Source organism: Pseudomonas sp. MWU12-3103b (genome assembly GCF_023100615.1).
Lineage (GTDB): Bacteria > Pseudomonadota > Gammaproteobacteria > Pseudomonadales > Pseudomonadaceae > Aquipseudomonas > Aquipseudomonas putida_A.
In genome coordinates, this window is the sequence record NZ_JALMEY010000001.1 from 565,863 (window position 1) to 681,205 (window position 115,343).

Consider the following 115,343-nt stretch of genomic DNA (forward strand, 5'->3'; position numbering starts at 1 on the left):
TTGGTCGGCGCCTTTTGCTGTTTCGGCGCCACCGTGGTCACCGCAGCCTTTGGCGCGGCTTCACGCACTTCCGGTTTGGCGGCCGGGGGCGGGGTGACCTTCTTGACCTGATTGTCCTGGAACGGCGCGACCTCGGTGGTCTTGGGAATCGCCTTCTTGTCGAGGGTGCCGCTGCCTTCCTGGTTTTCCTGAGCGAGGAAGTCAGCCTTTTTCGGCTTGGTTTCGCTCTTGAAGGTGGCGAGGGTGATTTCCAGGGTTTTGCTGATCTGCTTGGGCTCGACCATGGTGAAGCCAACGCCAAGCAGCAGCGCCAAATGAATCAGCGCCGCGAGAAACAGGGTAAATCCGAGGCGATCGGCCGGGCGCACGCCACGGTGGGCGAGTTCTGCGGGCAGATCGGACGGGAGGGTCATGACAAGAAAACCAACATCGCGTTTTTCAGAGGCTGCGCATGATAACGCAATGTTGGTTTCGCGCCTTGGGCTTCACGCTTCAAGCGACAAGCTGCATGTGACACACGTCAAGCTTGCGGCTTTTTGCCGGCGGCTTGCAGCTTCTTGTCGATGGCATCCATCAGCATGCCGCCGATGTCGGTGCCGAATGCGTTGTCGATTTCGCGGATGCAAGTCGGGCTGGTCACGTTGATTTCGGTGAGGTTTTCACCGATCACGTCCAGACCGACGAACAGCAGACCTTTCTCGCGCAGGGTCGGGCCGACCTGGGCGGCAATCCAGCGATCCTTGTCGGTCAGCGGCCGCGCTTCGCCACGACCACCGGCCGCGAGGTTGCCACGGGTTTCGCCTTGAGCCGGAATTCGCGCCAGGCAGTAATCCACCGGCTCGCCGTCGATCATCAGGATGCGTTTGTCGCCGTCCTTGATTGCCGGCAGGTAGGCCTGGCCCATGATCTGCTGATTGCCGAGGGCGGTCAGGGTTTCCAGAATCACCGACAGGTTCGGGTCGCCGGCGCGGTGACGGAAAATCGAAGTGCCACCCATGCCGTCCAGCGGCTTGAGGATCACGTCGCCATGCTTGGCGGCGAATTCACGCAGCACATCGGCGCGACGGCTGACGATAGTTGGCGGCGTGCACTGCGGGAACAGCGTGGCGAACAGTTTTTCGTTGCAGTCGCGCAGGCTCTGCGGCTTGTTCACCACGAGCACGCCGGCGGTTTCGGCCTGTTCCAGCAAGTAGGTGGAGTAGACGAACTCCATGTCGAACGGCGGATCCTTGCGCATCAGGATCACGTCGAGGTCGCTCAGCAGGTTGTCCTGCTCGGCGTCCAGTTCGAACCATTTTTCCGGGTTGGCGAAGACTTTCAGCGGCTTCATGCGCGCCCGGGCCTGACCTTCGGCCTGATACAGGTCGCGCTGCTCCATGTAGAACAGTTCCCAGCCACGTTTCTGCGCGGCCAGCAGCATGGCCAGCGAGCTATCCTTTTTATAGGAAATGCTGGCGATAGGGTCCATGACAATCCCGACGCGAACGCTCATTGGGGTTTCCTCGAAAATTGGCTACCGGATCGGTATTGAAAAAGTGCCGCCAGAGTGGCGCTGGCAGGGTTTTCGGTCAAGGAAAAACCCGTCGATAGATTGCATCTGGAGACTGTGCTAAAAAGGCTGGCATAGCGTGCTGGCCCTTGAGCATCAAGGGTTTCCAGCCATTACTCATCGCAAAACGGACAATTTGATTCGCAAAGGCGACGGTAGAGCCCTCTTATGGAACAGCAGTCCAGCGCCTTGAAGGTCATGGTGATCGATGACTCGAAAACGATTCGTCGCACCGCCGAAACGCTGTTGAGAAATGTGGGCTGCGAAGTCATCACGGCCATCGACGGTTTCGACGCGTTGGCCAAGATCGCCGATCACCACCCCGGGATCATTTTTGTCGACATCATGATGCCGCGTCTGGATGGTTATCAGACCTGCGCTTTAATCAAGAACAACAGTGCGTTCAAGGCCACGCCGGTGATCATGCTGTCGTCGCGTGACGGGCTGTTCGACAAGGCCAAGGGGCGGATTGTCGGTTCTGATCAATTTTTGACCAAGCCTTTCAGCAAGGAAGAGCTGCTTGACGCGATTCAGGCCCATGTTCCGGGCTTCGCCGCCGTTTTGCCGCAGTAAGACACGTACAGTGACGCTCGGCCAGCGGGCCGGGTGTCGACAAGAAAAATGGGGAAGACCATGGCACGTATCCTGATCGTCGATGATTCGCCGACTGAAATGTACAAACTCACCGGCATGCTGGAAAAGCACGGCCATGAAGTGCTCAAGGCCGAAAACGGCGCCGACGGCGTAGCCCTGGCCCGTCAGGAAAAGCCTGACGCGGTCTTGATGGACATCGTCATGCCTGGCCTCAACGGCTTCCAGGCCACCCGGCAACTGACCAAGGATGCCGAGACCAGCCATATTCCGGTGATCATCATCACCACCAAGGATCAGGAAACCGACAAGGTTTGGGGCACGCGCCAGGGCGCGAAGGATTACCTGACCAAACCGGTCGAAGAAGACATGCTGATCAAGACCCTGAACAACGTGCTGGCCGGTTGATCGCGCGGCCATGAACCAGTCGCTGACCGCGTTCGAGCTGCTGTGGCAGATCGACCAGCGCTGCCGTCTGCTGGCGGCGGACCTGCCGTCGCAGCCCGGCCGTCAGGATCGCTGGAGCGGCATCGGTTTTCGCCTCGGCGAGCATTGGTACGTGACGCCGATGGGCGAAGTCAGCGAAGTGCTGCACGAACCGCGCTGCACTCAGTTGCCCGGGGTCAAGCCGTGGGTCAAAGGGGTGGCTAACCTGCGTGGGCGCTTGCTGCCGATCATGGACCTGTGCGGCTTCTTCGGTCACGAGCTGTCGCCGTTGCGCAAACAGCGGCGTGTGTTGGTGGTGGAGCACAACGACGTCTTCGCCGGGCTGCTGGTGGATGAGGTGTTCGGTTTGCAGCACTTCGAGCAGGACAGCTTCGAACCGATCTCGATCAGCAAGCGCCAGGGCTCCAAGGCCGAGTTCGTCAAAGGCTATTTCCGGCGTGAGCAGAACTGGCGGGTGTTCAGCCTGTTTGCGCTGGCCAAATCGCCGGTGTTCATGAGCGTCGCGATATAGCCGAAGCACCAGATATCTATGGGGTGGGGGTCTGTGGCGAGGGGATTTATCCCCGATGGTTGGCGAAGCCAACCCAAAACCTGCATTCGCGATGTGCCAGATACAACTCAGTGTTGGGGCCGCTGCGCGACCCATCGGGGATAAATCCCCTCACCACAAATCCCACAGTGGACCGTGGCAGGTTTCATAGGCGAGGACCGATGACAAAGGCAAAAACAGGCAAATCGGCGGAAGGGTCGCGCAGTCGCTCGCAGATCATCGTGCTGTTCATCGCACTGATCGTGTTCATCATGCTGCTGTTCGCCAACTTCGCCTACCTCAACACCCAGGCCAACTACGACAAGCAGTACATCGGCCACGCCGGTGAGCTGCGCGTGCTGTCGCAACGCATCGCCAAGAACGCCACCGAAGCCGCCGCCGGGAAGTCGGCAGCGTTCAAGCTGCTGAGCGATGCGCGCAACGATTTTGCCCAGCGCTGGGGTTACCTGAAGAAGGGCGACCCGGCCACCGGCCTACCACCCGCGCCGGCCACCGTGCGCCCGGAAATGCGCGCGGTGCAGCTGGATTGGGAACGCCTGCTGAAAAACACCGATGCGATTCTCTCCAGCGAACAGACCGTGCTCTCGCTGCATCAAGTCGCCGCGACCCTGGCCGAAACCGTGCCGCAGTTGCAGATCGAATACGAAAAAGTCGTCGAGATCCTCCTGCAGCGCGGTGCGCCAGCTGCGCAGGTGGCGATGGCCCAGCGCCAATCGCTGCTGGCTGAACGCATTCTCGGCGCGGTCAACACCGTACTGGCCGGCGACGAGAATTCGCAGCAGGCTGCCGATGCGTTTGGCCGCGACGCCACCCGTTTCGGCCAAGTCCTCAACGGCATGTTGCAGGGCAACCCGACCCTGAAAATCAGCCAAGTCGAAGACCGTGATGCCCGTGCGCGGCTGAGTGAAATTTCCGAGCTGTTCCAGTTCGTCTCCGGCTCGGTGGACGAAATCCTCGAAACCTCGCCGGAGCTGTTCAAGGTCCGGGAGTCGGCGAGCAATATCTTCAGCCTGTCGCAGACCCTGCTCGACGAAGCCTCGCACCTCGCCAGCGGTTTCGAAAATCTTGCCGGCGGGCGCAGCACCGACACCATCGGCGGCTACGTGCTGGGCTTGCTGGCGCTGGCTTCGATCATCCTGATCGGCATGGTCATGGTTCGTGAAACCAACCGCCAGTTGCGCGAGACCGCCGAGAAGAACGAACGCAATCAGAACGCGATCATGCGCCTGCTCGACGAGATCGAAGACCTCGCCGACGGTGACCTGACCGTAACCGCCTCGGTGACCGAAGACTTCACCGGGACCATCGCCGATTCGATCAACTATTCCGTCGACCAACTGCGTGATCTGGTTGCCACCATCAACCTCACCGCCGGCCAGGTTGCCGCAGCGGTGCAGGAAACCCAGGCCACTGCCATGCACCTGGCCCAGGCCTCGGAGCATCAGGCGCAGCAGATTTCCGAAGCCTCGACAGCCATCAGCGATATGGCCCAGTCCATCGATCAGGTCTCGGCCAACGCCGCTGAATCCTCGGCGGTGGCCGAGCGCTCGGTGGAAATCGCCAACAAGGGCAACGAGGTGGTGCACAACACCATCCACGGCATGGACAACATCCGCGAACAGATTCAGGACACCGCCAAACGCATCAAGCGTCTGGGCGAGTCGTCGCAGGAAATCGGCGATATCGTCAGCCTGATCGACGACATTGCCGACCAGACCAACATCCTCGCGCTCAACGCGGCGATTCAGGCCTCGATGGCCGGGGATGCCGGGCGCGGCTTTGCCGTGGTCGCCGACGAAGTGCAGCGACTGGCCGAACGTTCGTCCGCCGCCACCCGGCAGATTGAAACCCTGGTGCGGGCGATTCAGACCGACACCAACGAAGCGGTGATTTCCATGGAGCAGACCACCACCGAAGTGGTGCGCGGCGCCCGACTGGCGCAGGATGCCGGGGTGGCTTTGGAAGAAATCGAAGGCGTTTCGAAAACCCTCGCCGCGCTGATTCAAAGCATCTCCAACGCGGCGCAGCAGCAGACCTCGTCGGCCGGGCAGATCTCGCTGACGATGAACGTGATCCAGCAGATCACCTCGCAGACCTCGTCCGGCTCCACCGCCACCGCCGAGAGCATCGGCAATCTGGCGAAGATGGCCAGTCAGCTGCGCCGTTCGGTATCCGGTTTCACCTTGCCGTCGGCGTCCGCGACGGACAAGGCGTGAGTGGAGTGGTTATGGGTGACCGGCACGACTACGTGGCCCTCGAATGGGTCAAGGGTGAAATTGCCGAAACGCTGAGGCAGGCGCATCAGGCAATTGAAGCCGTGCTCGATGACCCGCAGGCCGCGCCGGGGCTGGATGAATGCCTGGTCTATATCCATCAGGTGCACGGCAGTTTGCAGATGGTCGAGTTCTACGGCGCGGCGTTGCTCGCCGAAGAAATGGAGCATCTGGTCGAAGCCTTGCAGCAGGGGCGCGTCGCCCATCGCGATGAAGCCCTGCACTTGCTGCTGCAAGCCCTTGGGCAATTGCCGATCTATCTCGATCGGGTGCAGAGCGCCCGCCGCGACCTGCCGCTGGTGGTGCTGCCGCTGATCAACGATCTGCGCAGTGCCCGCGGCGACAGCCTGCTCTCGGAAACCAGCCTGTTCAGCCCGCCACTGCCGGACTTGCCGCCGTTGAGCGCAGAAGCGCTGGCCGCGCTGGAGCCGGCCGAGTGGCCCAACATGCTGCGCAAGTTGCGCCAGATGCTGCAAATGGCGCTGGTCGGTTTGCTGCGCGAGCAGGATGACCAGACCCACCTCGAATACCTGGCGAAAGTTTTCCAGCGCCTCGAAGCGCTGAGCTTTGACGCGCCGTTGAGTCCGCTGTGGCAGGTCGCTTCCGCGCTGGTCGAAGGCATGCGCGAAGGCGCCATTGCCAACAGTCCGGCGTTGCGCAGCCTGTTCAAGGACGCCGACAAGGAACTCAAGCGCCTGCTCGAACAAGGCCCGCGCGGCCTTAATCAGCCGCCCCCGCCGGAGTTGCTGAAAAGCCTGCTGTTCTATATTGCCAAAGCCGAACATCCCACCGGGCAGATGCTGACCATGAAAGATCGCTACTCCCTGGACGACGCGTTGCCCGACAGCGCGATGGTCGACGAAGAACGCGCGCGTCTGGCCGGCCCCGACCGCGATGCGATGCGCTCGGTGCTGGCGGCGCTGTGCGAAGAATTGGTGCGGGTCAAGGAACGCCTCGACCTGTTCGTCCGTAGCGACCGTCAGCACACCTCCGATCTGGAGAGTCTGCTGGCGCCGTTGCGGCAGATCGCCGACACCCTCGCGGTGCTCGGTTTCGGCCAGCCGCGCAAAGTCATCATCGATCAACTGGCGGTGGTGCTCAGCCTCGCTCAGGGCCAGCGCGAACCGAATGACGCGACCCTTATGGACGTTGCCGGCGCGCTGCTTTACGTCGAAGCCAACCTCGCCGGCATGGTCGGCACCGTCGAGCCGGAAAGCCCCGAAGACGCGCGCCTGCCGACCACCGACCTGACGCAGATTCATCAGATCGTGATCAAGGAAGCACGCATCTGCCTGCAACAGGCCAAGGACATGATCGTCGATTACATCGACGCCGACTGGGATCGCCAGCAACTGCAGCCGCTGCCGGAGTTGTTGACCCAGGTGCGCGGTGCGCTGGCGATGATTCCGCTGAGCCGGGCGGCGAGTCTGGTCGAGGCCTGCAACAGCTTCATCCGCGAACACCTGCTGCTCGATCCGCATCAGCCGGGCTGGCAGCAACTGGATAATCTGGCCGACGTCATCACCAGCCTCGAGTATTACCTCGAACGCCTGAGCGACGACCCGCAGGCGCCGAATGAGCAACTGCTGGATGTCGCACAGAAGAGCCTCGCCAGCCTGGGGTTCTTTCCACATGAACAACACGTACCGCTGCTCGACGATGTGCTCAGCCCCAGCGAAGCGCTGGTGATGCAGGATCTGCAGGCACTGGATGACCCCGAGACCGTGCAGTCGCTGGCCGATGTGCTGGCCAGCCCGGTGTCGGCGGTCAATCCGCCGGCCTTGATCACCCCCGGCAGCCTGATGCCGCCGCCGGTCGATGAAGAACCGGTGGACGATGAACTGCGCGAAGTGTTCCTCGAAGAGACCGACGAGGTGCTCGAGGTTCTGCACGAATACCTGCCGCGCTGGACGGCCGACACCCATGATCGCGCCGCACTGACCGAACTGCGTCGGGCCTTTCACACCTTGAAGGGCAGCGGGCGCATGGTTCGTGCGCTGATCCTTGGCGAGCTGGCCTGGGCGGTGGAAAACCTGCTCAACCGCGTGCTGGAACACAGCGTAGAACCCGGCGCGCAGGTGCAGCAGTTGCTCACCGACACGGTGTTGCTGCTGCCGGAACTGATCAGCGAATTTGCCACGCACCGCCAGCGTCAGCGCAGCGATGTCGATCAACTGGCGGCCCGTGCGCATGCGCTGGCCAAAGGTGTCGAGCCGCTGGCAGCCGAAGACGTCGACGACGTGGCGGCCCTCGATCCGCTGTTGCTGGAGATCTTTCGCAACGAAGCCGAGACCCACCTCGCCAGCCTCAACCGCTTCCTCGATCAGGCTGCCGAGCATGTGCCGCTGCCGGCCAGCGACGAATTGCAGCGCGCCTTGCACACGCTCAAGGGCAGTGCCTCGATGGCCGGCGTGTTGCCGATTGCCGAACTGGCCGCGCCGCTGGATAAACTGGCGCGCGAGTTCAAGGCGCATCAGTTGCCGCTGGATCTCGATGAAGTGGAATTGCTCCTTGAAGCCGAAGGCCTGTTCCGCGTCGGTCTGCGCCAGCTCAAGCACGATCCGCTGGCGCCGATTGTCGGTGCGCAGTCGCTGATCAAACGCACCGAAACGCTGCTGGCCGAACGCCTGGAAGCGATCCTCAACGCGCCGAACACCGGCCTGCGGATCAAGCGCGATCCGCAACTGATCAACAACTTCCTCGCCCAGGGCATGGACATCCTGCTCGACGCCGAAAGTCTGTTGCAGCGCTGGCAGCAACACCCCGGCGAGCGTCAGGAACTCAGCGCGCTGCTCGATGAACTGACCACCCTTGGCGAAGGCGCACACCTCGCCGATCTGCTGCCGGTGGACGTGCTCTGCGAAGCCTTGCTCGACCTCTATGGCGCCGTCGAAGAAAGCAGCCTGGCGGTCAGCGACAGGTTTTTCCACGAAGCGCAGAACGCCCATGAAGCGCTGATCAACATGCTCGACGAACTGGCTGCCGGACAGGAAATCACCCCACAGCCGCAGCGCATCCGCGCCTTGCACGAACTGCTCGATGAAAGCCTCGACCCGACGGCGATGGGGCTGATTCGCAGCGACGGCAGCAGGACCTTGAGCATCAGCGAACTGGGCGCCGCGACCGCCGAACTCGCCCACGCCAATGCCGAGACCGCACCGGACGACGAGATCGTCGAGATCTTCCTCGAAGAAGCGGTGGACATTCTCGACAGTGCCGGGCAAGCCCTGCAGCGCTGGTTGAGCGACCCGGACAACGCTGCGCCGCTGTCGTCGTTGCAACGCGATTTGCACACCCTCAAGGGTGGCGCACGAATGGCCGAGGTCGACGCCATCGGCGATCTGGCCCATGAGCTGGAAAGTCTTTACGAAGGTCTGGTGGATCGTCGCCACAGTTACAGCGAGCTGCTCGGACGCTTGCTGCGCAAGAGCCACGACCGCTTGGCCCAGTTGCTCGAACAGTTGCACGCCCATCAGCCGCTGACCCCGGCGCAAGACCTGATCGAAGCGATCCGCCATTTCCGTCAGGGCCACTCCGGCAGTGCCGAAGCGGCACAGCCTACAGCTGAGCCCGACAGCGCGGCGCATGATCCGGAACTGCTGGAAATCTTCCTCGAAGAAGGTTTCGACATCATCGAAAGCTCCGGCGCGGCGTTGCTGCGCTGGCAGGCCGAGCCGGGCAATCGGCAGGAAGTGGAAACCCTGCTGCGCGATCTGCACACCCTCAAGGGCGGCGCGCGGATGGTCGAGATCGGCCCGATCGGCGACCTCGCCCATGAGCTCGAATACCTTTACGAAAGCCTCGCCACCGGCGTGCTGCAACCGTCCGCCGAACTGTTCGCGCTGGTGCAGCGCGGGCATGACCGGTTGGCGCAGATGCTCGACGGCGTGCGCGCCGGGCAGCCTTGCCCGCCGGCGGATCGGCTGATCAATGCGATCCAGAATTTCAGCCACCCGGCGACTCCTGACACACCGCCGCTGTTGCCGATTCCGGCCAAGACCGAGCCTGCGGCACCCGCCGCTGATGCCGGCGCGGACATGGTCAAGGTCTCCGCCGAACTGCTTGATGAGCTGGTCAATCTGGCCGGGGAAACCTCGATTTTTCGTGGGCGTATCGAGCAGCAAGTCAGCGATGCGCAAACCGCGCTGAACGAGATGGAAACCACCATCGAGCGCATGCGCGATCAGTTGCGCCGACTCGACACCGAAACCCAGGGGCGGATTCTCAGCCGTCAGCAAGTCGATGCCGAGCGCCTCGGTTACGAAGAATTCGATCCGCTGGAAATGGACCGTCATTCGCAGTTGCAGCAACTGTCGCGGGCGCTGTTCGAGTCTGCCTCCGACTTGCTCGATCTCAAGGAAACCCTCGAGCGCCGCAATCACGACGCCGAGAACCTGTTGCAGCAACAGGGGCGGATCAACACCGAGTTGCAGGAAGGCCTGATGCGCACGCGCATGGTGCCGTTCGAGCGCATGCTGCCGCGCCTGAAACGCATCGTGCGGCAGGTCGCCGAAGAGCTGAACAAAGACGTCGCGTTCATCATCGGCAACGCCGAAGGCGAGATGGATCGCAACGTGCTGGAGCGCATGGCCGCGCCGCTGGAGCACATGCTGCGCAACGCCGTCGACCATGGCCTGGAGTCGGCCGAAGTGCGGCTGGCGGCGGGCAAACCCGCGCAGGGCACGATCACCCTCGACCTGACCCGCGAGGGCGGCGACATCGTTTTCGATATTCGCGACGATGGCGCCGGGGTGCCGCTGGAAGCGGTGCGGCGCAAGGCAATCAAGCGCGGCCTGCTGGCACCGGACGCCGAGATCAGCGACCGCGACGTGCTGCAGTTCATCCTGCAGCCGGGGTTCTCCACGGCGGAAAAGATCACCCAGATTTCCGGGCGCGGCGTCGGCATGGACGTGGTTCATGAGGAAGTCCGCCAGCTCGGCGGCACCATGAGCATCGATTCGGTGCCGGGGCAGGGTGTGCATTTTCGCATTCGTCTGCCGTTCACCGTGTCGGTCAACCGCGCGCTGATGGTGCAATGTGGTGAGGATCAATATGCGATTCCGCTGAACACCATCGAAGGCATCGTCCGCGTGTTGCCGAATGATCTGGAAGCGCACTACCGCAACGATCCGCCGAGCTACCACTACGCCGGCCAGCGCTACGAACTGTGCTATCTGGGCGAGCTGCTGAAAACCGCGCCACGCCCCAAACTGCTCGGCCAGAGCCTGCCATTGCCGGTGCTGCTGGTGCAGTGCAATGACCGGCACATCGCGGTGCAAGTCGATGCGATGGCTGGCACCCGCGAGATCGTGGTCAAGAGCCTCGGCCCGCAGTTTGCGGCGGTGCAGGGCGTGTCCGGGGCGACGATTCTTGGCGATGGCCGGGTGGTGCTGATTCTTGATCTACTCGCACCGATCCGCGCGATGCAGGCGCGGGTTGCACAGCGTCCGGCGCCGGCGGAAATCGACAGCGAACCGCAGAAGCCGTTGCTGGTGCTGGTGGTCGATGACTCGGTGACCGTGCGCAAGGTCACCAGCCGTTTGCTCGAACGCCACGGCATGAACGTGCTGACCGCCAAGGACGGTGTCGACGCCATGTTGCTGCTCGAAGAACACATGCCCGACCTGATGCTGCTCGACATCGAAATGCCGCGCATGGACGGCTTCGAAGTCGCCACTCAAGTGCGCCACGACGAACGCCTGCAACACCTGCCGATCATCATGATCACCTCGCGCACCGGGCAGAAACACCGCGACCGCGCGATGGCCATCGGCGTCAACGACTACCTCGGCAAGCCGTATCAGGAATCGGTGCTGCTCGAAAGCATTGCCCACTGGAGCAAGAAACATGCATGAGCGCCGCCACAACGCGCGCACCAGCCAACTCACCGGCCTGCTGCTGCCGTTGGCCGATCGCAACCTGATCCTGCCCAACGTCGCCGTCGCCGAGCTGATCGACTATCAGGCCAGCGCCTTCGACCTCGACACCCCGCCGTGGTACCTGGGGCGGGTGAGCTGGCGTGAACGGCAGATTCCGCTGCTGAGTTTCGAGTCGGCCTGCGGGCAGAAAATCGTCATCGGCGAACGCGCGCGGATCGTCATCCTCAACGCTCTCGGTGGGTTGCCGCAGCTGAAATTCATTGCGCTGCTGGTGCAGGGGATCCCGCGTTCGTACAAGCTCGACAGTCAGTTGAGTTATGTCGATGTGCCGTTGTGTGCGCTGGAGCAGGCGGCGGTGCAGGTCGGGGAGCAGGTGGCGAAAGTCCCGGATTTGTTGGGGTTGGAGCAGTTGTTGGTGGATGCCGGACTTATCCACTGATCCGGAGTCTTCAGTGGCCTGACTGGCCTCTTCGCGAGCAAGCCCGCTCCCACAGTGGGTCTTTAGTGGATGCAGATTTTATGTACGCCATAAATCCCCTGTGGGAGCGGGCTTGCTCGCGAAGGCGCCAGTCGCCACACCTCAATCCGACAGACAAATCCTCAATCTCCGTGCGCAATAAACACCTTTCAGCGCAGCTGTTTAAAGACACTCGATGTTACGGCTCCCTGGCCTACAAATCCTTGCGCCGCTGCCTACGCATGCACCAGAATCCGCCGGCTTGTGCGCCCTCGGCAGGCTGCGTAACTTGATCCCGTCACTGATTCCCAGTGATCGGGTTTAGCAGCCCGGCTAGTTGTCCGGTCGTACGAGTCTCATCCAGTCAGGTATTCGCCTGCGCTTGATGGTGGCTGTGCGCATGGCACCTTCGGGTGCGCCGGTATTGGATGACTACCGGTCTGCTAACTTGCGCGCAGCTGCCTCCCTATCGTTTAGCAGCGGGATGGTCGCAGCCTCAACAGAGGAAAGTCGTCCATGTTCAAAGTAACGCCAAACCCGCCGGTCACAGACCCGGCGTCCCCCTACGAAGCCCCCGAATCAAAGAAATTCCACGAAGCCGCCGAGCGCGCCCTCGACCATTACCTCGGCCCGCCAAAACCCGACCTCATGGCCACGCCCTACACCCCCAACACGCTGTATATGGCCAACCCCGACGCCGACAGCGAATCCCTGCTGGCCGACGCCAGCGAATCCCTCGGCTCGGCCACGGTCATGCTCAACAACCATGCGGCGCTGGTGCAAGGCACGCACCGCAAGACGCTGCAGGGCATTGCCCAAGTGGTGATGGTGGCGGAGATGGCGGTGAATCGGGTGTTGGATAGGTTGGTGCCGACGGAGTAGCGAAAAAGCTGACCCTCACCCCAGCCCTCTCCCGGAGGGAGAGGGGGCCGACCGCAGGATGCTCACAATTTTCGCCAACCGGAAAGTACCGCTGTGAATCCATAATCGACTCGGTGGGGCAGGTCGATGTATGGCGCCAGACACCTCGGTCAGTCCCCTCTCCCTCCGGGAGAGGGCTAGGGTGAGGGCGCTCTTGATCGTTACCCTGAGCGTAATGATTCACCACCGCGCTTGATTGATGCCCCCACCCCACACGCCTAACGTAGCTCCACGACAGCGAACCCCGTGGAGTGAGCATGACAACAACAATTTCCCCCGACTCGCGCTGGACGCGGCGGCGTGACGAAAAGCAGCGGCGTCTCGACAAGGTGCGCGGGCTGGCCGACGGTGTGGTACTGCCAAGCGACAAGATCGTCGCCGCGCTCGAAGCGTTGATCCATCCCGGCGACCGGGTGGTGCTGGAGGGCAACAACCAGAAGCAGGCGGATTTCCTTTCCCGTTCGCTGGCCAAAGCCGATCCGGCCAAGCTGCATGATCTGCACATGATCATGCCCAGTGTCGGCCGTTCCGAACACCTCGACCTGTTCGAACGCGGCATCGCCCGCAAGCTCGATTTCTCCTTCGCCGGCACCCAGAGCCTGCGCATCAGCCAGTTGCTCGAAGACGGCCTGCTGGAAATCGGCGCGATTCATACCTACATCGAACTCTACGCGCGGCTGGTGGTGGACTTGATCCCCAACGTCGTGCTCTCGGCCGGGTTCATGGCCGACCGCGCCGGCAATATCTACACCGGCCCCAGCACCGAAGACACCCCGGCACTGATCGAACCGGCGGCGTTCAGCGACGGCATCGTCATCGTCCAGGTCAACCAATTGGTCGATGACGTCAGCGAACTGCCGCGCGTCGACATCCCGGCCTCATGGGTGGATTTCGTGGTGGTGGCCGATAAGCCGTTCTACATCGAACCGCTGTTTACCCGCGACCCACGGCACATCAAACCGGTGCACGTGTTGATGGCGATGATGGCGATTCGCGGGATCTACGAAAAACACAACGTGCAGTCGCTGAACCACGGCATCGGTTTCAACACCGCTGCCATTGAGTTGATCCTGCCAACCTACGGTGAATCCCTCGGCCTCAAAGGCAAGATCTGCCGCAACTGGACGCTCAACCCGCACCCGACGCTGATCCCGGCGATCGAAAGCGGCTGGGTCGAAAGCGTGCATTGCTTCGGCACTGAACTGGGCATGGAGAACTACATCGCCGCACGCCCGGACGTGTTCTTCACCGGGCGTGACGGTTCGCTGCGCTCCAACCGGATGTTCTGCCAACTCGCCGGGCAGTACGCGGTGGATCTGTTTATCGGCGCGACGTTGCAGGTCGATGGCGACGGCCATTCCTCGACCGTGACCCGTGGTCGTCTCGCCGGTTTCGGCGGTGCACCGAACATGGGCCACGACCCGCGCGGTCGGCGTCACGGCACCCCGGCGTGGCTCGACATGCGCCACGACGATTCACAGCAACCGATGCTCGAACGCGGCAAGAAACTCGTGGTGCAAATGGTCGAGACCTTCCAGGAGGGCGGCAAACCGACCTTCGTCGAAACCCTCGACGCGGTGGAAGTGGCGAAGAAAAGCGGCATGCCGCTGGCGCCGATCATGATCTACGGCGACGACGTCACCCACCTGCTTACCGAGGAGGGCATCGCCTACCTGTACAAGGCCCGTTCGCTGGAAGAACGCCAAGCGATGATCGCTGCGGTTGCGGGCGTGACTGCCATCGGCCTGCGCCACAACCCGAAAGACACCGAACGCATGCGCCGCGAAGGCCTGATCGCCTTGCCCGAAGACCTCGGCATCCGCCGCACCGACGCCACCCGCGAACTGCTGGCGGCGAAAAGCGTGGCCGATCTGGTCGAGTGGTCTGGCGGCCTCTACAACCCGCCCGCCAAGTTCAGGAGCTGGTAATGCACGCACTCAACCTGCAAGCGAAACCCCTGAGCCTGAGCGAACGCCTGGCCGACCTGGCGGTGGATGCGCTGATCGACGAAGCCGATCTGTCGCCGAAGCCGGCGCTGGTCGACCGGCGTGGCAATGGCGCGCACACCGATCTGCACCTGGGCCTGATGCACGCTTCGGCGTTGTCGTTATGGCCGGCGTTCAAGGAAATGGCTGAAGCGGCGGTGGACATCGGCGAAGTCGATTCAACGTTGCGCGAAACGATTGGCCGCATCGGTCGCGAAGGCGAGCAAGCGATGCTAGCCACCACCAACGGGGTGAATACCCATCGCGGTGCCATTTGGGCGCTGGGATTACTGGTGACCGCCGCTGCGCTGGAACCGAAATCCTCAAGCGCCAACGCCGTCTCTGTTCGCGCCGCACGTCTGGCCTTGCTGGATGACCGCTACGCACCAAAACCGCTGAGCCACGGCGCACAAGTCGCCCTGCGTTACGGCGCACGCGGCGCTCGGGAAGAAGCGCAACTCGGCTTCCCGTCCGTGCTGCAACGCGGCCTGCCGCAACTCAAACGCAGCCGCGCCAGAGGCCACGGCGAACAGAACGCCCGGCTCGATGCGCTGCTGGCGATCATGACCGATCTGGCCGACACCTGCGTGCTCTACCGCGCCGGTGAACAAGGCCTGCACGCCATGCAGCAAGGCGCGCAAGCGGTGCTCGACGCTGGCGGTAGCGCCAGCCTCGGCGGGCGTCGGCGCCTGCACGAACTGGATCAACAACTCATCGCATTGAATGCCTCGCCCGGTGGCGCCGCCGACTTGCTCGCCGCCACGCTGCTGCTCGACCGTATCGAGCGCGACGGCATCCTTCAGGGAGCGTTTTGATGGAAACCTTATCCTTTGAATTCCCCGCCGGGCAGCCGCCGCGCGGGCGCGCGCTGGTCGGTTGTGTCGGCTCGGGCGATCTGGAAGTGCTGATCGAACCGGGGCTGGCCGGCAAGCTGACGATCAATGTGCAGACCTCGGTCAACGGCGCGCAGCAGCGCTGGCAGCATCTGTTCGCGCGGATGTTCGACGGCACCACGCCACCGGCGATGGCCATCGATATCCACGATTTCGGCGCCACGCCGGGTGTGGTGCGGCTGCGTCTGGAACAAGGTTTCGAGGAGATCGACCATGACTGACAGCACAGCGCTGTTGCACAAGCACAGCTTTGTCGAACTCGGTGCGCGGCAACGGGCGAAAGCCTTGCTCGATGCCGGGACCTTCCGCGAATTGCTCGACCCGTTTCAACGGGTCATGTCGCCGTGGCTCGAACGCCAGGGCGTGGTGCCGCAAGCCGATGACGGCGTGGTGATCGCCAAGGGCAGCGTCGACGGTTTACCGGTGGTGATCGCCGCCATCGAAGGCGCGTTCCAGGGCGGCAGCCTCGGCGAAGTCGGCGGGGCGAAGATTGCCGGCGCGCTGGAACTGGCCGCCGAAGACAACCGCAAGGGCATCCCGACTCGCGCTGTGTTGCTGCTGGAAACCGGTGGCGTGCGTTTGCAGGAAGCCAACCTCGGGCTGGCGGCGATTGCCGATATTCATGCGGCGATTGTCGATTTGCAGCAGTACCAACCGGTGGTCGGTGTGGTCGCGGGCAGCGTCGGTTGCTTCGGCGGCATGTCGATTGCCGCTGCGCTGTGCAGTTATTTGCTGGTGACCCAGGAAGCGCGCCTCGGCCTCAACGGCCCCCAAGTGATCGAGCAGGAAGCCGGGATCGAAGAATACGACTCCCGCGACCGGCCCTTCATCTGGAGCCTGACCGGTGGCGAACAGCGTTTCGCCAGTGGGCTGGTGGATCGTTATGTCGCCGATGATGTGGCGCAGATCCGCCAGCAGGTGGGCGAGTTGTTGCAACAAGGCTTGCCTGCTCAGCCGCGCAGTCAGCGCGCTGATTGGTTCCTGCAACGTCTGGTGAGCCTGGACACCGATAAGCAAATCGAACCGTCGGTGGTTCGCGATCTGTATCAAGGAGAGCGCTCATGAGTGGTTATTCCGTGCGCGGTTTGAACTGGTTCAACGCCCTGACAGGTGGGGCGAAAGCGGTCGAAGGTTTGCCGCCATCGTTGAAGGTTGCTGACGGTGAGCTGGGGCGGTTTATCGCTGTGGTCGCTGACCCCGACAACCGTTTCCCACGGGCTCGCAATGGCGAAGTCGGTTTGCTCGAAGGCTGGGGCCTGGCCAAGGCAGTGGATGACGCGATCACGGCAGATCGCGACAAAGCGCAGAAGCGCCCGATCATCGCCATCGTCGACGTCCCGAGCCAGGCTTACGGTCGTCGCGAAGAAGCCCTCGGCATTCATCAGGCCCTGGCCGGTGCGGCGGACAGTTATGCCCGCGCCCGTCTGGCCGGGCATCCGGTGATTGCGCTGCTGGTGGGCAAGGCGATGTCCGGGGCGTTTCTTGCTCATGGTTATCAGGCCAACCGTTTGATTGCCCTGCGCGATCCCGGGGTGATGGTGCATGCGATGGGCAAGGCCTCGGCGGCGCGAGTGACGCTGCGCAGTGTCGAGGAACTGGAAGCACTGGCTGCCAGCGTGCCGCCGATGGCCTATGACATCGACAGCTACGCCAGCCTCGGATTGCTCTGGGAAACCCTCTCGGTGCAGCAGATCGAGCAGCCCACGGCGGAGGATCTGGCGCGGGTGACCGAGTGCCTGAAACAGGCCATCGGCGATGTCTCCGGCACTGACTTGCGCAAGCGTCTCGGCGCGAAAAACCGTGAAGCCTCCAGCCGCGTGCGTGAACTGCTGAGGGCGCAGTGGTGAACCTGCCACTGGCCCACGATCTGCTGTGGGGTATGACCCCGGCGCAGCTGCCGGCGGATGCGCCGCAGTGGGCGAACGAGTCGCTGGCTGCCGGGCAACCGGTGGTGGTGCGGCGGGCGTTGAGCGATGAGGGTTTTATCGCGGTCGGTGTGCGCGGCGTGTTGCGCGAGCAACGGTTGGCGGCGTTTATGGCGGTCGATTCGATTGCCTGTCGGGTCAGTCCTGAGGCGCTGTGTCATGTTGAGTGCGAGCGCGATTTACCGGTGATGCAGGCACTCAAACAACTGTGGCCGATGCTCGATGATTGCGGTTGGGTCTGGGGTATCAGCGGTAGTGTCGGGTTTGAATTGGCCAGTGGTTTTAGGGCGATGCACGCGGCCAGCGATCTCGATCTGATTCTGCGGACACCGCAACTGATCACGCGTAATCAGGCACGCAAACTGGTCGCGGTTTTTGATCACGCCGTGTGCCGGGTCGACATGCAATTGCAGACGCCGTTCGGTGCAGTCGCGTTGCGCGAATGGGCCGGCGGGTCTGCACGGGTGTTGCTGAAAAACGCCCATCAAGCCTGTCTGGTCACTGATCCGTGGAACCCGCAGGAGCAGGCAGCGTGAGCAGCCTGTTGGTGTTCCCCGGCCAGGGCGCGCAGCAACCGGGCATGCTCCAGCGTTTGCCTCGGGCAACCTTGACCGAGGCCAGCGAGGTGCTCGGTGAAGATGTCGCATTGCTCGATTCTGCCGACGCGTTGCGCAGCACCCGGGCGGTTCAGCTGTGCCTGTTGATCGCCGGGGTCGCTGCCTCGCGGCAGTTGCTGCAGGACGGACTCACGGCGGATTACGTCGCCGGCCTGTCCATCGGTGCCTACCCGGCAGCGGTGGTCGCCGGGGCCTTGAGCTTCAGCGATGCGTTGCATCTGGTCAGCCTGCGCGGTGAGTTGATGCAGCAGGCTTATCCACAGGGCTATGGCATGACCGCGATCATCGGCCTGCAATTATCCACCGTCGAAACGCTGCTGGCGCAGGTGCACAGCGCGGAGTCGCCGGTGTACCTGGCCAACATCAACGCCGATAACCAGGTGGTGATTGCCGGCAGCGACGCGGCGATGCAAGCGGTGGCGGAACTGGCGCGCAGTCGTGGCGCCGGTCTGGCGAAACGCCTGGCGGTGAGCGTGCCGTCGCACTGCCCGCTGCTGGAGGCACCGGCGCAAACCCTCGTCGAAGCCTTTGCCAAGGTTGCACTGAAGACCCCGAAAATCGCTTACCTGAGTGGCAGTCGCGCGCGTCCGCTGGTCAAGCCAGATGCCTTGCGTGATGACCTCGCTTTCAACATGTGCCGCGTGGTGGACTGGCGCGGCACCGTGCAAAGCGCTTACGAGCGCGGCGTACGTTTACAAATCGAACTGCCGCCCGGTGCGGTGCTGACCGGGCTGGCGCGCCGGGTGTTTGAATCGGGCACGGTCACTGCCTTTGACAGTGCGCGTCTGGACACCTTGCAGGCGCTGTTGCGAGAGGAGGGTGGCCGCCGACCATAAACCGCCGCGACTCAGGCTTCGAACAACAAAAACAACATTCGACGATGCACTTTGAGGACTACAACAATGATTATTTACGGTGTGGCGCTGTTGGCGATCTGTACGCTGGCAGGGGTGATCATGGGCGACATGCTCGGCGTGTTGCTGGGCGTCAAATCCAACGTCGGCGGGGTCGGCATCGCCATGATCCTGTTGATCTGCGCGCGGTTGTGGATGCAGAAACGCGGCGGCATGACCAAGGATTGCGAAATGGGCGTCGGCTTCTGGGGCGCGATGTATATTCCGGTGGTGGTGGCGATGGCCGCACAACAGAACGTCGTCACTGCCCTGCATGGCGGGCCGGTGGCGGTGCTCGCGGCGATCGGTTCGGTGGTGGTGTGTGGTTGCACGATTGCCTTGATCAGCCGCACCCACAAGGGCGAACCGTTGCCCGACGAACCGGCGGAAGTCACTCCGGTCGGCACCCCGGTAGGAGGTCGCTGACATGTGGGCACTCATTGAAAACGGTCTGGAACACAACGGTCTGGTCACTGCCTTCGCCTTCGTCGGCGTGATCATGTGGGTCTCGGTGGTTCTCTCGAAACGCCTGACCTTCGGGCGCATTCACGGCTCGGCGATTGCCATCGTCATCGGTCTGGTGCTGGCCTGGGTCGGCGGCACCCTGACTGGCGGGCAAAAAGGCTTGGCGGATCTGACGCTGTTCTCCGGCATCGGCCTGATGGGCGGTGCGATGCTGCGTGATTTCGCGATTGTCGCCACGGCGTTCGAAGTGCAGGCGACCGAGGCGAAGAAGGCCGGGTTGATTGGCGTGATCGCGCTGCTGCTCGGTACGATCCTGCCGTTCATTGTCGGCGCGTGTATGGCTTGGGCCTTCGGCTATCGCGATGCGGTGAGCATGACCACCATCGGCGCGGGCGCGGTGACCTACATCGTCGGCCCAGTGACTGGCGCAGCGATTGGCGCGACCTCGGATGTGATGGCGCTGTCGATTGCCACCGGGTTGATCAAGGCGATTCTGGTGATGGTCGGCACCCCGGTCGCGGCGCGCTGGATGGGCCTGGACAACCCGCGTTCGGCGATGGTGTTTGGTGGTCTGGCCGGGACGGTGAGCGGGGTGACCGCGGGCCTGGCGGCGACGGATCGGCGGTTGGTGCCTTATGGGGCGTTGACCGCTACGTTCCATACTGGGCTTGGCTGTTTGCTCGGGCCTTCGCTTTTGTTCTTCATTGTTCGGGGGATTGTGGGCTGAAAATCAAAAGCCCCTCACCCTAACCCTCTCCCGGGGGGAGAGGGGACTGACCGAGTTGGATGCTGGAGGTATGCCGACTTGAAAGTCCTGAGTCGAACTCAGGTCTTGAAACCCATGAAGATCTGCTCCCTTTCCCCCTCTACCCCTTGGGGGAGAGGGCTGGGGTGAGGGGGTAGCTCTTGATCTTGATTTTGCTCTAAATCCCAACCTGGCGATTGGCATACATCCGACATTCCGCCAGCAACGCCAGCAGATTCGGATCCCTCTCCTTGGCCTTCAAGAACACCACGCCAATGTGCTGTTGCAACCGATACTTCTCCTGCAACGGAATCAGCTTCACCCGGTTCTCGTACACCGCCGCAATCCTTCCCGGCAGCAACGCATAACCCACCCCCGAGCTGACCATGCTCAGCAGGGTGAAGATGTCGTTGACCTGCATCGCCACCTTCGGCTCGAACCCCGCCTGCTTGAACACCCGAATGCCGTCCTGATGGGTGGCGAAGCCTTGGGTCAGGGTGATGAAGGTTTCGTCGCGCACTTCCGCCAGATCGACTTCCTGACGTTGAGCGAATCTTGAATCTGCCGGCGTGGCGAGGAAAATGTCATCGGAGAACAGCGGGATCTGCTCGCAGTCCGGGTCGCTGACCGTGTCGTCCAGCGACACCAGAATCGCGTCGACTTCCATGTTCTTCAGCTTGTAGAGCAGGTCGATGTTCGAGCCGAGGATCAGGTCGATGTTGAGTTCGCTGCGGCGGATCTTCAGGCCCATGATCAGTTGCGGTACGGTTTTCACCGTCAGCGAATACAGCGAGCCGAGCTTGAAGCGTTCAGCGGAGAAACCGGCGGCCTCGCGGGTCAGGCGCACACTCTCGACCACGTCCTGGATCAGCTTCTGCGCGCGTTCTTCGAGCACGTAGGCGCTTTCCAGGGGCGTCAGGTTGCGCCCTTCGTGCTTGAACAGCGGGCAGCGCAGGGCGCTTTCCAGCGAATGGATCGCCCGGTGCACGCTGACATTGCTGGTCTGCAACTCGACAGCGGCGCGCGCCAGGTTGCCGGTGCGCATGAAGGCGAGGAACACCTCGAGTTTTTTCAGGGTCAATTCTTCGTCGATCAGCATGGCGCGGACTCTTTTTGGTATCGACCGATTGTGCCCAATTACCGTGGCGTGCGCAGGTCCGCGTTGAACAGAAACATTGCGCTTTTACGCTCAAGGCCCGAGCCTTGCGCGCTGCGGTAACGAATAACGAGGTGAGCGACACATGTATCACGGGGAAAAACTCAACGCCTGGACGCACCTGGTCGGGGCAGTGGCCGCATTTATCGGCGGCGTGTGGATGCTGGTGATTGCCAGCCTCGACGGCAGTCCGTGGAAAATTGTCAGCGTGGCGATCTACGCCTTTACCTTGCTGGTGCTCTACAGCGCCTCGACCGTGTACCACAGCGTGCGCGGGCGCAAGAAAGCGATCATGAAGAAGGTCGATCACTTTTCGATCTACCTGCTGATCGCCGGCAGCTACACACCATTCTGTCTGGTGACGCTGCGCGGGCCGTGGGGCTGGACGTTGTTCGGGATTGTCTGGGGGCTGGCGCTGATCGGCATCCTGCAGGAGATCAAACCACGCTCGGAAGCGCGGATCCTGTCGATCGTGATCTACGCGGTGATGGGCTGGATCGTGCTGGTGGCGGTCAAACCGTTGATTGCTGCTTTGGGCACGGCAGGGTTTGCCTGGCTGGCGTCGGGCGGGGTGTTGTACACCGTGGGCATTATCTTTTTTGCCCTGGATCACCGGTTACGGCATGCGCACGGGATCTGGCATCTGTTCGTGATCGCCGGGAGTCTGCTGCACTTTGTGGCGATTCTGTTTTATGTCCTCTAACTGGAATTGTCCCCAATCTCCCTGTGGGAGCGGGCTTGCTCGCGAATGCGTCGATTCAGACAACATCTCTGTTGAATGACACACCGCATTCGCGAGCAAGCCCGCTCCCACATTAGTTGTGTTCCCACATCAGACTTGTGCCGAGTGCAGGTTATTGAGTTGTTGTTCAGCTCGCTGACTGAAAATCTGCAGCAGATCGTTGAGCGTATGCGGTGGTGGCTCGCTGGCGCGGGTCACGGCGTACAAAGTGATCGGCAGTGGCGGGGCGAGGGGGCGGAGGGTGGTGGTTGCCACAGAGGCGCCCAGTGCGGTGAACGGATCGATCACCGCGACGCCGGCGCCGGACTCGACCATCGCCCGTGCCAGCGAATAGGTCTGCACGGCAATCCGCACCCGTGGCGGTGGCTCCACCGCTTCCAGATAGCTGTCGAGCCTTGCCGCCAATGGATCGGCGCTGGATAAACCAATCAGCGGCACATCCGCAAGCGCCATCAGTGGCAGCGGTTTGCCGACGTCTGCCGGCGGCCAGAAGTCCTTTGGCGCCAACGCCACCAGCACCCCCGCCGCCAGCGGCTGCGCTTTCAGCCCCGGGTGATCCGGCAGTTGCAGGGTCAGGGCCACGTCCACTTCGCGCATCAGCAGGTTCTGCATCAACTCGCGGCTGTGGGCACTGGACAGTTCGCAGGCGATGTCCGGGAATTGCGCCGTCCATTGCCGGATCGCCGGCGGCAGCAGCGACAGCGCCAGCGCAGGAGTCGCGCCGATCCGCAGGCTGTGGCCGGGTTCGCGGCGCAGGCTCTGTGCCAGGCGCCGCACGCCTTGCAGACTTTCCGTGACCTTGTCGACTTCGCGCTCCAGCTCCAGCGCTTCCGGGGTCGCCTGCAATTTACCGCGCACCCGCAGAAACAACGGAAAGCCCAACTGCTGCTCGGCGTGCTGCAGCACTTTGGTCACCGCCGGTTGCGAGACGTGCAGCAATTGCGCAGCGGCGCTGACCGAGCCGGTCTGGCGGATGGCCTGGAAAATCTCGATGTGGCGAAGGCGCATGGCGAGTCCATAACCTTTGTTTATAGGTCTGGCATCTTTATTCATTGTTCGGCGCCTGTCACCTCACCCTAACCTCAGCCTCGTCTTCACATAGAAATAGGGACGGACATGGCTCAGCGTGTGTGCATCATCGGCGGCGGCGTGATCGGGTTGGCAACGGCCTATGCGCTGGTGCGCGACGGTTTCGAAGTGACAGTAGTCGAGGCGCGGCAGTCGCTGGGCAGCGAAACCAGCTTCGCCAACGGCGGCCAGTTGTCCTACCGCTATGTGGCGCCGCTGGCCGATGCCGGCGTGCCGTTGCAGGCGATCGGCTGGATGCTGCGCGGCGACTCACCGCTCAAGCTGCGCCCGCGTCTGGATCCGGCGCAATGGCGCTGGATGGCGTCGTTTCTCGCCGCCTGCCGAACCTCGGTCAACCGCGAAAACGCGGCGCATCTGTTGCGTCTGGCGCTGTTCAGCCAGAGCACGCTGAAACGCTGGCGCGAGGATGACGGACTTACCGGTTTCAACTGGCGGCGCAACGGCAAACTGGTGACCTTCCGCAATGCCGCCAGCTTCGACCATGCGCGCAAGGGCCTGGCCGATCCGCAGCAACAACAGGTGTTGTCCGCCATCGAATGTGCGCAACTGGAACCGGCCTTGACCAAGGCGCCGTTTGTGGGCGCGATCTACACGCCGGATGAAGAAGTCGGCGATTGTCACGCCTTCTGCCAGCAGTTGGCGGTGCGATTGAAGGCGTCGGGCCGTTGCGAGTTTCGTCTCGGTCAGGCAGTCACCGGCATTCGTCACAGCCACGGCGCCGTCACCGCCATTGAGCTTGGCGACGAAACCCTGCCGGTCGACCAACTGGTGATCGCCGCCGGGCACCGAAGCTCTTTGCTGGCGCTGCCCGGCCTGCACGTGCCGCTGTATCCGCTGAAGGGTTACAGCCTGACCGTGCCGATCGGCAACGGGCATCGGGCGCCGGACGTGAGCATCACCGACTACGACCGCAAGATCGTCTACGCGCGCATCGGCGAACAGTTACGGGTGGCGGCGATGGTCGACATCGTCGGTTTCGACCCGGCGGTAGATCCCGAGCGGCTGGCACTGATCAAGCGCCAGGCCCGCGACACCTTTCCCGATGCCGGCAATTACGACGCGGCTGTGGAGTGGGCGGGCATGCGCCCGGCCACCCCAACCGGCGTACCGCTGCTGGGCGCCACGGAGTATCGCAATCTGTGGCTCAACCTCGGCCACGGCGCGCTCGGTTTCACCCTGGCCTGCGGCAGCGGGCAGTTGCTCAGCGAACTGATCGGCCAGCAGCGTACATCCATTGATCTGCACGGCTTCAATCCCCGTGCGGCGTGACGGCTTCTGCTCAAACACCCCAACCACAACGGAGAATAACAATGCAAAAAATCACGTTGCTCGGCTGCACACTGGCGCTGTTCATCGGCGCCCAGGCACAGGCCAATGAAGTGCCGCTGACCGGCGCGCTTGGCAAGATCGCCAGCGCCAACAGCATCACCCTGGGCTATCGCGATGCGTCGGTGCCGTTCTCGTATGTGGGCGATCACACCGGGCAGCCGATGGGGTATTCGGTGGAGCTGGCGGGCAAGATTGTCGAGCGGATCAAGCAGCAACTGGCGTTGCCGGGGCTGAAGGTGAAGTACAACCTGGTGACATCGCAGACGCGGATTCCGCTGGTGCAGAACGGCACGGTTGATCTTGAGTGCGGCTCCACCGGGGTGACGGCCGAGCGGCAGAAACAGGTCGCGTTCTCCTACGGTTTCATCTACGTAAAAGGGCAGTTGCTGACCGCAAAGGACAGCGGCATTCACAGCTTCGATGACCTGCGCGGCAAGAACGTGGTGACCACCGCCGGCACCACCAACGAGCGCTATCTGAAGAGCTACAACCTCGACCACAAACTGAACATGTTCGTGATCAGCGCCAAGGATCACGGCGAGGCGTTCCAGATGCTGCAGTCGGGACGGGCAGCGGCCTTCTACATGGACGACGCATTGCTCTACGGCGAGCGGGCCAAGGCGCGGGACCCGCACAACTGGGTCGTGGTGGGGGAGGAACAATCGCGGGAAATCTACAGCTGCATGGTGCGCAAGGATGATCCGCCATTCCTCGCGCTGGTGAACGACGCGCTGGCCGATCTGTATAGCTCGGGGGAGATCAACGGGATTTACAAGCGCTGGTTCGAACAGCCGATTCCGCCAAAGGGGTTGAACCTGGAGTTTCCGATGACCAGAGAGTTGAAGGCGATCATTGCCAGGCCAGTCAGTGATCCGGTGGAGTGACAGTCAGACCGAGGGGAAGCTTTTCGCGAGCAAGCCCGCTCCCACAGTAGTTCTCGGGTGTACACAAAATTTGTGCTCACTGGAAATCCAATGTGGGAGCGGGCTTGCTCGCGAAGAGGCCCTAGAAGTCACCCCAAAGCTGCTGAGCCACCGCCAGTGCAACCACCGGCGCAGTCTCGGTACGCAGCACGCGTGGGCCGAGGCGGGCGGCGTGGAAACCGTTGCCCTTGGCTTGCTCGACTTCGGCATCCGACAAACCACCCTCCGGCCCGATCAGAAACGCCAGCGTCGCCGGTTTGGCATGGCTCACCAGCGGCTCGGCCACCGGGTGCAGCACCAGTTTCAGCTCGGCTTCGGTCTGCTTGATCCAGTCCGCCAGCAGCACCGGCGGATGAATCACCGGCACCCGCGAGCGACCGCACTGCTCACAGGCGCTGATCGCCACCTGACGCCAGTGCAGCAGGCGTTTGTCGGCACGTTCGTCCTTCAGGCGCACTTCGCAGCGGTCGCTGAAGATCGGGGTGATTTCCGTCACGCCCAGCTCGGTGGCTTTCTGGATCGCCCAGTCCATGCGTTCGCCCCGCGACAGGCCCTGGCCGAGGTGGATCTGCAGCGGCGATTCAATCTGCCCGGCTAACTGCTCGTCGATCTGCACGACGACGCGTTTCTTGCCGACTTCCACCAGCGAGCCGCGAAACTCATGGCCGGAGCCGTCGAACAACTGCACCGCATCGCCCTCGGCCATGCGCAGCACGCGGCTGATGTAATGCGCCTGGGCTTCCGGCAGTTCGTGTTCGCCGGTGCTCAGGGGGGCGTCGATAAAGAAGCGGGACAGTCTCATTTCGGGTCTCTGGAAAGATATGAATCAGTTGGATCGGTGTCGACTTCATTCGCGAGCAAGCTCGCTCCCACATTTGGAATGCATTTCCCTGTGGGAGCGAGCTTGCTCGCGAAAGCGGCAGTTCAGGCGCCACAAATTTTTAATCAGCCCGGATCGCGGAACCCCGGGTGGAAATCCTTCGGCACCGCCACGCTGACGCTGTCCCGGGTGGCGATGTCGATGCCTTCGCTGGCGACTTCGGCGAGGAAGTCGATCTGCTCCGGGGTAATCACGTACGGCGGCAGGAAATACACCACGCTGCCCAGCGGCCGCAGTAACGCGCCACGCTCCAGCGCATGCTGGAACACCTTCAGGCCACGGCGTTCCTGCCAAGGGTAGGCCTCTTTCGTGGCTTTATCCTTGACCATCTCGATGGCCAGGACCATGCCGGTCTGACGCACTTCCGAGACATTCGGGTGATCGACCAGATGCGCAGTGGCCGAGGCCATGCGCCGGGCCAGTGCCTGGTTGTTCTCGATGACGTTGTCCTGCTCGAAGATATCCAGGGTCGCCAGCGCCGCCGCACAGGCCAGCGGGTTGCCGGTGTAGCTGTGCGAATGCAGGAAGGCGCGCAGGGTCGGGTAGTCGTCGTAGAACGCGCTGTAGACCTCGTCGGTGGTCAGGCACGCCGCCAGTGGCAGGTAGCCGCCGGTCAGGGCCTTGGACAGGCAGAGGAAGTCCGGGCGGATGCCGGCCTGCTCACAGGCGAACATGGTGCCGGTACGGCCAAAGCCGACAGCGATTTCGTCGTGGATCAGGTGCACGCCGTAGCGGTCGCAGGCCTCGCGCAGCAGCTTGAGGTACACCGGGTGATACATGCGCATGCCGCCGGCGCCCTGAATCAACGGCTCGACGATGACTGCCGCCACGCTGTCATGATGTTCTGCCAAGGTCTGTTCCATGGCGGCGAACAGGTTGCGCGAATGCTCTTCCCAGCTCATGCCTTCGGGGCGCAGGTAGCAATCCGGGCTGGGCACCTTGATGGTGTCCATCAGCAGCGCTTTGTAGGTTTCGGTGAACAGCGGCACGTCGCCGACCGCCATCGCTGCCATGGTTTCGCCGTGGTAGCTGTTGGTCAGGGTGACGAAGCGTTTCTTGTTCGGCTGGCCGCGATTTAGCCAGTAGTGAAAGCTCATTTTCAGCGCGACTTCGATGCAGGACGAACCGTTATCGGCGTAGAACACCCGATTCAGGCCTTCCGGGGTCATCTTCACCAGACGCTCGGACAGTTCGATCACCGGTTGATGGCTGAAACCGGCCAGAATCACGTGCTCCAGCTGATCGACCTGATCCTTGATGCGCTGGTTGATGCGCGGGTTGGCGTGGCCGAACACGTTGACCCACCAGGAGCTGACGGCGTCGAGGTAGCGCTTGCCTTCGAAGTCTTCGAGCCAGACGCCTTCGCCGCGCTTGATCGGAATCAGCGGCAGCTGTTCGTGGTCTTTCATCTGGGTGCAGGGATGCCACAGCACCGCGAGGTCGCGTTGCATCCACTGGTTATTCAGGCCCATTTACAGTCTCCTCGAGGCGGCTCGCGTCAGGCGCGGGCAAACAATCGCGCAAGCCTATGCAATGCATCGCGCCGGGACAACCCATTGCGTCGATTGAGCTACTTTGTATGGGCCGATAGACGTCGCTGGCGGCGTTTTGATGGCTGACGTATTCTTCGCGGTTCTTTGGGTCGTCTGACCCGCAAAACTGCTTTTTTCCTACGTGTATTTCCGGAGTTCGCTGAATGTCTGTCGGTTGGCTGCGCGCCTGTGCGCTGGTGATGTTGGGGCTGTTCAGCGTTACGGCGCTGGCCAAGGATAAAACCGCAATCGTGATCGGCGGCGGCCTGTCGGGCCTGACCGCGGCTTACGAGCTGCAGAACAAGGGCTGGCAGGTCACGCTGCTGGAAGCCAAGCCGAGTCTGGGCGGTCGCTCGGGCATGGCCACCAGCGAGTGGATCGGCAACGACAAGACCCAGCCGGTGCTGAACAAATACGTCTCGACCTTCAAGCTGAGCACCACGCCAGCCCCTGAATTCGTGCGTACCCCGGGTTATCTGATCGACGGCGAGTATTTCTCCGCAGCCGATCTGGCGACCAAGCAACCGGCCACCGCCGATGCCTTGAAGCGCTACCAGAAAACCCTCGACGATCTGGCCCGTTCGATCGACGACCCGCAGAACCCGGCCGCGACCAACACCCTGCATGCGCTGGACCAGATCAACGTCTCGAGCTGGCTCGACAAGCAGAACCTGCCGGCCACCGCGCGTCAGTTGATCAACCAGGACATCCGCACCCACTACGACGAGCCTTCGCGTCTGTCGCTGCTGTATTTTGCCCAGCAGAACCGCGTCTACCGTGGCGTCTCTGACCGTGACCTGCGCGCCTCGCGTCTGGTCGGCGGCAGCCAGGTGCTGGCCCAGGCGTTCGTCAAACAGATCAAGACCATCAAGACCAACTCCCCGGTTTCCGCGATCACTCAGGACAAGGACGGCGTGACCGTCAAGGTCGGCAGTGTTGGCTATCAGGCTGACTACGTGGTGCTGGCCGTGCCGCTGCGCGCGCTGAACAAGATTGCGCTGACCCCGGCACTGGACGCTCAGCACCTGGCCGCGATCAAGGGCACCAACTACGGCTGGCGCGACCAGATCATGTTGAAGTTCAAGACGCCTGTGTGGGAAAGCAAGGCGCGCATGTCCGGCGAGATCTACAGCAACGCAGGTCTGGGCATGCTCTGGATCGAACCGGCGCTGAAGGGTGGCGCCAACGTGGTGATCAACCTGTCCGGCGACAATGCCCGCGTGATGCAGGCGTTCGGCGACAAGCAGATGGTCGATCAGGTGCTGATTCGTCTGCACGCGTTTTATCCACAGGCCCGTGGCTCGTTCACCGGCTATGAAATCCGTCGCTACAGCACCGACCCGTCGATGGGCGGCGCCTACCTGGCTTACGGCCCGGGCCAGATCAGCAAGTTCTGGCGCATGTGGGAGCGCCCACTGCAACGCGTAGCGTTTGCCGGCGAACACACCGACACCCTGTACCCGGGCACTCTGGAAGGCGCGCTGCGCACTGGTCAGCGTGCGGCCAGTCAGGTTGAAGACCTGGCTGCCGGCAAGTCGTTTGAGCCGGTCAAAGTGGTTCCAGCCGCAGCAGCGGCAGGCGCGGCGGGTGCCGTGGCGGCGAAGAAGGGCAACTTCTTCAGCAACCTGTTTGGCGGTTCGGATGACGAGAAGAAGCCAGAACCTGTGAAGGCGCCTGAACCGGCTCCAGCGCCAGTGACTCCAGCGCCTGCACCGGCTCCAGCCCCTGCGCCAGCTCCGGTAGAAGCGCCGAAACCCGCCGCTCCGGTGAAAGCCGAGCCGGCGAAGAAAGCGCCAGCCAAGCCTGCGGCGAAGAAGCCTGCAGCGAAAACCGAGGCGAAAAAGACCCCGGCCAAACCGGCGGCGAAAAAGGCTGAGCCGGCGAAGAAGCCTGCGGCCAAGCCGGCTACAACCCCGGCTCCGGCGGCAAACACCGATAGCAAAGCGCAGTAAGGCTTTGCGGTGAATGAAAAAGCGCGGCTCTCATGCCGCGCTTTTTTTTGGCCTGCCAAACCGCCTTCGCGAGCAAGCTCGCTCCCACATTATTCGACCGTGATCCCTCAGCTGGAATGCGATCCCCTGTGGGAGCGAGCTTGCTCGCGAAGAGGCCGGTTCAGGCAGCACTGACTTTGGATCTGTACCCAGCCTTCTGCCCCACACTTTCCCCTTTAATCTTTCCTTAACTACCATGTTCAAGACTCTTGATCGTATTTCTCGATATTTCAAAGCAAAATTTTCCGCTTTAATTCGATAGATAACTCGCTAGTCTTGGTTCGCAGTTCTCACAGGATTTGGGCAATGCAGCTACGTAACTCTGCTTCACGCTATGGTTGGGTCAGCATCTTCATGCACTGGGGCGTGGCGCTGGCGGTCTTCGGACTGTTCGCGCTGGGTCTGTGGATGGTGGGGCTGGATTACTACAGCAGCTGGCGCAAAGACGCGCCGGATCTGCACAAGAGCATCGGTCTGGTGCTGCTGGGTGTGATGGTGTTGCGGGTGTTGTGGCGCTTTATCAGCCCACCACCACCGACGCTGCAAAGCTACAGCCGCATGACCCGCATCGGCGCCAAATTCGGCCACGGGTTTCTGTACGTCGGGCTGTTCGCTGTGATGCTTGCCGGTTACCTGATTTCCACCGCAGACGGTGTCGGGATCCCGGTGTTTGGCCTGTTTGAAGTTCCTGCACTGGTTTCCGGGCTACCGGATCAGGCAGATACCGCTGGGGTGATTCATCTCTGGCTGGCATGGGCGCTGGTAATTTTTTCCGGTCTCCATGCGTTGGCAGCATTGAAGCACCACTTTATCGATCGTGATGCGACCCTCACTCGAATGCTCGGTCGCAAAGCCTGAAATTCAACCTCGACTCAAAGGAAAAGAAAGCATGTTGAAAAAGACTCTGGCCGCTCTGGCAATCGGTTCGGCCGTACTGTCCGCGAACGTGATGGCTGCTGATTACACCGTCGACAAGGAAGGCCAGCACGCTTTCGTCGACTTCAAGATCAGCCACCTGGGCTACAGCTACATCACCGGTACCTTCAAGGACATCGACGGCAAGTTCAGCTTCGACGCCGCCAAGCCTGAAGACAGCAAAATCGAATTCAACGTGAAAACCGCCAGCGTGTTCACCAACCACGCCGAGCGCGACAAGCACATCTCCAGCAAAGACTTCCTGGACGTGGGCAAATACGCTGACGCCAAGTTCGTCTCCACCAGCGTCAAATCCACCGGCAAGAACGCCGATGGCAAAGACACTGCCGACGTGACCGGCGACCTGACCCTGCACGGCGTGACCAAGCCAATCGTGGTCAAGGCTGTGTTCCTGGGCGAAGGCAAGGATCCATGGGGCGGCTACCGTGCCGGCTTTGAAGGCACTACCAGCATCAAGCGCTCTGATTTCGGCAAGATGATGGATCTGGGTCCACAGTCCGACAACGTCGACCTGTACATCTCGTTCGAAGGTGTGAAAGCGAAGTAATTTTCGCCGCCATACAAAAACGCCCCCGGTCGTAAGGCCGGGGGCGTTTTTTATTGTCCGTCACATGCACTGATATCACCGCAGATCCACTGTGGGAGCGGGCTTGCTCGCGAATGCGGCGGGCCAGTCGATACTTCCGTTACAGACATACCGCATTCGCGAGCAAGCCCGCTCCCACAGGTGATGTGGTGATTCAGGGATATTGGCTTGTTCATGAAAAATGCCCCGGCTCTTTCGAACCGGGGCATTTTTCATTGCCGCGATAACTCAGCGATTGCGGGTCAGCAGTGCTGGTTTTTCGCCGCGCGGACGGGTCGGCAGTTGATCGAGCTGCTCAGGTGTCGGGAAGCGGTCTGCCTTGGACTCCTTGTGCATGATCTTCGGCCCGGTGCTGCGCGGGTTCTGCACGGCCGGTTCGGCGCGTTGCTGATCGTCGCGAGCCGGACGGCGGTTGCGCGAGGACTCGTCACGACGGCCCTGGCCATCACGCGGAGCACCGTTGCGCGGGCCGTTGCGTTTGCCCGGTGGGGTGCCGGTGCTCGAACCGTTGCTGTTACGCGGGCCGTTCTGGCGACCTTGCGACTGACCACCGCGTGGAGCGCCTGCGCCTGCACCTGCACCTGCACCTTGTGCCGGAGCACCCGGACGACGGCCGCGGCCACCGGCTGGAGCAGCTTTCGGCACGTAGTCGACACGGTTACCGAAGTTATCGATATCGTCGTCGAGGAACTCGTCCGGTGCACGATCAGCCGCCGCGCGTGGTGGCTGGCTCGGACGCTGTTCGCGGGCCGGGGTGCCTTCACGTGGTTTCTGCTGACGGGCAGGGCGCTCGCCGCGTTCGCCGGCGGGTTTTTCCTTGCCCTTGTCTTTGCCTTTGTCCTTGCGACCGCCGCCACCGCCGCCGCCATTCGGACCGTCGCCGCGCGGGCCACGGGAGTTGCGCGGGTTGCGCATGTCCGGGCGCTCGCGCACTTCAGGCTTCTCGGCCTCGATGGTGCTGGCATCGAAGCCCATCAGGTCGCCGTCGGCGATTTTCTGCTTGGTCATGCGTTCGATGCTTTTCAGCAGTTTTTCTTCGTCCGGGGCCACCAGCGAGATCGCCTCGCCCGAACGACCGGCGCGGCCAGTACGGCCGATACGGTGCACATAGTCTTCATCGACGTTCGGCAGTTCGAAGTTGACCACGTGTGGCAACTGATCGATGTCCAGACCGCGCGCGGCGATGTCGGTCGCGACCAGGATGCGCACTTCACCGGCCTTGAAATCGGCCAGGGCTTTGGTGCGGGCGTTCTGGCTTTTGTTACCGTGGATGGCCACAGCCGGCAGGCCGTGTTTGTCCAGGTACTCGGCCAGACGGTTGGCGCCGTGCTTGGTGCGGGTGAACACCAGTACCTGTTCCCAGGCACCGGCGGTGATCAGGTGCGCCAGCAGGGCACGCTTGTGGCTGGCCGGCAGACGGAACACGCGTTGCTCGATGCGCTCGACCGTGGTGTTCGGCGGCGTGACTTCGATGCGTTCCGGGTTGTGCAGCAGCTTGCCGGCAAGATCGGTGATGTCTTTGGAGAACGTCGCCGAGAACAGCAGGTTCTGCCGCTTGGCCGGCAGACGCGCGAGGACTTTCTTCACGTCGTGGACAAAGCCCATGTCGAGCATGCGGTCGGCTTCGTCGAGGACGAGGATTTCGACGTGGGACAGATCGACACTGCCCTGGCCGGCGAGGTCGAGCAGACGACCCGGGCACGCGACGAGGACGTCAACGCCACGGGACATGGCCTGGACTTGCGGGTTCATGCCGACGCCACCGAAGATGCAGGCGCTGACGAATTTCAGGTCACGGGCGTAGATCTTGAAGCTCTCGTGAACCTGGGCCGCGAGTTCGCGGGTCGGGGTCAGGACCAGTACGCGCGGTTGGCGCGGGCCATGACGCTGGGATTTGTCCGGGTGACCGTTGGGGAACAACCGCTCCAGGATCGGAAGGGCGAAACCGCCGGTTTTACCGGTACCTGTCTGTGCCGCAACCATCAGGTCGCGACCTTGCAACACGGCGGGAATGGCCCGCTGTTGCACCGGAGTAGGCTCGGTATAGCCCGCATCTTCGATGGCACGGACTAAAGCCTCGGAGAGACCGAGGGAAGCAAAGGACATGAGTAATCCTGTTTTAGTTAGGGCTTGGCCCAATGGGAGTCTTGCCTGGCGCGAATCGCGTTTAAGAGGACGCGATCCCGTCCGGTCCTGCTGCGGTTCCGAAGGCACGTCAGGAGCGCTCGCGCGGGCTGAAAGCTGCGCTGTAGCGGGTCGAGAGGCCTGTTACGGTTCCGGGCGTCCGGGCGTGAGCCTGGCGGGAACGCCGGAGTATAACAGAGCAATCACTGCGCGCTGCTTTCCTGCTGCTCAACGGTTTTGCGGCTGGCTGAGGCGTTGCCCAGCGGCACGGCGTCGACCGGGGCGGCGCCGTAGCGTGCGCTGAGCTCGGCGTAGGCCGGTTCGCGCTTGAAACGCTTGAGCTCGGCGCCGAAACGCGCCACCAGCAGATCCATCCCGGCATTGCGTCGAACCGCCAGATATTGGCTCTGACGGCTGATGACCGTGGGATTTTCGGTGATTTGATCGCGAATATTCAGCTGGTCGAGCAAATGCTGACCCACGCGGCGATCGGTGATCAGCAAGTCGATGCGTCCGCGCAGCAGTTTGCCGAAGTTGGCTTCGTGGGTCGGTGCCGGTTCACGGGTAAACAGTGTCGACTGACTGAAATCCGGGCTGTACAGATAGCCCGGCGAAGTGCCGATGGTCAGGCCTTTGAGGTCTTCGAGCTGGCGGAACGGATGGGGACGGTCGTTGGCGTAGAACATCACGAACTCGACGTCCGACAGCGGTTCGATGGGGTAGAGCAGGGTGGCGTCGCGCTCGTCGCTGTGAAAGATGTCCAGTGCGCCGTCGGCCTGGCCGGTCTCGAGCATCGACAGGCAGCGCTTCCACGGCAGGAACTGCCACTCGACTTCGATTCCCAGACGCTTGAACACGATGGCGGTGGTTTCGTAGTCCAGTCCGAGGTTCTTGCCATCCTCTTCGTAGACGTAAGGTGCCCACGGCTCGGTGACAATACGCAGCTTCTCGCCCCGAGCGGCAAAGCTCAGGCAAGCAAAAACCAGCACGGTGAGTAACTGCGCGAAAAAAGGCATGGCTTGAGATTACGACGAGAAACGCGAAAGAGCCAGAAAGTGCCTGCACAAGCTCTAATTCGGGGATTCAAAAGCAAAAAATCGCAGCAACGACACCCCTGTAGGAGCTGCCGAAGGCTGCGATCTTTTGATCTTTCTTTTAGTGCTTAGCGCGGCAACTTCAGGTTATTCCAGATCGCCAGACTAGGTTCAGCCTGGTTCATGGAATAGAAGTGCAGCCCCGGTGCGCCGCCCTGCAGCAGGCGTTCGCACATTTCGCTGACAACTTGCTCGCCGAAGCGCTGAATGCTCTGGCTGTCATCGCCGTAGGCTTCCAGTTGCTTGCGGATCCAGCGCGGAATTTCCGCACCGCAGGCATCGGAGAAACGCGCCAGCTTGCTGTAGTTGGTGATCGGCATGATCCCCGGCACCACCGGAATATCCACGCCCAGCGCCTGCAAACGGTCGACGAAGTAGAAGTAGCTGTCGGCGTTGAAGAAGTACTGGGTGATCGCGCTGTCGGCGCCGGCGCGGGCCTTGCGCACGAAGTTGGCGAGATCGTCTTCGTAATTGCGCGCTTGCGGATGCATCTCCGGGTAAGCGGCAACTTCGATGTGGAAATGATCACCGGTTTCTTCACGAATGAATTCCACCAGTTCGTTGGCGTGACGCAGCTCGCCGCTGGTCATGCCCATGCCGGAGGGCAGGTCGCCACGCAGGGCAACGATGCGCTTGATGCCGGCAGCCTTGTACTCGTTCAGCAGGCCGCGCAGGTCGTCCTTGCTGTCGCCGACGCACGACAGGTGCGGTGCGGCCGGTACTTTGACTTCGCTTTCCAGTTGCAGAACGGTGTTGAGGGTGCGATCACGGGTCGAACCGCCAGCGCCGTAGGTGCAGGAAAAGAAGTCGGGGTTGTACGTTGCCAGCTGACGGGCAACGTTGAGCAGTTTTTCATGCCCAGCATCGGTCTTGGTCGGGAAGAACTCGAAGCTGTAGCGACGGTCTTGGGACATGGGAAATACCCTTGGAAACACGAAGCCTGTGAGGCTTGCACCGCCCATGTGGGAGCGGGCTTGCTCGCGAAAGCGGCGGGTCAGGCAACATCAATGCTGAATGACAGACCGCTTTCGCGAGCAAGCCCGCTCCCACAGGGAGAGCAGGCCGCCGCGTCAATCAGTAGCGGTAAGCGTGCGGCTTGAACGGGCCTTCGACGGTCACGCCGATGTAGTCAGCCTGTTGCTTGGTCAGTTGAGTGACCACGCCGCCGAAGCCGCGCACCATTTCCAGGGCCACTTCTTCGTCGAGTTTCTTCGGCAGTACTTCAACGGTCAGACGCTCGGCTTTCTCGGCTGGCGACAGGTCGGCGTACTTCTGGCCGAACAGGAAGATCTGCGCCAGTACCTGGTTGGCGAACGAACCGTCCATGATGCGGCTCGGGTGACCAGTGGCGTTGCCCAGGTTCACCAGACGGCCTTCGGCCAGCAGGATCAGGTAGTCGTCATTCTGCGCGTCGAAAGCGCCCGGGCCGGTACGGTGGATCTTGTGTACCTGTGGCTTCACTTCTTCCCATGCCCAGTTCTTGCGCATGAAAGCAGTGTCGATTTCGTTGTCGAAGTGGCCGATATTGCAGACAACAGCGCGCTTCTTCAGGGCTTTGAGCATGTTTGCGTCGCAAACATTGACGTTGCCGGTGGTGGTCACGATCAGGTCGATCTTGCCCAGCAGCGCTTTGTCGATGCTCGCTTCGGTGCCGTCGTTGATCCCGTCGATGAACGGCGAAACCAGTTCGAAACCGTCCATGCAGGCCTGCATGGCGCAGATCGGGTCAACTTCGGAAACCTTGACGATCATGCCTTCCTGACGCAGGGACTGCGCGGAGCCCTTACCCACGTCACCGTAACCGATGACCAGCGCTTGCTTGCCGGACAGCAGGTGGTCGGTGCCGCGCTTGATCGCATCGTTCAGGCTGTGACGGCAGCCGTACTTGTTGTCGTTCTTGGACTTGGTCACCGAGTCGTTGACGTTGATCGCCGGGATTTTCAGCTCGCCCTTGGCCAGCATGTCCAGCAGACGGTGAACGCCAGTGGTGGTTTCTTCGGTCACGCCGTGAACGCGGTCCAGCACCTGTGGGTACTTGTCGTGCAGCAGCTGAGTCAGGTCGCCGCCGTCGTCGAGGATCATGTTGGCGTCCCATGGCTGGCCATCTTTCAGGATGGTCTGCTCCAGGCACCACTCGTACTCTTCTTCAGTCTCGCCTTTCCAGGCGAAAACCGGGATGCCGGCGGCAGCGATGGACGCAGCGGCCTGATCCTGAGTCGAGAAAATGTTGCAGGACGACCAGCGTACTTCGGCACCCAGGGCAACCAGGGTTTCGATCAGCACGGCAGTCTGAATGGTCATGTGGATGCAGCCGAGGATTTTCGCGCCCTTGAGCGGCTGCTCGGAGGCGTACTTGCGGCGCAGACCCATCAGGGCCGGCATTTCCGACTCGGCGATGATGGTTTCGCGACGGCCCCAGGCAGCCAGGGACATGTCGGCAACTTTGTAATCGTTAAAATCTGCAGGCGTGATAACAGCGCTCATGAAGAGCCTCCATTCGTAATGTATGCGAATGGGCGCCGTTGTGCGTTTAGTGTCCGGCCGTGGCCAGTCAACGCCCCATCCGAGCCTGACAGGTTGATCCTGCTGCAGCGCCCCTCGGACAGGTGGCGGGAAAACGGTATCAAGTGAAGGTTACCGTTTTGAAACGGGGGCGATTATAGCCGTCTAGACTGATCTTCCAAAGGGTTTCTGTCGGCCAGATGAAGATCGCTAATAGCGACCATAGTAGAAGGCTCATGGAGCCTGACCGCTCGGTCTGCCAAGATGGCGCCATCTTTCGGCAAACGCTCAGGAGTGAACATGAATTTCCACACCCGCAAATGGGTAAAACCCGAAGACCTGAACCCCAACGGCACCCTGTTCGGCGGCAGCCTGCTGCGCTGGATCGACGAAGAGGCGGCGATTTACGCGATCGTCCAGTTGGGCAATCAGCGCGTGGTGACCAAGTACATTTCCGAAATCAACTTCGTCAGCGCCTCGCGCCAGGGCGACATCATCGAACTGGGCATCACCGCCACCGAGTTCGGTCGTACCTCGATCACCCTGACCTGTGAAGTGCGCAACAAGATCACCCGCAAGAGCATCCTCACGGTCGAGAAGATGGTCTTCGTCAACCTCGGCGAAGACGGCTTGCCGGCGCCGCACGGTCGCACCGAGATCAAGTACGTCAAAGACCAGTTCAAGGAAGATGAACTGGTCAGCAACTAACATCGGCGGCGCGCCCTTCGCGAGCAAGCCCGCTCCCACATGGATTGCGTTGTACCTGTGGGAGCGGGCTTGCTCGCGAAGGCGGTTGTTCAGTCAGCGAAGAATCATCTGGCCACTGAACAGCCATGAACCGCCGGGGTCGTAGGTAAACACCACCCCCACGGTTCCCACGCCATGACCACCCCGACAGACGGCAAGACCCCAAACCTCTCGACCGACGAACAACACGAAGTCGAGAAAAACCAGCCGCCCCGCGCGGCGGTTCTGCATGAAATCATCCGCACTCAGGGCGATCAGGAACTGGAGCGCAGCATCGCTGCATTGTGGTGGTCGGCGCTGGCCGCCGGGTTGACCATGGGCCTGTCGCTGATGGGTATGGGCCTGCTCAATTCGCGCCTGCCCGAAGGTGACGAGTTCAAGGTCATCGCCAGTTTCGGCTACTGCGCCGGTTTCCTCGCGGTGATTCTCGCCCGCCAGCAACTGTTCACCGAAAACACCCTGACCGCCGTTCTGCCGGTGATGACCAAACCGACCCTGAAAAACTTCGGCCGGCTGATCCGCCTGTGGGGCGTGGTCCTGTTCGGCAACTTGTGCGGGACGATTCTGGTGGCGTACGTGATGCTTGAGCTGCCGATCTTCGACAGCAAGACTGATCACGCCTTCCTTGAAATCGGCCGCAAGGTCATGGAAAACCACGCCAGTCAGATGTTCGCCAAGGGCATCGTCTCAGGCTGGATGATCGCCACCATGGTCTGGATGATCCCGTCCATGGAGAGCGCGAAGATGTGGATCATCATCCTCATCACCTACCTGATGGCGCTGGGCGACTTCACCCACATCGTGGTCGGTTCGGCGGAAGTGTCGTATCTGGTGTTTGCCGGCGAGCTGCCGTGGAGTGATTTCTGGATGGTGTTTGCCGGGCCCACGCTGGCGGGGAATATCATCGGCGGCAGTTTCATCTTCGCCCTGATCAGCCATGCGCAGATCCGCAGCGAAAGCGGGGCGCCCAAGACGGATAAACCGAACTCCGGCAAACCCCGCGAAGATGAATCCGACAGCAAGCCCCGATAGTTTCAGGCCTTGAACGGCGGGCTGACCGGTTCTGTCGTCGGTTCGCTTTCAGGTGCCTTGAGCTGTCCCTCCCAGCGCGCTATGACCAGCGGTGCCAGTGCATTGCCCAACACATTGAGCGCGGTGACCGGCATGTCCATCAAGCGGTAGACGCCGGCGATGATTGCCACGCCTTCCACTGGCAAACCGGCGGTGGTCAGGGTCGCTGTGAGGATGATGAACATGAAGCCCGGCACTCCCGCCGCGCCCTTTGACGTCAACACCATGATCAGCACCAGCATGGCCTGATCCGCCAGACCCAGATCAATCCCGTACGCCTGAGCGATAAACAGCGTGCCCAGTCCCGCGAACAGCGAGGCGCCATCAAGGTTGAACGAGTAACCCAGTGGAATGACCATGCTGGTGATCGGACGCGGAGCGCCATACTTCTCCATTTTCTCGATCAGTTGTGGCATCACCGTGGCCGACGCAGCACTGCTGTAAGCCAGTATCAATTCACTGCGTATTTCCCGAATCAGGTGGAAAAAGCGAATGCCGGCCATCCGCGCCACCAGCCCCAGCACGCCCAACGCGAAGAGCAACACTGCGACGTAAGTGATGCCGATCAGCTTCGCCAGCGGCAGCAACGCACTGAGGCCGAAGCTGGCCACGGTGACCCCGATCAGGCCGAAGATGCCGATGGGTGAATAGTGCATGACCAGATGCGTGACCTTGAACATGGTGTCCGATACCGCCTGAATCACGGCGATCAATGGCGCCTTCTGCGGCTCGGGCAGCATCGACAGGGCACAGCCGAACAGGATGGCGAAAAACAGCACGGAGAGCAGCTTGCCCTGAGACATGGCCAGGACGATGTTGTCCGGCACGATGTTCACCAGAGTTCGGCCCAGGTTCTGTGTGTCCCCCGTATTCGCCAGACCAATGGCCGGTGATTGCAGGGTGCTGCTGAAGTCCGCGCCGGCGCCGGGCTGAAAAACATTGCCGACGATCAGTCCGAAGACGATGGCAATGCTGGTGATGGTAAAGAAATAAACCAGCGTCTTTATTCCGACTCGACCCAGCGCCTTGGTGCTGCCTGCCCCGGCGATGCCGACGACCATGCACGCAAAGACCAACGGTACGACAATCATTTTCATCAGCCTGATGAACAGGTCACCGGCCGGTTGCAGCAGATTGTCGATGAACCAGATCTTGTGTTCGGGAAACTGGTTGAGAAGGATGCCGACGATTATTCCGGCTGCCAGCCCGATCATGATGCGGGTGACCAGACTGGTAGGTTTCCTGGTAGTCATGATGTGCCCCTTTTGTTGTTGTGTTTGTTGGGGTGAAGCTCAGTGTGCGAAGAGACCGTCGAAGTCCTTGAAACCCTTGACCTCGATCGGATTGCCGCTGGGATCGAGAAAGAACATCGTGCGCTGCTCGCCGGGTTCGCCGGCGAAGCGGATCACCGGAGGGATTTCAAACGTTGTGCCGAGGCGGCTCAAACGATCGGCCAGCTCCAGCCACTCCTCCAGCGGCAGGACGACGCCAATGTGCGGCATCAATACTTTGTGATCGCCAACCTGGCCGGTACGGGTCGTGGTGAAGGGCGTGCCCACATGAAGCGAGAGCTGATTGCCGAAAAAGTCGAAGTCGACCCATGTCTCGGTACTGCGGCCTTCGGTGCAGCCCAACACATCTCGATAAAAAGTCCGCGCCTGTTCCAGGTCGCAAACATGGTATGCAGCGTGAAAAGGTCTGTTCATGCGATGTCCCCAAGTGAAGGAGCGCTCAGGGTAAACAGACCGTGCGGCGGGGCATAACGACTTCGCCTTGTTCTGAGCGAAAGGAAAACTTATGGATGTACGGTTTCTGAAAAGTCTGGTGGCGGTGGTCGAGACCGGTTCGATTGCGGCAGCGGCACGGCGCGAGAGTCGCACTGCGGCGGCTATCAGTCAGCGCGTCCAGGCGCTCGAGAGATTGCTGGGTTGCACGTTACTGCTGCGTACCGCGCACGCTGCCCGGCCCTCGGACCAGTGCCTGCTGATTCTGCCGAAGATCAGGGCGATCATCGAATTGGCCCAGGATCTACAGAGCGATCTGCATCCCGATGGGTTGGCCGGTGAACTGACAATCGGTGCAATTTCCACAGCGCTGACCGGCGTGTTACCCACCTTGATCGAACGATTGGCGCTTACAGCACCTGATTTGAAGCTGAAGATCACCCCGGGTGACTCGAAAAGTCTTTACGAGAAGGTGCTTGCAGGGGAGTTGGACGCGGCGATTCTGGTCAGGCCTCCATTCCAGCCGCCCAAGGCATTGGCCCTGGTCGTGCTCAAGGTAGAGCCGCTGATTCTGGTGGCTCCAGCCGCGTACGCCGGGCAGTCGCTGGAAACGCTGTTGCGCGTTCATCCGTTCATTCGTTATGACGCACGCTCGTGGGGTGGGCAGATTGCTCAGCGCTACCTCGATGAACAGGCCATCGAGCCCAACGTGCTGTGCGAACTGGATGCGCTGGAAACGATCGTCATGCTGGTCGCGCAGGGAATGGGGGTATCGCTGGTGCCGCAGTGGGCCGGGATGATGCTGGAAGGGATGTACGTGTTACCGGTCGAGGACGGGCTGCGTCATGCGCGCGAGTTGGTGGTGATGCATGGCTCGACGCCGCACCGCCCATCGGCGATGCGACATCTGCTTGATTTGCTGTGCGGTCCCTCGTGAAGGGCTTCACGACGGCGCTGCGGTGATACGTCAGTGTGCGGGTTCGGCCGCTGTGGCCGGCTCGTCACGGGTGGCGTGCTTGACCAGTTTGCCGATGGTCAGGCCCTGCAACAGGATCGACGACAGCACCACGATGTAGGTGATGCTCAGCAGCAGATCGCGCTCCGGACCCAGCGGCAGGGCCAGCGCCAGTGCCACCGAGACCCCGCCGCGCAAACCACCCCAGGTCAGAATGCGGATGGTGCCGCGCGGCACTGTGCGCCAGCGCCGCAGCAGGACAATGGCCGGGGCCACGGTGAGCAGGCGCGACAGCAGGATCGCCAGCGCCAGCAAACTGGCCGCCGCCACATGCGCCCAGTTGAACGGCAGCAACAACAGCTCCATGCCGATCAGTGCGAACAGCAGGGCGTTAAGCATGTCATCGAGCAGCTCCCAGAAGCCGTCGAGGTACTTGCGGGTCATGTCGTTCATCGCCAGGTTGCGCCCCAGGTTGCCGATGATCAGGCCGGCCACCACCATCGCAATCGGTGCCGAGACGTGCAGCTCGGTGGCCATCGCCGAACCGCCGATCACCAGCGCCAGGGTCAGCATCACCGTGATCTGATGCTGCTGGACGCTCTTGATCATCCGGTACACCCCATAACCGATCAGCCCGCCGAACAGCACACCGCCAATGGCTTCGTGCACGAACAGCATGGCCGTGGCGCTGAGGGTCGGCGTCTCACCCAGTTGGGCGATGCCCAGCAGCACGGTGAACACCACCACCGCAGTGCCGTCGTTGAACAGCGACTCGCCGACGATGGTGGTTTTCAGCGGTTTCGAAGCATTGGCGGTACGCAGTACGCCGAGCACTGCGATCGGGTCTGTAGGCGAAATCAGCGCGCCGAACAGCAGGCAGTAGAGGAAGCTTACGTGCCAGCCGAACAGGGCAAAAATGTAATAGGCGAGGCTGCCGATCACGGCGGTGGCAATCAGCACGCCGAACGTCGCCAGCAGGCCGATCGGCCAGCGATAGCTGCGCAGGTCGTTGAGGTTGACGTGCAGGGCGCCGGCGAACAGCAGGAACGACAGCATCCAGTTCATCAGTAGATCGCCGAAGTCGATCTGGCCGATCAGTTGCTGCACGCGTTCTTCGAGGCCGGGATAGCCGAGCACGCTCAGGCCTTGCAGCAACAGGGAGAACATCAGCGCGGTGACCATCACGCCGATTGTCGGTGGCAGGCCGATGAAGCGGTAATTGACGAAGGTGAGAAGGGTGGTGAGGCAGATAAAAGCGGCGACAAGTTCTAGCATCCGGGCTCCATTGGATGGGGGTGGAAAGACAGCGCCCCGATTCTTCGGTGCAAAGGTTGGATGGGCTGATTCGGGGTGGGGACACAATCATGCCCCCTCGGTTGGTCAGCCGTAGACATTGGTGTAGGGTCAACAAAAAAAAATCAAGGAGTGGGACGTGGCGGCGACAGTTCTGGTGTTAATGGCGGCGCTGTTGCATGCGACGTGGAATACCCTGATCAAGTTCAGTGCCGAACGGTTGCTGGTGGTGGCGTGCATGGACACGGTGGCGCTGCTGTTCGTGGCGCTGGCATTTCCATTCATCAGCCTGCCGCCGGTGGAAATCTGGCCGTGGATTCTGGCTTCGGCGGCGTTCGAGCTGTTGTATCGCTATCTGCTGATTCAAGCCTATCGGGTCGGCGACCTCGGGTTGGTCTATCCGTTGATGCGGGGCTTGTCGCCGCTGGTGGTGCTGGCGCTGACCCTGATCTTCGCCGGCGAAGTGCTCACTGCGCAGCAGATCTTCGGGATCATGCTGATTCCGCTGGGCATGGCCTGCCTGCTCTGGCAGGGCGGTGGTGGCAAACATCTCCCTTGGTCGATGCTACCGGTGGTGGCGCTGATCGGCTTGTGCATCGGTTGCTACACCTACATCGATGGTCAGGCCTTGCGGCGCTGGTCGCATCCACTGGATTACCTGGTCTGGGTCACGCTGTTCAGCGCCTGGCCGTTTCCGTTGCTGGCGTGGGTGGCGAAACGCCCGGCATTTCTGGTGTTCTGGCGCGAGCAGTGGAAGCTTGGGCTGGCGGTCGGGTTCTGTGTGTTGTTCAGCTACGCTCTGGTGCTGTGGGCGATGCAGTTGGGCTCGATTGCCGAGGCGGCGGCCTTGCGTGAGATCAGCGTGATCCTGGTGGTGCTGTTCGGCATGCGCTACCTGAAAGAACCTTTCGGCAGGCCGCGGCTCTTAGCCTGTGGGCTGGTATTGATCGGCATGCTGGTGATGAAGTTCTGACCGCCCGCCATTTCCAACACTCGAAAAAAGGACGGCGTTATGACGGTGGCTCTGTGGTGTGTATTGATCGCGATTTTCCTGCCGTATGTGTGCACGATCGTGGCCAAGGTCTCAGGCGGTTTCAGGCTCAGTGACAATCATGATCCTCGGGATTTTCTCGATAGCGTGGGCGGCGTCGCCCGACGGGCGCATGCGGCGCAGTTGAACAGCTTCGAGGTGATGCCGGCATTTGCTGCCGCAGTGATTGTTGCGCATCTGGTGGGCACGGCGCAGCTAGTGACAGTGAATGTGCTGGCGGTGCTGTTTATCACCAGTCGCCTGCTGTACATCATCTGCTACCTGGCGGACTGGGCGATCTTGCGGTCGCTGGTGTGGTTTGTCGGGATGGGGCTGATTGCTGCGTTCTTCTTTGTGTCGGTCTGATTCTCGGGTGCTGCTGCCGGCCTCTTCGCAAGCAAGCCCGCTCCCACAGGTATCAATGGCGAGCACAAATCCTGTGTACACCAAAGAACCCTGTGGGAGCGGGCTTGCCCGCGAAGGCGGTAGCTCTGGCGCCGAGGCGCTTAAGGTTTGTCCTTCACCGTATCGGCGACCTGAGGCACTTGCGGCAACGCCACACCTTTAGGCCAGAGCATCCAGATCTGCCCCTGCTGCTTCATGTCCCCGGCCAGTTGCCCGGCAGAATCGCCGGTGCCCCAGAACAGATCCGCACGCACCTCGCCGGCAATCGCGCCACCGGTGTCCTGCGCCGCGACCGGGCGAACCAAAGCGCTGCCGTCCGGACGGGTGGTCGACAGCCACAGCAGGCTGCCCAACGGAATCACCTTGCGATCCACTGCTGCGCTGTAGCCGGCGGTCAGCGGCACATTGAGCGAGCCGCGTGGGCCTTCGTTGCTGTCCGGGTTGCGGGTGAAGAACACGTAGCTCGGGTTGCTGCCCAGCAGTTCCGGGATGCGCGACGGATTGGCCTTGGCCCAGTTGCTGATCGCGCTCATGGTCACGTCTTCTTTCTTCAGCTCGCCTTGCTCGACCAGCCAGCGACCGATCGGCCGGTACGGATGGCCGTTCTGGTCGGCGTAGGCGATGCGCAGTTGTTTGCCATCCGGCGTCTGAATCCGCCCCGAGCCCTGGATCTGCAAAAACTGCAGGTTCATTGGATCGGTCAGGTACGCCACTACCGGCGCTTTGACGCCTTTGGACTCGATGGTCGCCGCGTCGTCATACGGCTTGAGCACTCGGCCTTCGAGACGGCCACGCAGGCGCTTGCCCTTGAGTTCCGGGTAAATGCTGTCCAGCGAGACGATGATCATGTCTTCCGGCACGCCGTACACCGGCACGTTCGCCACCTCGGTGGGCGTCAGGCTGCCGGGGTAGACCGGTTCGTAGTAACCGGTGATCAGACCGTTGGGGTTGTCATGCTCGGCGCGCAGTCCGAACACGTCGAGGTTCTGCTTGAGGAACGCGCGAATCTCGTTGGCGCTTTGCGGCACGTTGGCGGCTGCCGCGCAGGTGCCGCCCCAGACCGGATCAGCCTTGAGTCGGGTGCAGGCGCTGCGCCATGAACCGAAACCGGCGACCAGATCGCTGTCGGACACCGCCGGCAAGGCTTCCCACGTGGCGCTGGAATAAGTGGCCAAGGCATGGGTTTTCGGTTTGGCAGTGTCGCCACCCGTGCAGCCGGCAAGGATTGCCAGCAGTGGCAGGGTTGCGATCAGTGGGTGACGCCAGGCCTTGAAACGGCTGTTCATGGAGTGATTCCTATGCCGGTTGCCCAAGTGCTCCATGCGCTCCGGCAACCCGTATTTTTAATAGGGCTATTGGTGTTTGTCGGCGACGCGAGGATACTGGCCGCCGAATTCCGTGACCTGAAGCCACCATGACTCTTAAAAGAATTTCTGTTGTATTGCTGGCCTGTCTGACCTTGTCCGCCTGTGGCGGCGTCGATCCGAATTCTCCGCTGGGGCAACGCAAGGCGATCTTCAAACAGATGCTCAAGACCGGCGAAGACCTGGGTGGCATGTTGCGCGGACGCATTCCGTTCGACGGGCCGAAATTCGCCGAAGGCGCAGTGAAGCTTGATGCGTTGTCGCATGAACCGTGGAAGCATTTCCCGCAGGTTCGTGAAGAAGATCACACCAGCGCCAAAGACGATGTCTGGCTGCGTCAGGCCCGCTTTCAGGAATTGGCCCGCAACCTTGAAGCGGCCACCGGTGAACTGGTGATTGCCAGCAAGGTTCAGCCGTACAAGGCCAGTAACCTCGGGCCTGCGGTGCAGAAAGTTGAAGATGCCTGCAGCGCTTGCCATAAAGAGTTTCGCGATCATTGATTTCTGTTGTTTGAGCTGACGCCTTCGCGAGCAAGCCCGCTCCCACACTGGATCTGTGTCGTTCACAAATCAAATGTGGGAGCGGGCTTGCTCGCGAAGAGGGCATCAAATTCCCCGCATTAACGGTTACTTGTCGATCTGGTCCAGCGCATCCTGCAGCTCTTTGCGCGACTCGGCGAGCTTGTCCTTGCGCTTGTTGATCTTCTCCGGATCGCCTTTCTTCATCGCCTTGTCGAGATCCGCCTGACGCTTGCTCACTTCGTGCTTGGCTTCCAGCACCTTGTTTTCGCGTTCTTTCTTCAGGCCGGCATCGGTGCAGTTCTTCGTCACTTCATCCAGAGCGGTTTGCAGACCGGCCTGCTGATCGGTGTTGCCCCGGGATTTCGCCTGCTCGAGCTGATTGATGATGCCCTGCTTCTTCGCGGCGCAACCGGTCAGGCCCGGTGCATCTTCGTCAGCCATCACAGGCGCGGCCAGAACACCACAGAGAGTCAGCAAGGCAAGGGGTGCAAGAAATTTCATAAAAGCTCCATGTGCAAAGGCAGTCGGGTCGGGGGCACTGCGCTGTTTGAGCGTCTGACGGCCCTTGGGTTCCCGGCTGCCGGGGGATTGCGTGATCAGAAACCGTCGATTCCGGCGGCGCGTAATGTGTTACTCAGGGCCAGCACCTGCGGGTCGCGGAAGAATGCGCTCAATTGCGCCGCGCGGCCCGGGCCGATTCCGGCTTCTGCCTGCCATTGTTCGGTGTCGCGTTGTGCCAGCGCCTGCCACGAGTCGGCCAGTTGTGCCTGCCCCGTCGGCGGTAAACCCAATGCTTTGAGCCACTGCGTGAACGGCCGTTGGCGGGCGCTGTGAAAACTGTTGATCAGACGTGTGCTGCTGCGTTCGCCGAAGCCGGCAATGTTAGCAAGCTCTGGCTCGTCGAGGGTCAACCAATCCAGCAGGTTGTTCAGGCGGCCTGTTTCCAGAAGTTTCTCCCAGGTGCCGCGCCCGACATTCTGCAGCGCCAGCCCCTGCTTGCCACTGAGCCAGGTCAGGCGCGCGAGAAACTGGCTTTCGCAACCGGGTGTCGGTTGCCAGCAGCTCAGGGCGTGGAAATCGCGCGTGTCGGGAATGTCGAGGGTGGCCCGTTCGGAGGTACGCAACACCACACTGTCGAGTCGTGGAATCGTCAACCCGGCCAGGCTAATTGCCACTTGATCGCCGGGGCGGATATCCAGCGTCTGCCAGCGCTTGAGTGAACCGGCACTGACGCGTCTGATCTCGCGGTCATCGAGCATCACCGGCGACAACTCCAATACCGGCGTGATGCGTCCGCTGCGGCCGACTTTGAAATTCACTTTGCGCACCTCGGCCAGCGCCCGGGCAAACGGGAATTTCCAGGCGACGGCCCAGTGGGGCGCGCTCGCCTGCCAACGCTCAGCCGGTGGGCGCTGGCTCTGGCGCAGGACAATGCCGTCAGTGGCGAAGGGCAGGGGCGATCGATACCAGTGCTCGCGCCATTTTTGCGCGTCGGCAAGGTTGGCGATGACCTGACTGAATGGCGCTGTCGTGGCGAAGCCCAGCGTCGCTAGCGTCGATATTCTTTCAGGCAGATTCGCCGGGCCCTGCGGCCAGTCCCAGACGAACAGACCGATCCCGGACGCCTGTTCTGCGCTCAAGGTTTTACGGCTCATCAGCCCGGCAACGGTGGCGCGGGCGTTGACGCTGCCGGCGCTGGCTTGCACATGCTGATTCAGGCGCCAATAGAGCTCGCCCTGCACCAGCAGGTCCAGCGGTTGGGTCAGTTGTTGCGGAATGGCAGCGATCTTTTGCGCCGACGCTGTCCAGTCCTGACCGCTGATCCCGTCGCCGCGACTGATCGCCTGCTGCAACAGGCCGCGACGGTAAATCAGCGTGACCGCTACACCATCGACCTTGGGTTGTACCCAGACATCCTGCCGATCCTTTAACCATGCTTGAACGGCGGCGGCTTGGTGAAGCTTGTCCAGACCGGTGTGGGCGATTGGATGCGCGACGGAGCCAGACGCGCTGCGCAACGGTTCGGGCGCTGCGGGCTGCTGGAAGCACTGGCGCCATTCGATGAGCCGCACGCGCGATTGATCGTAGAGTTCGTCGGCAATCAGCGAGCGGCCTTCGCGGTGGTAGGCGTCGTCCCATTGGTCGATCTGCTGTTGCAGAGCCGAGATTTCAACTTGCGCTTTGCCGAATGGCCAGTCTGGGCAGGCTGCATGGGCGATCAGAGGGGTGAAACTCAGCAAAAGAACTGAAAACAGGCGCAGCGTGGCAAGCATTTTGAGCGTCCTTGCTCAGGGGGAATGCTTTAAGGCTAGGCGAGGATTCAGAGAGGCACCGGGTGGGTGTTTTGCATCGTGTTTCCGTGCCCATACAGGGGGCGCATGGGCCGGCCTCTTCGCGGGCAAGCCCGCTCCCACGGGGTTCTTTATAGATATTGGAAGGGGATTCCAGGCATGAAAAAGCCCCGCACGGCGCGAACCGTGCGGGGCTTTTTTTGCAGCCGGGGAGGGCTTACAGACCTGCGGCGGAACGCAGAGCGTCGGCGCGGTCGGTTTTTTCCCAGGTGAAGGTGGAGAAGGTGTCTTCGCCAACAGTCTTGGTCTGCGGAGCACGACCGAAGTGGCCGTAGGCTGCAGTTTCCTGGTACATCGGGTGCAGCAGGTCGAGCATGGTGGTGATCGCGTATGGACGCAGGTCGAACACTTCACGCACCAGTTTGATGATCTTGTCATCGCTGATCTTGCCGGTACCGAAGGTGTTCAGCGAGATCGAAGTCGGCTGAGCGACACCGATGGCGTAGGACACCTGAATCTCGCAACGCTCGGCCAGGCCGGCAGCGACGATGTTCTTGGCAACATAACGGCCAGCGTAGGCCGCCGAACGGTCAACCTTCGATGGATCTTTACCGGAGAACGCGCCACCGCCGTGACGGGCCATGCCGCCGTAGCTGTCGACGATGATCTTGCGACCGGTCAGACCGCAGTCACCTACCGGGCCGCCAATGATGAACTGGCCGGTCGGGTTGATGTGGAACTGGGTGTCTTTGCTCAGCAGTTCGGCAGGCAGCACGTGCTTGACGATCAGCTCCATCACGCCTTCGCGCAGGTCTTTGTAGGACACTTCAGGGTTGTGCTGGGTCGACAGAACAACGGCGTCGATACCGACCACCTTGCCGCCTTCGTAACGGCAAGTCACTTGCGATTTGGCGTCCGGACGCAGCCACGGCAGCAGACCCGATTTGCGAGCTTCGGCCTGGCGCTGCACCAGCTGGTGCGAGAAGGTGATCGGTGCTGGCATCAGCACGTCGGTTTCGTTGCTGGCGTAGCCGAACATCAGGCCTTGGTCGCCAGCGCCCTGATCTTCAGGCTTGGCACGGTCAACGCCCTGGTTGATGTCAGGGGACTGCTTGCCGATGATGTTCATCACGCCGCAGGTCGCGCCGTCGAAGCCGACTTCGGAACTGGTGTAGCCGATGTCGCAGATCACGTCACGAACGATCTGCTCCAGGTCAACCCAGGCGCTGGTGGTCACTTCACCGGCCACGATGGCAACGCCAGTCTTGACCAGGGTTTCCACGGCAACGCGTGCGTGTTTGTCCTGGGCGATAATGGCGTCCAGCACCGCATCGGAAATCTGGTCGGCGATTTTGTCCGGATGTCCTTCAGACACGGACTCGGAGGTGAAGAGGGAGTATTCGCTCATCTCGATGTTTTCCTGAATTTACCGATGGTGAGTGTCGCCAGCCGGTCGCTGAAAGTGGCGAACCTGGATCTGGAAACCATTACGTAAGCCTACATAGAGGCTGTCCCCGGGAACGAGTCCCGCAGCGGTGGCCCAACGGGCCAAATCGTCCTGTTCAAACCCCAACCACAGATCACCGCAGGCCTCCCTGGCCCAACTCTGGTTGTGGCTACATAACTCTGTCACGAGCAGGCTACCGCCCGGTTGCAGCAGGCCGGCCATGTGCTTGAGCGCTTCGGCCGGCGCGGCGAAATGGTGCAACACCATGTTCAGTACCACGCAATCGGCCTGAAGGCTGGTGCCATTCAATGCATCGGCCAATTGCAGGCTGACGTTAGCCAGCCGTTCACGTTCACATACCTGACGCGCCAGTTCGAGCATCGCCGGGCTGTTGTCCAGCGCGGTTACAGTGCCGAAGCGGCGGGCCAGTTCCGGCAGGAAAGCACCATCGCCGGGGCCGACTTCAATGGCCGTGGCAGCACCATTGAAGTTCAGTTTGTCGAGCAGGGCCAGCACACTGTCACGGTACTGCGGCAGGCCTGCGATCAAGTCTTGCTGGGCGCGGAATTTCTCCGCAACCCGGGTGAAGAAGTCCTGACTGGCAGCTTCGCGTTGTCCGTGAACCTGAGCGATGCGTGCCTGCACGTCGTCCGGCAGCGCCAGATTGTCGACTTCTTCTAACAATGCGGCGTGCAACTTGCCGCCCAGCAATTCGGTGTGGGGCAGGGCGCGGCGATAGAAAATCGCGTTGCCTTCGCGGCGTGTCGCCACCAGGTCGGCCTGGGCCAGCACCTTGAGGTGGTGGCTCATGCCGGACTGACCGATGCCGAAAATCTGCGCCAGCTCCAGTACGCCGAACGAGTCGTTGGCCAGCGCGCGCAATACATTCAGACGCAGCGGATCGCCACCGGCCTTGCACAGGGCCGCCAGCTCGTCGCAATCGTCATGGCGAATGGAAGGCACGCGTAAGTTCATGGGGCAGCAGTCTAGTGACGGTGGGAAATCGCTGCAAGGGCAATATCAAAAAGTTTTGATATTGCTCGATAGATGGCACTTCTCACTGGCTGGTTAACTCTACAAACGAACAGCGGAAAGGTTTCACCAGACGAAACCGCCGCCAAGCATGGGAAAAACGCCTTCGGATGACTATCTGTCATTGCCCCGAAGCGCTCCGGTGAGGGAAAATGCCCTCCTTTTTTCCGTTTCAATCTATTCACACCCAGGAGATCAGCGATGCCTAGCCGTCGTGAGCGTGCCAACGCCATTCGTGCCCTCAGCATGGATGCCGTGCAAAAAGCCAACAGCGGCCATCCCGGTGCCCCTATGGGTATGGCAGATATCGCCGAAGTACTTTGGCGCGACTACCTCAAGCACAACCCGAGCAACCCGTCATTCGCCGACCGTGACCGCTTCGTGCTGTCCAACGGCCACGGCTCGATGTTGATCTACTCGCTGCTGCACCTGACCGGTTACGACCTGTCGATCGACGACCTCAAGCAGTTCCGTCAACTGCACAGCCGCACCCCGGGTCACCCGGAGTTCGGTTACACCCCGGGCGTCGAGACCACCACCGGCCCGCTGGGTCAGGGGCTGGCCAACGCCGTCGGCTTCGCCCTGGCTGAAAAGGTTCTGGGTGCGCAGTTCAACCGTCCTGGCCACAACATCGTTGATCACCACACCTACGTGTTCCTAGGTGATGGCTGCATGATGGAAGGCATTTCCCACGAAGTCGCTTCCCTGGCCGGTACGCTGGGCCTGGGCAAGCTGATCGCCTTCTACGATGACAACGGCATCTCCATCGACGGTGAAGTCGAAGGCTGGTTCACCGATGACACCCCGAAGCGTTTCGAATCCTACAACTGGCAGGTGATTCGCAACGTCGACGGTCACGATCCGGAAGAGATCAAGACCGCCATCGAAACCGCGCGCAAGAGCCCGCTGCCGACCCTGATCTGCTGCAAGACCACCATCGGTTTCGGTTCGCCGAACAAGCAGGGCAAGGAAGACTGCCACGGCGCCCCACTGGGTGACGCGGAAATCGCCCTGACCCGTCAGGCGCTGAACTGGAACTACGGCCCGTTCGAAATCCCTGCAGACATTTATGCCGAGTGGGATGCCAAGGAAAAAGGTCGCGCTGCCGAAGCCGAGTGGGATCAGCGTTTCGCTGCCTACTCCGCAGCATTCCCTACCGAAGCCAACGAGCTGATCCGTCGTCTGAGCGGCGAACTGCCGGCTGACTTCGCGGAAAAAGCCTCGGCCTATATTGCTGAAGTGGCGGCCAAAGGCGAAACCATCGCCAGCCGTAAAGCCAGCCAGAACACCCTGAACGCGTTCGGCCCGCTGCTGCCGGAACTGCTCGGCGGTTCAGCTGACCTGGCCGGTTCCAACCTGACCCTGTGGAAAGGTTGCAAAGGCGTCAGCGCTGAAGACGCCAGCGGCAACTACATGTACTACGGCGTGCGCGAATTCGGCATGACCGCGATCATGAACGGCGTGTCCCTGCACGGCGGCCTGGTGCCTTACGGCGCGACCTTCCTGATGTTCATGGAATATGCGCGCAACGCGGTACGCATGTCGGCGCTGATGAAGAAGCGTGTGATCCACGTCTACACCCACGACTCCATCGGTCTGGGCGAAGACGGCCCGACGCACCAGCCGATCGAGCAACTGACCAGCCTGCGGACCACACCGAACCTCGACACCTGGCGTCCAGCCGATGCCGTTGAATCGGCAGTGGCCTGGAAAAACGCGCTGGAGCGTAAGGACGGCCCATCGGCGCTGATCTTCTCGCGTCAGAACCTGCAGCACCAGGAACGCGATGCCGGTCAGATCGCCGACATCAGCCGCGGTGGTTACGTGTTGAAGGACTGTGCAGGCGAGCCTGAGCTGATCCTGATTTCCACCGGTTCCGAAGTCGGTCTGGCCGTTCAGGCCTACGACAAACTGACCGAGCAAGGCCGCAAGGTGCGCGTGGTTTCCATGCCGTGCACCAGCGTTTTCGATGCGCAGGACGCCGGCTACAAGCAATCGGTTCTGCCGCTGCAGGTCAGCGCACGTATTGCGATCGAAGCGGCTCACGCCGACTTCTGGTTCAAGTATGTGGGTCTGGAAGGTCGCGTGATCGGCATGACCACCTACGGCGAATCGGCTCCGGCTTCGGCACTGTTCGAAGAGTTCGGCTTCACCCTGGAAAACATCCTGGGTCAGGCTGAAGAGCTGCTGGAAGACTGATCCAGAAGTTGCGTCGTCTGGACTGACGCCTTCGCGAGCAAGCCCGCTCCCACTGGGGGATTTGTTGTGTGACACACACAGTGTTCACAACCCTGATCCAATGTGGGAGCGGGCTTGCTCGCGAAATCGGTGGTTCAGACACCACTGCAATAACGGAATCAAACGGTAATCGAGAACCCCATGCCTCAACCGCGTCCCTACAAAGTTGCACTCAACGGCTACGGCCGGATTGGTCGTTGCGTCTTGCGTGCGTTGTTCGAGCGTGGCGAGAAGGCCGGGTTTGAAATTGTCGCGATCAACGATCTGGCGGACATGGCCAGCATCGAATACCTGACACGTTTCGACTCCACCCACGGCCGCTTTCCCGGCGAAGTGCGAGTAGAAGGCGATTGTCTGCATATTAATGGCGACTGCGTGAAGGTCCTGCGCAGTGCCACCCCCGAAGGCATCGACTGGGCGGCGCTGGGCGTCGACCTGGTGCTGGAGTGTTCCGGTGCCTACCACACCCGCGAAGATGGCCAGCGTTTTCTCGACGCCGGCGCGCCACGCGTGCTGTTTTCACAGCCGATGGCCAGCGAGGCGGATGTCGACGCCACCATCGTCTTCGGCGTCAATCAGGATTGCCTGACTGGCGATGAACTGCTGGTGTCCAACGCCTCCTGCACCACCAACTGCGGCGTGCCGCTGTTGCGTCTGCTGGACAAGGCGATCGGCCTGGATTACGTGTCGATCACCACGATTCACTCGGCAATGAACGATCAGCCGGTGATCGACGCCTATCACCACGAAGACCTGCGCCGCACCCGTTCGGCGTTCCAGTCGGTGATCCCGGTGTCCACTGGTCTGGCACGTGGCATCGAGCGTCTGCTGCCGGAACTTGCCGGGCGAATTCAGGCCAAAGCCGTACGCGTGCCGACGGTCAACGTGTCCTGCCTCGACATCACGATGCAGACCGCCACCGCGACCGATGCCAACGAGGTCAACCGGATCCTGCGCGAGGCCGCCACCAACGGCCCGCTCAAAGGCCTGTTGGCCTATACCGAGTTGCCGCACGCCAGTTGTGATTTCAACCATGACCCACATTCGGCCATCGTCGATGCCAGTCAGACCCGTGTTTCCGGCCCCAAACTGGTGAACATCCTGGCCTGGTTCGACAACGAATGGGGTTTTGCCAACCGAATGCTGGACGTTGCAGACCACTATCTGCAAACAGCGATTTCAAAAAAACCTGCTCTCTAAGAACAGCTACTCAGGAAGTGCGACCCATGACCGTGTTGAAGATGTCCGACCTCGATCTGCAAGGTAAGCGCGTATTGATTCGCGAAGACCTCAACGTCCCAGTCAAGGACGGTGTTGTCACCAGCGATGCGCGTATCCTGGCTTCGCTGCCGACCATCAAGCTGGCCCTGGAAAAAGGTGCGGCGGTGATGGTGTGTTCGCACCTGGGCCGTCCGACCGAAGGCGAGTTCTCCGCCGAGAACAGCCTCAAGCCAGTCGCTGACTACCTGAGCAAGGCCCTGGGCCGCGACGTGCCGCTGGTGGCCGATTACCTGGGCGGCGTTGACGTCAAGGCCGGCGACATCGTGCTGTTCGAAAACGTGCGCTTCAACAAGGGCGAGAAAAAGAACGCTGACGAGCTGGCCCAGCAATACGCCGCCCTGTGCGACGTGTTCGTGATGGACGCCTTCGGCACCGCGCACCGCGCAGAGGGTTCGACCCACGGCGTGGCCAAGTTCGCCAAAGTCGCCGCTGCCGGCCCGTTGCTGGCCGCTGAGCTGGACGCACTGGGCAAGGCGCTGGGCGCACCGGCCAAGCCAATGGCTGCGATCGTTGCCGGCTCCAAGGTCTCGACCAAACTCGACGTACTCAACAGCCTGAGCCAGATCTGCGATCAGCTGATCGTCGGCGGCGGCATCGCCAACACCTTCCTGGCTGCCGCCGGTCACCCGGTCGGCAAGTCGCTGTACGAGCCGGACCTGCTGGACACCGCGCGCGCCATCGCCGCCAAGGTCAGCGTGCCGCTGCCGGTGGACGTGGTGGTTGCCAAGGAATTTGCTGAAAGCGCTGAGGCGACCGTCAAGCTGATCGCTGACGTTGCCGCTGACGACATGATTCTGGACATCGGCCCGCAAACCGCAGCCAACTTCGCCGAACTGCTGAAATCGTCGAAAACTATCCTGTGGAACGGCCCGGTCGGCGTGTTCGAATTCGACCAGTTCGGCAACGGCACCAAAGTGCTGGCCCAGGCCATTGCTGACAGCGCCGCATTCTCCATTGCCGGCGGTGGCGACACTCTGGCGGCCATCGATAAATATGGCGTGGCCGAGCAAATCTCCTACATTTCCACCGGTGGCGGCGCGTTCCTCGAATTCGTCGAAGGCAAGGTGCTGCCGGCCGTTGAAGTCCTGGAAAGCCGGGCCAAGGCCTGAGGCCGCCCGTTTGGCCAGGCAAAGGAGTGTTCAGATGGTCAAGTCGTTAGCGCTGTTGTTGCTGACCGGCACGCTGGCGGCCTGCGGGAGTAACCCGAAGGCCGAGGCCACGCCTGCGCCGGATGCGGCACAGAAAGGCTGCTACCAGGCCGACTGGCAGGCCGAAACCAACCCGGTGCTGAACAAGCGCTCGGGGCCGGACGGTCTGGACAAATACGAGACGCAAACCCCGGCCAAGGAACATGGTTGTCCTTGACCGGTCTGACTCTTTAACTCAGGGCTGGCGGCGTGCGCCGTCAGTCGAGGAACACGGATGAAAGGCTTGATCGCCATTGCGGCGTTGGCATTGTTGGGCGGTTGCGCGCAGATGAACCTGTTTCAGTCGTCCGCACCTGCGGACAGCTGGACCACCTGGACCTGCGACAGCCAGGCCAAAGTGCTATGGCGCTACGCCAATGCCGGCCAGAAGGAAGTCGATGTTCGGCTGGGTGGCGGTGATCAGGTCTATCGCCTGAAAGAAGAGCCGGGCGCCTCGGGTGTGCTGTACAGCGACGGCATGCTGGCGTTTCACGTCAAGGGTGACGAAGGCCTGGTGTACTGGGTAGCCACCAATGACCTGATTGGCCGCGGCTGCAAGGCCGAGTAAGACGATTGAATTGATTCACATAGATCCAAAATGTGGGAGCGGGCTTGCTCGCGAAGGCGGTGGATCAGCTTGCATCAATGTTGAATGTTAATCCGCATTCGCGAGCAAGCTCGCTCCCACAGGGGTTCTCTGTTGTTCACAAGATTTTGGTAACACCGAATCACCAGACCGGGCTTCGACCCCCGATCTGCAATCACTTGAATAGCCGCCGCCGCTCCGGCAGGCTGGCACGATTAACGACCCTCAACCGGGAGAGACACACACAATGGCACTTATCAGCATGCGCCAGATGCTGGACCACGCAGCCGAGTTCGGCTACGGCGTTCCAGCCTTCAACGTCAACAACCTTGAGCAGATGCGCGCCATCATGGAAGCCGCTGACAAGACTGACTCCCCGGTGATCGTCCAGGCTTCGGCCGGCGCTCGCAAATACGCCGGCGCGCCATTCCTGCGTCACCTGATCCTGGCCGCGATCGAAGAATTCCCGCACATCCCGGTGTGCATGCACCAGGACCACGGCACCAGCCCTGATGTCTGCCAGCGTTCCATCCAACTGGGCTTCAGCTCGGTGATGATGGACGGTTCCCTCGGCGAAGACGGCAAGACCCCGACCGACTACGAATACAACGTCCGCGTTACCCAACAAACCGTCGCCATGGCTCACGCCTGCGGCGTTTCGGTTGAAGGCGAGCTGGGCTGCCTGGGTTCGCTGGAAACCGGCATGGCCGGTGAAGAAGACGGCATCGGCGCTGAAGGCGTTCTGGATCACAGCCAGATGCTGACCGACCCGGAAGAAGCCGCTGACTTCGTCAAGAAGACCCAGGTCGATGCCCTGGCCATCGCCATCGGCACCAGCCACGGCGCCTACAAGTTCACCAAGCCACCTACTGGCGACGTGCTGGCGATCGATCGCATCAAGGAAATCCACAAGCGCATCCCGAACACCCACTTGGTGATGCACGGTTCCTCGTCCGTGCCACAAGAGTGGCTGGCGATCATTAACCAGTACGGCGGCGACATCAAAGAAACCTACGGCGTACCGGTTGAAGAAATCGTCGAAGGCATCAAGTACGGCGTGCGCAAGGTCAACATCGACACCGACCTGCGCCTGGCATCCACCGGCGCAATGCGTCGCCTGATGGCCACCAATCCGAGCGAATTCGACCCACGTAAATTCTTCGGCGCAACCGTGACGGCGATGCGTGATGTGTGTATCGCTCGTTATGAAGCGTTCGGTACTGCCGGTAATGCTTCGAAGATCAAGCCGATCTCGTTGGAAGCGATGTTCCAGCGTTATCTGAAGGGTGAGTTGAACGCCAAGGTGAACTAAGCCTGGGCGTTTGATCGCGTAAATGAAAAACCCGCCGAGTGGCGGGTTTTTTTGTGTGAGTTTTTCATTGTGAGCAAATTAACGGCTGGCGGCTAAAAATGTCGTTAAAAAAGATTTTTAAATTTTCTCTCGATAAGCCCGATATGTGTGACATTTTCCCCGCACGTGTCGAAGGCATAGTTACTTTTGAGAGAAAAATAAATTTCGTTAACGACTGCGTAAATTGGTTGCTTATTTCGAAATCGCATAAATAACTGTCATTTCTGACAGGTGATTTAAAATTCATTGCAGCCTATCGTCTCAATGCAATCAGAAAGGAAGTAACGATAAACATATTTATCCCTCCCTTTACTGATTTTGTTCCTTCTATGTAATGGAGAGATTGATATGTCAAGCATTGATGTCCGTGAGAAATTTAAAAAGCATGAGCTCAGTGGCGAGGTCAGCTGTATTTTGTACGGCAAGGATGGCGAAAGTGGCGAAGAGAGAGCTGAGTATAAATCTACCCATCTTTATGGAGATTACTCTGACAACGTTTATGTGCATGCAAGTAGCCATACTGAACATCATTCAGAAGATATTTTATTTTTATTCTCCAAGGATCTTACTCCAGGTACATATCACTATTTTCCCGACTTCCCCAATGTAATTGATTTTGTATGCGACGCGCGATATGCCCCTGCATGGAGGCCTAAATCTGGATTATTCGTACTGGAAAAAAATAGCTCTGGAGTTGTTAAAGGAGAGTTTAGGTTTCATGAGGAGCCAGGGAATAAGGGGTTCGCAGTTTCGGATGGTAAGTTTTTTATAAATTTCCCTACTTCTGTTTCGTAGGAAAGGGCGGGAAAAGAGAACCAGGTGTCTAGTCCTGAAATAGGTTTAAACCGTTTCAAGACTAGACACCGCTTTGCTCTCATCACGCAGTTGGTGCCCTGTGGGAGCGGGCTTGCTCGCGAATGCGGAACGTCATTCAACATTATTGTTGCTGACCCACCGTATTCGCGAGCAAGCCCGCTCCCACAGGGTTTTGTGTAAGTATCGGGGCCGCCGATATCACTTGTCGTGATCAATATCCAGCTTGGTAAACGTCACCTGCCCTCCCTCACTGGTATACCCGGTGTTGTCCTGCACATATACCCCGGCCTTGAAGTACAGCGGCTTGTTGCGCCACGTCGCGCTGATTTGTGAATCCCACTGATAACCCGCTGCGCTCACGCCCAGTGCACCGCCGGGGCTGAGGTGGATCAGGTAGTTGAATTCGCGGTCGAGTTTGATGCCGGTGGCGAGGGTGATGACGCGGCTTTCGTCGTCATCGGGGTGCATGCGCACTTTGATGACGAGGTTGCCGGTTTCGGTCTTGGTCTTGTACTGGTATTCGAGCTTGATCATCGGTTTCTGGCTTTCATACGCGTGGATCTGGCCGATGACGATCTTGCCGGAGCTGGGCACCTTGTTCACCGCGAGGGTTGCGCGCAGGGTGTTGTCGGCGTCCGGGTAATACCAGTTGCGCAGTGTGCCGTTGCTGAAGGTTTCGCGCAGTTCGGTGCGCGGGTAGATGGCGTTTTCGGTTTTTGACCCGGTAACCGGTGACCAGAAAAACAGCGTGCCGGTGTCGGAATGGAAGTACTGATCCTTGAAGCCATTCACCAGTTTGGAGGTTTCGACGGTGTACGGCGGACTGCCGACGGGAACGCTGAGGTTCCAGGTTGCGAGATCGATCATGTCGGTTCTTCCACTCAATTCATCCTGAACGCGAGTGCCAGAAGCTCTAGCCCGCGCCTTTTCGGGCGGCAGTTATAAGCGTAGAGGAGTTTTTTGTTAACGCCCGTTTGGCAGATGATTGGCGTCAACATCCTGTCGAAATGCCATCTGTGCCGGTTTTCGGGGGCTGCAGGGGTGACCGTTAGTCGGTAAGTCGCCGCTTTGGCTAAATGATGGCGGCGTGACAGCTTCTGCTTTCACAGATCCGCGACTAGAGTGATGGCTCAGTAACTGTACGGTTTTCCCAAGAGCCGGCCGATAGTCCGACAAGAGATGTCCCGACAAGAGAAGCAGCATGGAATGCGCGCAACCCCAGCCAGGTGAAGGCAGCTCTGTCCTTTTGATCGTTGATGATTACCCTGAAAACCTGATCAGCATGCGCGCGTTGCTGCAGCGTCAGGATTGGCACGTCATGACCGCCGCCTCCGGCTTCGAGGCGCTCAATCTGCTGCTCGAACACGACGTCGATCTGGTGCTGCTGGATGTGCAGATGCCGGGCATGGACGGCTTTGAAGTTGCGCGACTGATGCGCGGCAGTCAGCGCACACGCCTCACACCGATCATTTTCCTCACCGCCAACGAACAGTCCCAGGACGCCGTGATCAAGGGCTACGCCAGTGGCGCGGTGGATTACCTGTTCAAACCGTTCGATCCGCAGATCCTCAAGCCCAAAGTCCAGGCATTGCTCGAACACCAGCGCAACCGCCGCGCCTTGCAGCGTCTGAGTCATGATCTGGAGGTCGCTCGGGCCTTCAATGCCTCGGTGCTGGATAACGCGGCGGAAGGCATTCTGGTGCTCGGCGAGGACGGTTTGATCCGCTTCGCTAACCCGGCGATTTCGCGGCTGCTGAATGCGCCGGTGAAGGAGCTGGAGGGCAAGGAGTTTCTCGATTTCCTGCAGAAACCGCACATCCCGCTGTGGGCCAATTCCGAATTGTTGGCCGGTTATAAACGCGGTGAGACTTTGCGTCTGCACGACGCGCTGTTGCGCACGGCGCCGGGGCAGCAGGTGCCGGTGGCGTTGTCCTGCGCGCCGCTGCCCGCCGAGCAGCGGGCGATGGTGGTGACGGTGCTGGACATGTCGGTGGTGCGTCACCTGCATCAGCAGCTGGAATTTCAAGCGGTCACTGATCCGTTGACCGGTCTGCTCAATCGCCGGGGCTTTTATCAGACGGTGGAAAACCTGCTGCTGCGCGGTGAACGCAGCGACAGCAGTTGGGTGCTGCTGTATCTGGATCTCGATGGCTTTAAACGGGTCAACGATTCCCTTGGCCACGATGCCGGCGACCGGGTGCTGCGCTGGGTCTCCGAGCAGTTGAAGGCGTGCTTAAGGCCGTTCGATATTCTCGCGCGCATGGGCGGTGACGAGTTCACTGCGCTGCTCGATCTGGAATTCCCCGAGCAGGCGGCGAAGATTGCCGAGAAACTCATCGAGCGAGTGTCGATCTGTCAGCAAATCGAAGGGCTGGACATCGCCCTCGGCGCGAGTATCGGCATCGCCACTTACCCGGACTGCGGCTCGAACCTCGATGGCTTGCTGCGCGCCTCCGACATTGCCATGTACGAAGCCAAGCGCGCCGGGCGTCAGCAGTATCGTTTTTACGATCACGAAATGAACGGCCGCGCCCGCTCTCGGCTGATGCTTGAAGAGAGCGTGCGCAACGCCATCGAGAACCGTGATTTCAATCTTGTGTATCAGCCGCAAGTGGCGATCGACAGCGGGCAGATCCGCGGTTTCGAGGCGCTGCTGCGCTGGCAGCATCCGAGCGTCGGCGATGTGCCGCCGGGGCTGTTCCTGCCGTTGCTGGAAGAGGCACGGCTGATCAGTCGGCTCGGCAGCTGGATCTATCATCGCGGCGCCGGCCAGCGCAAAGCCTGGGAAACCCTGTTCGCCGAGGATCTGGTGCTTGGCGTGAGTTTGAGCAATACCCAGTTCGGGCTGCCGAACCTGGTCACCGAGTTGCGCCAGGTGCTGGAGCGGCATTCGTTGCAGCCGCGGCAACTGGAGGTGGAAATCACCGAAGACGCGCTGATGCACAACCCCGACGAAACCCGCAAACAGCTGCGCCTGCTGCGCAATCTCGGGGTGCGCGTGGCGCTGGATGATTTTGGTTCGGGGCCATGTTCGCTGGCGCATCTGCGTGATCTGGAGCTGGACACGCTCAAGCTTGATCGACACCTGATTGCGCGGCTGCCGGATTCGACGCGCGACGCGGCGCTGGTCAGCAACGTGATCAATCTGTGTAAACAGTACGGCTTGCTGGTGATCGCCGAAGGCGTGGAAACCATCGAACAGTATCAATGGCTGCAAGCGCATGGCTGCGAATATGTGCAGGGTTTCCTGGTGGCGCGTCCGCTGACCTCCGAAGACGCCGCCAGCTTCGCCGAGCCCTTCGACTGGAGCGCGCTGCCGGTTTGAATTCGTTACACTGGCGCTCTTTTCGAACCGTATTGCCGTGCCCATGACTGCGTTGAAATACCTCCAGGCCTATCCCGCGCAATTGCAGGATCAGGTGCGCCAACTGATCGCCGAACAGCGTCTGGGTGACTACCTGAGCCAACGCTATCCGGGGCGTCACGATGTGCAGAGCGACAAGGCGCTGTACAGCTACGCGCTGGACCTGAAGCAGGAATACCTGCGCAACGCGCCGGCCATCGACAAGGTGCTGTTCGACAACCGCCTCGACCTGACGCACCGCGCGCTGGGCCTGCACACCACGGTCTCAAGGGTGCAGGGCGGCAAGCTCAAGGCCAAGAAAGAGATTCGCATCGCCTCGTTGTTCAAGGAGGCGGCCCCCGAGTTCCTGAAGATGATCGTCGTGCATGAACTGGCGCACTTCAAGGAGTCGGATCACAACAAGGCCTTCTATAAATTGTGCGAACACATGCTGCCGGGGTATCACCAGGTCGAGTTCGATCTGCGGGTGTACCTGACGTGGCGCGATTTGTAGGAGCTGCCGAAGGCTGCGATCTTTTGATCTTTTAATTAACGGAGCCCATGCATGGACGTCAGCAAGACCAAAAGCAGTTTTTACCGGCGCCTGTACGTGGCCTACCTGATCGACAGCGGCCTAGCCCCAAGCGTCCCGGCGCTGACCGAAGTGACCGGCATGCCCCGGCGCACCGCGCAGGACACGATCGCCGCGCTGGCGGATCTGGATATCGTCTGTGAATTCGAGCAGGAAGAGGGCGCGCGCAACCATGCCGGGCATTATCGGATTCGCGAGTGGGGGGCGATTGATCGCGGGTGGATCGAGCGTAATCTGCGGCAGATCAAGGCTGTGCTGGAGTATCCCTGAGGTTCGCAGTGCCTGAGCTGACGCCTTCGCGAGCAAGCCCGCTCCCACAGTAGACCGAGTTCCTTCAGATGGAATGCGATCAAAATGTGGGAGCGGGCTTGCTCGCGAAGGGGCCCTCAAGAACGACGCATGCCGATATGCGGAATGTCATCCTCCAGATACTCCTCACCCGCCACCACAAACCCGTACCTGCCGTAATACCCCTGCAAATGCGCCTGCGCCGACAGATAGATCGGCACCTGCGGCCAATGCTTCTCGGCCTGTTTCAGCGCGTGTTCCATCAACACATGTCCCAGCCCTTTGCCACGGCCCTGCGGCGCAATGATTACGCGGCCAATCACCACGTCACCACCCTGGGACTCGGGATCAAGCAGGCGCAGATAGGCCATCAACTGATCATCTTCCCAACCCATGAGGTGATGGGTGTCGCCGTCCAGATCCTGGCCGTCGAGGTCCGGGTAGGCGCATTTCTGTTCGACCACGAACACTTCCGAGCGTAGCTTCAGCAGTGCGTACAACTCTTCTTTGCCCAGATCACTGTGATGCTTGCAGACCCACTCGATTGTCATCTTCCGACTCCTTGAACTCCGTCGCCCGATACTAAGGGCACTGGCGCCGGATGTCTGTATGGCGGAACAGTCTGTGACAAAGGTCAAAATGCCATCATTCCTTTCTCGCGATAGCGGCTGCTTTGTGTAATCTGCTGGAAAGCGCTGTGCACTGGCTTCAATGAGCTACTGTTAGGGCCTGGGTTTCGCCGGTAAGGGGCCTTGGGGTTTTGACTGAAAACACGCTGGGCAGCCCGCCCGCTAAGGATTTTCAAGCATGCCGCGACTGCATCGAGCCTTTGCTTTGATCGGATTGCTCTTGCTGGCCCAAACCGCCTCAGCGGAGAAGTTGCGACTGGTGTTTGATATCTGGCCGCCCTTTACCGACGACACGCTGGTCAACGGTGGTCTGGCCACCGACATCGTCAGCACCGCGCTGGCGCGGGCCGGTTATGCCAGCGACTATGAACAGGTACCTTGGGCGCGGGCACTGCTGGGGGTGGGCGAAGGACGATACGACGTGCTGGTCAACGCCTGGTACAACGACGAACGGACCAAAATCGGCCAGTTCTCTGGCGAATACCTGCTCAACCGCATCCGCTTTCTCAAGCGCAAGGACACGCCGCTGGAGTACGGCAGCCTGGAACAACTGCACACCTACCCGGTGGCGGTGGTGCGCGGTTATGCCTACTCGCAGGCCTTCGATGCCGATACCGCACTGGAGAAAGTCCCTGTGCATAACTTCGCCATGGCCGTGCGCATGCTGGCGGCGGACCGGGTCAAACTGACTCTGGAAGATGAATACGTCGCGCGCTATTACCTGGCCCGCGAATCAGCCAAAGTGCGCAACGCCGTGGAGTTTCTGCCCAAGCCGTTGAGCGAGAACAGCCTGCATATTCTGGTAAGCCTGAAGAATCCGCAGCATGAGCAGATTGTGGCCGGGTTTGATAAGGCGATTGCGGCGATGAAGGCGGATGGCAGTTATGACAAGTTGCTGCGCCAGCATGGGATGTGAAGGCTGGTCCAGAATCTTCTGTGTGGCTGATAGCCCTTTCGCGAGCAAGCCCGCTCCCACATTTGGAATGCGTTCCCCTGTGGGAGCGGGCTTGCTCGCGAAGAGGCCCTGACAAACACCGCAAAACTCAGGTCTCGCGGGTGTCTTTGATCAAATGCGCCGCCAACGTCCGCAATGGCCCCAACTGCCGGCAGATCAACGCCAGTTGCGTCTGCACCAGTCGCTGTCCTTCATCGATCTCGTCCGGCATCTGCTCCAGCTCATTGGCCAGCGCTTCTTCTTCGTCACTCTGAATCGCCACCGGTTGCTTGTTCGCCAGGCCCTGGGCAATGTCGTCGATGCTCGCGGCCAGTTTCACTCCGGCGCCGTCGATCAGTTGTTCACGCACGTCTGCCGGTAGCTGCGTTTCGCGATGCGCGCCCAGCCCGGAGAGGTAGCTGAGCAGCGTGTGCGACAGCACCAGAAAACGGAAACCGACATCCGCTTCCTTACGGAAATGCCCCGGCTCCATGAGCATGTTCGCCAGCGTTGTCGACAGCGCCGCATCAGCGTTGTGCGCGTTGCGTCGGGCCAAGCGATAGGCGAGGTCGTCGCTCTTGCCGGCGGCGTATTGCTGCATGATCTGGCGCAGGTAGATGCTGTTGCAGGTCAGGGTGTTGGCCAGCACCTTGTTCAGGCGTCGGCCCTGCCAGTCCGGCAGGAACAGGAACACCGTCAGGCCGGCGATCAGGCTGCCGAGCAGGGTATCGAACAGGCGTGGCAGGAACAACCCGTAGCCATCGCCGATCTGGTTGAAGCAGAACAGCACCATGATGGTGATGGCGGCGGTCGCCAGGGTGTAGCGCGTGGTGCGGTTGGTAAAGAACACCACCCCGGCGGCGATCGCGAAGCACGACTGCACCAGCGGGCTGGGGAACAGATCGAACAGCGCCCACGCCACGGTCAGGCCGATGGCGGTTCCGAGAATCCGCTGACCGAGCTTGCGCCGGGTCGCGCCGTAGTTCGGTTGGCAGACGAACAGCGTGGTGAGGATGATCCAGTAACCCTGCGACGGGTGAATCAGGTGCACCATGCCATAGCCGATACTCAGCGCCAGCGGCAGACGCAGGGCATGACGGAACAGCAACGAGGTCGGTGTCAGCTGCGTACGCAGGCGAATCCACACGTCCTTGAGGTTGCGCGGCGAGCGGTCGAGCAGGCTGCTGTCGGTGGCGTCCGCCAAGGCATCCGGGTTGCTCGCATCGCTGAGCAAACGGTCGAGGGTGCCGAGGTTGGCTGCCAGGGCACGCAGCGAGCGCAGGAGGCCGCGCCACGCCGGATTGCTCTGGATGCGCAGGTGTTCAAGGGAGGCATCGAGGTCTGTCAGCGCTTCGGCAAAACTGGCGTCGTAGACGAACGGCTGGCGCATCTGGATCGATTCGGCCAGCGCGCGGCAGGCCTTGCCCTGCTGGCGCAACAAACGCTGGCAGCGGAACAGCACGTCGCTGTGGAAGAACGCATCGGCCAGCGCGTTATACGGATAGTGCGAGGAGCTGGCGCGTTCGTGAATGTCCTGGGCGAGGAAATACAGCTTCAGATAACGGCTGACTTTCGACCCCGGGCGACCGTTGCCGACCCGGTGCAGAATGATTTCCTTGGCGCTGTTCAGCGCCGCTACCACTCGACCGTTCTGCTGCGCCAGTTCCAGCCGTCGCCCCTCGACGTCCAGTTGGCGGATCGGCTCGAACAGCGAGGCTTTCAGCTTCAGGTAGAAACCCAGTTCACGGAACAGCCGCGCCAGACTCTGCTGCACCGGCTGGTTGGAAAACATCGCCTGCCACAGCACCGAGAGCAGGCCGTACCACGCGGCACCGGCCACCAACAGCATCGGTTCGTGCCAGAAATCGGTGACCGCGCCGCCGCGCTGATCCACGCCGATCATGGTGTAGACCGACAGAATCAAGGTCGCCGAGGCAATCGCGCCATAACGCTCGCCGAGTGCGCCGAGCATGGTCAAGCCGAAGCTGGCCAAGGCCAGGGCGATGGCGAACACGATGGGGTAGGGGAAGAGCAGCTCCACCGACAGCGCGGCGATACTGAAACACACCAGTGTCACTGCCAGTGCGTTGAGACGGCCCTGCCAACTGTCGTCGGTCTCGGCCAGGGCGCTGGCGATGATCCCGAGGAACAATGGGATCAGCAGGCCCATTTCATCCTGATACCAACACAGCGCCATGCTGCCGGTCAGGGCGATGAACACCCGCACGCTGTAGCTGAATTTATCCAGCGCCCACAGGCGCCGCAAAGACTGACGAAACGAGGTCGAGGACATGAAGTGCGAAGGCCTTCCGAGGCGATGCCGCTAAATTGAGCCAGTAATGACGCCGACGCAATGGCGCCGATCACATCTGACAGCAAAAAGTGTTCCTTACTGCATCACACATAACAACTGTGGGAGGGGGCTTGCTCCCGAAAGCGGTGTGTCATTCAACATGTATGTCGACTGATCCAGCGCATTCGCGAGCAAGCCCGCTCCCACAGTTTTTTGATTTGTGTTGGATCAGACGTACTGCGCAGCCGCGTAGCCGGAGGCCCAGGCCCACTGGAAGTTGAAACCGCCCAGATGCCCGGTGACGTCGAGCACTTCGCCGACAAAATACAGCCCCGGGCTTTTCAGCGACTCCATGGTCTTGGACGACACTTCGCGGGTATCGACGCCGCCCAGCGTGACCTCGGCGGTGCGATAGCCTTCGGTACCAGCCGGGACGACTTTCCAGCTGCCGAGCTTGTCGGCGATCTGCGCCAGTTCGGCGTGGGTGTATTGCTTCATCGGTTTGGACACGAACCAGTTGTCCGCCAGCAGATTGGCCATCTTCTTGGTGAAGATCTCACCAAGCAAAGTTTTCAGCTCGCTGTTCGGGCGTTCGGCTACTTGCTGCTGCAGCCATGCCGCGGTGTCGTGATCCGGCAGCAGGTTGATCTCCACGGTGTCGCCCGGCTCCCAGAACGACGAGATCTGCAGAATCGCCGGGCCACTGAGACCACGGTGAGTGAACAGAATGTTCTCGCGAAAGCTCTGGTCGTTGCAGCTGACCAGACAATCCACCGAAGTACCGGACAGCTCGGTGCACAGTTCCTTGAGCTGATCAGTGATGGTGAACGGCACCAGTCCGGCGCGGGTCGGCAGCAGTTCATGGCCGAACTGTTTGGCGACCTGATAACCGAAACCGGTAGCGCCCAGCGTCGGGATCGACAGCCCGCCGGTGGCGATCACCAGCGACTGGCACTGAACCTGGCCGAGGGTGGTGTCGAGCAGGTAACCGCTTTCGACCTTCTCGATGGTCTGGATCGAGGTGTCCAGGTGCAGCTCGACGCCGACCTGATCGCACTCGTCGAGCAGCATGCCGAGGATGTCGCTGGATTTGTTATCGCAGAACAACTGGCCGAGTTTCTTCTCGTGGTAGGGCACGCCGTGCTTGGCGACCATGCCGATGAAGTCCCACTGGGTGTAGCGTGCCAGAGCCGATTTGCAGAAATGCGGGTTACCCGAGAGGAAATTGCCCGGCTCGGTGTACATGTTGGTGAAATTGCAGCGGCCACCACCGGACATCAGGATTTTCTTGCCGGCCTTGTTCGCATGGTCGAGCAGCAACACCTGACGCCCGCGCCCGGCGGCGGTCAGTGCACACATCAACCCTGCGGCGCCAGCGCCAATGATCACGACTTCGGTAGAGCGCAAAACGGTGTCCTCACGTTGTTCACCACAAAACTAACTGTGGGAGCGAGCTTGCTCGCGAAAGCGGTGTGTCATTCAACATATGTGTCGACTGACAGATTGCATTCGCGAGCAAGCTCGCTCCCACAGGGATCTACTTTGGATGGTAGACCGTTTACAAAACCCGCACGCGCAGCGAACGGCCCTTGATCTTGCCGTTGTTCAAGCGCTGCAGCGCCTGCATGACCACGGTGCGTTCAACGGCGACATACGACTGGAAGTCGAAGATCGCGATCTTGCCGACCTGGGCGCCGGGGATGCCGGCGTCGCCAGTCAGTGCGCCGAGGATGTCGCCCGGACGCACCTTGTCTTTACGCCCGCCGGCGATGCACAGGGTGCTCATCGGTGGCTGCAGCGGGGCGCCGCCCTGGGACTTGAGGTTATCGACCTGATCCCAGTTCAGCGGAGCTTTCTGCAGCTGTTCGATGGCTTGCGCGCGATGCGCTTCGGACGGCGCAACGAGGCTGACCGCAATGCCTTTCTCGCCGGCACGACCGGTACGGCCGACGCGGTGAATGTGAATTTCCGAGTCGCGGGCCAGTTCGACGTTGATCACCATGTCCAGCGCGTCGATGTCCAGACCACGGGCGGCGACGTCGGTGGCGACCAGGACCGACGTACTGCGGTTGGCGAACATCGCCAGCACCTGATCGCGATCACGCTGTTCCAGATCGCCGTGCAGGCCGACGGCGGAAATGCCTTTGGAGGTCAGGTGGTCAACGGTTTCCTGCACTTGCTGCTTGGTGAAGCAGAACGCCACGCAGGAAGCCGGGCGGAAGTGGTGCAGGACTTTGGTCACTGCGCTCATGCGCTCTTCCGGGGAAATCTCGTAGAAACGCTGCTCGATCTGCGTGTCGTCGTGGAACGCCTCGGCTTTCACCGTTTGCGGATCGCGCATGAATTTCGACGCCAGTTGCTTGATGCCCACCGGGTACGTGGCGGAGAACAGCAGGGTCTGACGGCGTGCCGGAGTCTTTTCGATGATGTCTTCGATGGCGTCGTAGAAGCCCATGTCGAGCATGCGGTCGGCTTCGTCGAGGATCAGCGTGTTCAGGCCGTCGAGCACCAGCGAACCCTTGCGCAGGTGTTGCTGGATACGCCCCGGGGTGCCGACGATGATGTGCGCGCCGTGCTCCAGCGAAGCGATCTGCGGGCCGAACGACACGCCGCCGCACAGGGTCAGGACCTTGATGTTGTCTTCGGCGCGGGCCAGACGCCGGACTTCCTTGGCGACCTGGTCGGCCAGCTCACGGGTCGGGCAGATCACCAGCGCCTGGCAACCGAAGTAGCGCGGGTTGATCGGGTTGAGCAGGCCGATGCCGAACGCGGCGGTCTTGCCGCTGCCGGTCTTGGCCTGGGCGATCAGGTCCATCCCCTTGAGGATCACCGGCAAGCTCTGCGCCTGGATCGGCGTCATCTGGGCATAACCGAGGGATTCGAGGTTAGCCAGCATGGCGGCGGACAGCGGCAGAGTATTAAAAGCGGTGGCGATGGTGGTCACGGGACTGGCCTGCAAAACAAAATGTCGCGCAGTGTAGCAGCCCCGTGCCACTTTCCTCGAAAGTTCTGGACGAACAGTGCCTGAATTCATTCGCCCAAGCTTTTCTTGAATGAAGATAAACCTGTGGCGAGGGGATTTATCCCCGATGGGGTGCGTAGCACCCCCTGAAAAGGTTGAATGCGATCAGCCTGATGTACTGAGGTGGCAGATTTTGGGGCTGCTGCGCAGCCATCGGGGATAAATCCCCTCACTACAAAAGCCTCCACCAGACATGACACTGTTCAGTGTTCGATGTGCTCATCGGGATGTTCATCCGGGCGTTTGACCCGGCGACCGTCCTCTTTCGACAGTTGCGAGAAGATCGTCGCTGCCAGCATCGCCATGACTCCGACCGTGACAAACGTCAGCTGGAACGCGCCCAGTACGGTCTCGACGCCGTCGTTGCCGATCTCCGCCGTAAACCCGCCGAGCAACGCACCGGCACAGGCCACGCCCAGACTCAGCGACAATTGCGCCACCACCGACAGCAAGCTGTTGCCGCTGCTGGCGCTGGCGTCGTCGAGGTCGATCAGGGTTACGGTGTTCATCGCGGTGAATTGCAGCGAGTTGATCGCGCCGAGAACCGCCAGCAGGCACAACAGCAGCCAGTACGGCGTCTGCTCGCTGACCAGGCCCATGCTCGCCAGCATGATCCCCAGCGCCAGAGTGTTGCCGGTGAGCACAATGCGATAGCCGAGGCGTTCGATCAGCGGCCGCGCCATCCACTTGGCAAACATCGCCGCTGCAGCCAGCGGCAGCATGCTCATCCCGGCTTGCGATGGCGAATAACCCAGCGCCACCTGCAGCAGCAACGGCACCAGAAACGGCAGGGCGCCGCTGCCCAGACGGGCGAACAGGTTGCCGATAATTCCGACCGCGAAAGTCCGCGTCTTAAACAGTGAAGGGGCGAACAGCGGATTTTCGACGCGCCCGGCGCGCAGCCAGTACGCCGCCAGACAGGCCAGACCGCCGAACAGCAGCAACATCACCCGCAGATGCGGCAAGTGCAATTCGCCCAGACCTTCCATGGCGATGGTGATCAGGATCATCGCCGCGCCAAACAGCAGGAAACCGAGGCTGTCGAAGCGCGTGCGCTCGCTGCCGCGCAGGTCGGGAATGAACTTCCACACCGCGTAGCAGCCGAGAACACCGACCGGCAGGTTGATCAGAAAGATCCAGTGCCACGTCAGGTATTGCACCATCCAGCCGCCCATGGTCGGGCCGATCAGCGGGCCGAGCAGGCCGGGAATGGTGATGAAGCCCATGATCCGCACCAGTTCCGAGCGCGGATAGGCGCGCAGCACCACCAGTCGTCCGACCGGCAGCATCAACGCACCGCCCAGACCCTGGATCACCCGCGCGCCGACTAGCATGCTCAGGCTGCTGGACAAGGCGCAGAGCAGCGAGCCGAAACTGAACAGCAGGATCGCGCCGAAGAAAATCTTCTTGGTGCCGAAGCGATCGGCGATCCAGCCCGAGGCCGGAATCAGCAAGGCCACGGTGAGCATGTAGGCGATGACCACACCTTGCATGCGCAACGGGTCTTCGGCCAGATCCCGGGCCATGGCCGGCAGGGCGGTGTTGAGGATGGTCCCGTCGAGGGACTGCATGAAGAACGCAATGGCGACGACCCACGGCAACCAGCGGGCGGTGATGGCGTCGAGAGGCGGGCGTGTGGGCATGGAACCTCTTGTGGGTGGTTAATCCAAATGGCTTGTTGTGCATGAAACTCTGTGGTGAGGGGATTTATCCCCGATGGACTGCGCAGCAGTCCCCTGCATTTGATTTTAAAAGCGGGGCCGCTACGCGACCCATCGGGGATAAATCCCCTCGCCACAGGGTTCACTCCAGTACTTGATCCCAAGGTGTGCTGGAGGTTTGCGTTTACAGGGTCAAGGTCAGTCGGCTCACCAGCGCCCCCGGCAACAAAGCCGACGAGGTATTGCGCTGGCTATACGTGCTCGCCGACAGCAGCAACTCACGCTCGGCGGTCAATGCTTCCAGCTGCGAACCCAGCAGACTGTAGGCGCTGTCGTCGAAGCGCATGGTGCTGACCGGCGCCTGAATCTCGCCGTTCTCGACCCAGAAAGTTGCGAAGCGGGTCATGCCGGTCAGGCGCGCCGCCGGTTGATCCGAGTAGTTCAGGTACCAGAGGTTGCTGATGTACAGCCCGGTGCCCAACTGCTTGAGGATCTCTGCCTGTGACAGATCACCGGCGGCCATGTTCAGTGCACTTGGCATTTCACCGCCGCCGGCGCCGTTGGCGGTCAGGCCGTATTCGGCGGCACTGCGCGAACCGACCAGTTGATCACCGGCCTTGCCTTCGACGATCAGCCGCAGATCGCTGCGCGGATAACCCTCCCCGGAGAACGCCGGGCTCAACGAACCGCTGACTTGCTCATCCAGCGAGACCAGCGGACTGAACGTCTGATCGCCAACATACAGCTTCTGCAGCGGGCTGCTTTTGCTGGCAATCGACTGCGCGGAGAAACCGCCCCAGCTGAGCATGCCCATGATTTCTTCCAGCGCGGCCGGCGCCAGGTACGCGCGGTATTGCCCCGGTGCCAGAGTGCGCAACGGTCGACCGAGGAACGCCAGTTGCTCGCGGGCCTGCTGGAAACGTCGGGTGAAGCCTTCGCTGCTCCACTCGTGCCCGGCGTAGCTGGCTTTCACCGCTTCGCCATTGTCGTGGAACAGGCTGAAGTCGAAGTTGAAGCTGTTGGCCTGATGCCAGCCAAACGCCCCGGAGGAGCTGGCGAAACCACGGCTGATCGGGCCGGCAGCATAGAAGCCGACCAGATCCAGACCTTCAGCAGCGGTGCAGATTTCCTCGACCACCTGCTCGGTGTCCGGCAGCGGATGTTCCTGCACGTTGTTGCTCTGCCAGCCGTTGTGGTTGAGCAGCAGGTACGGATCCTGTGGCAACAGCGGCAGGGTTTCGCGCAGTTGTTGCAGGCCTTCGGCGAGGCGTTGCAGATCGGCTTCCTGATCACCGGACAGGGTGATGTGCAGGTCGGCGTGACGCCCGTCGTTGATCAGCTTCAGCCCGACGTCGGCTTGCTGCACCTGGCCGGCCTGACGCACCTTGGCGTGATTGAAACGCACGAACGCCGAGGATTCGGCGGCGTAACTGAGGGTGAATTGTTCCGGCTCGCGCACACTGTCGCGCAGCCAATTGACCATGACCTTGAAGGCGTCGGACTGACTCTTCGAAATGCTCATCAGGCGTCTCCCCCAAACACATCAACGTTGCTGAATACGCAGGCCGGTGAAGCGTGGCCGACGCGGATCACCTGGTTCGGCTCGCCCTTGCCGCAGTTTGGCGTGCCCAGCACCATTCGGGTGCCGGCATTGCCGACCGCGCGCAGACTCTTCCAGAAGTGCGCGGAAATGCCCCGGTAGTTCGGATTTTTCACCACACCCTTGAGTTCACCGTTCTCGATCAACTGACCCCACTCGCAACCAAACTGGAATTTGTTGCGCGCATCGTCAATCGACCACGAACGGTTGGTGCTCATCAGAATGCCGTGCTCGATGCCGCTGATCAGTTGCGTCAGCGACTGATCGCCCGGCTCGATGTTGAGGTTGGCCATGCGGTCGATCGGCGGCCGGTTCCAGCCGCAGGCGCGGCTGTTGGCAACCCCGTCGAGACCGGCGCGGAACTGCGAAAGCGCGCCACCCAGTGGCCGCAACAGCAAGCCTTCGCGAATCAGGAATTGTTTGCTGGCCTTGGTCCCGTCGTCATCGTGGCCGTAGCTGGCCAGCTCTTCGGGAATGTCCGGATCGAAGGTCACGTTGAGCAGCTTCGAGCCATATTGCAGGCTGCCGAAGTCGCTGGTTTTGACGAAGCTGGTGCCGGCGTAGTTGCGCTCGTCACCGAGAATCCGGTCCAGCTCCAGCGGGTGCCCGATGGACTCGTGAATCTGCAGCATCATCTGGTCAGGCATCAGCAACAGATCGCGCGGCCCTTGCGGGGTGTTCGGCGCGAGCAGCAGTTGCAGGGCCTGATCGGCCACCTTCGGGCCGGCGCCGACCAGGCCGCAACGGCTGATCACGTCGGCGCCACCCTGCTGGCCGAAGTTCTCGCGGCCGAGGGAACGGGTCTGGCTGTCGTTGCCGTCGTAGGCGGTGACGTCGAGGCTTGGATAGACGAAGCGCTGGGCCTGGCGCAATTCGGCGCCGGCGCTGCTCAGGTAGATCTGCTCGACGTGGGTGATGCCGATGCTCGCTTCCCAATTCACCAGGCGCTCATCCTTTGGTACCGAGGCGGATTCCGCGCCGAGCAGCTCGAAGCATTCGCTCAGGGACGGGAAGGGTTGCTCGAGATTGGGCGAAAAGTAATCAGCGCGGTCGCTCGATACAGGCTGTTCGCGCAGGTCGAGCAAGGCGTGCGGCTTCAGTCGCCGGGCCTGCTGTTCGGCGCGCTCAAGGGCGGCTTGCAGGCCTTGCTGCGACAGGTCGTTGGTCGCCGCGTAAGCCTCGACGCCGTTGACCCGCACAGTGAGCATCGCGCCTTCGTCGCGGCTCAGGCTTGGCGGCTCGGCGACGTTCTTACGCACCGACAGGTACTGGCCGGACTCGCGTACATACCGCAGGGAAAAAAACTCGGCGCCCGTGCGCAAGGCAGCGAAGCGCTGCTTGAGCTGGGGGTGAAAATCGAACATTCGGGAACCTCCTTGTTATGGAGTTGCGGGGTGAAGCGATTCGGCGGGGAGGGGTGAAACGATTGCGCGAGGTCTAGAGTAGGCCTGCGTGGGGGTAGGATCAAGTGAAGAGGGGGTGTAGGAGGGTTTACTGTGCAGCAGGGGAATTTGTGCTGAATGTGAGGGCCCCTTCGCGAGCAAGCTCGCTCCCACCTTTGAAATGCATTCCAATGTGGGAGCGAGCTTGTCTCCGGGCGGCGTTCCGACGAAGGTAGCGCCTCGGTATTACGTCTTACTGAGCAACAGGCGTGATATCACGCATCGGCTTGCCCTTCACCGGCGCACCGCCAGCCACGTAGTAGGCAGCATTGCTACGCGGCAGTGGCTTGCGGCCACGGATCTTGTCGGCGATTTTCTCGGCGATCATGATCGTCGGCGCGTTCAGGTTACCGGTGGTGATGATCGGCATGATCGAAGCATCGACCACACGCAGGCTCTGCATGCCGTGCACGCGACCTTCGCCATCTACTACGGCCATCTCGTCGGTGCCCATCTTGCACGAGCAGGACGGGTGGAACGCGGTTTCGGCGTGCTCGCGGATGAACTTGTCCAGCTGCTCATCGGTTTGCACGTCGATGCCCGGGCTGATTTCGCGGCCACGGAAGGCGTCCAGCGCAGGCTGTTGCATGATTTCGCGGGTCAGGCGGATGCCGTCACGGAATTCCTGCCAGTCCTGCTCGGTGGCCATGTAGTTGAACAGGATGCTCGGGTGCTGACGCGGATCCTTGGACTTCAACTGGATGCGGCCACGACTCGGCGAACGCATGGAACCCATGTGTGCCTGGAAGCCGTGCTCTTTCACACCGTTGCTGCCGTTGTAGTTAATCGCTACCGGCAGGAAGTGGTACTGGATGTTCGGCCACTCGAATTCCGGACGCGAACGGATGAAACCGCCAGCTTCGAACTGGTTGCTGGCGCCGATGCCGGTGCCGTTGAACAGCCACTCGGCACCGATGGCCGGCTGGTTGTACCAGAGCAGCGACGGGTACAGGGAGACCGGTTGGGTGCAAGCGTATTGCAGGTACAACTCAAGGTGATCCTGCAGGTTTTCACCGACGCCCGGCAGGTCATGCACCACCGGGATGTCGAGGCTTTCCAGCAGTTTTGCCGGGCCGACACCGGAGCGCTGCAGAATCTGCGGCGAAGCGATGGCGCCGGAGCACAGCAGGACTTCCTTGCGCGCTTTGGCTTCAACGCGCTCTTCCGCCGAACCGACCAGGTAACGCACGCCGACCGCACGCTTGCCTTCGAACAGAATCTTGTCGGTCAGGGCGTGGGTGACGATGGTCAGGGTCGAGCGCTTTTTGGCGACGTCGAGGTAGCCGCGGGCGGTGGATGCGCGACGGCCGTTCGGCGTCACGGTGCGGTCCATCGGGCCGAAGCCTTCCTGCTGGTAGCCGTTCAAATCTTCGGTGCGCGGGTAACCGGCCTGCACGCCGGCTTCAACCATGGCGTGGAACAGCGGGTTGTTGCCCGCCTTCGGCGTGGTCACGCTGACCGGGCCGTCGCCACCGTGGTAGTCGTTCGGGCCGATATCGCGGGTTTCCGCTTTACGGAAGTACGGCAGGCAGTCGAGGTACGACCAGTCTTCCAGACCTGGCAGCTTCGCCCAGCCGTCGTAGTCCATCGCGTTGCCACGGATGTAGCACATGCCGTTGATCAGCGAGGAGCCGCCAAGGCCTTTGCCGCGACCGCACTCCATCCGGCGGCCGTCCATGTGTGGCTCCGGATCGGTTTCGTACGCCCAGTTGTAGCGACGACCTTGCAGCGGGAATGCCAGTGCAGCCGGCATTTGCGTGCGGAAGTCGAAACGGTAGTCCGGGCCGCCTGCTTCGAGCAGCAGCACGGTGACGCCTTCGTCTTCAGTCAGACGGGTCGCCAGGGTGTTACCGGCCGAGCCGGCACCGATGATGATGTAATCGAATTCTTGGGACATTGAATGCACCCTCTTTAGATGTGGTCAGGTCAAGATCGCCGGAACACTGCAAAACCTGTGCTGAGGAGAAAATCCCCTGTGGTGAGGGGATTTATCCCCGACCGGCTGCGCAGCAGTCCTGAAATCAGCGATTGAGATCTATCTGGAGAACAGCAGTGTCTGGAGGGGGGCTGCTTCGCAGCCCATCGGGGATAAATCCCCTCGCCACAATCAGAACACCGAGACGTAATCGCCCAGCTCGACCTGTACCGATTTGATGCGTGTGTAGTTGGTCAGCGAGCTGATGCCGTTTTCACGGCCCACGCCCGACTGCTTGTAACCGCCAACCGGCATCTTCGCGTCGGACTCGCCCCAGGCGTTGATCCAGCAGATACCGGCTTCCAGTTGATGAATCACGCGGTGCGCGCGGTTCAGGTCTTTGGTGACGATACCGGCGGCCAGGCCGAAGTCGGTGTCGTTGGCGCGGCGGATCACTTCTTCTTCGGTCTCGTAGGAGAGGATCGCCATCACCGGGCCAAAGATTTCTTCACGGACGATGGTCATCTCGTCGGTGCAGTCGGTGAACACGGTCGGCGCGACGAAGGCGCCTTTGGCGAATTCGCCGTCGGTCAGACGCTCGCCGCCGCACAGCACGCGGGCACCTTCTTCTTTACCCTTGGCGATGTAACCGAGCACGCTTTCCATGTGGGCGAAGCTGACCAGTGGGCCGAAGTTGGTGTTTTCGTCTTCCGGGTTGCCGATGCGGATGCGCGCGACGCGCTCGACGATCTTGGCTTCGAAAGCGGCTTTCAGGTGGCTCGGTACGAATACGCGAGTACCGTTGGTGCAAACCTGACCGGAGCTGTAGAAGTTGGCCATCATCGCGGTGTCGGCGGCGCGATCGAGGTCGGCGTCGTCGCAGATGATCAGCGGCGACTTGCCGCCCAGTTCCATGGTCACGTCTTTCAGCGACGAAGCCGAAGCGCTGGCCATGACTTTCTTGCCGGTGTCGGTGCCGCCGGTGAAGGAGACTTTCTCGATGCGCGGGTGCTCGGTCAGCCAGGTGCCGACTTCACGGCCGCTGCCGGTCAGTACGTTGAACACGCCGTTTGGCAGGCCGGCTTCGGTATAGATCTCGGCCAGTTTCAGGGTGGTCAGCGAGGTGACTTCGCTTGGCTTGAAGATCATTGCGTTACCGGCGGCCAGGGCCGGTGCGGATTTCCACAGCGCGATCTGGATCGGGTAGTTCCACGCGCCGATACCGGCGACCACGCCCAGTGGCTCGCGACGGGTGTAGACGAAGGAAGTGTCGCGCAGCGGAATCTGCTCGCCTTCGATCGCCGGCACCAGGCCTGCGTAGTATTCCAGCACGTCGGCGCCGGTGACGATGTCGACGTATTTGGTTTCGGAGAAGGCTTTACCGGTGTCCAGGGTTTCCAGAGCAGCCAGCTCATCGTTGCGCTCGCGCAGGATGTCGACGGCGCGACGCAGGATGCGCGAACGCTCCATGGCGGTCATCGCGGCCCAGATTTTCTGGCCCTTTTCAGCGCTGACCACAGCACGCTCGACGTCTTCCTTGGTCGCACGTTGCACTTGGGCGAGGACTTCACCGTTCGCCGGGTTGATGGCTTCGAAAGTGGCATCGCTGCCAGCGTCGGAGTACGCGCCATCGATGTAGAGTTTTTGCAGTTCGAAACGGGCCATAGTGTCCTCGCAAGTGCATTAGTGGTTGGCGTTGACCATCGCGGTGGTGCTGCGATGGCGGTTCAGGGGCCGAGCGTTTTCTGTGTGCTCTAACTCACCTGCTTGGCCAATTGGAAATCCATGTATTCGTAAGCGATCTGTTGCGCCTGCGCGGTGTCGAAAGCGTCTCCCGACAGTGCGCCGCGCAACCACAAGCCGTCGATCAACGCTGCCAGTCCACGCGCGGCGCTGCGCGCATCTTCGAGCGGCAACACACGGCGGAACTCGCAGCACAGGTTGGAATACAGACGGTGATCGTTGATCCGCTGCAACCTGTGCAAAGACGGCTGGTGCATGCTGGTGGCCCAGAAGGCCAGCCAGGTTTTCATTGCCGGGCCATTGACCTGGCTGGCGTCGAAGTTGCCTTCGATGATCACCTGCAGATGCGCCCGTGGGCTGCTGTCTGCCAGCGCCTGCCGGCGCGCGGTGACGTTCTCGCTGAGGACGTTCATCAGATACCGCATCGTGGCGGCAATCAGGCCGTTCTTGTCCTGAAAATAGTGACTGATGATGCCATTCGAGACACCGGCCAAACGGGCGATCAGCGCAATGCTGGCGTCCCCCATACCGACCTGATCGACCGCCTGCAACGTGGCTTCGATCAGTTGTTGGCGGCGGATGGGTTGCATACCGACCTTGGGCATCTTGCACATCTCCTTAGGCCTTCCGAAGGGCGATAAACGCCTATCGGATTGAGGGCCAGTCTATTTTGTTTTGATTGAACGTTCAATCAACAAAGAATAAGATCTGCGACAAATCGTCGCTGCCTACAGATTTTTTCTGCTTGTAAATGGCGATAAAACGACATCCGAAAATGCTTGAAACCTGCGTGGGGCATGGCGCGGTTCGCTGTTCGATGGACGTGTTGAATGGGCAAGACGCTCGGGGCCAGGTTTCGGATGAACGTCCGCACAGCTTTGGCCACGAAAGCGATTCGCAACGCCATTTCGGCAGGTTCGGGCTTTTTTCGGGGTGTCTTTATATCACCCGCCGGTCGGCTGCCAACTAACCGATTGGTCGGGTTCCGTGTTGCCTTGTGTTCTTCTCTCGCACTGCCTGGAGCATTTGTGCCATGAGTTCTGCCTCTCTTATAAAGACCCCGCCCGAGAAGGTGACGGTCAACGGTTGGGTGTTTTACACCTCTACCGCGTTGATTCTGTTGTTGACCGCCATTCTGATCATCGCCCCGCAAGAGGCCGGCAGATTGTTGGGTATCGCCCAGGCCTGGTTGTCGCGCAGCTTCGGCTGGTACTACATGGTGGTGATCGCCGCATACCTGGTGTTTGTGGTGGGCCTGGCGTTTTCCTCCTACGGCAAACTCAAACTGGGCAGCAAGGACGACACTCCGGATTTCAGTTACGGCGCCTGGGCGGGGATGTTGTTCTCGTCGGGTATCGGCATTTCGCTGCTGTACTTCGGCGCCTCCGAGCCGCTGGACCACTACTTCAATCCGCCGGAAGGCGCAGCGGCCACCAACATGGCCGCGCGTCAAGCTGTACAGCTGACCTTCCTGCACTGGGGCCTGCACGGCTGGGCGATCTATGCACTGGTCGGTCTGGCCGTGGCGTACTTTGCCTACCGTCATAACCAGCCGCTGGCCCTGCGTTCGGCGCTGTATCCGCTGGTCGGCGAGCGTTGGGTCAAGGGCGCCGCCGGTCATGCAGTGGACGGTTTCGGCATGTTCGTGACCCTGCTGGGTCTGGTGACCAACCTGGGGATCGGTTCGCTGCAAGTGTCCTCGGGGCTGGAAAACCTGTTCGGCATGGAGCACAGCAACACTAACCTTTTGATCGTGATCATCGTGATGAGCACCGTGGCGACCATCGCTGCCGTGTCCGGTGTGGAAAACGGCATCCGTCGTCTGTCCAACCTGAACATCGTGCTGTTCAGCGGTCTGCTGATTTTTGTCCTGCTGTTCGGCCCGACCCTGCACCTGCTCAACGGCTTCGTGCAGAACATCGGTGACTACCTCAACGGCGTGGTGCTGAAGACCTTCGACCTGTACGTCTATGAAGGCGACAGCGCCAAGTCCGACCGCTGGCTGGGCCTGTGGACCCTGTTCTACTGGGCCTGGTGGATTTCCTGGGCACCATTCGTCGGCATGTTCATCGCGCGTATTTCCCGTGGTCGTACCGTGCGTGAGCTGGTCGCTGGCGTACTGCTGATCCCGTTGGGCTTCACCCTGGCGTGGCTGTCGATCTTCGGTAACTCGGCACTGGATCTGGTGATGAACCAGGGGGCGGTGGAACTCGGCAAGACGGCGCTGGAACAGCCGTCGATGGCGATCTACCAGTTGCTGGAACACTACCCGGCGTCGAAAGTCGTTATCGGTGTGTCGATCTTCGTCGGTTTCGTGCTGTTCCTGACCCCGGCCGACTCCGGCGCGGTGATGATGGCGAATCTGTCCTGCAAGGGCGGCAACGTTGATGAAGATGCGCCGCACTGGCTGCGGATCTTCTGGTCGGTGGTGATCACGCTGGTGACCATCGGTCTGCTGTTCGCCGGTAACTTCGAAGCCATGCAAACCATGGTGGTGCTGGCCGGTCTGCCGTTCTCGGTGGTGCTGGTGTTCTTCATGTTCGGCTTGCACAAGGCGATGCGCCAGGACGTGCAGATCGAACAGGAGCAGGCGCAACTGGCTGAGCGCGGTCGTCGTGGTTTCAGCGAGCGCCTGACGCAGCTGGATCTGCAACCGAGCCAATCGGTGGTGCAGCGTTTCATGGACAAGCAGGTCAGCCCGGCGCTGGAAGACGCTGCCGCACAAATGCGTGCGCAGGGTCTGGAAGTGCAGACGCTGCTGGTCAAATCCAAGCGCTGCATGGGCGTGCGCGTCGAGATGGAAGAGGGCAACCCTTTCGTCTACGAAGTGAGCCTGGACGGCTATCTGGCGACACCGACCGAATCGGCCCAGTCCGATGAAGCGCGCCAGCGTTACTACCGCGCCGAGGTGTATTTGCACAACGGCAGCCAGGACTACGACCTGATGGGCTTCACGCAGGATCAGATCACACGCGATGTGCTCGATCAGTTTGAAAGCCATCGGCAGCTCCTTGGCCGGGTGTATAGCTAAGTTGTAGGTGGTGCGGTGTTTCTGTCTGAAGCACCGTGCCGCATTCTTCGCGAGCAAGCCCGCTCCCACATTGGAATGCATTTCAAATGTGGGAGCGGGCTTGCTCGCGAAGGGGCCATCAGCTCCAACGCTGAACGCCCTGTATTCCGATAAACAAAAACGCCGCGATCCTCTCGCGGCGTTTTTGTGTCTGCGGGGTTCTTACCCCAGGTTCTTGCCCAGCAACGCGTGATACAGCTCGCTGTCGCCAAGAATCCCTACCACATGGTTGTTGTCGTGCAGCACCAGTTTGTTGCCGGTCTGGTAGCGAATCTGCAGCGCGTCGCGCATGCCGATGTTCGAGTCCACCAGGGTCGGCTTGCGCTCCAGCGCTTCCACCGCTTGCCCCGGTGCCCAGTTCTGCAGGTTCAGCACCGAACCGTTCTGCCGCGCACCCTTGATCGTGTTGCCTTCGGCCAGGTCCAGCCACGAATCGCCACCCGGGTCGAGGCACACCGAACCGTTGATGCGTTTGCAGTTGTCCAGCGTGCGCATCAGGCTGCGCCCGCACAGAACGTTGAGCGGATTGGTGTGGGCCACGAAGGTGCGCACATAGTCGTCCGCGGGGTTCAGCACGATCTCTTCCGGCACGCTGTACTGGATGATCCGGCCGTCCTTCATGATCGCGATGCGGCTACCCAGTTTGAGTGCCTCGTCGAGGTCGTGACTGACAAACACGATGGTCTTGCTCAGCTTGCGTTGCAGTTCCAGCAGTTCATCCTGCAGGCCCTGACGGATCAGCGGGTCGAGTGCCGAAAACGGTTCGTCCATCAGCAGAATGTCGGCGTCCATCGCCAGTGCCCGGGCCAGGCCGACACGCTGCTGCATGCCGCCGGAGAGTTCATCGGGCTTTTTGTTGCGCCATTGAGTCAGGCCGACCAGTTCGAGCTTGTCGTCGACCAGCTTGCGCCGTTCCTTTTCCGGTCGGCCCTGCATTTCCAGACCGAAACTGATGTTCTCGCGCACCGTCAGCCACGGCATCAGGGCGAACTTCTGGAACACCATGGCGATGCGTTTGGTGCGCATCATTTTCAGTTCGGCCGGGGTGCAGGAAGCGATGTCGATCTGCTTGCCTTCGTGTTCGACGAACAGCTTGCCGCGACTCACGGTGTTGAGGCCGTTGATGCAGCGCAGCAGGCTCGACTTGCCGGAGCCGGACAGGCCCATCAGTACGCAGATCTCGCCCTTGTTGATGTCCAGACTGGCCTTTTCCACGCCGACGATCTGCCCGGTCTTTTTCAGGATCTCGCTGCGGGTCAAACCTTGATCGAGAAGTTTCAGTGCTTCGCGCGGATCCTTGGTGAAGATCACGTCAACGTTATCGAAGCGAATTATGCTCATGCGTCACCCCCTACTTTGGCGTCGGGTTGTTTGCAGATACGGTCGAGCATGATCGCCAGCAGTACGATCGCCAGGCCCGCTTCGAAGCCCAGGGCGATATCAGCAGTGTTCAGTGCGTTGACCACCGGTTTGCCGAGTCCGTCGGCGCCTACCAGTGCCGCGATCACCACCATCGACAGCGACAGCATGATGCACTGGGTGATGCCGGCAGCGATGCTCGGCATGGCGTGAGGCAGTTCGATCCGTGAGAGCAATTGGCGACGCGAGCAGCCGAAGGCCTTGCCGGCGTCCATCAGTTCTTGCGGGACATCGCGGATGCCCAGGTAGGTCAGGCGGATCGGTGCAGCGATGGCGAACACCACCGTGGAGATCAGGCCCGGCACCACACCCAGCCCGAAGAGGGTCAGGGTAGGAATGAGGTAAACGAAGGTCGGTACGGTCTGCATCAGATCGAGTACCGGACGCATTAAAGTGTAGAACATCGGCTTGTGCGCAGCGACGATGCCCAGCGGTACGCCGATGACCACGCAGACCAGGGTCGCGAACATGACCTGGGCGAGGGTTTCCATGGTTTCCTGCCAGTACCCCAGGTTGAGGATCAGCAGGAACGAGGCAATCACAAAAACAGTCAGCCCCCATTTGCGCTGGATGAAATGCGCGAGCAGGGCGATGAGGCCGATCAAGACGAAGGGATTGAACCAGGTCAGCGCAAACGTCACGCCGTGGATCATCGTTTCCAGTGTCACGGCGATTGCGTCGAAGGTGCTGGCGCCGTGTTGCGTCAACCATTCAACGAAGCCCGCGATGTACTGGCCTAAAGGGATTTTCTGATCAATCAGCATGGTAGTGAACGTCCGCATGCAAGGAATAAACAGCCCGGGCGAGCGAACTCGCCCGGCGTAAGGCAATTACTGTGCGAGCTTGGCTTTCACGGCCTCCAGGCCTGGTTTACCGTCAATGGTGGTCACGCCAGCGAGCCAGGTATCGAGCACCTGAGGGTTCTTTTTCAGCCAGGCCTTGGCGGCCGCTTCAGGCTTCATCTTGTCGTCGAGGATGTTGCCCATCAGGGTACTTTCCATGTCGACGGTGAACTCCAGGTTTTTCAGCAACTGACCGACGTTGCTGCATTCGGTGGTGTAGCCCTTGCGGGTGTTGGTCGCCACGGTGGCAGCACCGAAATCGGGGCCGAAGAAGTCATCGCCGCCGGTCAGGTATTGAATCTTGAAGCGCTTGTTCATCGGGTGCGGCGCCCAGCCGAGGAAGACCACGGCGGTGTCGCGTTTCTGCGCGCGGTCGACCTGCGAGAGCATGCCCGCTTCGGACGATTCGACGACCTTGAAGCCGGCGGTTTTCAAACCGAAAGCGTCCTTGTCGATCATGCTCTGGATCAGGCGGTTGCCGTCGTTGCCAGGCTCGATGCCGTAAATCTTGCCATCGAGCTCTTTCTTGAATTTGGCGATGTCGGCGAAGTCATGCAGACCCTTGTCGTACAGGGCTTGCGGTACGGCGAGGGTGTACTTGGCACCCTTGAGGTTGGTGCGCACCACTTCGACGGTGCCGGCATCGCGGTAGGCCTTGATGTCGTTTTCCATGGTCGGCATCCAGTTACCGAGGAACACATCCATGTTCTTGCCGTCGGCCAGCGACTTGTAGGTCACGGGCACGGAGATCATGGTGGTCTTGGTCTTGTAGCCGAGGGCGTCGAGCACCACCGACGTGGTGGCGGTGGTGGCGGTGATGTCGGTCCAGCCGACATCGGAGAAGTTAACGGTACTGCACTGCGCCGGTTCTGCGGCTTGAGCCAGTAACGGCAGACTCAGCATGGCGGCCAACAACAACGACGGGGAACCTTTCATGGATGGACTCCTTGGTGTTTTTTTTGGCAGTGTTCCGACTGTGGACCACCGCACTTATAGGTTGCGGTTGGATGGCGTTCTGGAGACAGCTCTACCACGGCGCCTTGCAATCGAGTCATAACGATCATGTACCAGTGAAAATCTGACGCCTACAGGGTGGGTCGTATCCAGTACAGGGATGGTCGCATCCAGTGTCAGTGACGTCGTTTACAGCTTTTTTCCGCCCCGTTTGGCCATCTGAACCGCATAAAAACGGCGAAAACACGGGAGGAAACCGGCACGGCGTTGGTGGGCATGAGTGCGTCGGTGTCAGACGCCGAGCGACCTGACAAAAGCCTGATGATGCGGGCATTCCGGCGGATCGCAGCTTGAGCGTAGCAGCTCCGCCAGCGGGCGCTTAACGCCCCGGACCGGCATCCTCAGGAGCTCTGCAGCAATGGCTATCAGCGTTTTCGACCTGTTCAAAATCGGCATCGGCCCGTCCAGTTCCCACACCGTCGGCCCGATGCGCGCCGCCGCCCTGTTTGTCGAAGCGCTGCGCGACCGGCACCTGCTGGAGCAGGTACGGCGTATAGAAGTGCAACTGTTCGGCTCACTGTCGGCTACCGGTATCGGCCACGGCAGCGACAACGCAGTGATCATGGGCCTGATGGGCGAATGGCCGGACGCAATCGACCCGTCGCAGATCGGCCCGCGCATTCAGGCGCTGCGTGAAACTCACACGCTGTTATTGGATGGTCGTCTGTCGGTGCCGTTTGTCTGGGCTCGCGACATGCGCCTGATCGACGAGAACCTGCCGTTCCATCCCAACGCCATGACTCTGGTTGCCGAAGGCGATCACGGCGAGATTCATCGCGACACCTACTATTCGGTCGGTGGCGGTTTTGTCGTGGATCAGGCGCAGGCATCCAGCGGTGTGGTCGATCTGGATCGCACCGAATTGCCTTATGACTTTTCCAGCGCGGTGGAACTGCTGCAGCTGTGCCAAAAGAACAACCTGCGCGTCGCCGAACTGATGATGGCCAACGAAAAGGTCTGGCGCAGCGAAGAGGAAATCCGTGCCGGGCTGATGAAGCTGTGGCGGGCGATGCAGGATTGCGTCGAGCAGGGCCTCAAGCACGAAGGCATCCTCCCCGGCGGCCTCAATGTGCGTCGCCGTGCAGCCAAGTTGCATCGCAGCCTGCAGGAGTTGAACAAGCCCAACGTGATCGGCTCGACCCTCAGTGCCATGGAGTGGGTCAACCTGTTTGCCCTCGCGGTCAATGAAGAAAACGCGGCGGGTGGGCGCATGGTCACCGCACCGACCAATGGCGCGGCGGGGATCATCCCGGCAGTGCTGCACTACTTTATGAAATTCAGCGAAGCGGTCACCGACGCCAACGTGGTCGACTACTTCCTGGGCGCGGCGGCGGTGGGGATTCTGTGCAAGAAGAACGCCTCGATCTCCGGTGCCGAAGTCGGTTGCCAGGGCGAGGTTGGTTCGGCCTGCGCGATGGCGGCGGCGGGGTTGGCGGAGATCCTCGGTGCCACTCCGGAGCAACTGTGCAACGCGGCGGAAATCGGCCTGGAACATAACCTCGGCCTGACCTGTGATCCGGTCGGCGGCCTGGTGCAGGTGCCGTGCATCGAGCGCAACGCAATTGCCGCTGTGAAGGCGATCAACGCGGCGCAGATGGCCCTGCGCGGCGATGGTCAGCACTTCATCTCGCTGGACCGGGTGATCCGCACCATGCGCGATACCGGCGCGGATATGCATGACAAATACAAAGAGACCTCGCGGGGTGGTTTGGCCGTTAGCGCGGTTGAGTGCTGAGTCAGCAAGACCGAGTTGAATTCTTCGCGAGCAAGCTCGCTCCCACATTGGAACCGGGTGTTCACAAATTCTGTGTTCACTGTAGATCCATTGTGGGAGCGGGCTTGCTCGCGAAGAGGCCAGACCAGTCAAAACTGCTCGCTAACGGAACACACATAACCGCAGGCGCCACCTTTTAGCGCGTCGCAATCAGATAAGAGCTTTTCCCACTCGCAGTGCGCCTTCGCACTCCCTACCGTCCGTCACCCGTGCTTGCGGTGACACTCTGAAACAACTGCGCGCAAGCCCGTTCCCACAAGTGCTACCGATCTGCTCACAGGCAGCGGGGCAGGGCTCTCGGCGCCGCTGATGGCACTTCGAAACACCCTTGGTCCGACGTCTTGAATAGACACGTCGCGACGTCGTTTTCAGGAGTTATTGAACAGCCATTCAATTTTAGGCATGGCAATTGCTCTGTCATAACAAAGCCCGTCTCCCACGCGAGAACGCCGGCAATAACAAGAGCCTCCGCCTGAGGCCATCACCCGCTTTGTGTGAGGAGATACCGCGATGACGTCGTTCAACTCCGGGGCCCAACCCCAGAACCGTGCGCCTCAATCCATCGGCTTTCTGCTGCTGGACAATTTCACGCTGATTTCTCTGGCCTCCGCAGTCGAGCCCCTGCGCATGGCCAACCAATTGTCCGGTCGTGAGCTGTATCGCTGGAGCACCCTGACCGTCGATGGCGGTCAGGTGTGGGCCAGTGACGGTCTGCAAATCACCCCCGATGCCTCCATGCACAAAGCTCCGCCCCTGGACACCGTGATCGTCTGCGGCGGGATCGGCATTCAACGCACCGTGACCCGTGAACACGTCTCGTGGCTGCAAAGCCAGGCGCGTCAGTCCAAGCGTCTGGGCGCGGTGTGCACCGGCAGCTGGGCTTTGGCTTGCGCCGGTCTGCTCGATGGCTTCGATTGCAGCGTGCACTGGGAATGTCTGGCGGCGATGCAGGAAGCATTCCCGCGCGTGGCCATGAGCACGCGCCTGTTCACCCTCGACCGTAACCGTTTCACCAGTTCCGGCGGCACCGCGCCACTGGACATGATGTTGCACCTGATCAGCCGCGATCATGGGCGTGAACTGTCCGCCGCGATCTCGGAAATGTTCGTCTACGAGCGCATCCGCAACGAGCAGGATCACCAGCGCGTGCCGCTCAAGCACATGCTCGGCACCAATCAGCCGAAACTGCAGGAAATCGTCGCGCTGATGGAAGCCAATCTGGAAGAGCCGATCGACCTCGACGAACTGGCGGTGTACGTCGCCGTGTCGCGTCGACAGCTGGAGCGGCTGTTCCAGAAATACCTTCACTGTTCGCCGTCGCGCTACTACTTGAAGCTGCGCCTGATCCGCGCGCGGCAGTTGCTCAAGCAAACGCCGATGTCGATCATCGAAGTCGCGTCGGTGTGTGGTTTCGTCTCGACGCCGCACTTCTCCAAGTGCTACCGCGAATACTTCGGCATTCCGCCGCGTGACGAACGCGTAGGCTCCAACACCACGCAGCAGGTGGCGATGCTGCCGCTGCCGCAGGCCATCGTGATGTCGCCGCTGTCGGGACCGATGTCGGCGTTGAGTCAGGCGCGTAATGAGTCGACGTTTGCCAGCGTAAGGCTGTAGACCGGAAAGTTTTTGTGGCGAGGGAGCTTGCTCCCGCTCGGGCGCGAAGCGCTCGTTAAACCTGCGAATGCGATTTATCTGGAATAGAGCATCTGCCGGTTTGGGGTCGCTTCGCGGCCCAGCGGGAGCAAGCTGCCTCGCCACAGTTGCTCGTCAGGCGCTGTGGGTCTGTTGGTATTGCGCCAACGCCGGCAACAACTGCTTGTCGATCGCCTGGCGCACCGCAGGCTGGATACTGGCGCCGCTGGTGTACATGTCCTTGACCATCTTGCGCAATTCAAACGCGCGAACATTGTCCAGACCACGCACCGCACACTCACAGGCCTGCTCGGCGGTCGAGCCGCTCGGCACCTGAAATCCCAATGCCTTGAGCTGGCCCAACAAGTCTTCCTGATCGATCAAATCGGCATACATCATGGCGCGCTTCCTTCTTCGGCAACGGAGGTCGTGACTCGATTCTGGTGGGCATGTGGAGGCACGGCAAGGGCGATTTGTCGCAGTGGCCGCGACGGCTATGAACAGGTCGTTTTCGGCTAACTCAGTGCCAAGGGGAGTCGGCACACTGACCTCAGCTCGCTACAGACGGTTTGGTCACCCTCGACTGGCAGCTCCTCAACAGTACCCTCTGCCCCGATCCTGTCACGGCTTGTATCGGGGCTTTTTTTGCCTGTGAATCCGGGAGCGGTGTGTGGTTGGCGCTGACGCCTTCGCGAGCAAGCCCGCTCCCACATTTGAAATGCATTCCAGTGCGGGAGCGGGCTTGCCCGCGAAGAACGATGACGCGGTTTACCTTTGCAACACCAGAATCCGCGACAACAACTCATCCCGATCGATGTAGCAGCCCTGGAAATGCCGCGCCCCGGTCGCTGGATCAAACGCATTGCGCGCGTGCAGCGTACGGCGGTTATCGAAGCACCACAGCTCCCCCGGATTGAGTCGCTGCATCAGCCGAAATCGTGGCTCACGGGTCATGGCGATCAAGCGCCGATAGGCGCGATACAGCAGCGGCATCTGCTCCACCGACGTATCGAACGCTCCGCGCAGAAAGTTCGCCATGCGCACCTCCGCGACCCGGCCCAACGCGTCCAGCGCAATGATCGGCGCCAGGCAACGATAGTCGCTGTGGCGGTCCTTGTTGCGAAACTCCACGGGGATTTCGCACAGCGCCTGGAACAGCTCCGGTGCTTCCTGACGCAAAGCATCGGCAATCGCAAAACCGTCGACAAAAATACTCTCGCCACCCTCGGCATCATTCACCAGGCAATGCAGAAATTGCAGCCCCGGTTGCAGCTCGCGAGTCGGCAAATCGGTATGCAATGGCAGGTTGAAAGCGGTGTAGGCGTTGCTGTCGGCATCGGCCTTGGACTGCACGTTGAACAGCACGCCGAAGTTGCTCTCGCGGATGAACGAAATGCGCTGCGCGATCAGCTTCAGCGAACCCGGCTCGGTGGGCACGCCGCGCACTTGGGTCAGGCCTATGTCGCGTACCGCGATCAACCATTGCAGCAGCGCGCCGTTGTCGTTCATCAGCGCTGAATATTCGAATACCGGTAGCTGCAAATCGCTGCGCCACAGGTAAGCCTTGGGTTTGGCCGCCAGACGTTCGGCGCGGGACTCGTCGTCATAGGCGTGCGCGCGCAGCCAGCCCGGATCGAAGCGACTGTGATGGCCGTCCTGCCAGTCGATCTGCAGACAGCCGTCGCTGTCGATGTGCGCGTTGGCGGGGACGAGATCCGGCGCAGCATCGACGATCTCGAATACCTGTTCGCGGGTGACGTTGTAGACGCACTGCTCGCACGGGCAGTTATCTCGCAACCAGACGTGATGGAACGGGCTGACGCGGCCGTCGGCCCAGGCAATCGACACGCGATCCGCCAGGTTCTGCACGCCGCTCAGCGCGCTGATCAACGGATAAGTACGGAAATCGGCAACAGCGGCAGCGGTGTGCATGGCGGCTCCTTGCGTGGGAGGGATTAACGGGCGGTTGGCAGAGCGATGACGCGGCCGATGTAAGCCGGGACGGGCAGATCGACTTGCTCGGCGGCGATGGCTTGCAGGCGGCTCAAGGTGTCCGGGGTGAACGGCGCGGAACGTGGGCCGGCGAGATCGACGTGCAACAGCATCTGCTCGTTACCGGCCAGTTCCTTGTCGTCGCCGGCCAGGTGCAGGCTGTGATAGAGGTGCAGGCGTTTGCTGTCGTGACCGATGATCTGCGTGCGCACCTCGACCTCGGCGTCGAGCTTCACTTCGTGCAGGTAATTCAGGTGCAGTTCAAGGGTAAACAGCGAGTGGCCGCTGGCTTCGCGGTTGTTGCTGTCCATGCCGAGACGGTCCATCAGCGCGTCGGTGGCGTAGCTGAAAATCAGCAGGTAGAAGGCGTCGCGCAGATGGCCGTTGTAGTCGACCCAGTCGGGGATGATGGTGGTTTGGTAGGTGGTGAGAGTGGGCATGATGTCAGATCCAACATTAATAGTGACTGGGCTGCCGTCTTCGCGAGCAAGCCCGCTCCCACATTGGAATGCGGTCACCTGTGGGAGCGGGCTTGCTCGCGAAGGGGCCGGAACTGCTGAGCAAGGATCACTCGCTGAAACTCATCCCGTGCTTTTCCTTGGTGGTCTTCACCGCCTCCAGCACCGCCAGCAGGCAGTCATCACGATAGCGCTCCAGCGCTGAAATGCTGTGGCGGCCAAGCTGATCGCTGGTGCCATCGACCACATCGTCGATCAGCTTGTCGGTCAGTTCCGGTGCCGGCAGATAAGTCCACGGCAACTGCAACGCGGGGCCGAACTGCGACATGAAGTGACGCATCCCCGCGTCACCGCCGGCCAGCGTATAGGTCAGGAACGTGCCCATGAACGACCAGCGCAGCCCGGCGCCAAAACGGATCGCGTCGTCGATCTCGCCAGTGGTCGCCACCCCGTCGTTGACCAGGTGCAGCGCCTCGCGCCACAGCGCTTCGAGCAGACGGTCAGCGATGAATCCCGGCACTTCCTTGCGCACATGCAGCGGGCGCATGCCGAGGGATTCGTAGACTTTCATCGCCGCTTGCACGGCCTCGGGCGCGGTGTTCTTGCCGCCGACCACTTCCACCAGCGGCAGCAGGTAGACCGGGTTGAACGGGTGACCGACCACGCAGCGTTCAGGGTGGGTCGAGCTCTCGTAGAACTCGCTCGGCAACAGGCCGGAAGTGCTCGATCCAATCAACGCATTGGGCTTGGCCGCTGCGCTGATTTTGCTGTGCAGATCGAGTTTCAGCTCGAGGCGTTCCGGGGCGCTTTCCTGAATGAAATCGGCATCGCGTACGCACTCCTCGATGGTCGCGACAAAACGCAGACGATCCTGCGAAGCACCGGGCGCCAGACCGTTTTTCTCCAGCGCGCCCCAGGCATTCGCCACGCGTTTGCGCAGCGCAGCTTCAGCGCCAGGCGCCGGGTCCCACGCCACCACGTCGAGGCCATGGGCGAGGGCACGCGCGACCCAGCCGCTGCCGATGACACCGCTGCCAAGGGCGGCGAAGGTTTTGATGTCGGTGATAAAGCTCATGGTGATTTCCTGAAAGAATTCGCAGAACCCTGTGGGAGCGGGCTTGCTCGCGAAGAGGCCGGTACATCCGACGCATCTTTATGGGCAGAGCCACCGCCTTCGCGAGCAAGCCCGCTCCCACAGGGGGGAAATGAGTGATGATTTAGCCGCGCTGGGACAGTCCCATTTTTTTGCGCCCCTCAGCCGGGGTCAGTACCCGGGCGCCGAGGCGGCTGAGGATCTCGCTGGCGCGTTCGACCAATTGGCCGTTGGTTGCCAGCACCCCCTTGTCCAGCCACAGGTTGTCTTCCAGGCCGACCCGCACGTTGCCGCCGAGCAGCACCGCTTGCGCGGCCATCGGCATCTGCATGCGGCCGATGCCGAACCCGGCCCACACCGCATCGGCGGGCAGGTTGTCGACCATGGCTTTCATGGTGGTGGTGTCGGCCGGCGCACCCCACGGGATGCCCAGGCACAGCTGGAACAGCGGGTTGTCGAGCAAGCCTTCCTTGATCATCTGTTTGGCGAACCACAGGTGGCCGGTGTCGAAAATTTCCAGTTCGGCCTTCACCCCCAGCTCGGTGATGCGCCTGGCGCCGGCGCGCAGTTGCGCCGGGGTCGAGACGTAAATGGTGTCGCCGTCGCCAAAGTTCAGCGTGCCGCAATCGAGGGTGCAGATTTCCGGCAGCAACTCTTCAACGTGGGCCAGACGGGTCAGCGGGCCGACCAGATCGGTGTTCGGGCCGAACTCCATCGGGTGCTCGCCAGCGCCGATTTCGAGGTCGCCGCCCATGCCGGCGGTGAGGTTGACGATGATGTCGACGTCGGCCTCACGGATGCGCTCCATCACTTCGCGGTACAGCGCCACGTCACGGCTGAACTTGCCGGTCTGCGGGTCGCGCACGTGGCAGTGGACGACGGTGGCGCCGGCCTTGGCCGCTTCCACCGCAGCCGCTGCAATCTGTTTCGGGGTGACCGGCACGTGGGGGCTCTTGGCGGTCGTGTCGCCAGCACCGGTAAGTGCGCAGGTGATGATGACGTCATGGTTCATGGTGCGGTTTCCTTCAGGCGTGATGGGTCTGTTCGCAGCCCTTTCTCGGGCTGCGAAGCGTCGGTCAGTCCCCTCTCCCTGGGGAGAGGGTTAGGGTGAGGGGCTTTTCAAACGGGGGTTATTTACTGGTCAGTTGCAGGTTTTCAGCGGCCGGTTTGCCGTCGAAGGTGGTCACACCTTCCAGCCAGCGCTGCTTGTCTTCGGGGTGATCCTTGAGCCATTGCTTGGCCGACTCGAAGGCGTCCTTGTGATCGAGCAGCGGTTGCATCATCCGGCTCTCGTCTTCGGCGGTGAACGTCAGGTTGCTCAGCAGGCGACCGACGTTCGGGCACTGTTCGGCGTATTTCGGCGCGGTGACAGTCCACACTGTGGCCATGCCTTCGTTCGGGCCGAGGGCGTCTTCGCTGCCAGTGAGGTAAGTCATCTTGACGTTGACGTTCATCGGGTGCGGCGCCCAGCCGAAGAACACCACGGCCTCCTTGCGGCGTACGGCGCGGTCAACGGCGGCGAGCATCCCGGCTTCGCTGGACTCGACCAGCTGGAATTTGCCGAGACCGAACTGGTTCTTGGTGATCATCGCCTTGATCTGCGTGTTGGCGCCCGAGCCCGGTTCGATGCCGTAGATCTTGCCGCCCAGTTCCTTCTCGAACTTGGCGATGTCGGCGAAAGTCTTCAGGCCCTTGTCGGCCAGATAAGTCGGCACGGCGAGGGTGGCGCGGGCGTCCTTCAGGCTTGGTGCCGGCAGGACTTTGACCTGGTTGGCATCGACGAACGGGGTGATGGTCTGGGTCATCAGCGGGTTCCAGTAACCGAGGAACAGGTCCAGACGCTGATCGCGGATCCCGGCGAAGATGATTTGCTGGGAGGCGCTGGTTTGTTTGGTGTTGTAGCCGAGGCCATCGAGCAGCACTTGGGTCATGGCACTGGTGGCGATCACGTCGGTCCAGTTGACGACGCCCATGCGCACGTTCTGGCACGAGGCGGGTTCGGCTGCCATGACGCTGGCGCTCAAGAAAGCGGTACCGCTGAGTGCAAGAACACAGCTGCTGATCAGTCGTTTCATGTCGGGTTCCTCGGCAGGTCGTTATTGTGAGTTCCGGCATCTGGCGTGCCGGTGATGCAAAGTTACGCAGCTGTAGGCCTTTGAAAGCGCACTGCGGCGACTGGCTCTTGCACTGTAGCGACCTGTGCGCTTGAACGCTGACGACAATCGGCGTATCAACGATCCACGCTACCCGCTAACCGAGTGCGCACATGTCCCAGGATTTCTACTTTCTGCTGATGCCGGGGTTTTCCGCCATCGGCTTTATCTCCGCGATCGAACCGCTGCGGGTAGCCAACCGTTTTCGTGGCGAGCTGTACCGCTGGCACGTGCTCAGCGCCGATGGCGGGGCAGTGCTGGCGAGCAATGGCATGTCGGTCAACGCCGACGCGGCGTTGGAGCCGCTGAAGAAAGGCGCGACGCTGTTAGTGGTGGCCGGATTCGAACCGTTGAAGTTCGCCACGCCTACCCTTGAGCACTGGCTGCGACGCCTGGACAACGAAGGCGTGACCCTTGGCGCTATCGACACCGGCAGCTTCGTCCTCGCTGAAGCCGGCCTGCTTGACGGCCATCGCCTGACCCTGCACTGGGAAGCCATCGATGCGTTCAAGGAATCTTATCCACAGCTCAGCGTGACTCAGGAACTGTTCGAGATCGACCGCCGGCGTATCACCTCGGCGGGTGGCACCGCCTCCATCGATTTGATGCTCGACCTGATCGCCCAGGCCCATGGCCCGCAACTGGCCATCCAGGTCAGCGAGCAGTTCGTGCTGGGACGGATTCGTCCGCGCAAGGACCACCAGCGCATGGAAGTCGCCACGCGCTACGGCATCAGCAACAAGAAGCTGGTGCAGGTGATTGGCGAGATGGAGCAACACAGCGAACCACCGCTGACCACGCTGCAACTGGCGGAATCGATCAAGGTGACACGGCGACAGCTGGAGCGCCTGTTTCGGCTGCATCTGAACGACACACCGAGCAATTTCTATCTGCGCCTGCGATTGGAAAAGGCCCGGCAGTTATTGCGCCAGACCGATATGAGCGTGCTCGAAGTCAGCATCGCCTGCGGGTTTGAATCGCCGTCGTATTTCACCCGCAGCTACCGCGCACGCTTCGCCCGCTGCCCCCGCGAAGACCGGCGTACCGCCCAAGCCTGAATGGATGCACACAAAACCAATGTGGGAGCGGGCTTGCTCGCGAATGCGGTGGATCAGTCAACTCATGTGTCGACTGACACTCCGCATTCGCGAGCAAGCCCGCTCCCACATTTTTGATCTTCAGTGTCTGAAGAAAAGGTTACTTCTTCACCAACGCCGAACACGCCGCTTTATAAGCCTCATGCTGATACTTGTTCAACGTCCCCGGCAGCTCGAAATTGTGCTTCTTGGCCTGCGCATTGATCGTCTGCGGCGACAACAGTGTCACCTCGCACCCATCCAGCAACTGAAACACACCCTCGATCTTGAACGTGGTCGGCCCACCGGCAAACTCACCCTTCTTGCTGCGCTTCTTGATCGCAATCCGGTCAATCGAATGCTCGCGCACAAACGAAGCGACCTGCGCCGCGAAGCGTTTGACGTTGGCCGCCTCGTCGTCATCGTCCAAGGCGATTTTCTTGGTGTTGAGCGCCACATGGCTCAGCGTTGCCCCGTCAAGGGAGGCCACGGCGATGATCGCTTCGCTGCCTTTGATTTCGATGCCGCAGATGTTCATGAGTGTCCCTTGATTGGCTATATGAGGTGCAGCTTACAGCGCAGCTCCTCACTCCTGCCCAATCGACTCCAAAAACTCCGACCGTTCGTCACTCATCCGCGCCACACAGTCATTCTGCGCAATCTTGAACGCTTTGCTGCCTTCGGTGGCCGGGAAGGCTTCCACGGCGCAATCGGCGTCGCGGGTTTTCAGCCATTGTTGCTGGGCGGTTTTCAGTTTGGCGGTGATGTCGGCCAGTTGCGCGGCGTTTTTGCCGTATGTGGCCTGCATGCGCTCGTTGAGGCTGGCGTAATTGTCCTTGAGCAGGTCTTCGGCGGTGCTGCGGCTGTAGGTCGAGCATTCCAGGGTCTGGACGTCGTTTTCCACCGCGTCGCACGGGTTGTTGTCGGTCTCTTCGGCGGCGTGTACGCCGGTCGCCATCAGTGCCAAAGCCAGGAAGATCGATTTCATGGTTGTCGCCGCTCTAATCCAGTGGTGTATCCAAGATGCGCCAGATTCTGGCTCAAGCTGGCGGGCTTGAACAGGTAGCTGATCGGGACGCCTGGCGACCCTTTGTCGCGGATTGACGCTTTCGGCAATTCCCCTGTCGTTTTTGCACCCGGTCGCCCCGGCACCGAGGCATATGCTGGCCCCAAAGCGCCGGCAGACGATTCGGCGCATGAATCGCCAATAAGGGGACGCCTGATGAGCCCAGCCGAATTACACGCCGACAGCATCGTTATCGACGGTCTGATCATTGCCAAATGGAACCGCGAGCTGTTCGAAGACATGCGCAAGGGCGGTCTGACGGCGGCCAACTGCACCGTGTCGGTGTGGGAAGGCTTTCAGGCGACCGTGAACAATATTGCCGCCAGCCAGAAGCTGATCCGCGAAAACAGTGACCTGGTGATGCCGGTGCGCACCACCGCCGACATCCGTCGCGCCAAGGAGCAGGGCAAGACCGGCATCCTCTTTGGCTTCCAGAATGCCCACGCGTTTGAAGACCAGATCGGCTATGTCGAGGTGTTCAAGCAGCTCGGCGTCGGCATCGTGCAGATGTGCTACAACACCCAGAACCTGGTCGGCACCGGTTGCTACGAGCGTGACGGCGGCCTGTCGGGCTTCGGTCGCGAAATCGTCGCCGAGATGAACCGCGTCGGCGTCATGTGCGACCTGTCCCACGTTGGCTCCAAGACGTCCGAAGAAGTCATCCTCGAATCGAAAAAACCGGTCTGCTATTCCCACTGCCTGCCGTCGGGTCTGAAAGAGCACCCACGCAACAAGTCCGATGCTGAACTGAAGTTCATTGCTGACCACGGCGGTTTTGTCGGCGTGACCATGTTCGCGCCGTTCCTCGCCAAGGGCATCGATTCAACCATCGACGATTACGCCGAAGCCATCGAATACACCATGAACATTGTCGGCGAAGACGCCATCGGCATCGGCACCGACTTCACCCAGGGTCACGGCCAGGACTTCTTCGAATACCTGACCCACGACAAGGGCTACGCCCGTCGTCTGACCAGCTTCGGCAAGATCATCAACCCGCTGGGCATCCGCACCGTCGGCGAGTTCCCGAACCTGACCGAAACCCTGCTCAAGCGCGGCCACTCCGAGCGCGTGGTGCGCAAGATCATGGGCGAGAACTGGGTCAACGTCCTCAAAGACGTCTGGGGCGAGTAACGCTTACTCAAGACCGCCGCCGATCTGCCCCCTCTCCCTCGGGGAGAGGGCTGGGGTGAGGGCTGCGGCCAACACTGAATCTAAATTTTTCTGGAGTTAAGTTTCCATGGCCAAGATCGCCCCGCAATTGCCAATCGAAGTCGACAGCGAGACCGGTGTCTGGACCTCCGACGCCCTGCCGATGCTCTATGTGCCACGGCATTTCTTCGTCAACAACCACATGGGTATCGAGGAAGTGCTGGGCGCCGACGCCTATGCCGAAATCCTCTACAAGGCTGGCTACAAGTCCGCCTGGCACTGGTGTGAAAAAGAAGCCGAATGCCACGGCCTGGAAGGCGTCGCGGTGTTCGAGCACTACATGAAGCGCCTGTCACAACGCGGCTGGGGCCTGTTCAAGATTCAGGACATCGACCTCGACAAAGGCACCGCCAGCGTCAAGCTCGAACACTCGGCGTTTGTCTATGTGTACGGCAAGGTCGGGCGCAAGGTCGACTACATGTTCACCGGCTGGTTTGCCGGGGCCATGGATCAGATTCTTGAGGCGCGCGGCAGCAAGATTCGTACGGTTGCCGAGCAAGTCTACGGTGGCTCCGAAGAAGGCCACGACGACGGCCTGTTCACCGTCAAGCCGTTGTAAGTCGAGGAACCCGCCATGGCTTTCGAAGCAATGTTCCAGCCGATCCAGATCGGCAAACTGACCATCCGCAACCGCGTGCTCAGCACCGCGCACGCTGAGGTCTACGCGACTGACGGTGGCATGACCACCGAGCGCTACGTCAAATACTACGAAGAGAAAGCCAAGGGCGGCATTGGCCTGGCGATCTGCGGCGGTTCGTCGGTGGTCGCCATCGACAGTCCGCAGCAATGGTGGAGTTCGGTCAACCTGTCCACCGACCGGATCATTCCGCACTTCCAGAACCTGGCCGACGCCATGCACAAGCACGGCGCCAAGATCATGATCCAGATTACCCACATGGGCCGTCGCTCACGTTGGGATGGCTTCCACTGGCCGACCCTGATGTCGCCGTCGGGTATCCGTGAACCGGTGCACCGTGCGACCTGCAAGACCATCGAGCCGGAAGAAATCTGGCGGGTGATCGGCAACTACGCCCAGGCGGCGCGGCGCGCCAAGGCCGGTGGCCTGGACGGCGTCGAGCTGTCGGCCGTGCACCAGCACATGATCGACCAGTTCTGGAGCCCGCGCGTCAACAAGCGTACCGACGAATGGGGTGGCAGCTTCGAAGGCCGGATGAAGTTTGGCCTGGAAGTACTGAAAGCCGTACGCGCCGAGGTCGGTGACGACTTCTGCGTGGGCATGCGTATCTGCGGTGACGAGTTCCACCCGGACGGTCTGTCCCACGAGGACATGAAGCAGATCGCCAAGTATTACGACGACACCGGCATGCTCGATTTCATCGGCGTGGTCGGCTCGGGTTGCGACACCCACAACACCCTGGCCAACGTGATTCCGAACATGAGCTATCCGCCGGAGCCGTTCCTGCACCTGGCGGCCGGGATCAAGGAAGTGGTCAAGGTGCCGGTGCTGCACGCGCAGAACATCAAGGACCCGAACCAGGCCACGCGCATCCTTGAAGGCGGTTACGTCGACATGGTCGGCATGACCCGCGCGCACATCGCCGACCCGCACCTGATCGCCAAGATCAAGATGGGCCAGATCGACCAGATCAAACAGTGCGTCGGCGCCAACTACTGCATCGACCGTCAGTATCAAGGTCTGGACGTGCTGTGTATCCAGAACGCCGCGACCTCCCGTGAATACATGGGCGTGCCGCACATCATCGAAAAGTCCACCGGGCCGAAACGCAAGGTTGTGATCGTCGGTGCCGGACCGGCCGGGATGGAAGCAGCACGCGTCTCAGCCGAGCGTGGCCACGACGTGACCCTGTTCGAGAAGAAAGAATTTATCGGCGGGCAGATCACTACCGCGTCGAAAGCGCCGCAACGTGACCAGATCGCCGGCATCACCCGCTGGTTCCAGCTGGAACTGGCGCGGCTGAAAGTCGACCTGCGTCTTGGCACTGCTGCAGATGCCGACACCATCATGGACTTGCGTCCGGACGTGGTGGTGCTGGCAGTCGGTGGGCATCCGTTCCTTGAGCAGAACGAACACTGGGGCGCCGCCGAAGGGTTGGTGGTCAGCAGCTGGGACGTGCTCGACGGCAAGGTTGCGCCGGGCAAGAACGTGCTGGTCTACGACACCATTTGCGAGTTTACCGGCATGTCGGTCGCCGACTTCCTCGCCGACAAGGGCAGCCAGGTCGAGATCGTCACCGACGACATCAAGCCGGGTGTGGCCATTGGCGGCACATCGTTCCCGACCTACTACCGCAGCATGTACCCGAAAGAAGTGATCATGACCGGCGACATGATGCTGGAAAAGGTCTACCGCGAAGGCGACAAGCTGGTGGCGGTGCTGGAGAACGAATACACCGGCGCCAAAGAGGAGCGGGTGGTCGATCAGGTGGTGGTGGAGAACGGCGTGCGTCCGGATGAGGAAATCTACTACGCGCTCAAAGAGGGTTCGCGCAACAAGGGTCAGATCGACGTCGAAGCGTTGTTCGCGATCCAGCCGCAGCCATCTTTGAGCACCACCGGTGACGGCTACTTGCTGTTCCGTATCGGCGACTGCGTGGCGCAGCGTAATACCCATGCTGCGATCTATGACGCGCTCAGACTGTGTAAAGACTTCTAAAGGCTTGCACACAACCCTGTGGGAGCGAGCTTGCTCGCGAAAGCGGTGGATCAGTCGACATCGATGTTGAATGTCAGTCCGCCTTCGCGAGCAAGCTCGCTCCCACAGTGACCGAGTAAGGCAACTCGACCTGCAAGACCCTGCGGTCTTTGGGAGCTTCACCATGTTGAACACCCTTCTTCCAATCCTGTTGTTCGCAGCTCTGGCCCTTGCGGTGCTGGGGGCGTTGCGGCGGGTGGCCATGTGGCGTCGGGGCCGGGCCTCGAAGGTCGATCTGATCGGCGGCCTGTTGGCCATGCCCAAGCGTTACATGGTCGACTTGCACCACGTGGTGGCGCGGGACAAATACATCGCCAACACTCACGTCGCCACGGCCGGTGGTGCGGTGGCGTCGATCGTGCTGGCGATTCTGGTGCACGGTTTCGGCCTGCATAACCGTATCCTCGGCTATGCGCTGCTGCTGATGACGGCGGTGATGTTCGTCGGTGCGCTCTTCGTTTACCGGCGCCGGCTCAACCCGCCGGCACGGTTGTCGAAAGGCCCGTGGATGCGCCTGCCGAAAAGCCTGCTGGCTTTCTCCGCCTCGTTCTTCCTGGTGACCCTGCCGGTGGCCGGGATCCTCCCGGAAAACTTCGGCGGCTGGCTGCTGGCGGCGATTCTCGGGCTCGGCGTTTTGTGGGGCGTGTCGGAGCTGTTCTTCGGCATGACTTGGGGCGGGCCGATGAAGCACGCCTTCGCCGGCGCCCTGCACCTGGCCTGGCACCGCCGCGCCGAGCGCTTTGGCGGCGGTCGTTCCACCGGTTTGAAACCGCTGGATCTGAATGATCCAAGCGCGCCGCTCGGTGTGGAAAAACCCAAGGATTTCACCTGGAACCAGTTGCTCGGTTTTGACGCCTGCGTGCAGTGCGGCAAGTGCGAAGCGGCGTGCCCGGCCTTCGCTGCGGGCCAGCCGCTGAACCCGAAAAAGCTGATTCAGGACATGGTCGTCGGCCTGGCTGGCGGCACTGACGCGAAGTTTGCCGGTAGCCCTTATCCGGGCAAGCCAATCGGTGAGCACAGCGGCAATCCGCATCAACCTATCGTCAATGGTCTGGTCGATGCCGAAACCCTGTGGTCGTGCACCACCTGCCGCGCCTGCGTCGAGGAATGCCCGATGATGATCGAGCACGTCGACGCCATCGTCGACATGCGCCGCCATCTGACGCTGGAAAAAGGCGCGACCCCGAACAAGGGTGCCGAGGTCCTGGAAAACCTGATCGCCACTGACAACCCCGGCGGTTTCGCTCCGGGCGGGCGGATGAACTGGGCGGCGGATCTGAACCTCACTCTGCTTAGCGAAAAGAAATCCACCGACGTGCTGTTCTGGGTCGGCGACGGTGCCTTCGACATGCGTAACCAGCGCACCTTGCGTGCGTTCGTCAAAGTGCTGAAAGCCGCGAAGGTCGACTTCGCCGTACTCGGCCTCGAAGAACGTGACAGCGGTGACGTGGCCCGGCGTTTAGGCGACGAAGCGACGTTCCAGCTGCTCGCCAAACGCAATATCCAGACCCTGGCCAAATACAGCTTCAACCGTATCGTCACCTGCGATCCGCATAGCTTCCATGTGCTGAAAAACGAGTACGGCGCGTTCGACGGCAACTACCTGGTGCAGCACCACAGCACCTACATGGCGGAAATCATCCAGGCCGGTGCGCTGAACCTCGGTCAGCACAAAGGCAACAGCGTGACCTACCACGACCCGTGCTACCTCGGTCGCTACAACGGCGAGTACGAGGCACCGCGCGAAGTGCTGCGCGCCCTCGGCATCGAGGTCAAAGAGATGCAACGTTCCGGCTTCCGTTCGCGCTGCTGCGGCGGCGGTGGCGGGGCGCCGATCACCGACATTCCCGGCAAGCAGCGGATCCCCGACATGCGCATGGATGACATCCGCGAGACCGGCGCCGAGCTGGTGGCGGTGGGTTGTCCACAGTGCACGGCGATGCTCGAAGGCGTGGTCGAACCGCGTCCGTTGATCAAGGACATCGCCGAACTGGTGGCCGACGCGCTGCTCGAAGACGCCGCGCCGAACAAGCCGACTGCACCGGCCAAACGTGAACCTGCGGAGGCCCACTGATGAGCGACATTATCCGCCGCGACCCGCGCGCCGAATGGATTGCGCGTAACCGTCTGCATCCGCTGCACGCGGCCATGCAACCAGCGCAACACAGCTGGATGGGCCCCAATGGTGTCATCCGCAAGAACCTGCACGGCATCGGATTCATCGGCCCCAACGGCATCAAGCGTATCGACCGCAGCGGCGCGCAACAGAGCGGGGCGGTCAAACGCTCGGCCACGGTTGAAGTGCAGTTGCCGCTGCATCAGGTGCCAGCCCCGGCGTTCTACATCAGCGTGGTGCCGGACATGGTCGGCGGCCGCCTGAGCAGCCACGACCGCGACTTGCTCGGCCTGGCTCATCAACTGGCCGGCAACGACGGCGCGGTGCTGGCGGTGGTGTTTGGCGAGCACAAAGAGAACGCCTTCGCCACGGCCGGCGTCGATCGCTTGCTGGTACTGGAGGGCGACCAATTCAGCGGTTATGCACCGGAGCAACGGGTGCAAGGCCTGCGGGCTGTGGATAACCAGTTCAATCCGCGCCACTGGCTTTTGCCGGACAGCCGCAGCGGTGGTGGTGAACTCGGTCGGCGTTTTGCCGCGGCACTGGGCGAACGCCCGGCGACGCGGGTCTGGCAAGTCAAGGATCAGGAATGCATCGGCCGCGCTGGCGCGGGCCTGCAAGACCTGGCGCGACCGGTCGCACGCTTGATTCTGGCCGCAGCCGAATGCGCGGAACCGGTCAGCGAAACCCGTCATGAGGCACTGCCGGTGGAGTTATCCACAACGGTGGCGCGCAGCCTGTCGCGGATCGAGGATCTTGGCGCGGTCGCGGTGGACCCGGCGGCGATTCCGATGGCCGAAGCCGAGTTCATTTTCTCCGGCGGCAACGGGGTCAAGGACTGGGCGCTGTTCCACCAGACCGCTGCGGCGCTCGGCGCCACCGAAGGCGCCTCGCGGGTCGCGGTGGACGATGGCTTCATGGCGCGTGATCGGCAGGTCGGCGCGTCCGGTACCTGGGTCACCGCACGGGTTTATGTGGCTGTGGGTATCTCCGGGGCGATCCAGCACCTGCAAGGCATCGGTGCCTGCGACAAGGTGGTGGCGATCAACCTCGACCCCGGTTGCGACATGATCAAACGCGCCGACCTGTCGGTGATTGGCGAGAGCGCGGAAATTCTTCAGGCGTTGATCGCGGCGGTAGCGGCTTACCGCAACGAAGCCAAGCGCGATGCGGCTTAAGGAACGGGTTATGAGCACAAAGATCATCAGTCTGGTTTCCATCGGTGCCCACCCGACGTCGGGCCGGCCACGCCGCGCCGAACAGGACGCCCGCGCCGTGGAACTGGGCCTGCAACTGGCTGGGGATAACCTGCAAGTGCTGCATGCCGGGGATGTCGCGGAACCGGCACTGCGCGCCTATCTGGGCATGGGCCTGGAACAGCTGCATGTGCTGGAGCAACCCGCTGGCGCCGACGCCTTGCCGGCGCTGACCGCGTATCTGCGCGAGGCCGGCGCCCAAGTGGTGCTGACCGGCAGTCAGGCGGAAACCGGCGAAGGCTCGGGCATGTTGCCGTTCTTGCTCGCCGAAGGGCTGGGCTGGCCGCTGGTGGTGGGGCTGGCGCAGGTCGAGTCGATCAATGATGGTTCGGCGCTGGTGCTGCAAGCCTTGCCCCGTGGGCAGCGGCGCCGGTTGAAGGTGAAGCTGCCGTTTCTGGCGACTGTGGATAACGCCGCGCCCAAACCTCGGCAGAGTGCCTACGGTCCGGCGCGACGCGGGGTGTTGAATGCCGAAGACGTGGAGGTGCTCGACGATGAACTGCTGGCCGTCTCCACACTGCAACCGGCCAAGCCACGGCCGAAACGTTTGAAGGTGATCAAGGCCAAGAGCGGTGCGGACCGCATGAAAGCTGCCACCGCTAAAGCCAGTGGCGGCGGTGGACAAGTGCTTAAAGGCGTCACCGCGCAGGCCGGCGCTGAAGCGATCCTCAAACTACTGATCGAAGAAGGGGTTGTTCGCTGAAAAGCCTGTCACCCTAGCCCTCTCCCGGAGGGAGAGGGGAGCGACCGAGTGGTATTGGCTAATTACATCGACCTGCGATTGCGCAGTGACCTTGGTCTGGCCAAGCCTGAGATCACAATGTTCGTTCAGGTCGGTGGAGTTTGAACAGGCGATGCGGTCGGCTCCCTCTCCCTTTGGGAGAGGGCTGGGGTGAGGGTTAGTGTTTACCCACAATCCCTGTTGGCGGATCTGTGGATAACGTGTTTGCCTTTGCCCGCACCCCACGCCAATCAAGCCCTCCAAGCCCCAGCTCAAAAAACAACCAGCCTAAGTCACGGTTTTACCGGGCTTTTTCTCCTGAATAAATTCAAGAGTTGCCCCCAATCTCTGTTGGCGCTTCTGTGGACAAGATGTTCGCTGTTCGCTGCAAGGTATATAAACCGTGGCTTGCAGGGATTTGATCAATAAATGATCGATGAAGCGTTTCAGGCTGATAATCCCTGCGCTACGCCCGATTTCCCACAGTCCTCAGCACTTTTCCACAGCAGCCACAAAGTTACCCCCGAACTCTGTTGGTGCTTCTGTGGATAACGTGTTCGCCATCCTCTACAAGCCATGAAAACCGTGGCTTACAAAGACCTGATCAAAAAATAGCCAATGTGTCTGGCAAACCATCATTTTGGATAAGTCACGATTTTTCTTCACAAATCAGCGAGTTATTTTTCCAGTCATCCACAGTTACCCCCAATTGCTGTGGGCGGTTATGTGGATAACTTGTTTGCCAAACCCTGCAAGGCCCGCCCGGTATAGTCCAAACCGCAATTGGTCAGATTTCATACAGTTCTAAACCGTTGCCTTGACTTCGATTCCTGCGCTGTCTTCACTGCAATGGCACAAGGACAGCCGTCACTTATCCACATCAGGTTCTGGGAGAACGCATGATGGATAGCCGCCCACACCGCCATCCCCCCTCGCCACGCAAGCGCACGTTACGTCGTGCGGCCAATCAACGCGCTCGTCTGTAGCGACCTCCTGCTTTAACCGCTGTGCTGTCGCCGGGCTCGACCCGGAGGCCAGGTGCCCGTTCGCCCATTGATTGCAGGCAACCGCAGAGTTGCCCCATCTGCCTGAGAGAGGAACACCCTCATGACACGCATCGCAACGCCCATCAGCGAGATCAAGGAACACTACGACGTGATCGTCATCGGCTCCGGTTATGGCGGCGGCATTGCTGCGTCGCGCCTGTCCCGGGCCGGCAAGCAGGTGTGCCTGCTCGAACGCGGGCGGGAAATCCAGCCCGGTGAATACCCCAACACCATGATCGCCGCGACCGAAGAGTTGCAGGTGCATGACCCGGACGGCCACATCGGCTCGCGCACCGGGCTGTTCGATCTGCACGTCAACGCCCAGCAGAACGTGGTGGTCGGCTGCGGCCTCGGCGGTACATCGCTGATCAATGCCAACGTTGCCCTGGAGCCGGAACCCGGGGTCTTCGAGGATCCACGCTGGCCGCAAGCGGTACGCGATCATCGCGATACGCTGCTCAAGGACGGTTACGCCCGCGCCCGGGAAATGCTCAAGCCTAATCCGTACCCGAACAACGCGCCGAACCTGCCCAAGCTCGACGCCAACAAAAAGTCTGCGGACTACCTCAAGCAAGGCGCGCATTTCTACAAGCCACCGATCAACGTGACCTTCGACAAACTGCCGAACAACCTCAACCACGTCGGCGTCGAGCAACTGCCGTGCAACCAGTGCGGCGACTGCGTCTCGGGCTGTAACAACAAGGCCAAGAACACCACGCTGATGAACTATCTGCCGGATGCCTGGAACCATGGCGCGGAGATTTTCTGCCAGGCTGAGGTGCGGCATCTGGAGCGCGACGGCGATGGCTGGATCGTGCACTTCCAGTACCTCGACAGCGGTCGCGAGAAGTTCGACGCGCCGACGCTGTTCGTGAAGGCCGATATCGTCGTGGTCTCCGCCGGCACCCTCGGCTCTACCGAAATTCTGCTGCGTTCGCGGGAAAAGGGTCTGGTGATGTCCGGTCAGCTCGGCGAGAACATGAGCGGCAACGGTGACATTCTCGGCTTCGGCCACAACTGCGAGCAGACCATCAACGGCATCGGTTTCGGTGCGCATTCGGCCAAGGAGCTGCACCCGGTCGGCCCGTGCATCACCTCGATCATCGACATGCGCACCGAAGGTGACTGGCGCAGCCGCATGGTCATCGAGGAAGGCTCGATCCCCGGCGCCCTCGGCCGGCCGATGGTGCCGGCGATGGCCGGGTTCGCCGAAATGATCGGCGTGGCCACCGACGACAGTTTCAGCGGCAAGCTCGGCTACAAGGAGCGCGAGGCCGAGAGTTTCCTGCGCGGGCCGTATTACGGCGCGCTGCACAATATGCAGACCTACCTGATCATGAGCCACGACAGCGGTCAGGGCCGGATGATTCTCGACAACAAGGACCAGTTGCGCATCGACTGGCCGGGTGTCGGCGAGCAGGAGAACTTCAAACTCGGCAATGAGCGTCTGTACCAGAGCACCAAGGCGTTGGGCGGGGTCTGGGTCGAGAATCCGATCTGGACAAGGCTGCTCAAGCACAGCATCGTCTCGGTGCATCCGTTGGGCGGTTGCGTGATGGGCGAAGACGCGGCGCAAGGCGTGGTCAATCACAAGGGCCAGGTGTTCAGCGGCGCCAACGGCACTGATGTCTACGCCAGCCTCTACGTGACCGATGGCGCGGTGATCCCGACCTCGCTGGCGGTCAATCCGCTGCTGACCATCTCCGCTGTGAGCGAGCGCAACATGGGCCTGCTCGCCGCTGACCGTGGTTGGCAGATCGACTACACGCTGCCGTCGGCTCCGCGCAAACAGGTGGCACCACCGACTCTCGGCGTGCAGTTCACCGAAACCATGAAAGGCTATTTCTCCCGCGCCTTCACCGCCGCGCAAAGCACCGATCTGAAAGTCTACGAAGCGGCGGCCAAACGCGGTGAGGCAGATAATTCGCCGATCGACTTTACCCTGACCATCACCGCCAACGACCTCAACCGGATGATCAAGGAACCGGAGCACGCCGCGACCATTGTCGGTACGGTCAATGCCCCGGCGCTGTCGCCGCAACCGCTGACCGCCAGCAACGGCGTGTTCAACCTGTTCGAACAATTCGAGCAGCAGGTCGACACACGGCACATGAAATACGACATGAAACTGACCGCCGAGGACGGCAGCGATTACTTCTTCAGTGCCTTCAAAACCGTGCCGGAAGACAACGGTGTGCTGAATATCTGGCACGACACCAGCACCCTGTACGTGACGCTGTATCGCGGACCGGATAAGTCGGGCGAGGTGATCGGCTCCGGGGTGATGCACATTCATCCGACCGATTTCGCCAAGCAGATGACCACCATGAAAGTGCTCAACGCGCGTAACGAGCGCGAGCGCATCGAAGGCCTGGCGCGCTTCGGCAAGTTCTTCGCCGGGATTCTCTGGGAGAGTTACGGCGGGGTCTTCGCTGGCGATATCTACTTCAACCCCGACGCGCCGCCACGGCTGAAACGGCCACTGGATGCGCCGATCCCGGCGGTGCATTTCTTCCCCACCGAGGACGGCGTCGAGCTGCGCCTGACCCGTTATCAGGCCGGTAGCAAAGGCCCGGTGATGCTGGTGCATGGCCTGGGCGTCGGTTCGAATATCTTTTCCACCGACACCATCCAGACCAACCTGCTGGAGTACCTGTGCAAGCACGACTATGACGTGTGGCTGCTGGATTTTCGCGTGAGCATTCTGCTGCCGGCGAGCAAGAAAGAGTGGAATGGCGACCAGATCGCCCAGTACGACTTCAAGGCTGCCATTGCGCAGATTCAGCAGGAGACCCAGGCCAAGGACGTGCAATGCGTGGTGCATTGTTACGGCGCGACCACGTTCTTCATGTCGTTGCTGGCAGGGCTGCAGGGTGTGCGCTCGGTGGTCTGCTCGCAGATTGCCGCTGACACCGTGGTCGCTACGGCTACCGGGTTGAAGGCCGGTCTGCACTTGCCGGGCATGCTCGATGCAATCGGTATCAAATCGATGACGGCTTACGCTGACAGCAAGGAGAACTGGTTCAACCGCCTCTACGACAAGGCCCTCAACGGTTACGCGCGGATCGAGGCGCAGGGTTATTGCACCAACCCGGTGTGCCACCGCATCACTTTCATGTACGCCTCGCTGTATCGCCACGACACCCTCAACGAAACCCTGCACGACAACCTGCACGAGCTGTTCGGCGAGTCGAACATCGAGACCTTCGAGCACCTGGCGCTGATCGTGCGCAAAGGGCATCTGGTGGATTTCAAAGGCAACGATGTGTACATGCCGCACTTCCAGCGGCTGACGATGCCGATCTGCTTTATCAGCGGCGCGGAGAACCAGTGCTATCTGCCGGAAAGCACGCTCAAGACCTACCAGCGAGTCTGCGAAGCCCACGGGCCGGAGCGCTACAGCCGGCATGTGGTGCCGGGCTACGGCCACATCGACTGCATGTTCGGCAAGAACGCGGTGGTGGATGTGTATCCGCTCATTCTTGAGCACCTGGAGAAAACGGCCCTCGGCTGAGATCGATTACTGATTTCTGTGTTGAGGAGATTCTCTGTGGCGAGGGGATTTATCCCCGATCGGCTGCGCAGCAGTCGTAAAACCTGAGTGCGCGATCATCCTGACAGACCGCGCCGGCAGGGTTTGGGGCCGCTTCGCGACCCATCGGGGATAAATCCCCTCACCACAGGGGACATCGCTGGTTGGTGGTCAGAAGGAAATGGATGATATGGACAGCTACATCCGCTGGTTTCAACGCTTCATCTGGATCGGCATTGCGATGAACATGGTGTTCGCGATCCCGGCGCTGTTCGCGCCGGGGTTGCTGACATCGGTGGTCGGTCTGCCGCCGCAACTCTCCGACCCGTGGCTGGAGAACGCCGGGATGCTGCTGGTGGGCATCAGCGTGTTTTACATGCCGTCGGGCTTCAATGCGCCGCGCTATGTGGTGCATTCCTGGCTGTGCGTGCTGACGCGGCTGATCGCCGTAGTGTTCTGGATTTACTTGATCAATACGAGCATTCAAGGCTCGGTGTTCGTGCCGATGCTGATGGGCGATCTGAGCTTCTTTCTGATCCTCGGCATTCTGCTGTACCTCGGCACCACGCCCGAGCACCGGCCATGGGCATTGCTCTGCGATGGCTGGCGCGAGTGGCGCGCGGCCTGGGCGCGGCAATGGCAGAGTCACGCCTTCAAGGTCGGCACGCTGGTAGTTGTCGCGGTCTTGGGTTTCATCGGTTACGAAACCTGGTACCAGATGCTGCGGGTGGTGGCGGAGCAGGAATACGCCTCCGACGAGGACCACTACAAATACGCCGCCATCGGCCTGGGCATCGAAGCGCGGATCCCGTATTACCTGTTCGCCGTGCTGCCGCAGATGTGCCCGGAAAAACTGCCCAAACCCGGCGGCTGGGAAGTCTTCGGCTTTCTCTATGAGAACGGCAAGGACCTGCCGATCGGCATGGCCAAGCGGCAGATCGGTTACCCGACCGTGGAACCGAACTGCGCGCTGTGTCACACCGGCTCCTACCGGGCCAATGCCAGCGACGTTGCGGTCAACGTGCCGAGCGCGCCGGCCAACACCCTGCAACTGCAGGCCTTCCAGTGGTTCGCCTACGATTGCGCCAGCGACCCGAAATTCACCACCGACGCGGTGATGGCGGCGATCAACGGCAAATTCCAGCTGGGCTTTTTCGAGAAGCTCTATAACCGCTACCTGATCATCCCGATGGCGAAAAGCGCCTTGCTCAAGCAGAAGCAGGCCTACGCCTGGCAGAAGCTGCGGCCGCAACAGGGCCCGGGCCGCACCGACACCTTCAACCCGACGAAAATGGTGGTGTTCGGCTTCCCGGATGACTCGACCATCGGCACCGTCGATCTGCCGCAAGTGTGGAACCAGAAGCCGCGGGAATCGATGTACCTGCACTGGGACGGCAATAACAACAAGATCCACGAACGCAACTACGCCGCCGCGATGGCCGTGGGCGCGACGCCCGAATCGGTGCTGCCGCCGAGCTTCAACCGAGTGACCAACTGGCTGCTCGGGCACAAGGCGCCGGCATGGCCGTGGGCGCTGGATCAGGCGAAAGTCGCGCAAGGCAAGCCGATCTGGGATGCAAATTGCGCCGCGTGCCACGACTTCGGGCGCGCCGATACCGGGCAGGTCACCACCAACATCGATCAACTGGGCACCGATCCACATCGGCTCGACTCGTTCACCACCGGTCTGGTGACGGCGTTCCACACCTTCAAGAAACCGCCGTTCGACTTCGGCGCGTATCGCAAGACCCAGAGCTACAGCAACACGCCGACTGACGGTATCTGGCTGCGCGCGCCTTACCTGCACAACGGTTCGGTGCCGACCCTGTGGGATCTGCTGCAACCGCCGGAAAAGCGTCCGGTGGTGTTCATCACCGGCTCCGACGTCTACGACCCGGTCAACGTCGGTTTCGTCACCACGGGCGCTCAGGCCAAAGCCTCGGCGGATTTCAAATACGACACGCGGCTGGAGGGCAACCACAACACCGGTCACTTGTATGGCACGCAGCTTTCGGACACCGACAAGCGTGCGCTGATCGAATTCATGAAAACCCTGTGAGCCCTTACGGATAGAGGATTACGCCATGTCAGCGGTCGGTCATCTGAAACACGAGTACGACAAGGTCAAAGTGCGCATTCACGGCTTGTTCACGCGCATGGAAATGGCCTGGATGAAGCTCATCAGCGAACTTGAACCGAAGGAGTTCGAGGCCATTATCAAGTTGCTGCAGCGTGGTCACGATCAGGCGCAGTACGTGCTGAAAAACGGCGAGTTGCCGGACGACGAGCCGAGCGTCCCCTGGGAGTTGTCCCACGGGTTGTCGATCCTGCGTATCGGCAATGCCACACCGTTGCCGCAATCGCCCGATCAACTGGCAACCCGGGTGTTGCAGGACGGCAGCCTGCTCGGCTGTCGCAAGTGGGAATTGCTCGACCTGCTGTGGAGCGAAGCGCTGCTCAAGTGGATTGAAAACCTGCGCCATCACGCGACCTTCGGCACTGATCCGGCGGTGGTGCAGATGGAGCGTGACGTGACCCTGGCGATTGCCGGCGACTGGGGCACCGGCCCCTTCGACAGTCATGCGCCGGCGGTTTCAGTCGCCAACCAGATGCAACTGGCGCAAGCGGATTTCACCATCCATCTGGGCGACGTCTACTACGCCGGCAGCCATTCGCAGGAAGACGTCGACATGGCCGGTTGGCCGATGGGCAGCCACGGCTCGTTCACCCTCAACTCCAACCACGAGATGTACAGCGGCGCCCACGGCTATTTCAAGGAACTGGCCAAGCGCTTTCCGGGGCAGCAGGGCACCAGTTATTTCGCCTTGATCAACGACGACTGGCTAGTGGTCGGGCTGGATTCGGCGTATGCCTCGGACGCGATGAACCTGTACATGGACGGCACACTCAACGAGCCGCAGATCACTTGGATGAAAGCCTTGCCCAAGCGCAAAAAGATCATGGTGCTCAGCCATCACCAGGGCTTCGATATTTCCGGGCATCACCAGACCGCGCTGTATCAACCGGTGTGCGATGCCCTGGGGCGCGAGCCGGACTATTGGTACTGGGGGCATCTGCACAACGGCATCGTCTACGCGCAACAGGGCAGCCTGCATGCGCGTTGCGCCGGGCACGGGGCGATTCCCTATGGCAATGCCAGCGAGCTGAACGGGCATTCGCGGGTGTTGTGGTCGGAGACGCAGGATGCCAACGACCCGGCGTATCCGCTGCGGGTGTTGAACGGGTACGCGAAAATCAGGCTGGTGGGGGAGGATATTTTTGAGGAGTTTATCGGGGAGGATGGCAGTGTGAGGTGGTCATCGAAGTGAGGCGGTGACTGGGCCGGCCTCTTCGCGAGCAGGCTCCCACAGTGGTCGGCGGTGATAACAGAATTTGTGTACACCGCCAGTCCCTGTGGGAGCGAGCTTGCTCGCGAAGCTTTTGCTTTTAGCCCTGAACCGGGACGCCCTTGAGGTACGGCGCAGGCTCGGCCCCAAGGTTGCTCAGCATCCGCTCGCTGTACCAGTCCACGAAGTTGACCACACCAAACTCATAGGTCTTCGAGTACGGCCCCGGCTGATAAGCGGTGGAGTTGATCCCGCGCTGGTTCTCTTCGGCCAGACGCCGGTCTTGATCGTTGGTCGCGTCCCACACCTGGCGCATGCGCTCGACGTCGTAATCCACGCCTTCGACCGCGTCCTTGTGCACCAGCCATTTGGTGGTGACCATGGTTTCCTGGGCGCTGATCGGCCATACGGTGAAGACGATGATGTGGTCGCCCATGCAGTGGTTCCACGAATGCGGCAGGTGCAGGATGCGCATCGAGCCGAGGTCGGGGTTCTTGATCCGGCCCATCAGTTTGGCGCAGCCCTGTTTGCCGTCCAGGGTCATCGACACGGTGCCCTTGAGCAGCGGCATGCGCACGATACGGTTGCGCAGGCCGAAACTGGCGTGGGCGTAAGGGATCTTCTCGGCTTCCCACGCAGCAGCAGACGCGGCGACGTGATCCTTGAACGCCTGATCGGCGCGCGGGTCGGTGACGTCGTCCCATTCCAGCAGGGTTTTCAGCAGTTCCGGGTGCGACGCGTTGCAGTGGTAGCACTCGCGGTTGTTTTCCAGCACCAGTTTCCAGTTGGCCTTTTCCATCAAGGTGGTGGTGATCGCCACCTTGGTGTTCTCCATGTCGTACGGTTCCATGTAGTGGTTCAGTGTCGACAGGAAGTCATCAATGGCCGGCGGATTCTCCGCCAGGCTGATGAAGATGTAGCCGCCGGCAGTCTTCACGTTCACCGGTTTGAGGCCGTATTGCTTCATGTCGAAGTCGGCGCCCATCTCGGTGCCGGCGAACAGCAGGCGCCCGTCCAGCTCGTAGGTCCACTGGTGGTAGTGGCAGACCAGTTTGGCAACCTTGCCCTTTTCGCTGGTGCACAGACGCGAGCCACGGTGGCGACAGACGTTGTGGAAGGCGTGGACTACGCCGTCAGCGCCACGAATGACGATGATCGGGTTCTTGCCGACCTGCAGGGTCAGGTAGTTGCCCTTGGCCGGGATCTCGCAGGTCATGCCGGCGATCAACCACTCTTTCTGGAAGATCTCCTGCATGTCGATATCGAACAGGCGTTCGTCGCTGTAGAACGGCTGCGGCAGCGAGAAAGTGCGCTCGCGCTCCTGCAGCATCTGTGCGGTGGCCTTGCGTGCGGGTTCCAGCGGATCGCCCAGGCTGATTTTTGCGGTGACGTCCATCGATGTATTCCTCAAGGCCATCTGCGTGGCCGCGAAAGTGGCTGATCAGGGTTGCTACGCAAGGTGTAAAAAATTCGTCTTGGTGTGGGGCGAGTGTGGGGCCGGCGCTGCCCGCAACCTTATCCATGGGCGACATGGTGCAATCTGTTCCCGACGCGCAACCCCCGGCGGTTGGGGGCTGGTCGCGATAAGTATGCCGATGTCGCGGATAGGTAAACGGACGGTTCACGCTATACGCAGAATCGCCACATGAAGGCCGACAGTCGGCCGTGGAGAACAGCATGTCCAACAGCTTCCTGAATCCGGTCACCACCCAGACCTGGGCCAATGGCCGACACATCGTCCGTTGCGTCAAAGTCATCCAGGAAACCTGGGACGTGCGCACCTTCTGTTTCATGGCCGACCAGCCGATCCTGTTCTTCTTCAAGCCCGGGCAGTTCGTGACCCTGGAGCTGGAAATCGACGGCCAGCCGATCATGCGCTCGTACACCATTTCCAGTTCGCCGTCGGTGCCGTACAGCTTCTCGGTGACCATCAAGCGTGTGCCGGGCGGCAAGGTCTCCAACTGGCTGCACGACACCCTGCATGAAGGCCAGGAGCTGGCGGTGCACGGCCCGGTCGGGCTGTTCAATGCCATCGATTTCCCGAGCCCGAAAGTCCTGTATCTGAGCGGCGGCGTGGGGATCACCCCGTGCATGTCGATGGCGCGCTGGTTCTACGACACCAACGCCAATGTCGACATGACCTTTATCCACAGCGCCCGCTCGCCAAAAGACATCATTTACCACCGCGAGCTGGAGCACATGGCGTCGCGGATCGACAACTTCAGCCTGCACCTGATCTGCGAGAAACATGGATTGGGCGAGCCGTGGGCCGGTTATCGCGGCTACCTCAATCACAAGATGCTTGAACTGATGGTGCCGGACTTCCTCGAACGCGAAGTGTTCTGCTGCGGCCCGACGCCGTACATGAACGCGGTCAAGCGCCTGCTGGAAGTGGCCGGTTACGACATGTCGCGTTATCACGAGGAATCCTTCGGCGCCACGCCACCGGAAGCTCGTGCCGATGCGGTGGAACAGGCCGAGCAGGCCGCCGATGCACCGGAAATCGATGCGGCAGATCTGCATCAGGTCGAATTCACCGCGTCCGGCAAAAGCATTCGCGTGGCCCCGGGCGAAACCGTGCACGCGGCGGCGGCCAAGCTTGGCCTGATGATCCCGAAAGCTTGCGGCATGGGTATCTGCGGCACGTGCAAGGTGATGAAGCTTGGCGGCGAAGTAGAGATGGAGCACAACGGCGGGATTACCGAGGACGACGAGGCGGAAGGGTTTATCTTGTCGTGCTGCAGCGTGCCGAAGGGCGACGTCAGAATCGAATTCTGAGCTGGGGCGAATTTTGCGTACGGCTCGCCCCTCACCCCAGCCCTCTCCCAGAGGGAGAGGGGGCCGACCGAGGTGTCTGGCGCTATACATCGACCCTGAAAGACCTTATCGATTATGGATTCGGTAAAGCAGATTCAGGTCGGGGTAATTCTCAAATATCCCCCAATCAGTCCCCTCTCCCTCCGGGAGAGGGTTAGGGTGAGGGGCTTTTCAGTCGATAAACAAATCCGTCATCAACGCCGCATCACTCCCCGGTTCGAACCGGTAATGCTCAAACTCGCTAACGCCGCTCTCCCGCAAAATCTCCTCATCAATCAACAACCGCCCGCTGATCTTCCGCCCGCTACTGCTCAGAATCACATGCGCCGCATCCGCCATGATCGCCGGCGTGCGCGCATGCTTGAACGACTCGCGGTTGCCCAGCTGAAATTCGATGGCGGCGGTGGCAATCATCGTCTGTGGCCACAGTGAATTGACGCTGATGCCGTAACTGGCGAACTCCTCGCTCATGCCCACGGTCAACATGCTCATGCCGTATTTGGTCACGGTGTAGGGGCTGAACTGGGCAAACCACTTGTTCGCCATGTTCAGCGGTGGCGACAAGTTGAGAATGTGTCCGGCGGATTTCTTCAGATAGGGCAGGGCGGCCTGGCTACACAGCAGTACCGCGCGGGTGTTGATCTGGTGCATCAGGTCGAAACGCTTGAGTTCGATGTGCTGCACGCCAGTCAACTTGATCGCCCCGGCGTTATTGACCAGCGCATCGATGCCGCCGAAATGCTCGTTGGCCTGGGCCAGCGCACTGCGCACCGCGTCTTCATCACGCACATCGACTTGCAGGGCCAATGCCTTGCCGCCAGCGGCTTCGACTTCCTTGGCTACGCTGTGGATGGTGCCGGGCAGTTTGGGATGGGCTTCGGCGCTTTTGGCCGCAATCACGATATTGGCCCCGTCCTTCGCGGCCCGCAGTGCAATCTCACGGCCGATGCCACGGCTGGCGCCGGTGATGAACAGGGTTTTGCCTTGTAGCGACATGCCGATGCTCCTGCTTGTTGTTATGTGAGCGGGGGGGCTCGACAGACAATGTAGACCAAGCAGCTGGCGGGGTAGGGATGGGCGGAGATGACTTGTGGTGAGGGGATTTATCCCCGATGGGTTGCGCAGCAGCCCCAAAACCTGTGAACGCGATCTACCAGC

Annotated in this window: 95 protein-coding genes, 2 pseudogenes and 1 riboswitch (1 of these 98 only partly in view); of the genes and pseudogenes, 54 read left to right on the forward strand and 43 right to left on the reverse strand. The window is 61.2% G+C overall.

The window, feature by feature from the left end; all coding sequences use genetic code 11:
• A protein-coding gene (locus tag M0808_RS02640) for an energy transducer TonB (protein ID WP_007964106.1) crosses the window boundary here: on the reverse strand, positions 1-413 show its 5' portion. Its footprint begins 487 nt before the window's first position; 413 of the gene's 900 nt are visible here — the first part of the coding sequence; it begins with the start codon at positions 411-413; its stop codon lies beyond the left edge, outside the window.
• A gap of 107 nt (positions 414-520) precedes the next feature.
• Positions 521-1,492, reverse strand: coding sequence for a glutathione synthase (gene gshB / locus M0808_RS02645; protein ID WP_095137531.1), 972 nt, complete (start codon positions 1,490-1,492; stop codon positions 521-523).
• A gap of 225 nt (positions 1,493-1,717) precedes the next feature.
• Between gshB and pilG the strand changes: the two genes are divergently transcribed.
• From pilG to madM, 16 genes are all read left to right on the forward strand, one after another.
• Positions 1,718-2,122, forward strand: coding sequence for a twitching motility response regulator PilG (gene pilG, locus M0808_RS02650; protein ID WP_097088976.1), 405 nt, complete (start codon positions 1,718-1,720; stop codon positions 2,120-2,122).
• Between the two features lie 60 nt (positions 2,123-2,182).
• Positions 2,183-2,548, forward strand: coding sequence for a twitching motility response regulator PilH (pilH, locus tag M0808_RS02655; protein ID WP_025109154.1), 366 nt, complete (start codon positions 2,183-2,185; stop codon positions 2,546-2,548).
• Between the two features lie 10 nt (positions 2,549-2,558).
• Entirely contained in the window at positions 2,559-3,098 is a 540-nt protein-coding gene (locus tag M0808_RS02660) for a chemotaxis protein CheW (protein WP_007964098.1), read from the forward strand.
• 200 nt (positions 3,099-3,298) lie between these two features.
• Positions 3,299-5,353, forward strand: coding sequence for a methyl-accepting chemotaxis protein (locus M0808_RS02665; RefSeq protein WP_247839780.1), 2,055 nt, complete (start codon positions 3,299-3,301; stop codon positions 5,351-5,353).
• Between the two features lie 11 nt (positions 5,354-5,364).
• Positions 5,365-11,265 carry an Hpt domain-containing protein gene (locus M0808_RS02670; protein ID WP_247839782.1) on the forward strand — a complete coding sequence of 1,967 codons (5,901 nt, stop codon included), beginning with the start codon at positions 5,365-5,367 and terminating at the stop codon, positions 11,263-11,265.
• Positions 11,258-11,728, forward strand: a complete 471-nt coding sequence (locus tag M0808_RS02675) for a chemotaxis protein CheW (RefSeq protein ID WP_003229084.1) — start codon at positions 11,258-11,260, stop codon at positions 11,726-11,728. Before M0808_RS02670 ends, M0808_RS02675 begins: the two co-directional genes overlap by 8 nt.
• Positions 11,729-12,262: 534 nt before the next feature.
• Entirely contained in the window at positions 12,263-12,628 is a 366-nt protein-coding gene (locus tag M0808_RS02680; protein ID WP_098966059.1) for a hypothetical protein, read from the forward strand.
• 296 nt (positions 12,629-12,924) lie between these two features.
• On the forward strand, positions 12,925-14,595 hold the full coding sequence (mdcA, locus tag M0808_RS02685; RefSeq protein WP_095137524.1) for a malonate decarboxylase subunit alpha: 1,671 nt from the start codon (positions 12,925-12,927) through the stop codon (positions 14,593-14,595).
• Positions 14,595-15,467, forward strand: a complete 873-nt coding sequence (locus tag M0808_RS02690; protein WP_247839784.1) for a triphosphoribosyl-dephospho-CoA synthase — start codon at positions 14,595-14,597, stop codon at positions 15,465-15,467. Before mdcA ends, M0808_RS02690 begins: the two co-directional genes overlap by 1 nt.
• Complete coding sequence (locus M0808_RS02695) at positions 15,467-15,766, forward strand: malonate decarboxylase subunit delta (protein WP_098966054.1); 300 nt, start codon at positions 15,467-15,469, stop codon at positions 15,764-15,766. The genes M0808_RS02690 and M0808_RS02695 overlap by 1 nt, the downstream gene beginning before the upstream one ends.
• The gene (locus M0808_RS02700) at positions 15,759-16,610 is read left to right on the forward strand and encodes a biotin-independent malonate decarboxylase subunit beta (protein ID WP_247839786.1); all 852 of its coding nucleotides are present in this window, start codon (positions 15,759-15,761) and stop codon (positions 16,608-16,610) included. The genes M0808_RS02695 and M0808_RS02700 overlap by 8 nt, the downstream gene beginning before the upstream one ends.
• Complete coding sequence (gene mdcE, locus M0808_RS02705; RefSeq protein ID WP_247839788.1) at positions 16,607-17,392, forward strand: biotin-independent malonate decarboxylase subunit gamma; 786 nt, start codon at positions 16,607-16,609, stop codon at positions 17,390-17,392. The genes M0808_RS02700 and mdcE overlap by 4 nt, the downstream gene beginning before the upstream one ends.
• Positions 17,386-18,006 carry a malonate decarboxylase holo-ACP synthase gene (locus tag M0808_RS02710; RefSeq protein ID WP_247839790.1) on the forward strand — a complete coding sequence of 207 codons (621 nt, stop codon included), beginning with the start codon at positions 17,386-17,388 and terminating at the stop codon, positions 18,004-18,006. The genes mdcE and M0808_RS02710 overlap by 7 nt, the downstream gene beginning before the upstream one ends.
• Complete coding sequence (gene mdcH, locus M0808_RS02715) at positions 18,003-18,923, forward strand: malonate decarboxylase subunit epsilon (RefSeq protein WP_247839792.1); 921 nt, start codon at positions 18,003-18,005, stop codon at positions 18,921-18,923. The genes M0808_RS02710 and mdcH overlap by 4 nt, the downstream gene beginning before the upstream one ends.
• 66 nt (positions 18,924-18,989) lie before the next feature.
• Positions 18,990-19,406, forward strand: coding sequence for a malonate transporter subunit MadL (gene madL, locus M0808_RS02720; RefSeq protein WP_210556441.1), 417 nt, complete (start codon positions 18,990-18,992; stop codon positions 19,404-19,406).
• Position 19,407: 1 nt separating this feature from the next.
• A complete protein-coding gene (gene madM, locus M0808_RS02725; protein ID WP_247839794.1) occupies positions 19,408-20,172 on the forward strand; it encodes a malonate transporter subunit MadM in 765 nt (254 codons plus the stop codon).
• A 196-nt stretch (positions 20,173-20,368) separates the two neighbouring features.
• On the opposite strand, the gene M0808_RS02730 is transcribed toward madM, so the two are convergent.
• The gene (locus M0808_RS02730) at positions 20,369-21,289 is read right to left on the reverse strand and encodes a LysR substrate-binding domain-containing protein (protein WP_247839796.1); all 921 of its coding nucleotides are present in this window, start codon (positions 21,287-21,289) and stop codon (positions 20,369-20,371) included.
• Between the two features lie 142 nt (positions 21,290-21,431).
• Between M0808_RS02730 and M0808_RS02735 the strand changes: the two genes are divergently transcribed.
• Positions 21,432-22,049 carry a hemolysin III family protein gene (locus M0808_RS02735; RefSeq protein ID WP_007964065.1) on the forward strand — a complete coding sequence of 206 codons (618 nt, stop codon included), beginning with the start codon at positions 21,432-21,434 and terminating at the stop codon, positions 22,047-22,049.
• A 5-nt stretch (positions 22,050-22,054) separates the two neighbouring features.
• Positions 22,055-22,159, forward strand: a pseudogene (locus M0808_RS28545) (metal ABC transporter ATP-binding protein); the annotation flags it as partial.
• Positions 22,160-22,178: 19 nt separating this feature from the next.
• Here M0808_RS28545 and M0808_RS02745 read toward each other — a convergent pair.
• On the reverse strand, positions 22,179-23,096 hold the full coding sequence (locus M0808_RS02745) for a LysR family transcriptional regulator (RefSeq protein WP_027610598.1): 918 nt from the start codon (positions 23,094-23,096) through the stop codon (positions 22,179-22,181).
• 108 nt (positions 23,097-23,204) lie between these two features.
• On the opposite strand from M0808_RS02745, the gene M0808_RS02750 reads away from it, so the two are divergent.
• Both M0808_RS02750 and M0808_RS02755 read left to right on the forward strand, forming a co-directional pair.
• The gene (locus M0808_RS02750; RefSeq protein WP_247839798.1) at positions 23,205-24,446 is read left to right on the forward strand and encodes a D-amino acid dehydrogenase; all 1,242 of its coding nucleotides are present in this window, start codon (positions 23,205-23,207) and stop codon (positions 24,444-24,446) included.
• A gap of 41 nt (positions 24,447-24,487) precedes the next feature.
• Positions 24,488-25,390: a transporter substrate-binding domain-containing protein gene (locus M0808_RS02755; RefSeq protein WP_247839799.1), complete on the forward strand. Its 903-nt coding sequence runs from the start codon at positions 24,488-24,490 to the stop codon at positions 25,388-25,390.
• Between the two features lie 121 nt (positions 25,391-25,511).
• On the opposite strand, the gene M0808_RS02760 is transcribed toward M0808_RS02755, so the two are convergent.
• Both M0808_RS02760 and M0808_RS02765 read right to left on the reverse strand, forming a co-directional pair.
• Positions 25,512-26,231 carry a 16S rRNA (uracil(1498)-N(3))-methyltransferase gene (locus M0808_RS02760; protein ID WP_247839801.1) on the reverse strand — a complete coding sequence of 240 codons (720 nt, stop codon included), beginning with the start codon at positions 26,229-26,231 and terminating at the stop codon, positions 25,512-25,514.
• Positions 26,232-26,374: 143 nt separating this feature from the next.
• Positions 26,375-27,781, reverse strand: a complete 1,407-nt coding sequence (locus M0808_RS02765) for an adenosylmethionine--8-amino-7-oxononanoate transaminase (protein WP_024164438.1) — start codon at positions 27,779-27,781, stop codon at positions 26,375-26,377.
• 224 nt (positions 27,782-28,005) lie between these two features.
• Between M0808_RS02765 and M0808_RS02770 the strand changes: the two genes are divergently transcribed.
• From M0808_RS02770 to M0808_RS02780, 3 genes are all read left to right on the forward strand, one after another.
• A complete protein-coding gene (locus M0808_RS02770; protein ID WP_247839803.1) occupies positions 28,006-29,793 on the forward strand; it encodes a flavin monoamine oxidase family protein in 1,788 nt (595 codons plus the stop codon).
• 345 nt (positions 29,794-30,138) lie between these two features.
• The gene (locus M0808_RS02775) at positions 30,139-30,690 is read left to right on the forward strand and encodes a cytochrome b (RefSeq protein WP_047596555.1); all 552 of its coding nucleotides are present in this window, start codon (positions 30,139-30,141) and stop codon (positions 30,688-30,690) included.
• 31 nt (positions 30,691-30,721) lie between these two features.
• Complete coding sequence (locus tag M0808_RS02780) at positions 30,722-31,315, forward strand: YceI family protein (protein WP_103522458.1); 594 nt, start codon at positions 30,722-30,724, stop codon at positions 31,313-31,315.
• 267 nt (positions 31,316-31,582) lie between these two features.
• Here the strand turns inward: M0808_RS02780 and M0808_RS02785 are convergent, their stop codons facing one another.
• The 4 genes from M0808_RS02785 to ahcY form a co-directional block, all read right to left on the reverse strand.
• Positions 31,583-33,460, reverse strand: a complete 1,878-nt coding sequence (locus M0808_RS02785) for a DEAD/DEAH box helicase (RefSeq protein WP_247839805.1) — start codon at positions 33,458-33,460, stop codon at positions 31,583-31,585.
• Between the two features lie 221 nt (positions 33,461-33,681).
• A complete protein-coding gene (locus tag M0808_RS02790; RefSeq protein ID WP_123588961.1) occupies positions 33,682-34,494 on the reverse strand; it encodes a transporter substrate-binding domain-containing protein in 813 nt (270 codons plus the stop codon).
• A gap of 146 nt (positions 34,495-34,640) precedes the next feature.
• Positions 34,641-35,486 carry a methylenetetrahydrofolate reductase [NAD(P)H] gene (gene metF, locus M0808_RS02795; protein ID WP_003229047.1) on the reverse strand — a complete coding sequence of 282 codons (846 nt, stop codon included), beginning with the start codon at positions 35,484-35,486 and terminating at the stop codon, positions 34,641-34,643.
• 160 nt (positions 35,487-35,646) lie between these two features.
• On the reverse strand, positions 35,647-37,056 hold the full coding sequence (gene ahcY / locus M0808_RS02800) for an adenosylhomocysteinase (RefSeq protein ID WP_096795737.1): 1,410 nt from the start codon (positions 37,054-37,056) through the stop codon (positions 35,647-35,649).
• 23 nt (positions 37,057-37,079) lie between these two features.
• Positions 37,080-37,178, reverse strand: a riboswitch (S-adenosyl-L-homocysteine riboswitch).
• Positions 37,179-37,374: 196 nt separating this feature from the next.
• On the opposite strand from ahcY, the gene M0808_RS02805 reads away from it, so the two are divergent.
• Complete coding sequence (locus tag M0808_RS02805) at positions 37,375-37,782, forward strand: hotdog domain-containing protein (RefSeq protein WP_095137509.1); 408 nt, start codon at positions 37,375-37,377, stop codon at positions 37,780-37,782.
• A gap of 174 nt (positions 37,783-37,956) precedes the next feature.
• Entirely contained in the window at positions 37,957-38,853 is an 897-nt protein-coding gene (locus M0808_RS02810; RefSeq protein WP_123588962.1) for a formate/nitrite transporter family protein, read from the forward strand.
• Positions 38,854-38,855: 2 nt separating this feature from the next.
• On the opposite strand, the gene M0808_RS02815 is transcribed toward M0808_RS02810, so the two are convergent.
• Together M0808_RS02815 and M0808_RS02820 are read right to left on the reverse strand one after the other, a co-directional pair.
• Entirely contained in the window at positions 38,856-40,145 is a 1,290-nt protein-coding gene (locus M0808_RS02815; protein WP_247839807.1) for a cation:dicarboxylase symporter family transporter, read from the reverse strand.
• Positions 40,146-40,184: 39 nt separating this feature from the next.
• Positions 40,185-40,598, reverse strand: a complete 414-nt coding sequence (locus M0808_RS02820) for a VOC family protein (protein WP_027610613.1) — start codon at positions 40,596-40,598, stop codon at positions 40,185-40,187.
• 91 nt (positions 40,599-40,689) lie between these two features.
• On the opposite strand from M0808_RS02820, the gene M0808_RS02825 reads away from it, so the two are divergent.
• On the forward strand, positions 40,690-41,553 hold the full coding sequence (locus M0808_RS02825; protein ID WP_247839809.1) for a LysR family transcriptional regulator: 864 nt from the start codon (positions 40,690-40,692) through the stop codon (positions 41,551-41,553).
• 30 nt (positions 41,554-41,583) lie between these two features.
• Here M0808_RS02825 and M0808_RS02830 read toward each other — a convergent pair whose 3' ends face one another.
• On the reverse strand, positions 41,584-42,846 hold the full coding sequence (locus M0808_RS02830; RefSeq protein ID WP_098966029.1) for a sodium:proton antiporter: 1,263 nt from the start codon (positions 42,844-42,846) through the stop codon (positions 41,584-41,586).
• 157 nt (positions 42,847-43,003) lie between these two features.
• Here M0808_RS02830 and M0808_RS02835 point away from each other — a divergent pair, with 157 nt between their 5' ends.
• On the forward strand, positions 43,004-43,837 hold the full coding sequence (locus tag M0808_RS02835) for an EamA family transporter (RefSeq protein ID WP_103369189.1): 834 nt from the start codon (positions 43,004-43,006) through the stop codon (positions 43,835-43,837).
• Between the two features lie 39 nt (positions 43,838-43,876).
• Positions 43,877-44,260 (forward strand): MAPEG family protein, encoded by a 384-nt coding sequence (locus M0808_RS02840; protein ID WP_027610617.1) that lies wholly within the window; start codon positions 43,877-43,879, stop codon positions 44,258-44,260.
• Positions 44,261-44,400: 140 nt separating this feature from the next.
• Here M0808_RS02840 and M0808_RS02845 read toward each other — a convergent pair whose 3' ends face one another.
• Positions 44,401-45,585 (reverse strand): MltA domain-containing protein, encoded by a 1,185-nt coding sequence (locus tag M0808_RS02845; protein WP_247839811.1) that lies wholly within the window; start codon positions 45,583-45,585, stop codon positions 44,401-44,403.
• Positions 45,586-45,713: 128 nt separating this feature from the next.
• Between M0808_RS02845 and M0808_RS02850 the strand changes: the two genes are divergently transcribed.
• Positions 45,714-46,163 carry a cytochrome c gene (locus M0808_RS02850; RefSeq protein ID WP_027610619.1) on the forward strand — a complete coding sequence of 150 codons (450 nt, stop codon included), beginning with the start codon at positions 45,714-45,716 and terminating at the stop codon, positions 46,161-46,163.
• Positions 46,164-46,289: 126 nt separating this feature from the next.
• Here the strand turns inward: M0808_RS02850 and M0808_RS02855 are convergent, their stop codons facing one another.
• The 4 genes from M0808_RS02855 to M0808_RS02870 all read right to left on the reverse strand — a co-directional run bounded on the left by M0808_RS02855 (position 46,290) and on the right by M0808_RS02870 (position 50,897).
• Positions 46,290-46,685 (reverse strand): DUF1090 domain-containing protein, encoded by a 396-nt coding sequence (locus M0808_RS02855; RefSeq protein ID WP_007961884.1) that lies wholly within the window; start codon positions 46,683-46,685, stop codon positions 46,290-46,292.
• A gap of 95 nt (positions 46,686-46,780) precedes the next feature.
• Positions 46,781-48,457 carry an NAD-dependent DNA ligase LigB gene (gene ligB, locus M0808_RS02860; RefSeq protein ID WP_247839813.1) on the reverse strand — a complete coding sequence of 559 codons (1,677 nt, stop codon included), beginning with the start codon at positions 48,455-48,457 and terminating at the stop codon, positions 46,781-46,783.
• A 235-nt stretch (positions 48,458-48,692) separates the two neighbouring features.
• Positions 48,693-49,883: a methionine adenosyltransferase gene (metK, locus tag M0808_RS02865; RefSeq protein WP_027610621.1), complete on the reverse strand. Its 1,191-nt coding sequence runs from the start codon at positions 49,881-49,883 to the stop codon at positions 48,693-48,695.
• Positions 49,884-49,901: 18 nt separating this feature from the next.
• Positions 49,902-50,897 carry a metalloregulator ArsR/SmtB family transcription factor gene (locus M0808_RS02870; RefSeq protein ID WP_027610622.1) on the reverse strand — a complete coding sequence of 332 codons (996 nt, stop codon included), beginning with the start codon at positions 50,895-50,897 and terminating at the stop codon, positions 49,902-49,904.
• A 258-nt stretch (positions 50,898-51,155) separates the two neighbouring features.
• Between M0808_RS02870 and tkt the strand changes: the two genes are divergently transcribed.
• The 7 genes from tkt to M0808_RS02905 all read left to right on the forward strand — a co-directional run bounded on the left by tkt (position 51,156) and on the right by M0808_RS02905 (position 58,392).
• Positions 51,156-53,153 carry a transketolase gene (tkt, locus tag M0808_RS02875; RefSeq protein WP_027610623.1) on the forward strand — a complete coding sequence of 666 codons (1,998 nt, stop codon included), beginning with the start codon at positions 51,156-51,158 and terminating at the stop codon, positions 53,151-53,153.
• Positions 53,154-53,333: 180 nt separating this feature from the next.
• Complete coding sequence (epd, locus tag M0808_RS02880; RefSeq protein ID WP_098966022.1) at positions 53,334-54,392, forward strand: erythrose-4-phosphate dehydrogenase; 1,059 nt, start codon at positions 53,334-53,336, stop codon at positions 54,390-54,392.
• Positions 54,393-54,418: 26 nt separating this feature from the next.
• Positions 54,419-55,582: a phosphoglycerate kinase gene (locus M0808_RS02885; protein WP_027610625.1), complete on the forward strand. Its 1,164-nt coding sequence runs from the start codon at positions 54,419-54,421 to the stop codon at positions 55,580-55,582.
• 34 nt (positions 55,583-55,616) lie between these two features.
• The gene (locus tag M0808_RS02890) at positions 55,617-55,838 is read left to right on the forward strand and encodes a hypothetical protein (RefSeq protein WP_007961876.1); all 222 of its coding nucleotides are present in this window, start codon (positions 55,617-55,619) and stop codon (positions 55,836-55,838) included.
• 57 nt (positions 55,839-55,895) lie between these two features.
• Positions 55,896-56,228, forward strand: coding sequence for an MliC family protein (locus M0808_RS02895; RefSeq protein WP_247839815.1), 333 nt, complete (start codon positions 55,896-55,898; stop codon positions 56,226-56,228).
• 265 nt (positions 56,229-56,493) lie between these two features.
• Positions 56,494-57,558 (forward strand): class II fructose-bisphosphate aldolase, encoded by a 1,065-nt coding sequence (gene fba / locus M0808_RS02900; RefSeq protein WP_003229012.1) that lies wholly within the window; start codon positions 56,494-56,496, stop codon positions 57,556-57,558.
• A gap of 387 nt (positions 57,559-57,945) precedes the next feature.
• On the forward strand, positions 57,946-58,392 hold the full coding sequence (locus M0808_RS02905; RefSeq protein WP_247839817.1) for a hypothetical protein: 447 nt from the start codon (positions 57,946-57,948) through the stop codon (positions 58,390-58,392).
• Positions 58,393-58,611: 219 nt separating this feature from the next.
• Here M0808_RS02905 and M0808_RS02910 read toward each other — a convergent pair whose 3' ends face one another.
• Positions 58,612-59,280, reverse strand: a complete 669-nt coding sequence (locus tag M0808_RS02910) for a polysaccharide lyase family 7 protein (RefSeq protein WP_247839819.1) — start codon at positions 59,278-59,280, stop codon at positions 58,612-58,614.
• Positions 59,281-59,614: 334 nt separating this feature from the next.
• Here M0808_RS02910 and M0808_RS02915 point away from each other — a divergent pair, with 334 nt between their 5' ends.
• From M0808_RS02915 to M0808_RS02925, 3 genes are read left to right on the forward strand one after another with little or no spacing between them, the layout of a single operon-like run.
• Entirely contained in the window at positions 59,615-61,738 is a 2,124-nt protein-coding gene (locus M0808_RS02915; RefSeq protein ID WP_247839821.1) for an EAL domain-containing protein, read from the forward strand.
• A gap of 43 nt (positions 61,739-61,781) precedes the next feature.
• Positions 61,782-62,270, forward strand: a complete 489-nt coding sequence (locus tag M0808_RS02920) for a M48 family metallopeptidase (protein ID WP_007969689.1) — start codon at positions 61,782-61,784, stop codon at positions 62,268-62,270.
• Positions 62,271-62,321: 51 nt separating this feature from the next.
• A complete protein-coding gene (locus M0808_RS02925; RefSeq protein ID WP_247839823.1) occupies positions 62,322-62,618 on the forward strand; it encodes a winged helix-turn-helix domain-containing protein in 297 nt (98 codons plus the stop codon).
• A gap of 116 nt (positions 62,619-62,734) precedes the next feature.
• Here M0808_RS02925 and M0808_RS02930 read toward each other — a convergent pair whose 3' ends face one another.
• Positions 62,735-63,187 (reverse strand): GNAT family N-acetyltransferase, encoded by a 453-nt coding sequence (locus tag M0808_RS02930; RefSeq protein ID WP_247839825.1) that lies wholly within the window; start codon positions 63,185-63,187, stop codon positions 62,735-62,737.
• Positions 63,188-63,443: 256 nt separating this feature from the next.
• On the opposite strand from M0808_RS02930, the gene M0808_RS02935 reads away from it, so the two are divergent.
• Positions 63,444-64,181 (forward strand): transporter substrate-binding domain-containing protein, encoded by a 738-nt coding sequence (locus M0808_RS02935; RefSeq protein WP_027610632.1) that lies wholly within the window; start codon positions 63,444-63,446, stop codon positions 64,179-64,181.
• Between the two features lie 127 nt (positions 64,182-64,308).
• On the opposite strand, the gene yccS is transcribed toward M0808_RS02935, so the two are convergent.
• The 10 genes and pseudogenes from yccS to betI form a co-directional block, all read right to left on the reverse strand.
• The gene (yccS, locus tag M0808_RS02940; protein WP_247839827.1) at positions 64,309-66,492 is read right to left on the reverse strand and encodes a YccS family putative transporter; all 2,184 of its coding nucleotides are present in this window, start codon (positions 66,490-66,492) and stop codon (positions 64,309-64,311) included.
• A 228-nt stretch (positions 66,493-66,720) separates the two neighbouring features.
• Positions 66,721-67,899, reverse strand: coding sequence for an NAD(P)/FAD-dependent oxidoreductase (locus tag M0808_RS02945; protein WP_115988727.1), 1,179 nt, complete (start codon positions 67,897-67,899; stop codon positions 66,721-66,723).
• A 31-nt stretch (positions 67,900-67,930) separates the two neighbouring features.
• Positions 67,931-68,029: pseudogene (locus M0808_RS28550) on the reverse strand (metal ABC transporter ATP-binding protein); the annotation flags it as partial.
• A 21-nt stretch (positions 68,030-68,050) separates the two neighbouring features.
• A complete protein-coding gene (gene dbpA, locus M0808_RS02955; RefSeq protein WP_007962660.1) occupies positions 68,051-69,436 on the reverse strand; it encodes an ATP-dependent RNA helicase DbpA in 1,386 nt (461 codons plus the stop codon).
• 281 nt (positions 69,437-69,717) lie between these two features.
• Positions 69,718-71,157, reverse strand: coding sequence for a multidrug transporter subunit MdtD (gene mdtD, locus M0808_RS02960; protein WP_247839829.1), 1,440 nt, complete (start codon positions 71,155-71,157; stop codon positions 69,718-69,720).
• A gap of 202 nt (positions 71,158-71,359) precedes the next feature.
• Positions 71,360-72,697: a TldD/PmbA family protein gene (locus M0808_RS02965; RefSeq protein ID WP_247839830.1), complete on the reverse strand. Its 1,338-nt coding sequence runs from the start codon at positions 72,695-72,697 to the stop codon at positions 71,360-71,362.
• Positions 72,697-74,139 carry a TldD/PmbA family protein gene (locus M0808_RS02970; RefSeq protein ID WP_139055224.1) on the reverse strand — a complete coding sequence of 481 codons (1,443 nt, stop codon included), beginning with the start codon at positions 74,137-74,139 and terminating at the stop codon, positions 72,697-72,699. Before M0808_RS02970 ends, M0808_RS02965 begins: the two co-directional genes overlap by 1 nt.
• Before the next feature lie 271 nt (positions 74,140-74,410).
• Entirely contained in the window at positions 74,411-76,114 is a 1,704-nt protein-coding gene (betA, locus tag M0808_RS02975; RefSeq protein WP_047596517.1) for a choline dehydrogenase, read from the reverse strand.
• Between the two features lie 210 nt (positions 76,115-76,324).
• A complete protein-coding gene (gene betB, locus M0808_RS02980) occupies positions 76,325-77,797 on the reverse strand; it encodes a betaine-aldehyde dehydrogenase (protein WP_027610639.1) in 1,473 nt (490 codons plus the stop codon).
• A gap of 89 nt (positions 77,798-77,886) precedes the next feature.
• Positions 77,887-78,480 carry a transcriptional regulator BetI gene (gene betI / locus M0808_RS02985; protein WP_025108530.1) on the reverse strand — a complete coding sequence of 198 codons (594 nt, stop codon included), beginning with the start codon at positions 78,478-78,480 and terminating at the stop codon, positions 77,887-77,889.
• Between the two features lie 428 nt (positions 78,481-78,908).
• Between betI and betT the strand changes: the two genes are divergently transcribed.
• Entirely contained in the window at positions 78,909-80,906 is a 1,998-nt protein-coding gene (betT, locus tag M0808_RS02990; protein ID WP_282188192.1) for a choline BCCT transporter BetT, read from the forward strand.
• Positions 80,907-81,107: 201 nt separating this feature from the next.
• Here betT and choV read toward each other — a convergent pair whose 3' ends face one another.
• The 3 genes from choV to M0808_RS03005 form a co-directional block, all read right to left on the reverse strand.
• Complete coding sequence (gene choV / locus M0808_RS02995; protein ID WP_007962646.1) at positions 81,108-82,286, reverse strand: choline ABC transporter ATP-binding protein; 1,179 nt, start codon at positions 82,284-82,286, stop codon at positions 81,108-81,110.
• Positions 82,283-83,128 (reverse strand): choline ABC transporter permease subunit, encoded by an 846-nt coding sequence (gene choW / locus M0808_RS03000; RefSeq protein ID WP_007962645.1) that lies wholly within the window; start codon positions 83,126-83,128, stop codon positions 82,283-82,285. The genes choV and choW overlap by 4 nt, the downstream gene beginning before the upstream one ends.
• A 66-nt stretch (positions 83,129-83,194) precedes the next feature.
• Positions 83,195-84,142, reverse strand: coding sequence for a choline ABC transporter substrate-binding protein (locus M0808_RS03005; RefSeq protein WP_027610641.1), 948 nt, complete (start codon positions 84,140-84,142; stop codon positions 83,195-83,197).
• Positions 84,143-84,578: 436 nt separating this feature from the next.
• Here M0808_RS03005 and M0808_RS03010 point away from each other — a divergent pair, with 436 nt between their 5' ends.
• Positions 84,579-85,955: an L-serine ammonia-lyase gene (locus tag M0808_RS03010; protein WP_007962642.1), complete on the forward strand. Its 1,377-nt coding sequence runs from the start codon at positions 84,579-84,581 to the stop codon at positions 85,953-85,955.
• 549 nt (positions 85,956-86,504) lie between these two features.
• On the forward strand, positions 86,505-87,608 hold the full coding sequence (locus M0808_RS03015) for a GlxA family transcriptional regulator (protein WP_007949927.1): 1,104 nt from the start codon (positions 86,505-86,507) through the stop codon (positions 87,606-87,608).
• Positions 87,609-87,761: 153 nt separating this feature from the next.
• Here the strand turns inward: M0808_RS03015 and M0808_RS03020 are convergent, their stop codons facing one another.
• From M0808_RS03020 to M0808_RS03045, 6 genes are all read right to left on the reverse strand, one after another.
• Positions 87,762-88,025 (reverse strand): hypothetical protein, encoded by a 264-nt coding sequence (locus M0808_RS03020; RefSeq protein WP_103304375.1) that lies wholly within the window; start codon positions 88,023-88,025, stop codon positions 87,762-87,764.
• Positions 88,026-88,394: 369 nt separating this feature from the next.
• Positions 88,395-89,558, reverse strand: a complete 1,164-nt coding sequence (locus tag M0808_RS03025; RefSeq protein WP_247839832.1) for a gamma-butyrobetaine dioxygenase — start codon at positions 89,556-89,558, stop codon at positions 88,395-88,397.
• Between the two features lie 23 nt (positions 89,559-89,581).
• Positions 89,582-90,058, reverse strand: coding sequence for a thioesterase family protein (locus tag M0808_RS03030; protein ID WP_247839834.1), 477 nt, complete (start codon positions 90,056-90,058; stop codon positions 89,582-89,584).
• A gap of 127 nt (positions 90,059-90,185) precedes the next feature.
• Positions 90,186-91,151, reverse strand: a complete 966-nt coding sequence (locus tag M0808_RS03035) for an L-carnitine dehydrogenase (RefSeq protein ID WP_007962634.1) — start codon at positions 91,149-91,151, stop codon at positions 90,186-90,188.
• Positions 91,152-91,293: 142 nt separating this feature from the next.
• Entirely contained in the window at positions 91,294-92,181 is an 888-nt protein-coding gene (locus tag M0808_RS03040) for a 3-keto-5-aminohexanoate cleavage protein (RefSeq protein ID WP_247839835.1), read from the reverse strand.
• Positions 92,182-92,299: 118 nt separating this feature from the next.
• Positions 92,300-93,244 (reverse strand): choline ABC transporter substrate-binding protein, encoded by a 945-nt coding sequence (locus tag M0808_RS03045; RefSeq protein WP_134787514.1) that lies wholly within the window; start codon positions 93,242-93,244, stop codon positions 92,300-92,302.
• 191 nt (positions 93,245-93,435) lie between these two features.
• Here M0808_RS03045 and M0808_RS03050 point away from each other — a divergent pair, with 191 nt between their 5' ends.
• Positions 93,436-94,380, forward strand: coding sequence for a GlxA family transcriptional regulator (locus tag M0808_RS03050; protein ID WP_095121415.1), 945 nt, complete (start codon positions 93,436-93,438; stop codon positions 94,378-94,380).
• 139 nt (positions 94,381-94,519) lie between these two features.
• Here M0808_RS03050 and M0808_RS03055 read toward each other — a convergent pair whose 3' ends face one another.
• Complete coding sequence (locus M0808_RS03055) at positions 94,520-94,936, reverse strand: DUF3010 family protein (protein ID WP_064589572.1); 417 nt, start codon at positions 94,934-94,936, stop codon at positions 94,520-94,522.
• A 48-nt stretch (positions 94,937-94,984) separates the two neighbouring features.
• Positions 94,985-95,386: a lysozyme inhibitor LprI family protein gene (locus M0808_RS03060; RefSeq protein WP_027610649.1), complete on the reverse strand. Its 402-nt coding sequence runs from the start codon at positions 95,384-95,386 to the stop codon at positions 94,985-94,987.
• Positions 95,387-95,620: 234 nt separating this feature from the next.
• Here M0808_RS03060 and M0808_RS03065 point away from each other — a divergent pair, with 234 nt between their 5' ends.
• The 9 genes from M0808_RS03065 (at position 95,621) to M0808_RS03105 (ending at position 111,350) form a co-directional block, all read left to right on the forward strand.
• The gene (locus M0808_RS03065; protein ID WP_007962626.1) at positions 95,621-96,598 is read left to right on the forward strand and encodes a dipeptidase; all 978 of its coding nucleotides are present in this window, start codon (positions 95,621-95,623) and stop codon (positions 96,596-96,598) included.
• A gap of 106 nt (positions 96,599-96,704) precedes the next feature.
• A complete protein-coding gene (locus M0808_RS03070) occupies positions 96,705-97,235 on the forward strand; it encodes a DUF5943 domain-containing protein (RefSeq protein WP_005792152.1) in 531 nt (176 codons plus the stop codon).
• A 15-nt stretch (positions 97,236-97,250) separates the two neighbouring features.
• A complete protein-coding gene (gene dgcA, locus M0808_RS03075) occupies positions 97,251-99,311 on the forward strand; it encodes a dimethylglycine demethylation protein DgcA (protein WP_247839837.1) in 2,061 nt (686 codons plus the stop codon).
• A gap of 163 nt (positions 99,312-99,474) precedes the next feature.
• Positions 99,475-101,424 (forward strand): dimethylglycine demethylation protein DgcB, encoded by a 1,950-nt coding sequence (dgcB, locus tag M0808_RS03080; protein ID WP_247839839.1) that lies wholly within the window; start codon positions 99,475-99,477, stop codon positions 101,422-101,424.
• Positions 101,424-102,644, forward strand: coding sequence for an electron transfer flavoprotein subunit alpha/FixB family protein (locus tag M0808_RS03085; RefSeq protein ID WP_247839841.1), 1,221 nt, complete (start codon positions 101,424-101,426; stop codon positions 102,642-102,644). The genes dgcB and M0808_RS03085 overlap by 1 nt, the downstream gene beginning before the upstream one ends.
• A gap of 10 nt (positions 102,645-102,654) precedes the next feature.
• The gene (locus M0808_RS03090; protein ID WP_103368840.1) at positions 102,655-103,425 is read left to right on the forward strand and encodes an electron transfer flavoprotein subunit beta; all 771 of its coding nucleotides are present in this window, start codon (positions 102,655-102,657) and stop codon (positions 103,423-103,425) included.
• A 1,125-nt stretch (positions 103,426-104,550) separates the two neighbouring features.
• Complete coding sequence (locus M0808_RS03095; RefSeq protein WP_247839843.1) at positions 104,551-108,003, forward strand: GMC oxidoreductase; 3,453 nt, start codon at positions 104,551-104,553, stop codon at positions 108,001-108,003.
• A 208-nt stretch (positions 108,004-108,211) separates the two neighbouring features.
• Positions 108,212-110,080, forward strand: a complete 1,869-nt coding sequence (locus M0808_RS03100) for a hypothetical protein (RefSeq protein ID WP_247839845.1) — start codon at positions 108,212-108,214, stop codon at positions 110,078-110,080.
• Between the two features lie 25 nt (positions 110,081-110,105).
• A complete protein-coding gene (locus M0808_RS03105; protein WP_247839847.1) occupies positions 110,106-111,350 on the forward strand; it encodes a metallophosphoesterase in 1,245 nt (414 codons plus the stop codon).
• 118 nt (positions 111,351-111,468) lie between these two features.
• On the opposite strand, the gene gbcA is transcribed toward M0808_RS03105, so the two are convergent.
• Positions 111,469-112,764: a glycine-betaine demethylase subunit GbcA gene (gene gbcA, locus M0808_RS03110; protein WP_115986006.1), complete on the reverse strand. Its 1,296-nt coding sequence runs from the start codon at positions 112,762-112,764 to the stop codon at positions 111,469-111,471.
• 281 nt (positions 112,765-113,045) lie between these two features.
• Between gbcA and gbcB the strand changes: the two genes are divergently transcribed.
• Positions 113,046-114,146, forward strand: a complete 1,101-nt coding sequence (gene gbcB, locus M0808_RS03115; protein ID WP_095187122.1) for a glycine-betaine demethylase subunit GbcB — start codon at positions 113,046-113,048, stop codon at positions 114,144-114,146.
• Positions 114,147-114,356: 210 nt separating this feature from the next.
• Here the strand turns inward: gbcB and M0808_RS03120 are convergent, their stop codons facing one another.
• The gene (locus M0808_RS03120; protein WP_247839849.1) at positions 114,357-115,181 is read right to left on the reverse strand and encodes an NAD(P)-dependent oxidoreductase; all 825 of its coding nucleotides are present in this window, start codon (positions 115,179-115,181) and stop codon (positions 114,357-114,359) included.
• Positions 115,182-115,343: the final 162 nt, after the last annotated feature.

Coding starts and splice junctions, on each gene's coding strand:
- gshB (WP_095137531.1), bottom strand. CDS start 1,492: ATGAGCGTTCGCGTCGGGATTGTCATGGACCCTATCGCCAGCATTTCC.
- pilG (WP_097088976.1), top strand. CDS start 1,718: ATGGAACAGCAGTCCAGCGCCTTGAAGGTCATGGTGATCGATGACTCG.
- pilH (WP_025109154.1), top strand. CDS start 2,183: ATGGCACGTATCCTGATCGTCGATGATTCGCCGACTGAAATGTACAAA.
- M0808_RS02660 (WP_007964098.1), top strand. CDS start 2,559: ATGAACCAGTCGCTGACCGCGTTCGAGCTGCTGTGGCAGATCGACCAG.
- M0808_RS02665 (WP_247839780.1), top strand. CDS start 3,299: ATGACAAAGGCAAAAACAGGCAAATCGGCGGAAGGGTCGCGCAGTCGC.
- M0808_RS02670 (WP_247839782.1), top strand. CDS start 5,365: ATGGGTGACCGGCACGACTACGTGGCCCTCGAATGGGTCAAGGGTGAA.
- M0808_RS02675 (WP_003229084.1), top strand. CDS start 11,258: ATGCATGAGCGCCGCCACAACGCGCGCACCAGCCAACTCACCGGCCTG.
- M0808_RS02680 (WP_098966059.1), top strand. CDS start 12,263: ATGTTCAAAGTAACGCCAAACCCGCCGGTCACAGACCCGGCGTCCCCC.
- mdcA (WP_095137524.1), top strand. CDS start 12,925: ATGACAACAACAATTTCCCCCGACTCGCGCTGGACGCGGCGGCGTGAC.
- M0808_RS02690 (WP_247839784.1), top strand. CDS start 14,595: ATGCACGCACTCAACCTGCAAGCGAAACCCCTGAGCCTGAGCGAACGC.
- M0808_RS02695 (WP_098966054.1), top strand. CDS start 15,467: ATGGAAACCTTATCCTTTGAATTCCCCGCCGGGCAGCCGCCGCGCGGG.
- M0808_RS02700 (WP_247839786.1), top strand. CDS start 15,759: ATGACTGACAGCACAGCGCTGTTGCACAAGCACAGCTTTGTCGAACTC.
- mdcE (WP_247839788.1), top strand. CDS start 16,607: ATGAGTGGTTATTCCGTGCGCGGTTTGAACTGGTTCAACGCCCTGACA.
- madL (WP_210556441.1), top strand. CDS start 18,990: ATGATTATTTACGGTGTGGCGCTGTTGGCGATCTGTACGCTGGCAGGG.
- madM (WP_247839794.1), top strand. CDS start 19,408: ATGTGGGCACTCATTGAAAACGGTCTGGAACACAACGGTCTGGTCACT.
- M0808_RS02730 (WP_247839796.1), bottom strand. CDS start 21,289: ATGCTGATCGACGAAGAATTGACCCTGAAAAAACTCGAGGTGTTCCTC.
- M0808_RS02735 (WP_007964065.1), top strand. CDS start 21,432: ATGTATCACGGGGAAAAACTCAACGCCTGGACGCACCTGGTCGGGGCA.
- M0808_RS02745 (WP_027610598.1), bottom strand. CDS start 23,096: ATGCGCCTTCGCCACATCGAGATTTTCCAGGCCATCCGCCAGACCGGC.
- M0808_RS02750 (WP_247839798.1), top strand. CDS start 23,205: ATGGCTCAGCGTGTGTGCATCATCGGCGGCGGCGTGATCGGGTTGGCA.
- M0808_RS02755 (WP_247839799.1), top strand. CDS start 24,488: ATGCAAAAAATCACGTTGCTCGGCTGCACACTGGCGCTGTTCATCGGC.
- M0808_RS02760 (WP_247839801.1), bottom strand. CDS start 26,231: ATGAGACTGTCCCGCTTCTTTATCGACGCCCCCCTGAGCACCGGCGAA.
- M0808_RS02765 (WP_024164438.1), bottom strand. CDS start 27,781: ATGGGCCTGAATAACCAGTGGATGCAACGCGACCTCGCGGTGCTGTGG.
- M0808_RS02770 (WP_247839803.1), top strand. CDS start 28,006: ATGTCTGTCGGTTGGCTGCGCGCCTGTGCGCTGGTGATGTTGGGGCTG.
- M0808_RS02775 (WP_047596555.1), top strand. CDS start 30,139: ATGCAGCTACGTAACTCTGCTTCACGCTATGGTTGGGTCAGCATCTTC.
- M0808_RS02780 (WP_103522458.1), top strand. CDS start 30,722: ATGTTGAAAAAGACTCTGGCCGCTCTGGCAATCGGTTCGGCCGTACTG.
- M0808_RS02785 (WP_247839805.1), bottom strand. CDS start 33,460: ATGTCCTTTGCTTCCCTCGGTCTCTCCGAGGCTTTAGTCCGTGCCATC.
- M0808_RS02790 (WP_123588961.1), bottom strand. CDS start 34,494: ATGCCTTTTTTCGCGCAGTTACTCACCGTGCTGGTTTTTGCTTGCCTG.
- metF (WP_003229047.1), bottom strand. CDS start 35,486: ATGTCCCAAGACCGTCGCTACAGCTTCGAGTTCTTCCCGACCAAGACC.
- ahcY (WP_096795737.1), bottom strand. CDS start 37,056: ATGAGCGCTGTTATCACGCCTGCAGATTTTAACGATTACAAAGTTGCC.
- M0808_RS02805 (WP_095137509.1), top strand. CDS start 37,375: ATGAATTTCCACACCCGCAAATGGGTAAAACCCGAAGACCTGAACCCC.
- M0808_RS02810 (WP_123588962.1), top strand. CDS start 37,957: ATGACCACCCCGACAGACGGCAAGACCCCAAACCTCTCGACCGACGAA.
- M0808_RS02815 (WP_247839807.1), bottom strand. CDS start 40,145: ATGACTACCAGGAAACCTACCAGTCTGGTCACCCGCATCATGATCGGG.
- M0808_RS02820 (WP_027610613.1), bottom strand. CDS start 40,598: ATGAACAGACCTTTTCACGCTGCATACCATGTTTGCGACCTGGAACAG.
- M0808_RS02825 (WP_247839809.1), top strand. CDS start 40,690: ATGGATGTACGGTTTCTGAAAAGTCTGGTGGCGGTGGTCGAGACCGGT.
- M0808_RS02830 (WP_098966029.1), bottom strand. CDS start 42,846: ATGCTAGAACTTGTCGCCGCTTTTATCTGCCTCACCACCCTTCTCACC.
- M0808_RS02840 (WP_027610617.1), top strand. CDS start 43,877: ATGACGGTGGCTCTGTGGTGTGTATTGATCGCGATTTTCCTGCCGTAT.
- M0808_RS02845 (WP_247839811.1), bottom strand. CDS start 45,585: ATGAACAGCCGTTTCAAGGCCTGGCGTCACCCACTGATCGCAACCCTG.
- M0808_RS02850 (WP_027610619.1), top strand. CDS start 45,714: ATGACTCTTAAAAGAATTTCTGTTGTATTGCTGGCCTGTCTGACCTTG.
- M0808_RS02855 (WP_007961884.1), bottom strand. CDS start 46,685: ATGAAATTTCTTGCACCCCTTGCCTTGCTGACTCTCTGTGGTGTTCTG.
- ligB (WP_247839813.1), bottom strand. CDS start 48,457: ATGCTTGCCACGCTGCGCCTGTTTTCAGTTCTTTTGCTGAGTTTCACC.
- metK (WP_027610621.1), bottom strand. CDS start 49,883: ATGAGCGAATACTCCCTCTTCACCTCCGAGTCCGTGTCTGAAGGACAT.
- M0808_RS02870 (WP_027610622.1), bottom strand. CDS start 50,897: ATGAACTTACGCGTGCCTTCCATTCGCCATGACGATTGCGACGAGCTG.
- tkt (WP_027610623.1), top strand. CDS start 51,156: ATGCCTAGCCGTCGTGAGCGTGCCAACGCCATTCGTGCCCTCAGCATG.
- epd (WP_098966022.1), top strand. CDS start 53,334: ATGCCTCAACCGCGTCCCTACAAAGTTGCACTCAACGGCTACGGCCGG.
- M0808_RS02885 (WP_027610625.1), top strand. CDS start 54,419: ATGACCGTGTTGAAGATGTCCGACCTCGATCTGCAAGGTAAGCGCGTA.
- M0808_RS02890 (WP_007961876.1), top strand. CDS start 55,617: ATGGTCAAGTCGTTAGCGCTGTTGTTGCTGACCGGCACGCTGGCGGCC.
- M0808_RS02895 (WP_247839815.1), top strand. CDS start 55,896: ATGAAAGGCTTGATCGCCATTGCGGCGTTGGCATTGTTGGGCGGTTGC.
- fba (WP_003229012.1), top strand. CDS start 56,494: ATGGCACTTATCAGCATGCGCCAGATGCTGGACCACGCAGCCGAGTTC.
- M0808_RS02905 (WP_247839817.1), top strand. CDS start 57,946: ATGTCAAGCATTGATGTCCGTGAGAAATTTAAAAAGCATGAGCTCAGT.
- M0808_RS02910 (WP_247839819.1), bottom strand. CDS start 59,280: ATGATCGATCTCGCAACCTGGAACCTCAGCGTTCCCGTCGGCAGTCCG.
- M0808_RS02915 (WP_247839821.1), top strand. CDS start 59,615: ATGGAATGCGCGCAACCCCAGCCAGGTGAAGGCAGCTCTGTCCTTTTG.
- M0808_RS02920 (WP_007969689.1), top strand. CDS start 61,782: ATGACTGCGTTGAAATACCTCCAGGCCTATCCCGCGCAATTGCAGGAT.
- M0808_RS02925 (WP_247839823.1), top strand. CDS start 62,322: ATGGACGTCAGCAAGACCAAAAGCAGTTTTTACCGGCGCCTGTACGTG.
- M0808_RS02930 (WP_247839825.1), bottom strand. CDS start 63,187: ATGACAATCGAGTGGGTCTGCAAGCATCACAGTGATCTGGGCAAAGAA.
- M0808_RS02935 (WP_027610632.1), top strand. CDS start 63,444: ATGCCGCGACTGCATCGAGCCTTTGCTTTGATCGGATTGCTCTTGCTG.
- yccS (WP_247839827.1), bottom strand. CDS start 66,492: ATGTCCTCGACCTCGTTTCGTCAGTCTTTGCGGCGCCTGTGGGCGCTG.
- mdtD (WP_247839829.1), bottom strand. CDS start 71,157: ATGCCCACACGCCCGCCTCTCGACGCCATCACCGCCCGCTGGTTGCCG.
- M0808_RS02965 (WP_247839830.1), bottom strand. CDS start 72,697: ATGAGCATTTCGAAGAGTCAGTCCGACGCCTTCAAGGTCATGGTCAAT.
- M0808_RS02970 (WP_139055224.1), bottom strand. CDS start 74,139: ATGTTCGATTTTCACCCCCAGCTCAAGCAGCGCTTCGCTGCCTTGCGC.
- betA (WP_047596517.1), bottom strand. CDS start 76,114: ATGTCCCAAGAATTCGATTACATCATCATCGGTGCCGGCTCGGCCGGT.
- betB (WP_027610639.1), bottom strand. CDS start 77,797: ATGGCCCGTTTCGAACTGCAAAAACTCTACATCGATGGCGCGTACTCC.
- betI (WP_025108530.1), bottom strand. CDS start 78,480: ATGCCCAAGGTCGGTATGCAACCCATCCGCCGCCAACAACTGATCGAA.
- betT (WP_282188192.1), top strand. CDS start 78,909: ATGAGTTCTGCCTCTCTTATAAAGACCCCGCCCGAGAAGGTGACGGTC.
- choV (WP_007962646.1), bottom strand. CDS start 82,286: ATGAGCATAATTCGCTTCGATAACGTTGACGTGATCTTCACCAAGGAT.
- choW (WP_007962645.1), bottom strand. CDS start 83,128: ATGCTGATTGATCAGAAAATCCCTTTAGGCCAGTACATCGCGGGCTTC.
- M0808_RS03005 (WP_027610641.1), bottom strand. CDS start 84,142: ATGAAAGGTTCCCCGTCGTTGTTGTTGGCCGCCATGCTGAGTCTGCCG.
- M0808_RS03010 (WP_007962642.1), top strand. CDS start 84,579: ATGGCTATCAGCGTTTTCGACCTGTTCAAAATCGGCATCGGCCCGTCC.
- M0808_RS03015 (WP_007949927.1), top strand. CDS start 86,505: ATGACGTCGTTCAACTCCGGGGCCCAACCCCAGAACCGTGCGCCTCAA.
- M0808_RS03020 (WP_103304375.1), bottom strand. CDS start 88,025: ATGATGTATGCCGATTTGATCGATCAGGAAGACTTGTTGGGCCAGCTC.
- M0808_RS03025 (WP_247839832.1), bottom strand. CDS start 89,558: ATGCACACCGCTGCCGCTGTTGCCGATTTCCGTACTTATCCGTTGATC.
- M0808_RS03030 (WP_247839834.1), bottom strand. CDS start 90,058: ATGCCCACTCTCACCACCTACCAAACCACCATCATCCCCGACTGGGTC.
- M0808_RS03035 (WP_007962634.1), bottom strand. CDS start 91,151: ATGAGCTTTATCACCGACATCAAAACCTTCGCCGCCCTTGGCAGCGGT.
- M0808_RS03040 (WP_247839835.1), bottom strand. CDS start 92,181: ATGAACCATGACGTCATCATCACCTGCGCACTTACCGGTGCTGGCGAC.
- M0808_RS03045 (WP_134787514.1), bottom strand. CDS start 93,244: ATGAAACGACTGATCAGCAGCTGTGTTCTTGCACTCAGCGGTACCGCT.
- M0808_RS03050 (WP_095121415.1), top strand. CDS start 93,436: ATGTCCCAGGATTTCTACTTTCTGCTGATGCCGGGGTTTTCCGCCATC.
- M0808_RS03055 (WP_064589572.1), bottom strand. CDS start 94,936: ATGAACATCTGCGGCATCGAAATCAAAGGCAGCGAAGCGATCATCGCC.
- M0808_RS03060 (WP_027610649.1), bottom strand. CDS start 95,386: ATGAAATCGATCTTCCTGGCTTTGGCACTGATGGCGACCGGCGTACAC.
- M0808_RS03065 (WP_007962626.1), top strand. CDS start 95,621: ATGAGCCCAGCCGAATTACACGCCGACAGCATCGTTATCGACGGTCTG.
- M0808_RS03070 (WP_005792152.1), top strand. CDS start 96,705: ATGGCCAAGATCGCCCCGCAATTGCCAATCGAAGTCGACAGCGAGACC.
- dgcA (WP_247839837.1), top strand. CDS start 97,251: ATGGCTTTCGAAGCAATGTTCCAGCCGATCCAGATCGGCAAACTGACC.
- dgcB (WP_247839839.1), top strand. CDS start 99,475: ATGTTGAACACCCTTCTTCCAATCCTGTTGTTCGCAGCTCTGGCCCTT.
- M0808_RS03085 (WP_247839841.1), top strand. CDS start 101,424: ATGAGCGACATTATCCGCCGCGACCCGCGCGCCGAATGGATTGCGCGT.
- M0808_RS03090 (WP_103368840.1), top strand. CDS start 102,655: ATGAGCACAAAGATCATCAGTCTGGTTTCCATCGGTGCCCACCCGACG.
- M0808_RS03095 (WP_247839843.1), top strand. CDS start 104,551: ATGACACGCATCGCAACGCCCATCAGCGAGATCAAGGAACACTACGAC.
- M0808_RS03100 (WP_247839845.1), top strand. CDS start 108,212: ATGGACAGCTACATCCGCTGGTTTCAACGCTTCATCTGGATCGGCATT.
- M0808_RS03105 (WP_247839847.1), top strand. CDS start 110,106: ATGTCAGCGGTCGGTCATCTGAAACACGAGTACGACAAGGTCAAAGTG.
- gbcA (WP_115986006.1), bottom strand. CDS start 112,764: ATGGACGTCACCGCAAAAATCAGCCTGGGCGATCCGCTGGAACCCGCA.
- gbcB (WP_095187122.1), top strand. CDS start 113,046: ATGTCCAACAGCTTCCTGAATCCGGTCACCACCCAGACCTGGGCCAAT.
- M0808_RS03120 (WP_247839849.1), bottom strand. CDS start 115,181: ATGTCGCTACAAGGCAAAACCCTGTTCATCACCGGCGCCAGCCGTGGC.